The 114689-nt window shown below is 62.8% G+C and carries 102 protein-coding genes, 2 tRNA genes and 4 pseudogenes (2 of these 108 running past the window's edge); 60 read left to right on the top strand and 48 right to left on the bottom strand.

The genetic code is table 11. The features are described from left to right. From ACPWR9_RS17605 to ACPWR9_RS17585, 5 genes are all read left to right on the top strand, one after another. Positions 1-638, top strand: the 3' portion of a protein-coding gene (locus ACPWR9_RS17605) for a porin (RefSeq protein WP_426299713.1). The gene continues 490 nt to the left of window position 1, outside the view; only the last 638 of its 1128 coding nucleotides appear in the window; its start codon lies beyond the left edge, outside the window; the stop codon is at positions 636-638. Between the two features lie 337 nt (positions 639-975). Next, positions 976-1536: a hypothetical protein gene (locus tag ACPWR9_RS17600; protein WP_426299711.1), complete on the top strand. Its 561-nt coding sequence runs from the start codon at positions 976-978 to the stop codon at positions 1534-1536. 26 nt (positions 1537-1562) lie between these two features. Next, positions 1563-2150, top strand: a complete 588-nt coding sequence (locus ACPWR9_RS17595; protein ID WP_426299709.1) for a hypothetical protein — start codon at positions 1563-1565, stop codon at positions 2148-2150. 109 nt (positions 2151-2259) lie between these two features. After that, positions 2260-2333: transfer RNA gene (locus ACPWR9_RS17590), tRNA-Gly, on the top strand. Positions 2334-2447: 114 nt separating this feature from the next. After that, positions 2448-3482: an RNA methyltransferase gene (locus ACPWR9_RS17585; RefSeq protein WP_426299707.1), complete on the top strand. Its 1035-nt coding sequence runs from the start codon at positions 2448-2450 to the stop codon at positions 3480-3482. An 18-nt stretch (positions 3483-3500) separates the two neighbouring features. On the opposite strand, the gene ACPWR9_RS17580 is transcribed toward ACPWR9_RS17585, so the two are convergent. Then, positions 3501-3683 (bottom strand): SDR family oxidoreductase, encoded by a 183-nt coding sequence (locus ACPWR9_RS17580; protein ID WP_426299947.1) that lies wholly within the window; start codon positions 3681-3683, stop codon positions 3501-3503. Between the two features lie 243 nt (positions 3684-3926). Here ACPWR9_RS17580 and ACPWR9_RS17575 point away from each other — a divergent pair, with 243 nt between their 5' ends. Further along, positions 3927-4508 (top strand): TetR/AcrR family transcriptional regulator, encoded by a 582-nt coding sequence (locus tag ACPWR9_RS17575; RefSeq protein ID WP_426299705.1) that lies wholly within the window; start codon positions 3927-3929, stop codon positions 4506-4508. Positions 4509-4611: 103 nt separating this feature from the next. Beyond that, positions 4612-5796 (top strand): MFS transporter, encoded by a 1185-nt coding sequence (locus ACPWR9_RS17570; protein ID WP_426299703.1) that lies wholly within the window; start codon positions 4612-4614, stop codon positions 5794-5796. A 45-nt stretch (positions 5797-5841) separates the two neighbouring features. Here the strand turns inward: ACPWR9_RS17570 and ACPWR9_RS17565 are convergent, their stop codons facing one another. Next, the gene (locus ACPWR9_RS17565; RefSeq protein WP_426299701.1) at positions 5842-6744 is read right to left on the bottom strand and encodes a LysR family transcriptional regulator; all 903 of its coding nucleotides are present in this window, start codon (positions 6742-6744) and stop codon (positions 5842-5844) included. Positions 6745-6857: 113 nt separating this feature from the next. On the opposite strand from ACPWR9_RS17565, the gene ACPWR9_RS17560 reads away from it, so the two are divergent. The 6 genes from ACPWR9_RS17560 to trmB all read left to right on the top strand — a co-directional run bounded on the left by ACPWR9_RS17560 (position 6858) and on the right by trmB (position 14119). After that, the gene (locus ACPWR9_RS17560) at positions 6858-7733 is read left to right on the top strand and encodes an alpha/beta fold hydrolase (protein ID WP_426299699.1); all 876 of its coding nucleotides are present in this window, start codon (positions 6858-6860) and stop codon (positions 7731-7733) included. Positions 7734-7845: 112 nt separating this feature from the next. Further along, on the top strand, positions 7846-8652 hold the full coding sequence (locus ACPWR9_RS17555) for a DUF3348 domain-containing protein (RefSeq protein ID WP_426299697.1): 807 nt from the start codon (positions 7846-7848) through the stop codon (positions 8650-8652). Beyond that, positions 8633-11659 carry a DUF802 domain-containing protein gene (locus ACPWR9_RS17550; RefSeq protein WP_426299695.1) on the top strand — a complete coding sequence of 1009 codons (3027 nt, stop codon included), beginning with the start codon at positions 8633-8635 and terminating at the stop codon, positions 11657-11659. The genes ACPWR9_RS17555 and ACPWR9_RS17550 overlap by 20 nt, the downstream gene beginning before the upstream one ends. Beyond that, positions 11656-12321, top strand: coding sequence for an OmpA family protein (locus tag ACPWR9_RS17545; RefSeq protein WP_426299693.1), 666 nt, complete (start codon positions 11656-11658; stop codon positions 12319-12321). Before ACPWR9_RS17550 ends, ACPWR9_RS17545 begins: the two co-directional genes overlap by 4 nt. Beyond that, positions 12314-13108, top strand: a complete 795-nt coding sequence (locus ACPWR9_RS17540) for a DUF2894 domain-containing protein (RefSeq protein WP_426299691.1) — start codon at positions 12314-12316, stop codon at positions 13106-13108. The genes ACPWR9_RS17545 and ACPWR9_RS17540 overlap by 8 nt, the downstream gene beginning before the upstream one ends. A gap of 210 nt (positions 13109-13318) precedes the next feature. Next, positions 13319-14119: a tRNA (guanosine(46)-N7)-methyltransferase TrmB gene (trmB, locus tag ACPWR9_RS17535; RefSeq protein WP_426299689.1), complete on the top strand. Its 801-nt coding sequence runs from the start codon at positions 13319-13321 to the stop codon at positions 14117-14119. 64 nt (positions 14120-14183) lie between these two features. Here the strand turns inward: trmB and ACPWR9_RS17530 are convergent, their stop codons facing one another. The 4 genes from ACPWR9_RS17530 to ACPWR9_RS17515 form a co-directional block, all read right to left on the bottom strand. Continuing rightward, the gene (locus ACPWR9_RS17530) at positions 14184-15026 is read right to left on the bottom strand and encodes an undecaprenyl-diphosphate phosphatase (RefSeq protein WP_426299687.1); all 843 of its coding nucleotides are present in this window, start codon (positions 15024-15026) and stop codon (positions 14184-14186) included. 101 nt (positions 15027-15127) lie between these two features. After that, positions 15128-15748 carry a DUF1439 domain-containing protein gene (locus ACPWR9_RS17525; protein WP_426299685.1) on the bottom strand — a complete coding sequence of 207 codons (621 nt, stop codon included), beginning with the start codon at positions 15746-15748 and terminating at the stop codon, positions 15128-15130. Between the two features lie 147 nt (positions 15749-15895). Next, on the bottom strand, positions 15896-16156 hold the full coding sequence (locus ACPWR9_RS17520) for a YkgJ family cysteine cluster protein (RefSeq protein ID WP_426299683.1): 261 nt from the start codon (positions 16154-16156) through the stop codon (positions 15896-15898). Positions 16157-16270: 114 nt separating this feature from the next. Continuing rightward, entirely contained in the window at positions 16271-17044 is a 774-nt protein-coding gene (locus ACPWR9_RS17515) for an SDR family oxidoreductase (RefSeq protein WP_426299681.1), read from the bottom strand. A gap of 161 nt (positions 17045-17205) precedes the next feature. Here ACPWR9_RS17515 and ACPWR9_RS17510 point away from each other — a divergent pair, with 161 nt between their 5' ends. From ACPWR9_RS17510 to ACPWR9_RS17495, 4 genes are all read left to right on the top strand, one after another. Next, positions 17206-17808, top strand: coding sequence for a TetR/AcrR family transcriptional regulator (locus tag ACPWR9_RS17510; protein WP_426299679.1), 603 nt, complete (start codon positions 17206-17208; stop codon positions 17806-17808). A 79-nt stretch (positions 17809-17887) separates the two neighbouring features. After that, positions 17888-18556 carry a protein-L-isoaspartate O-methyltransferase family protein gene (locus tag ACPWR9_RS17505; protein ID WP_426299677.1) on the top strand — a complete coding sequence of 223 codons (669 nt, stop codon included), beginning with the start codon at positions 17888-17890 and terminating at the stop codon, positions 18554-18556. A gap of 122 nt (positions 18557-18678) precedes the next feature. Continuing rightward, the gene (locus ACPWR9_RS17500; protein WP_426299675.1) at positions 18679-19002 is read left to right on the top strand and encodes a rhodanese-like domain-containing protein; all 324 of its coding nucleotides are present in this window, start codon (positions 18679-18681) and stop codon (positions 19000-19002) included. A gap of 81 nt (positions 19003-19083) precedes the next feature. Further along, the gene (locus ACPWR9_RS17495; protein ID WP_426299673.1) at positions 19084-20523 is read left to right on the top strand and encodes a TolC family outer membrane protein; all 1440 of its coding nucleotides are present in this window, start codon (positions 19084-19086) and stop codon (positions 20521-20523) included. A gap of 67 nt (positions 20524-20590) precedes the next feature. Here the strand turns inward: ACPWR9_RS17495 and waaA are convergent, their stop codons facing one another. The 4 genes from waaA to ACPWR9_RS17475 form a co-directional block, all read right to left on the bottom strand. Next, positions 20591-21889, bottom strand: a complete 1299-nt coding sequence (gene waaA / locus ACPWR9_RS17490) for a lipid IV(A) 3-deoxy-D-manno-octulosonic acid transferase (RefSeq protein ID WP_426299945.1) — start codon at positions 21887-21889, stop codon at positions 20591-20593. Positions 21890-21891: 2 nt separating this feature from the next. Then, entirely contained in the window at positions 21892-22854 is a 963-nt protein-coding gene (locus ACPWR9_RS17485; RefSeq protein WP_426299671.1) for a Kdo hydroxylase family protein, read from the bottom strand. After that, the gene (waaC, locus tag ACPWR9_RS17480) at positions 22851-23882 is read right to left on the bottom strand and encodes a lipopolysaccharide heptosyltransferase I (RefSeq protein ID WP_426299669.1); all 1032 of its coding nucleotides are present in this window, start codon (positions 23880-23882) and stop codon (positions 22851-22853) included. Before waaC ends, ACPWR9_RS17485 begins: the two co-directional genes overlap by 4 nt. Positions 23883-24054: 172 nt before the next feature. Beyond that, on the bottom strand, positions 24055-25452 hold the full coding sequence (locus tag ACPWR9_RS17475) for a phosphomannomutase/phosphoglucomutase (RefSeq protein ID WP_426299667.1): 1398 nt from the start codon (positions 25450-25452) through the stop codon (positions 24055-24057). Positions 25453-25784: 332 nt separating this feature from the next. Between ACPWR9_RS17475 and ACPWR9_RS17470 the strand changes: the two genes are divergently transcribed. The 7 genes from ACPWR9_RS17470 (at position 25785) to ACPWR9_RS17440 (ending at position 33958) form a co-directional block, all read left to right on the top strand. Then, positions 25785-27002 carry an oligosaccharide flippase family protein gene (locus ACPWR9_RS17470; protein WP_426299665.1) on the top strand — a complete coding sequence of 406 codons (1218 nt, stop codon included), beginning with the start codon at positions 25785-25787 and terminating at the stop codon, positions 27000-27002. Between the two features lie 4 nt (positions 27003-27006). Beyond that, on the top strand, positions 27007-28182 hold the full coding sequence (locus ACPWR9_RS17465) for a glycosyltransferase family 4 protein (RefSeq protein WP_426299663.1): 1176 nt from the start codon (positions 27007-27009) through the stop codon (positions 28180-28182). Further along, complete coding sequence (locus ACPWR9_RS17460; protein WP_426299661.1) at positions 28179-29342, top strand: glycosyltransferase; 1164 nt, start codon at positions 28179-28181, stop codon at positions 29340-29342. Before ACPWR9_RS17465 ends, ACPWR9_RS17460 begins: the two co-directional genes overlap by 4 nt. 6 nt (positions 29343-29348) lie before the next feature. After that, positions 29349-30503 carry a glycosyltransferase family 4 protein gene (locus ACPWR9_RS17455; protein ID WP_426299659.1) on the top strand — a complete coding sequence of 385 codons (1155 nt, stop codon included), beginning with the start codon at positions 29349-29351 and terminating at the stop codon, positions 30501-30503. A 55-nt stretch (positions 30504-30558) separates the two neighbouring features. Next, the gene (locus ACPWR9_RS17450) at positions 30559-31656 is read left to right on the top strand and encodes an MraY family glycosyltransferase (RefSeq protein WP_426299657.1); all 1098 of its coding nucleotides are present in this window, start codon (positions 30559-30561) and stop codon (positions 31654-31656) included. A 49-nt stretch (positions 31657-31705) separates the two neighbouring features. Then, the gene (locus tag ACPWR9_RS17445) at positions 31706-32797 is read left to right on the top strand and encodes an MraY family glycosyltransferase (RefSeq protein ID WP_426299655.1); all 1092 of its coding nucleotides are present in this window, start codon (positions 31706-31708) and stop codon (positions 32795-32797) included. Between the two features lie 126 nt (positions 32798-32923). Continuing rightward, positions 32924-33958 carry a symmetrical bis(5'-nucleosyl)-tetraphosphatase gene (locus ACPWR9_RS17440; protein ID WP_426299653.1) on the top strand — a complete coding sequence of 345 codons (1035 nt, stop codon included), beginning with the start codon at positions 32924-32926 and terminating at the stop codon, positions 33956-33958. 120 nt (positions 33959-34078) lie between these two features. On the opposite strand, the gene ACPWR9_RS17435 is transcribed toward ACPWR9_RS17440, so the two are convergent. From ACPWR9_RS17435 to ACPWR9_RS17405, 7 genes and pseudogenes are all read right to left on the bottom strand, one after another. Next, positions 34079-34909 (bottom strand): lysophospholipid acyltransferase family protein, encoded by an 831-nt coding sequence (locus ACPWR9_RS17435; RefSeq protein WP_426299651.1) that lies wholly within the window; start codon positions 34907-34909, stop codon positions 34079-34081. Positions 34910-34921: 12 nt separating this feature from the next. Continuing rightward, on the bottom strand, positions 34922-36217 hold the full coding sequence (locus ACPWR9_RS17430) for a dihydroorotase (protein WP_426299649.1): 1296 nt from the start codon (positions 36215-36217) through the stop codon (positions 34922-34924). A gap of 8 nt (positions 36218-36225) precedes the next feature. Further along, positions 36226-37179: pseudogene (locus ACPWR9_RS17425) on the bottom strand (aspartate carbamoyltransferase catalytic subunit); the annotation flags it as partial. A 149-nt stretch (positions 37180-37328) separates the two neighbouring features. Then, positions 37329-37757, bottom strand: a complete 429-nt coding sequence (gene ruvX, locus ACPWR9_RS17420; protein WP_426299647.1) for a Holliday junction resolvase RuvX — start codon at positions 37755-37757, stop codon at positions 37329-37331. Next, positions 37754-38323 (bottom strand): YqgE/AlgH family protein, encoded by a 570-nt coding sequence (locus tag ACPWR9_RS17415; protein ID WP_150680925.1) that lies wholly within the window; start codon positions 38321-38323, stop codon positions 37754-37756. Before ACPWR9_RS17415 ends, ruvX begins: the two co-directional genes overlap by 4 nt. Positions 38324-38441: 118 nt before the next feature. Next, positions 38442-39869 (bottom strand): hypothetical protein, encoded by a 1428-nt coding sequence (locus ACPWR9_RS17410; RefSeq protein WP_426299645.1) that lies wholly within the window; start codon positions 39867-39869, stop codon positions 38442-38444. Between the two features lie 24 nt (positions 39870-39893). Further along, positions 39894-40064, bottom strand: coding sequence for a rubredoxin (locus ACPWR9_RS17405; protein ID WP_006400971.1), 171 nt, complete (start codon positions 40062-40064; stop codon positions 39894-39896). Between the two features lie 212 nt (positions 40065-40276). Between ACPWR9_RS17405 and thiD the strand changes: the two genes are divergently transcribed. Next, positions 40277-41149, top strand: coding sequence for a bifunctional hydroxymethylpyrimidine kinase/phosphomethylpyrimidine kinase (gene thiD / locus ACPWR9_RS17400; RefSeq protein ID WP_426299643.1), 873 nt, complete (start codon positions 40277-40279; stop codon positions 41147-41149). A 124-nt stretch (positions 41150-41273) separates the two neighbouring features. On the opposite strand, the gene ACPWR9_RS17395 is transcribed toward thiD, so the two are convergent. From ACPWR9_RS17395 to recA, 8 genes are all read right to left on the bottom strand, one after another. Continuing rightward, complete coding sequence (locus tag ACPWR9_RS17395; RefSeq protein ID WP_426299641.1) at positions 41274-43085, bottom strand: Wzy polymerase domain-containing protein; 1812 nt, start codon at positions 43083-43085, stop codon at positions 41274-41276. A 94-nt stretch (positions 43086-43179) separates the two neighbouring features. Continuing rightward, positions 43180-43704, bottom strand: coding sequence for a pilin (locus ACPWR9_RS17390; protein ID WP_426299639.1), 525 nt, complete (start codon positions 43702-43704; stop codon positions 43180-43182). Positions 43705-43884: 180 nt separating this feature from the next. Beyond that, positions 43885-44613 carry a TerC family protein gene (locus ACPWR9_RS17385; protein ID WP_426299637.1) on the bottom strand — a complete coding sequence of 243 codons (729 nt, stop codon included), beginning with the start codon at positions 44611-44613 and terminating at the stop codon, positions 43885-43887. A 125-nt stretch (positions 44614-44738) separates the two neighbouring features. Continuing rightward, the gene (gene sucD / locus ACPWR9_RS17380) at positions 44739-45620 is read right to left on the bottom strand and encodes a succinate--CoA ligase subunit alpha (protein ID WP_426299635.1); all 882 of its coding nucleotides are present in this window, start codon (positions 45618-45620) and stop codon (positions 44739-44741) included. Between the two features lie 83 nt (positions 45621-45703). Further along, positions 45704-46870 carry an ADP-forming succinate--CoA ligase subunit beta gene (sucC, locus tag ACPWR9_RS17375; protein ID WP_426299633.1) on the bottom strand — a complete coding sequence of 389 codons (1167 nt, stop codon included), beginning with the start codon at positions 46868-46870 and terminating at the stop codon, positions 45704-45706. After that, complete coding sequence (locus ACPWR9_RS17370) at positions 46867-47544, bottom strand: DUF2889 domain-containing protein (RefSeq protein ID WP_426299943.1); 678 nt, start codon at positions 47542-47544, stop codon at positions 46867-46869. Before ACPWR9_RS17370 ends, sucC begins: the two co-directional genes overlap by 4 nt. Before the next feature lie 329 nt (positions 47545-47873). Then, entirely contained in the window at positions 47874-48419 is a 546-nt protein-coding gene (gene recX / locus ACPWR9_RS17365; RefSeq protein ID WP_426299631.1) for a recombination regulator RecX, read from the bottom strand. A 79-nt stretch (positions 48420-48498) separates the two neighbouring features. Continuing rightward, on the bottom strand, positions 48499-49563 hold the full coding sequence (gene recA, locus ACPWR9_RS17360; protein WP_150680934.1) for a recombinase RecA: 1065 nt from the start codon (positions 49561-49563) through the stop codon (positions 48499-48501). A gap of 201 nt (positions 49564-49764) precedes the next feature. Between recA and ACPWR9_RS17355 the strand changes: the two genes are divergently transcribed. From ACPWR9_RS17355 to ACPWR9_RS17340, 4 genes are all read left to right on the top strand, one after another. Continuing rightward, complete coding sequence (locus ACPWR9_RS17355) at positions 49765-50454, top strand: response regulator transcription factor (RefSeq protein ID WP_058376078.1); 690 nt, start codon at positions 49765-49767, stop codon at positions 50452-50454. 93 nt (positions 50455-50547) lie between these two features. After that, positions 50548-52095 (top strand): sensor histidine kinase N-terminal domain-containing protein, encoded by a 1548-nt coding sequence (locus ACPWR9_RS17350; RefSeq protein ID WP_426299629.1) that lies wholly within the window; start codon positions 50548-50550, stop codon positions 52093-52095. Between the two features lie 171 nt (positions 52096-52266). Then, positions 52267-53925, top strand: a complete 1659-nt coding sequence (locus tag ACPWR9_RS17345; RefSeq protein WP_426299627.1) for an MFS transporter — start codon at positions 52267-52269, stop codon at positions 53923-53925. 202 nt (positions 53926-54127) lie between these two features. After that, positions 54128-54204 (top strand) — tRNA-Met (locus ACPWR9_RS17340). A gap of 63 nt (positions 54205-54267) precedes the next feature. On the opposite strand, the gene ACPWR9_RS17335 is transcribed toward ACPWR9_RS17340, so the two are convergent. Both ACPWR9_RS17335 and ACPWR9_RS17330 read right to left on the bottom strand, forming a co-directional pair. Next, on the bottom strand, positions 54268-54630 hold the full coding sequence (locus tag ACPWR9_RS17335) for a zf-TFIIB domain-containing protein (protein WP_426299625.1): 363 nt from the start codon (positions 54628-54630) through the stop codon (positions 54268-54270). A gap of 197 nt (positions 54631-54827) precedes the next feature. Then, positions 54828-55607 (bottom strand): TerC family protein, encoded by a 780-nt coding sequence (locus ACPWR9_RS17330; RefSeq protein WP_426299623.1) that lies wholly within the window; start codon positions 55605-55607, stop codon positions 54828-54830. A 180-nt stretch (positions 55608-55787) separates the two neighbouring features. Between ACPWR9_RS17330 and ACPWR9_RS17325 the strand changes: the two genes are divergently transcribed. Next, entirely contained in the window at positions 55788-56792 is a 1005-nt protein-coding gene (locus ACPWR9_RS17325) for a LysR family transcriptional regulator (RefSeq protein ID WP_426299621.1), read from the top strand. Beyond that, positions 56779-57852 (top strand): AI-2E family transporter, encoded by a 1074-nt coding sequence (locus tag ACPWR9_RS17320; protein ID WP_426299619.1) that lies wholly within the window; start codon positions 56779-56781, stop codon positions 57850-57852. The genes ACPWR9_RS17325 and ACPWR9_RS17320 overlap by 14 nt, the downstream gene beginning before the upstream one ends. A gap of 96 nt (positions 57853-57948) precedes the next feature. Here ACPWR9_RS17320 and ACPWR9_RS17315 read toward each other — a convergent pair whose 3' ends face one another. Next, a complete protein-coding gene (locus ACPWR9_RS17315) occupies positions 57949-59523 on the bottom strand; it encodes a tetratricopeptide repeat protein (protein WP_426299617.1) in 1575 nt (524 codons plus the stop codon). 484 nt (positions 59524-60007) lie between these two features. On the opposite strand from ACPWR9_RS17315, the pseudogene ACPWR9_RS17310 reads away from it, so the two are divergent. From ACPWR9_RS17310 to ACPWR9_RS17300, 3 genes and pseudogenes are all read left to right on the top strand, one after another. Beyond that, a pseudogene (locus ACPWR9_RS17310) lies at positions 60008-60943 on the top strand (ABC transporter permease subunit); the annotation flags it as partial. Between the two features lie 165 nt (positions 60944-61108). Then, positions 61109-61747 (top strand): annotated as a pseudogene (locus tag ACPWR9_RS17305) (ABC transporter permease subunit); the annotation flags it as partial. 10 nt (positions 61748-61757) lie between these two features. Further along, on the top strand, positions 61758-63074 hold the full coding sequence (locus tag ACPWR9_RS17300) for an AAA-associated domain-containing protein (RefSeq protein ID WP_426299615.1): 1317 nt from the start codon (positions 61758-61760) through the stop codon (positions 63072-63074). A 70-nt stretch (positions 63075-63144) separates the two neighbouring features. Here the strand turns inward: ACPWR9_RS17300 and ACPWR9_RS17295 are convergent, their stop codons facing one another. Further along, a complete protein-coding gene (locus ACPWR9_RS17295; protein ID WP_426299613.1) occupies positions 63145-64038 on the bottom strand; it encodes an outer membrane protein in 894 nt (297 codons plus the stop codon). Between the two features lie 453 nt (positions 64039-64491). Between ACPWR9_RS17295 and ACPWR9_RS17290 the strand changes: the two genes are divergently transcribed. Further along, positions 64492-64635 carry a hypothetical protein gene (locus ACPWR9_RS17290; RefSeq protein ID WP_426299611.1) on the top strand — a complete coding sequence of 48 codons (144 nt, stop codon included), beginning with the start codon at positions 64492-64494 and terminating at the stop codon, positions 64633-64635. A 57-nt stretch (positions 64636-64692) separates the two neighbouring features. On the opposite strand, the gene ACPWR9_RS17285 is transcribed toward ACPWR9_RS17290, so the two are convergent. Together ACPWR9_RS17285 and kbl are read right to left on the bottom strand one after the other, a co-directional pair. Then, positions 64693-65667: an NAD-dependent epimerase/dehydratase family protein gene (locus ACPWR9_RS17285; RefSeq protein WP_426299609.1), complete on the bottom strand. Its 975-nt coding sequence runs from the start codon at positions 65665-65667 to the stop codon at positions 64693-64695. Positions 65668-65669: 2 nt separating this feature from the next. Further along, entirely contained in the window at positions 65670-66887 is a 1218-nt protein-coding gene (gene kbl, locus ACPWR9_RS17280) for a glycine C-acetyltransferase (RefSeq protein WP_426299607.1), read from the bottom strand. Between the two features lie 124 nt (positions 66888-67011). Here kbl and ACPWR9_RS17275 point away from each other — a divergent pair, with 124 nt between their 5' ends. Together ACPWR9_RS17275 and ACPWR9_RS17270 are read left to right on the top strand one after the other, a co-directional pair. Next, positions 67012-67602 carry a helix-turn-helix domain-containing protein gene (locus tag ACPWR9_RS17275; RefSeq protein ID WP_426299605.1) on the top strand — a complete coding sequence of 197 codons (591 nt, stop codon included), beginning with the start codon at positions 67012-67014 and terminating at the stop codon, positions 67600-67602. A 200-nt stretch (positions 67603-67802) separates the two neighbouring features. Next, positions 67803-69425 carry a methyl-accepting chemotaxis protein gene (locus ACPWR9_RS17270; protein ID WP_426299603.1) on the top strand — a complete coding sequence of 541 codons (1623 nt, stop codon included), beginning with the start codon at positions 67803-67805 and terminating at the stop codon, positions 69423-69425. A gap of 118 nt (positions 69426-69543) precedes the next feature. Here the strand turns inward: ACPWR9_RS17270 and ACPWR9_RS17265 are convergent, their stop codons facing one another. Next, on the bottom strand, positions 69544-70263 hold the full coding sequence (locus ACPWR9_RS17265; protein WP_426299601.1) for a TetR/AcrR family transcriptional regulator: 720 nt from the start codon (positions 70261-70263) through the stop codon (positions 69544-69546). A 233-nt stretch (positions 70264-70496) separates the two neighbouring features. On the opposite strand from ACPWR9_RS17265, the gene ACPWR9_RS17260 reads away from it, so the two are divergent. Further along, positions 70497-71783 (top strand): MFS transporter, encoded by a 1287-nt coding sequence (locus ACPWR9_RS17260; RefSeq protein WP_426299599.1) that lies wholly within the window; start codon positions 70497-70499, stop codon positions 71781-71783. Between the two features lie 68 nt (positions 71784-71851). Beyond that, entirely contained in the window at positions 71852-72976 is a 1125-nt protein-coding gene (locus tag ACPWR9_RS17255) for an alkene reductase (RefSeq protein WP_426299597.1), read from the top strand. A gap of 62 nt (positions 72977-73038) precedes the next feature. Here the strand turns inward: ACPWR9_RS17255 and ACPWR9_RS17250 are convergent, their stop codons facing one another. From ACPWR9_RS17250 to ACPWR9_RS17220, 7 genes are all read right to left on the bottom strand, one after another. Next, positions 73039-73380 (bottom strand): type II toxin-antitoxin system PemK/MazF family toxin, encoded by a 342-nt coding sequence (locus ACPWR9_RS17250; RefSeq protein ID WP_426299941.1) that lies wholly within the window; start codon positions 73378-73380, stop codon positions 73039-73041. Then, complete coding sequence (locus ACPWR9_RS17245) at positions 73377-73508, bottom strand: hypothetical protein (protein WP_426299595.1); 132 nt, start codon at positions 73506-73508, stop codon at positions 73377-73379. Before ACPWR9_RS17245 ends, ACPWR9_RS17250 begins: the two co-directional genes overlap by 4 nt. Positions 73509-73671: 163 nt before the next feature. Further along, complete coding sequence (locus ACPWR9_RS17240) at positions 73672-74910, bottom strand: mechanosensitive ion channel family protein (RefSeq protein ID WP_426299593.1); 1239 nt, start codon at positions 74908-74910, stop codon at positions 73672-73674. Positions 74911-75091: 181 nt separating this feature from the next. Beyond that, entirely contained in the window at positions 75092-76291 is a 1200-nt protein-coding gene (locus ACPWR9_RS17235; protein WP_426299591.1) for a betaine/proline/choline family ABC transporter ATP-binding protein, read from the bottom strand. After that, positions 76288-76935: an ABC transporter permease gene (locus tag ACPWR9_RS17230; protein WP_426299589.1), complete on the bottom strand. Its 648-nt coding sequence runs from the start codon at positions 76933-76935 to the stop codon at positions 76288-76290. The genes ACPWR9_RS17235 and ACPWR9_RS17230 overlap by 4 nt, the downstream gene beginning before the upstream one ends. A gap of 52 nt (positions 76936-76987) precedes the next feature. Then, on the bottom strand, positions 76988-77911 hold the full coding sequence (locus tag ACPWR9_RS17225; protein ID WP_426299587.1) for a glycine betaine ABC transporter substrate-binding protein: 924 nt from the start codon (positions 77909-77911) through the stop codon (positions 76988-76990). An 18-nt stretch (positions 77912-77929) separates the two neighbouring features. Beyond that, complete coding sequence (locus tag ACPWR9_RS17220; RefSeq protein ID WP_174988196.1) at positions 77930-78664, bottom strand: ABC transporter permease; 735 nt, start codon at positions 78662-78664, stop codon at positions 77930-77932. Positions 78665-79534: 870 nt separating this feature from the next. Between ACPWR9_RS17220 and ACPWR9_RS17215 the strand changes: the two genes are divergently transcribed. Beyond that, on the top strand, positions 79535-80902 hold the full coding sequence (locus tag ACPWR9_RS17215) for a diguanylate cyclase domain-containing protein (RefSeq protein WP_426299585.1): 1368 nt from the start codon (positions 79535-79537) through the stop codon (positions 80900-80902). Between the two features lie 72 nt (positions 80903-80974). Here ACPWR9_RS17215 and ACPWR9_RS17210 read toward each other — a convergent pair whose 3' ends face one another. From ACPWR9_RS17210 to ACPWR9_RS17195, 4 genes are read right to left on the bottom strand one after another with little or no spacing between them, the layout of a single operon-like run. Next, the gene (locus tag ACPWR9_RS17210) at positions 80975-81394 is read right to left on the bottom strand and encodes a VOC family protein (protein ID WP_150680957.1); all 420 of its coding nucleotides are present in this window, start codon (positions 81392-81394) and stop codon (positions 80975-80977) included. A gap of 19 nt (positions 81395-81413) precedes the next feature. After that, on the bottom strand, positions 81414-82961 hold the full coding sequence (locus ACPWR9_RS17205; protein WP_426299583.1) for a SpoVR family protein: 1548 nt from the start codon (positions 82959-82961) through the stop codon (positions 81414-81416). A gap of 2 nt (positions 82962-82963) precedes the next feature. Beyond that, positions 82964-84226: a YeaH/YhbH family protein gene (locus ACPWR9_RS17200; protein WP_150680959.1), complete on the bottom strand. Its 1263-nt coding sequence runs from the start codon at positions 84224-84226 to the stop codon at positions 82964-82966. A 15-nt stretch (positions 84227-84241) separates the two neighbouring features. Beyond that, positions 84242-86164 carry a PrkA family serine protein kinase gene (locus ACPWR9_RS17195; protein ID WP_150680960.1) on the bottom strand — a complete coding sequence of 641 codons (1923 nt, stop codon included), beginning with the start codon at positions 86162-86164 and terminating at the stop codon, positions 84242-84244. Between the two features lie 1114 nt (positions 86165-87278). Here ACPWR9_RS17195 and ACPWR9_RS17190 point away from each other — a divergent pair. The 15 genes and pseudogenes from ACPWR9_RS17190 to gloA all read left to right on the top strand — a co-directional run bounded on the left by ACPWR9_RS17190 (position 87279) and on the right by gloA (position 102674). Next, positions 87279-88139 carry a metal ABC transporter ATP-binding protein gene (locus tag ACPWR9_RS17190; protein ID WP_426299581.1) on the top strand — a complete coding sequence of 287 codons (861 nt, stop codon included), beginning with the start codon at positions 87279-87281 and terminating at the stop codon, positions 88137-88139. Next, positions 88129-89007 (top strand): metal ABC transporter permease, encoded by an 879-nt coding sequence (locus tag ACPWR9_RS17185; RefSeq protein ID WP_426299579.1) that lies wholly within the window; start codon positions 88129-88131, stop codon positions 89005-89007. The genes ACPWR9_RS17190 and ACPWR9_RS17185 overlap by 11 nt, the downstream gene beginning before the upstream one ends. Before the next feature lie 11 nt (positions 89008-89018). Further along, positions 89019-89948 (top strand): metal ABC transporter substrate-binding protein, encoded by a 930-nt coding sequence (locus ACPWR9_RS17180; protein ID WP_426299577.1) that lies wholly within the window; start codon positions 89019-89021, stop codon positions 89946-89948. 231 nt (positions 89949-90179) lie between these two features. Then, positions 90180-91523 (top strand): tRNA (N6-isopentenyl adenosine(37)-C2)-methylthiotransferase MiaB, encoded by a 1344-nt coding sequence (miaB, locus tag ACPWR9_RS17175; protein ID WP_150680965.1) that lies wholly within the window; start codon positions 90180-90182, stop codon positions 91521-91523. 31 nt (positions 91524-91554) lie between these two features. Continuing rightward, positions 91555-92616 carry a PhoH family protein gene (locus ACPWR9_RS17170; RefSeq protein WP_426299575.1) on the top strand — a complete coding sequence of 354 codons (1062 nt, stop codon included), beginning with the start codon at positions 91555-91557 and terminating at the stop codon, positions 92614-92616. After that, positions 92613-93077, top strand: a pseudogene (ybeY, locus tag ACPWR9_RS17165) (rRNA maturation RNase YbeY); the annotation flags it as partial. The gene ACPWR9_RS17170 and the pseudogene ybeY, both read left to right, overlap by 4 nt. A gap of 122 nt (positions 93078-93199) precedes the next feature. Next, complete coding sequence (locus tag ACPWR9_RS17160) at positions 93200-93898, top strand: gamma-glutamylcyclotransferase (RefSeq protein WP_426299572.1); 699 nt, start codon at positions 93200-93202, stop codon at positions 93896-93898. Positions 93899-93976: 78 nt separating this feature from the next. Beyond that, a complete protein-coding gene (locus ACPWR9_RS17155) occupies positions 93977-94852 on the top strand; it encodes an HlyC/CorC family transporter (protein ID WP_426299570.1) in 876 nt (291 codons plus the stop codon). A gap of 21 nt (positions 94853-94873) precedes the next feature. Continuing rightward, positions 94874-96421, top strand: a complete 1548-nt coding sequence (lnt, locus tag ACPWR9_RS17150; protein WP_426299568.1) for an apolipoprotein N-acyltransferase — start codon at positions 94874-94876, stop codon at positions 96419-96421. Positions 96422-96674: 253 nt separating this feature from the next. Further along, positions 96675-97613: a glycine--tRNA ligase subunit alpha gene (gene glyQ / locus ACPWR9_RS17145; RefSeq protein ID WP_058379905.1), complete on the top strand. Its 939-nt coding sequence runs from the start codon at positions 96675-96677 to the stop codon at positions 97611-97613. Further along, positions 97610-99721, top strand: coding sequence for a glycine--tRNA ligase subunit beta (gene glyS, locus ACPWR9_RS17140; protein ID WP_426299566.1), 2112 nt, complete (start codon positions 97610-97612; stop codon positions 99719-99721). Before glyQ ends, glyS begins: the two co-directional genes overlap by 4 nt. A 23-nt stretch (positions 99722-99744) precedes the next feature. Then, positions 99745-100338: a D-glycero-beta-D-manno-heptose 1,7-bisphosphate 7-phosphatase gene (gene gmhB / locus ACPWR9_RS17135; RefSeq protein WP_426299564.1), complete on the top strand. Its 594-nt coding sequence runs from the start codon at positions 99745-99747 to the stop codon at positions 100336-100338. Between the two features lie 69 nt (positions 100339-100407). Next, complete coding sequence (locus ACPWR9_RS17130) at positions 100408-101172, top strand: lysophospholipid acyltransferase family protein (protein WP_426299562.1); 765 nt, start codon at positions 100408-100410, stop codon at positions 101170-101172. Positions 101173-101273: 101 nt separating this feature from the next. Continuing rightward, positions 101274-102173 (top strand): M48 family metallopeptidase, encoded by a 900-nt coding sequence (locus ACPWR9_RS17125; RefSeq protein ID WP_426299939.1) that lies wholly within the window; start codon positions 101274-101276, stop codon positions 102171-102173. A gap of 99 nt (positions 102174-102272) precedes the next feature. After that, positions 102273-102674 carry a lactoylglutathione lyase gene (gene gloA / locus ACPWR9_RS17120; protein WP_150680974.1) on the top strand — a complete coding sequence of 134 codons (402 nt, stop codon included), beginning with the start codon at positions 102273-102275 and terminating at the stop codon, positions 102672-102674. Between the two features lie 62 nt (positions 102675-102736). Here the strand turns inward: gloA and ACPWR9_RS17115 are convergent, their stop codons facing one another. Continuing rightward, on the bottom strand, positions 102737-103198 hold the full coding sequence (locus tag ACPWR9_RS17115) for a rubredoxin (protein WP_426299560.1): 462 nt from the start codon (positions 103196-103198) through the stop codon (positions 102737-102739). 261 nt (positions 103199-103459) lie between these two features. Here ACPWR9_RS17115 and ACPWR9_RS17110 point away from each other — a divergent pair, with 261 nt between their 5' ends. Continuing rightward, positions 103460-104350: a DMT family transporter gene (locus ACPWR9_RS17110; protein WP_426299558.1), complete on the top strand. Its 891-nt coding sequence runs from the start codon at positions 103460-103462 to the stop codon at positions 104348-104350. Here the strand turns inward: ACPWR9_RS17110 and rsmA are convergent. From rsmA to ACPWR9_RS17090, 4 genes are read right to left on the bottom strand one after another with little or no spacing between them, the layout of a single operon-like run. After that, the gene (gene rsmA / locus ACPWR9_RS17105) at positions 104325-105158 is read right to left on the bottom strand and encodes a 16S rRNA (adenine(1518)-N(6)/adenine(1519)-N(6))-dimethyltransferase RsmA (protein ID WP_426299556.1); all 834 of its coding nucleotides are present in this window, start codon (positions 105156-105158) and stop codon (positions 104325-104327) included. The two genes, ACPWR9_RS17110 and rsmA, sit on opposite strands and share 26 nt — an antisense overlap. A gap of 10 nt (positions 105159-105168) precedes the next feature. Next, positions 105169-106266 (bottom strand): 4-hydroxythreonine-4-phosphate dehydrogenase PdxA, encoded by a 1098-nt coding sequence (pdxA, locus tag ACPWR9_RS17100; protein WP_426299554.1) that lies wholly within the window; start codon positions 106264-106266, stop codon positions 105169-105171. Between the two features lie 44 nt (positions 106267-106310). Beyond that, positions 106311-107678, bottom strand: coding sequence for a peptidylprolyl isomerase (locus ACPWR9_RS17095; protein WP_426299552.1), 1368 nt, complete (start codon positions 107676-107678; stop codon positions 106311-106313). Then, positions 107671-110031, bottom strand: coding sequence for an LPS-assembly protein LptD (locus tag ACPWR9_RS17090; protein ID WP_426299550.1), 2361 nt, complete (start codon positions 110029-110031; stop codon positions 107671-107673). The genes ACPWR9_RS17095 and ACPWR9_RS17090 overlap by 8 nt, the downstream gene beginning before the upstream one ends. A 212-nt stretch (positions 110032-110243) precedes the next feature. On the opposite strand from ACPWR9_RS17090, the gene ACPWR9_RS17085 reads away from it, so the two are divergent. The 4 genes from ACPWR9_RS17085 to ACPWR9_RS17070 form a co-directional block, all read left to right on the top strand. Beyond that, the gene (locus ACPWR9_RS17085; RefSeq protein WP_426299937.1) at positions 110244-111293 is read left to right on the top strand and encodes an aminoglycoside phosphotransferase family protein; all 1050 of its coding nucleotides are present in this window, start codon (positions 110244-110246) and stop codon (positions 111291-111293) included. Positions 111294-111301: 8 nt separating this feature from the next. Beyond that, the gene (gene murU / locus ACPWR9_RS17080; protein WP_426299548.1) at positions 111302-112021 is read left to right on the top strand and encodes an N-acetylmuramate alpha-1-phosphate uridylyltransferase MurU; all 720 of its coding nucleotides are present in this window, start codon (positions 111302-111304) and stop codon (positions 112019-112021) included. A 115-nt stretch (positions 112022-112136) separates the two neighbouring features. Next, positions 112137-113468, top strand: coding sequence for an aminopeptidase P N-terminal domain-containing protein (locus ACPWR9_RS17075; protein WP_426299546.1), 1332 nt, complete (start codon positions 112137-112139; stop codon positions 113466-113468). A gap of 21 nt (positions 113469-113489) precedes the next feature. Continuing rightward, positions 113490-114689: the 5' portion of a UbiH/UbiF/VisC/COQ6 family ubiquinone biosynthesis hydroxylase gene (locus ACPWR9_RS17070; protein ID WP_426299544.1), read on the top strand. 180 nt of this gene lie beyond the right edge of the window; the window shows 1200 of its 1380 coding nt (coding positions 1-1200); the start codon lies at positions 113490-113492; its stop codon lies beyond the right edge, outside the window.

Genomic DNA, 114689 nt, shown 5'->3' with positions numbered 1-114689 from the left:
CCAGCGCGACCGGCACGCGATACAACAATGGCGTCGCGTGGAAGAAGCTGTTCAACAACGGGCTGTTCATGAGTGCGGGCTACGCGTTCGGCAACACCACGAATTTCGCGGTCGGCTCGAATTATCAGGTGGCGCTCGGCTATAACGGCGGGCCGTTCAACGTGTCGGGCTTCTATAGCCATGCGAATCGTGCCGGCTTCACGAATCAGTCGTACTCGGTGGGCGGCAACTATACGTGGGACATCTTCCGCGTGAATGCCGGCTACTTCCATTACACGGGTGATCAGGGGGCGCTGGGGCAACGCCGCGATAACGCTTGGACCGTCTCGTTCAAGCTCGCGCCGAAAGGCCGCTTCGACTACGAACTCGGCTACCAGCAAATGCATACCAGCAACGCCGCCTATACCGCCGATGGCTTCGTGCCGAACGCCAATAGCGGCGCCTTCAGCATGACGTCGGGCGTGGGCAGCGGCTACAAGGAAACCCTTTACGCGTCGGTGTTCTACCACCTCTCGAAACGCACTGAGGTGTACGTCGCCGCTGATTACATGAAGCTGCACAGTGGTTATACGGTCGCCGGCACCAACGGTGCGAATAATCAGGTTGAGGCAACAGCCGGTATCCGAACCCGCTTCTGATCCGCTTGCGCGGTACTGCCGACGCGCGGTTGACGTGCGTCTCCATCTTGCGCCCACCCCTGAGTCGTCGAATCAGGGGTGGGCGCTGTCGTTTCGTGTGTTACGGGTTGCGCTTGCGCAGGCAGGGGACTGTCTTGTGGCGGTCGTCTGCCGATGGGGCAATGCTAGCAACCAGGTTGTTGCATCGTTCGTACATCGATTCTTTTTGATTAGGAATACGGTTGACACGGCCTAATCCAGCCTCATATCCTTTCCCGGCATTACAAATAAAAGTATTAGACCAGCTACGACGCAACGTCAGAGTAGCGAAGCACTCACACGTCATTCGGGGATTTCCATGTTTAAGAGAATCGGGGTTGTACTCGCGGTGTCCTGCGCCGCGTTCCTCAGCGCGTGCTCACTGACGGCACCGACCTACAACGCTTCGTTGGATAACGTCGACAAGCTGAAGGCGAACGGCGATTACAAAGTCGCCGTTGGCCAGTTCGCACCGGCAACGAGCCTGAAGACCGAGTCAGGTGTCGCGCTGCGCACGACGTCTATGACTTCACCCTATGGCAACTCTTATAGCCAGTATCTCGCCGAGGCGATCAAGCAGGAGTTGTCGCTGGCGGGCAAGCTCGCGCCCTCGTCGCCCGTTCAAATTACCGGCACGTTGCTGGAGAACGATGTCGACACCGGTGTCGCGACGGGCAAGGGCGTCATCAAGGCACGCATCGTTGTGACCAACGGTGACACGAAGCGCTATGACCAGGTGAAATCCGCCGAGATGGAGTGGTCATCGAACTTCGTGGCGGCCATCGCCATTCCGCGCGCCACCGAGGCGTATCCGAAGCTTGTTCAGAAGCTCTTGGCGTCGTTGCTCGATGACGAGGCATTCCTGAAGGCACTTCAATAAACGCCATCCGAAGCGGAGACAAATAAATGCGATTTTTCAAACTACTCTGCGCCGCGTTCATCGTGGCGCTGGCGTCGGGCTGCGCGCATCAGGTCAGCATCACCCCGGACATCGCGGCAGTGAATGCACCGGAAGGCGCCACGCGCATCGATAAGCACGTGGGCTTTGTGATTACGGATCAGTTGCGTGAACTGATTGTTACGACGCCCGGTGGCGGTGGCGACAAGATTAGGTATAAGCCGTATGCCGACACCGAGACTGCGTTCTACAAGATGTTTTCGAACGTCTTCACGAACGTATCGCGCCTGAAGTCTGTCGACGACAGTGCCTCAGCGAAGAAAGGCGCGCTTGCCTATGTCGTTGTTCCGACGATCACGACGGATTCGTCCTCGGCGAGCTTGGTCACTTGGCCCGCAACGGATTTCACGGTGAATCTCAAGTGCGAGATTCGCAATCTGGATGGCACAATTTTCGCCACACAGACCGTGACCGGCACCGGTCACGCAGACTTTAGCGAATTCAAGAGCGACTTTTCGCTCTCCGGGCGGCGAGCTACCGCAGACGCCATGATCAAACTTCAGGACGCCCTACTGAAAATGCCGGAACTGCGCTAACCGCGCCGACGGGTCGTGGTGGCCGATGTCTCGAACCTCGATCACCACGATCCTCCAATTAGGTCGTGATTGCCAAATTGCCTGCTTCCCGCTTAGAATGTCGGTCTTCGCGGGCGTCGTATAATGGTAATACCCTAGCTTCCCAAGCTAGAGCCGTGGGTTCGATTCCCATCGCCCGCTCCAACACCCTCTTCTGTTATTTCTCCCCCTAGATTGCTTCGCCACTGACGTTACGTCGACGCCTTGCGCTTATGGCCGTCCGGTTTGCCCGATCAGGTGGAGTAAAATCCGCTTCCCATGCGCTTCTCCGACTTCGACCAACGCCTCGCCGCACTCGGCGCCCAACCTGTCCATCGGGGCCGGGTGGCTCGCGTCTGGCTGAACGGTCAAGCACTCGACACCGGCACGCGCCGTCGCAGCTCAGAGCACTTCCTGCCGCTCGCGCTACGTAACGCTCTTCCCGCACTCACCGCAGAACTCGACGGCCTCGCCCGCGTGCGCTCGGAGCACACTGGCAACGACGGCTCGCGCCTGCTCGTCGAACTCGCCGACGGTCAGATGGTGGAAAGCGTGCTGCTGCCGCGCGACGGCCTCTGCGTCTCCACCCAAGTCGGCTGCGCCGTCGGTTGCCGCTTCTGCATGACCGGCAAGAGCGGCCTGATCCGTCAGATTTCGAGCATGGAAATCCTCGCCCAGGTCGTACTGGCGCGGCGGCTGCGCGCAGTGAAGAAAGTCGTCTTCATGGGCATGGGAGAACCGGCGCACAACCTCGACAACGTGCTCGAAGCCATCGACCTGCTAGGCACCGAAGGCAATATCGGCCACAAGAACCTCGTGTTCTCCACCGTGGGCGACCAACGCGTGTTCGACGCCCTGCCCCGGCAACGCATCAAGCCTGCGCTGGCGCTGTCCTTGCACACCACCAAAGCTGACCTGCGCGCCCACCTGCTGCCGCGCGCGCCGAAAATCGCGCCTGACGAACTGATCGAACTCGGGGAAAAATACGCTCGCGACACGGGCTACCCCATCCAATACCAGTGGACGCTGCTCAAAGGCATCAACGACGGCGACGATGAACTCGACGCCGTCGTGCGCTTGCTCAAGGGGAAATACGGCGTGCTCAACGTCATCCCCTTCAACAGCCTTGAAGGCGACGACTACCAGCGCCCCGATCGGGAACGCATTCGCGAGATCGTCCGCTATCTGCACAGCCGCGGCGTACTGACGAAGGTCAGAGACAGCGCCGGGCAAGACGTCGACGGCGGTTGCGGACAATTGCGCGCCCGCGCCATCGGCGAAACGAAAGTGGTTGAATTGCACCGCACGCGATAAGCGCGCGGCGCGGTCGGCTTAAGCAGCGTTTGCGCGCGACAGTTCGCGGAAATTCATCCAGTGCGAACTCACCAACCAACCCGCATCCACAAGCAAGCTAACCCCCGTAATCGCACTCGACTGATCGCACATCAGGAAGCTGACGGCCGCCGCAATCTCGTCGGTACCGACCAGACGCCCCAGCGCCGAATGCGCTTCAATCGCGGTAGCTTTCGCGCCAAAACGCTAATATTTCTTCACTTTTCGTCGGAAAAAGAAAGAATATTGACACTTCCGTGTGCCGCGCCGGGATCGACGAATTGCGTCGACGTCAAACCCATAAGTCACGTCCGGTTATTGGAACATTCGTTAAAAAATAACCTATAGTTCCGTCTACCGGACTGGCGTACCTATCGTGCCCCCGGCGTTCGTTCCCCCATCCCCTATTCGCCGAAGGCCAACAACATGAGTGGCAGACCACGAGAATTCGACGATGCGGCCGTCATTGACGCCGCCATGGACGCGTTCTGGACGCACGGCTACGAAGGCACGTCGGCTCAGACGCTCGTCGAATGCACCGGGCTCGGCCGCGGTAGTCTCTATAACGCCTTCGGCAACAAGCTCAATCTGTATCACGAAGCCCTCGAGCGCTATCAGACGCTCGGGCTTCAAACACAAGCCGATATTCTCAACGCGCCCGGACTCGTCAAAGACCGGCTGCGCGCCCTCATGCAATGGGGCATCGACGAAGACCTCGATCCCCAGAAAGAGCGCGGCTGCATGGCTCTGTTCGCCGCCCTCGAGCGCGGCGGCAAAGACCCCAAAGTCCGCCAGATCAGTCAGGCCTATCTCACCCGCATCGAACAAGTACTCGTGCATCTGATCGCCATCGGTCAGCACAACGGTGAGTTGTCTGCCGAACGGCCCGCTCTACTCGTCGCACGCACCTTGCTCAGCAGCTATTACGGATTGCGCGCACTGGGACGTACCGTCTGCGACCGCAAGTTCCTCGAAGACATCATGGAAGGCACGCTCGCCCAACTCTGACGCCGCGTCCCCCCACTGCCTTCAGCCAACACGCAACACCCGACATTCGCTCAAAGCCCTTTGGGCTTTTTCTTCCCCCCGATATGGAATGATCGTTACAGATATGACGCAAAAATCCACGATGCCACCCGTCGTCTACTTACTAGGACTCACCGTCTTTGCGATGACCACGGCCGAGTTCATGGTGGCCGGCATGATGCCCGCGCTCGCCCACGCCATGAACGTCGGTATTGGCGACATCGGCAATCTGATCTCGTTGTACGCCCTTGGTATGACCATCGGCGGCCCCGTGCTCACCGCCCTCCTGCTCGCCTTGCGCACGCCGCACAAGCAAGCGCTCGTGTGGCTGCTCATCATCAACGTTGCCGGTGGTGTGCTCGCCGCCGTCGCCACGCGCTATGAAGTGATGGCACTCGCTCGCATCATCATGGGGGTCGCCAGCTCTGCCACGTTCGGCGTCGCCCTCACGTTGTGCGCTGACCTCGTCGCCCCGTCGGTGCGCGGTCGCGCAGCCTCGTTCGTGCTGGGCGGTTTGATGTTCTCGCCGGTCGTCGGTGTACCGCTCACCGCCTTCATCGAACAGCACTACGGCTGGCGTGCCAGCTTCTGGCTGGTGGCCGTGCTTGCCGCCCTGTGCACCGTGGCCGTCGCACTGTGGGCCCCCGCGACGGAAAAGCGCGAGACGGTGAGTCTCGCCGCCGAATTCCGTTCGCTGCTCAATCGCCCGCTGTGGGCCGCCTTCATCACGAGCGGCCTGATCATCGGCGCGACGTTCGCCGCCTTCAGCTACTTCTCGCCGATCTTCCTGAACGTCGCAGGGGTATCCGCGGCCACGATTCCGAATCTGCTGGCCATGTACGGCATCGCCAACATCATCGGCAACGCCGTGACCGGACGCTTCGCCGACCGTCATACGCTGACCGTGCTGATCGTGGGCCTGAGCGTTCTGGCGCTCGCACTGGTGAGCTTCGCGCTGTGGGCGCAGATCACGCCTATCGGTATCGCCGCGTTTGCCGCCATCGGCCTGACCGGCGTGTCGCTCAACCCTGCCATGGTGGCCCGTGTCATGCGCGCTGCTGCACCCGGGCCGCTGGTCAACACGATGCACACGTCGGTCATCACCGCCGGCCTGGCATTCGGTACGTGGGCAGGCGGCTCCGCTATCGATGCGGGCTACGGCATGCGCGCGCCGCTCTGGATCGGTGCCGCCATGGCGGCCGTCGGTCTGGCCAGCCTGCTGCCGTATCTGCGCAGTGGGTTGGCGCAAACCGCCGACGCGACCTGCTGATCCACAGCGTCGACCTGTCTGATAACGTGTCACACCGTCTCCGGGCTACTCCGCTGCCATCTCTCCATCGATGCTTTCACGGAGATAGGCCCAGAGACGGTTCGCCACCGGCCCATGCGGGCCGTCGGCACGCCGGGCAGCGACAACTTGCTCGGTGTGCACGGGCAGGTATCGCCCTGCGATGGATTTCAACGCGCCGCTGCGAAGTTCTTCCTCGATCAAATGCTCAGGCAGGTGTCCCCAGCCCAAGCCCTGCACGATGACATCCTTCTTCATCGCCTGATCCGCCACCGTGCACTGGTGCGCGCCTTCGATCACGAAGAAACTTTCTCCGCTCGACGTTCGCGCCGAATCGCGCATCACACATTGCGTGTAGCCGCGCATATCTGCGGGGCGTACCGCACGCGGTAGTGGCGAAGTGAGCATTCGTGGCGCCACCACCGGCACGAGCCGCACTTTGCACAGATCGATCCATGCGATGTCGGCGTCGCGTTTGTCTACGCGATGCAGGATGAGATCCGCCTCTCCCGCTTTGAGTCGCTCCATCGGGCCACCGACCGTCTCGAAGTGCAATTGCAGTCGTGTGTGCAGGCACTGCGCGAAGAAGCGCGCAAGCAACCCGAGCAACAACTCGCGCGGACACAGGTCACCGATCACCACGTTCAACTCGCTTTCCTCGCCCATCGCCAACTGCGCCGCGTGATGGCGCAGCCCGGCCGCCTCGCGCAACAGCGGCTGCGCACGCGCGTAGAACGATTGCCCCGCTTCGCTTAATTTCACGCGATAACCGCTGCGATCGAGCAACGTGAGGGCCGTCTGACGCTCCAGCCTCGCCACCGCCGCGAATACCGCCGGATGCGTGCGATGCAGCACCTCCGCCGCCGCCTGAAAACTCCCCTCGCGGATCACAGCGTCAAAGCATTGCAGGTCATGCAGCGTGAATTCCATCGTGTCATCTCTTTTGACAAAGATCGTCCAATCTTTGTAATTTAAATCATTTCTCGCCTCGACCAGAATGGTCTTCACGCACTGACCCAAGTGAATGACTTCCGGAGGCTACGATGGACAACTATTCATTCTTCGACACTACCGATGGCGCTCGCATCGCTTACCGCTTCGATGGCATTGACCAGGCCGATGGCGGTGAGGACTCCGCGCACAAGCCCGTGCTGGTGCTCTCCAATTCGATCGGCACGGACTTGCATATGTGGGACGCCCAAATCCCGGCGCTCTCCCGGCACTTCCGCGTGCTGCGCTACGACGCACGCGGTCACGGCGCATCGAGTGTGCCGCCCGCGCCGTATTCACTGGCGCGTCTCGGTGGAGATGTCGTCGAATTGCTGGATCATCTGCACATCGACCGTGCGCACTTTCTCGGCTTATCGCTCGGCGGCATCGTCGCGCAATGGCTCGGCATACATGCGGCCGCACGCATCGATCGGCTGATTCTGAGCAATACGGCCGCTTATCTCGGCCCGGCCGAAGTCTGGGATGCGTCCGTGGCTGCCGTCCTTCAAGCGAGGGATATGCGGGAGACCGCGCAGACCTTCTTGCGTAACTGGTTCCCCGCCCACATGCTCGACGCCAACGACCCGGCCCACACCCTCGTCACACCGTTTCGCGACACGTTGCTTGCGACAAACCGTCATGGCCTCGCCGGGTCGTGGGCGGCCGTGCAGCAGACCGATCTGCGCCGCGATATTGCAAGCATCTCGGTTTCCACACTCGTCATCGCCGGTGAACACGATACGGTGACAGCCGCCGCCTTCAGCAAGTCGATGGTGGAGACAATTCCGGGTTCACGTCTCATCGTGTTTCCCGCAGTCCACCTGTCGAACGTTGAGTTTCCTGACGAGTTCTCATCCGCCGTCATCGCGTTTCTAACAGCGCCAGTCAGCACCCACTCTCTTCTCGATAGCGACAGACAGGCTCGCTAGGTCGAACGTCACAACAACGTCATACCGGCCGTTGCGACGGGCCGCGAACGTCAACCCGGGGGGGCCGGGGGCCGCGCAGTGTAAACTGCTGGGTTTTTGACCCCCCAGTGGAATGGTGCAAGTGCCCCGGCGTCCTGTAATCAGCGCCCCGACACTCATACGCTCGCTGGCCCGTCTGAGCACGTTCACGCCGCCCGAGGCCGCGCCGTCGCTCTCGGACCGCATGAGTGAGTGGCTGGGCTGGACCGACGCCATCGCCCTGTCGTCGGCTCTCAAAGCCTCCCCACCGGCCGAAACGCCCGGTGTGCGCCCGGCCGCGCCTGTCGCGAACCACGGCACCCAAGCCCTGGCACGCCTGCGCACGGACCTCGCCGCCGCCATCGCCCGCGATTGCGGACTGGCTGCCGCCCCCGGCGGGCAAATTCGCACCATGAGCGCCGCCGAGCGTCAGCGGGCCGCCTCGTTTGCCGAGTTTCCCGCCTATCGGCAGCGCTACGCCACGTCGCAGCAGACGATGGACACCGCCATCGGTGCCTTGCGCACCCGCCTGCGCGCGCAACTGGCGCTGACGTCGCCCGATGCGGCAAAGCTCGCCAGCGTCGACGCCGTCATGGAGCGCGTGCTGGGTGCCCGTGAGCGCACCTTGCTGGCTGGCGTGCCGAACTTGCTCGAAGGGCATTTCGTGAAGCTGCGAGATACCGAGCAGGCTGCCCTTGCCGCGCCGCGCGTGCCCGGTGCCCCGCCGCTCGCCCCGGCTGGCACGTGGCTCGACACTTTCCACCGGGACATGCAGAGCATCCTGCTCGCAGAACTGGATATCCGCCTTCAACCGCTTGAAGGGCTGCTCGCGGCCCTGCACGCGAATGAACCCGGCGAAAACGTTTGTGAACCCGGACAACATGACCCGTTACCTCGTTGATCTCGTTGCCTTTGTCGCCGGACTGGCCGTTGTCGGCTGGATCGCCATCGGCTATGCCGGCACCAACACCCTCGCGCTGGCCGTCACGCTGCTCATCGCGGCCGTCTATCTCATCGGCGCCCTCGAACTCAAGCGCTTCCACCAGTCGTCGGACGCGCTCGCCAAGGCCGTCGGCGGTCTAAGCGCGCCGCCCGCATCGCTGCCGTCGTGGCTCGACACGCTGCCGGTAGGTATGCGTACCGCCGTGCGCCTGCGCGTGGAAGGCGAGCGCGTCGGCCTGCCCGGCCCGGCACTCACGCCCTATCTGGTCGGCCTGCTCGTGCTGCTCGGCATGCTCGGCACGTTCCTCGGTATGGCTGCCACGCTGCGTGGCACCGGCATTGCCCTCGAAGGCGCGACTGACCTGCAAGCCATTCGCGCGTCGCTCGCCTCGCCCGTCAAAGGTCTAGGCTTCGCCTTCGGCACGTCGGTCGCCGGTGTCGCCACGTCGGCCATGCTCGGCCTGCTCGCCGCACTCGCCCGCAAACAGCGCGCCCAAGTCGTGCAAGCGCTCGACGCACGCATCGTCACCACGCTGCGCGGCTTCTCGCAGCAGCATCAGCGTGAAACCACACTCCAACTGCTCCAGCAACAAGCTGCCGCGATGCCCGCGCTGGTCGATCGTCTGCAAGAGATGATGGCCGCGATGGAACGCCAGAGTCAGGGCCTGGGTGAGCGGCTCGTGGCCAATCAAGACGCGTTGCACGCCCGCACGGATGCCTCTTACGCGCAACTCACGAGCGCGATGCAGCAGTATCTGAAAGACAGCGTTGCGACGACGGCCAGCGCCGCCGGTGCGGCCATCCGCCCCGAAGTCGAAGCGACGATGGCCAGCCTGGCGCGCGAAACCGCATCGTGGCATCAGACCGTCTCGGGCGCGATGCAAGATCGTATGGACGGGTTGTCCGATCGCTTCGAAGCGACGACGGCACGCGTGGCCAATGTCTGGAAAGATTCGCTCGACGCGCAGTTGCGCACCAACGAATCGCTCGCCGTCGACTTGCGCGGTGCACTCGGAGCGTTTGCGCAAACATTCGAATCGCGTTCGGCCCGCCTCATCGACGACGTTGCCACGCGCTTGGAAGGCGCGACCACGCAAGTGAGCACCGCACACGCCGGCGTCGCACAAACGTGGGAAACCTCGCTCGCCGCACAGCAACGCACGAGCGATGCACTTGCCAAAGAACTCGGCGCAACGCTCACACAGTTTGCACAAACCTTCGAGACCCGATCCGCTGGCCTGCTGGCCGACGTGACCACGCGTCTCGACAATGCCACCGGCAGCATCGCCACGGCGCAGACGACCGTCGCGCAGGCGTGGGAGCAGGCACTGGCGCAGCAGCAAAGCGCTCACAACGCGCTCACGCAGGATCTCGGTGTGGCGTTGGAACGCTTCGCCCAAACGTTCGAAGCGCGCTCGACGGCATTGCTCGGCGACGTAGCCGCGAAGCTCGATGCGACGAGCGGCACCGTCACCGGTGCCCATGAGCGGGTGGCGCAAGTGTGGGATCAAGCACTCACGCAGCAAAGCGCCTCGCACGACACGTTGGCGCAGGCACTCGGCGCCGCGCTCGAACGCTTTGCACAGACGTTCGAGACACGCTCGAATGCCCTGCTCAGCGACGTGGCGACGAAGCTCGACGCCACCAGCGGGAACGTCTCCGGTGCGCACGAGCGCGTCGCACAAGCGTGGAACGAATCGCTCGCGCAGCAAAAGGCCGCCAACGCCTCGTTGGCCGCCGACCTCGGTGCCGCCTTGCAACGCTTCACCGAAACGTTCGAGCAACGTTCTGCACTGCTGGTCGACGGCGTGAGCACGCGAACGGAAGGTGCAATGCACAGCGTTGCCGAGACGGCTGCCGTGGTGTCCGGCGAGTGGAAGCAAGCCATCGGTGCACAGCAACAAGCCAACGACGCGCTCACGCAGCACCTCGCAGCCGCCCTTGAGCGCTTCGGCGCAACCTTCGACACGCGCTCGACGCAACTGCTGCAAGGCGTGTCGACGCAAATGGACAGCGCCTCGGCCAATGTCGCCCAAGCATGGCGTGACGCCATCGCCGATCACGCCCGCGTAAGCGAGCAGTTGGCCAGTGGAAATCAACAACTCGTTGCCGCAACGACCACAGCATTCACTGAACACAGTGCATCGCTGCTCGACGCCCTGAACGCCGCCAACGCCGCGCACCACGACGCCACGGCCGAGCGCGAAACGCAGCGTCTGTCGGCATGGACCGACACCCTCGAAGGCACCCTCGCCACGCTGCGCGAGCAATGGCAGCAGATGGGTGCGCAGACGGCGAGCCAGCAGCAATCGATTTGCGAGACGCTTTCGCAAACCGCGCTCGACATGTCGGAACAAACGCGCCGCAACGCGAGCGACACCATCACCGAAATTTCGCGTCTGATGCAAACCGCTGCCGAAGCCCCGAAAGCCGCGGCCGACATCATCGCCGAGTTGCGCCAGAAGCTCTCGGACAGCATGGTGCGCGACAACGCGATGCTGGAAGAACGCTCACGTCTGCTGGAAACGCTCGGCACGCTGCTCGACACCGTGCGCCATGCAGGCAACGAACAACGCGCAGCGGTCGACGATCTCGTCACCACCTCCGCGCAGTTGCTGGAGCGCGCCGGCGCGAATCTGGGTGACACGATCGCCGCGCAGACCGAGAAGCTGGCTGCCGCCTCGGCACAAGTCACCGGCAGCGCCATCGAAGTCGCAAGCCTCGGCGACACGTTCGGTGCTGCGGTGCAGGCCTTCGGCGAATCGAACACGCAACTGCTCGACCATCTGCAACGCATTGAAGCCGCGCTCGACAAGTCGATGGCACGCAGCGACGAACAGCTTGGCTACTACGTTGCGCAGGCACGCGAAGTGGTGGAGTTGAGTGTGATGTCGCAAAAGCAAATTCTCGAAAATCTGCAACAGCTCGGCGACGCCCGCGCGCAACCGGGTAGCGCGGCAGCATGAGTCACGATTTCGACACCGACTTCGCCGACGGCGACGCGGGCGCTGCGGCGCCGGCGTGGGCCGTCTTCGGCGACCTGATGTCGGTCATGCTCGGCGCGTTCGTGCTGATCATGCTCGGCGTGATCGGTGTGCAGCTCGAACTGTCGGCCAAGCTGGAGCGCGAAGTGAAAGAGCGCCAGGCCGAGACGCAACGCCGCGAGACGCTGGAAAAAGCGCTCGCCGGACCGCTTGCGGGCGGGCGCGTCACGATCGTGAACGGCCGCATCGGTATCAGCGGCAACGTGCTGTTCGCGCTGAACTCGGATCAATTGCAACCGCAAGGGCGCGAAGTGCTGCGCAGTCTGGCCGCCCCGCTCGCCGCTTACCTGAAAGTGAGCGACGAGATTCTGATGGTCAGCGGCTTCACCGACGATCAGCAAGTGCGCGAAACGAACCGGCGCTTTGCCGATAACTGGGAGTTGTCGGCGCAACGGGCGCTCACGGTCACGCGGGAGTTGATCGCGGCGGGGATTCCGCCGTCGTCGGTGTTCTCGGCCGCGTTCGGCGCCGAGCAACCCGTGACGTCGAATTCCGATGAGGCCGGTCGGGCAAAGAACCGACGCGTGGAAATTGCGCCGATGCCGCGCAGCAGCGCGGGTAATGCCGGGAAGTCGCATGGCTGACGATCCGCGCGATCTCTCGGAGACGTTGACGCCGCCGGAAGCCTCCGTCTGGCAGACACAACTCGACGGCTGGCGTGCGCAGCAAGCCGACCGACGCGATCCGGTTCGCTTTCACCTCATCGAGACGTTGGCGCGTCGTGCTGCCACTTTCACGGGCGAAACGCGGCGCGTGTTGGACGAGCGACTGCAAGTGCTTGCCGATGCGTTCGCGAAGACGTTGGCAGAGCGCGAAGCGCCGCCACCCGCTGAAGAAAACCCCGCGACTCCGCACAGCGTGCCGAATGCGGCAGTGCCGTCACCGCTTTCGCTGCTGATCGCCGATATGACCCGGCGCGTCGGCGAGCGGCCCGCGCAAGCCACGCCAGCGGTCAAGCGCGCGGCACAGCCGTCACCCACCGCCACAGCACGGCAAGCTGGCGCCGCTGCCCCGGCCGCGTCGATCCCTCCCCCCACGACACCCACCGTCATCTCCACGGGCGACAGTTTCGAAGATATGGACGTGCTGGAGTACTTCCGTGAAACGTGGTCGAAGCTCAGCACCGACGGCAATCTGCGGCAATCGCTCGCGCAGGTGCCTGAGAACGCCGGGCCGTTAAACTCCAGCCATCTCGTGCACCGCGCGCTCTCGCTCATGCACGACGTCTCGCCCGACTATCTGCGCCATTTTCTTCGCCATGCCGACGCCCTCTCGTGGCTCGAAGACATGGACACCGCAGGTGCCATGCGCAACAAGAGCGCGGCGCGTGTCGCGGCGTCCGCCAAGCCTTCGCGCGCGAAAGCCCGCTAAGCGGGCGTGGCTGGTACCGGGCGTCAACTTGCCAGTCAAGGCCGTTCCGGGCGATAATCGCGCTCGTTCCCGCTGCCAGCGCACGGGAAAATCCTTTGAAAATCATCGTGTTGGGCGCAAGCCTCCCGTACCTCGGCATCATTTGCCGAGCGCACCGCCCGCCGCAGCACTTCCTCGATAAGCCCTCGCCACCGACGGCTTTCTGCTTCCATGACGAACCACGGACACCCGCCGGCTGACGACGCGCAACCGGCCCACGACGACGCTGCCGAGATCGACACGCCGCAAACTTCCGACGCGCAAGACGGCGACACCGACATCGGCCCGGACGGCGTTGCCCATCCGCGCCGCATTCGCAGCTTCGTGCGCCGCGCCGGCCGTAGCTCGGAAGCGCAAAAGCGCGCCTTCGACACCCTCGGCCCGCAGTTCCTGGTGCCCTACGCCCCTGAAACCCTCGACTGGCCCGCGGCATTCGCACGTCCGAATGCGCCGCGTATCCTCGAGATCGGCTTCGGCATGGGCGACGGCACGGCGCATATCGCGAAAGTGCGCCCCGACGACGATTTCCTCGGCGTGGAAGTGCACGAACCGGGCGTGGGCGCACTGCTCAAGCTCATCGGCACGACGCCGCTCTCGAACGTGCGCATCATCCAGCACGACGCCGTGGAAGTGGTGGAGAACATGCTGCCCGAAGCATCGCTCGACGGCGTGCACGTGTTCTTCCCGGACCCGTGGCACAAGAAGCGCCATCACAAGCGTCGCCTGCTCCAGCCGCCGTTCGTCGCACTGCTCGCGTCGCGTCTGAAGCCGGGCGGTTATCTGCACTGCGCGACCGACTGGCAGGAATACGCCGAGCAAATGCTCGAAGTGCTGGGCGCCGAGCCGACGCTCGAGAACACCGCTGCCGATTACGCGCCGCGTCCCGACTATCGTCCCGTGACGAAGTTCGAGAACCGCGGCCTGCGCCTCGGTCACGGCGTGTGGGATCTGGTCTTCAAGAAGCGCGGTTGATAGGCTGAGACATACGAAAAAGGGCACCGCGAGGTGCCCTTTTCATTGCGTCAATCCGTGAGGCTTAGTCGGCCCAGACCACCAGCCCGCTGTAGCCGGTCGCCAGCACGACGAGACCGAATACGATGCGGTACCACGCGAACGCCGTGAAGTCGTGCGATGCGATGTAGCGCAGCAGCCAGCGCACGCAGATAAACGCGCTGATGAACGCCGCCACAAAGCCGATACCGAACAAGCTGAAGTCATCCACCGACAGCGTGGAGCGCGCTTTGTACAGCTCGTAAATGGTCGCGCCAAACAGAATGGGGATCGCGAGGAAGAACGAGAACTCGGTCGCCACCTTGCGCTCCAGCCCGAACATCATGCCACCGATGATCGTGGCGCCCGAGCGCGATGTGCCGGGCACAAGCGCGAGACATTGCGCGAAGCCGACCTTCAGGGCATCCGCCAGCGAGAGCTCGTCGATGGAATTCACGCGCGGCAATTTGCCAGCTTCCACATTGCGGCGGTTGTGACGCTCGACCAGCAGAATGATGACCCCGCCGACGATGAACGCCGTGGCGACCACCGTCGGGTTGAACAGCACGGCCTTGATGTGCTTGCCGAGCAGCAGCCCGAGCACGATGGCCGGAAGGCACGCGACGATCACATTGATGGCGAAGCGCTGCGATTTCGCGTCGCTGCCGAGCCCCATGACCACTTGCGCAATCTTCGCGCGGAATTCCCAGCAGACGGCGAGAATCGCGCCGAACTGGATCACGATCTCGAAGACCTTGCCCTTATCGTCATTAAAGTTGAGCAGACTGCCGGCCAGAATCAGGTGACCGGTCGATGAGATCGGGAGGAATTCGGTCAGACCTTCGACCACACCGAGAATGATCGCTTTAAGCGCCAGCAACAAGTCCATGCAATGGTTTCCTGAGAAGTCGTGATATCGGAAGCGGGTTATACGCGGAAATTATTAGGTGAGCCGTAGGGCGCGTGAATCCGAGGCTCGGCAGCACCGGTTCAACGGGAATCGAATTTGACGTTCACACCATGGGAAAGCACCGTGATCTGTCCCGGTTGGCGTGCCACACCGGCAATGGTCAGTTGCTCGGGTTTGAACGTGTAGATCGGTGCGCCTTGCAGCAACTGCGTGGCGAGCAATGCCCCCGCGGCATTCAACTGGCGCGACCAGCGCTCGGGCAAACCGTCGATGGTGAACGTTTCGACTTCGGGGTCGCGCAGCACCACCGACATCGTCGCCGGGTCGTAGGCCAGCGCGCTGTCGATGGCCAGCGTGCCGGTCAGCGGAGCGCCGCCCAGAGGGTGCGTCACCGTCGCATCGACAGCAACGGCCAGACGATTACGGTCAGGCAGCAGCGTCAGCCGCGGGTGCGACAAGTTCACATCGAGCACGGCCAGCACGCGACGATCAAAGGGAAACTTACGCTCCAGCGCGCGCTGCAATTGGCCTTCGGAGAAGGTGTAGTCGTTGCCGAACGGCAGCCCGGCACAGGCAGCAAGCCCGGCCGCGAGTGCCGAGGCACTGGCGAGCGCCAGCCAACGACGGCGTGCGGAATCGACCGTGTCAGATGCCTCGCACTGCTGATAATTTTCCCGATTCGGATGCGATTGACGCGCCATGTCCCGTTCCACCACAGGGCGCCCAGCGCCCGACACGCGCGACTATAGCATTCGCCCATGACGCCGAACTACCTGTGCCTATGGGCGGATGGCATGGGCGATGCAGCGTGCCCGGACGGGGATTGCGATGTTGCAGCGAGTCGCCGGTTACTGCACCGGCGCGGTCAGCGCTTCGAGCTGCGAGAGCCACCGTATCGCCTGCTCGCGGCTATCGCCGCACATTTCCGCAGAAGGTTGCAACGATCCGCACACAGCCGGGCGTTGCGGGCTGCCGAAAATTTGGCAGCGATCATCGTCGTCGAGCTGCACGCAGCGTGTGTTCGCCGGCTTGCCGTGCGGCATGCCGGGAATGGGCGTCGAGATGGAGGGCGCGATACAACAAGCCGCGCAATGCGGTCGGCAATTCATGAAACGATGTGAAGCGATGGAAGTGGGTGATGAGCCAGTGACGCGTGGGTGATGCGCGGTTGATGCAAATATGCGGCGCATTCTACCGCGTGCGCCGCTCACCCCATTGCGTCGTCACCACGGCAGCGCGCCCGCGACGTCGAAGAAACCGCCATTGACCGGCCCGCGCTCACCCAGCGCCAGCATCACCACGCTGCGCGCCCCATCTTCCACGCTCTGCTTGCCACGCTTGCCGTTCAGGTCCGTCGCCGTATAACCCGGATCAACGGAGTTCACCGTGATCGCCGTCTCGCGCAAGGTGTGCGAGAGCTGCACGGTCAACATGTTGAGCGCCGCTTTCGACGCGTTGTACCCGATCAGCTTGAACGCGGCATGCTCCCACGCCGGATCGCCGTTGTAAGCGAGCGAGCCCAAGCCGCTCGACACGTTGACGATACGCGCAGCGTCCGAGCGCGACAGCCATGGCAGCATGGCTTGCGTCACGCGCAAGGTGCCGAAGAAGTTGGTCGCGAAGACTCGCTCGACGGCCTCGATGGAGGCCCGCTCGGGCACGTCGTCGCGCGGATCGGTAATGCCCGCATTGTTCACCAGCACATCGAGCCGCCCGTGATAGCGCCCGATGCGATAAGCCGCCGCATGCAGCGTCTCCGGCTTGAGCAAGTCGATCACCAGCGTCTCTGCCTGAAACCCCGCCTTGCGCAGCGGTGCCACCACTTCCTCACCCTTGGCTTCGTCGCGTGCCCCCACGACTACCGTCATGCCCGCCTCAGCGAGCGCACGTGCCACTTCCTGTCCAATGCCCTTGGTCGCGCCCGTCACCAGTGCCACCCGTCCCAGATGGCGTTCGGCGTCCGCTCGCACTGCTTTGTCGATTGCGTCCCGTTTCATCACTGCTCCCGTCGTCGTACCTGTTGTTCTGCGCCCAGCCGCACGCAAATTTGTTAGCATCGAGTTTATGAAGAATCCTTCAGTTTTTCTATTCGCATATGAAACCTGACATCCGAGGGGTCTCCGGGCCCCGTAAATCGCCGCAGCAGGCGCGTTCGCGCGTGACGATCGACGCGATTTTCGAGGCCGCCCTTCAGGTTTTGCTGCTCGATGGCGGGCGTCAGCTCACCACCACCCGGGTGGCCGAGCGTGCGGGGGTGTCGGTCGGCACCCTCTATCAATACTTTCAGAACAAGCAGGTGCTGCTCTATGCCGTGCTCGAGCGGCATATCGATCGCATTGTCTGCACGGTGGAGAAGACCTGCCAGGACTCGCACGGCCAGCCGATCGAGGCCATGGCCCGCGCGCTGGCCGACGCCTATGTCGGCGCGAAGATGACAGACATCGAGGAAGCGCAGGCGCTGTACCGTTTGTCGGAAGATCTGGATGGGCGGGAGGTGTTTTCCTGCGCTAGCGAACGGATGCACGCCGCGGTCGCCGCCATGCTGGATACCGCGCAGGACGGGCGTTTCGACGATACGAGCACGGTCGCTTTCGTGTTTCTGAATTCGATGACGGGGCCGATCAAGGCGATCCTCGAGAACCGCACGCCCCCGAACACCACCTGCGACAAGCTAGCCGCCCATATCGCCGATCAGATCGCCACGATGTGCGCGGCATATCTGCATCGTGTGGCGCTTCCCGGGGCCCCGGTTACGCCATAAGTTCACGCGTCATCATGACCGCCGCCCGGAACTGGTAAAATGCGCGGTTGTGTTTGCCTACAATCCCACGGTAATCGAAATGAATTACGAACAGGCCCGCTTTAACATGATCGAGCAGCAGATCCGTCCTTGGGACGTGCTCGATCAGCAGGTGCTCAATCTGTTGACGGTGGTCAAGCGCGAAGACTTCGTGCCGGCCGCCTACCGCAACCTCGCATTCACCGATGTGAAGATCCCGCTGCGCGACGCTGCGATCAGCAACGACAGCCAGTTCATGCTGGAGCCGCGTGTCGAAGCGCGTATTCTGCAAGCGCTCGCGCCGAAGAAGAACGAAAACGTGCTGGAAATCGGCACGGGTTCGGGCTACATGGCCGCACTGCTGGCCTATAACGCGCATCACGTGACGACGGTGGAATTCGACGCCAATCTGGCGCAAGCGGCCCAGCAGACGCTGCGTGCGAACGGCGTGACGAATGTGGAAGTGGTCAACGCCGACGGCGCGCAAGGCTGGAGTGCTGCCGCCCCGTACGACGTGATCGCCATCTCGGGCGCGCTGGCGGAACTGCCACAAGCGTTCCTCGCGCAACTGAAGGTCGGTGGCCGTCTGGCCGCCTTCGTGGGCGGTTCGCCGGTCATGGAAGCGCAACTGATCACGCGTCTGTCGGAAAACGAATACCGCACCGAAAACCTGTTCGAGACGCAAGTGGCCTATCTGGTCGCGCCGCAACCGTCGAGCTTCAAGTTCTGAGCCCGGCGCCCGGGTGTGTGCCGCCGCCAGTTGACGGCGGCGCGCCCCGGAATGCCGTGTGCGGACCAGCCCCGCGGGGGATCAATGAGGACTGGCCGCCATCTATACGACATACGTTCATCATGCAAAACATTACACCGGCGCAATTGGCCCAGTGGCTCGCGGATGGGGACCGCGGCCAACCCACGCTACTCGACGTGCGTGAGGATTGGGAAGTGCAGACCTGCCACATCGCACAGAGCAAGAACGTGCCGCTCGGCGACGTGCCGTCCCGTCTGAACGAACTCGACGCCGAAGGCCCCATCGTGTGCATTTGCCATCACGGCATGCGCAGCGCCCGCGCAGCGATGTTTTTGGAACAACAAGGTTTCACCCAGCTTTTCAATCTCGACGGTGGTATCGATGCCTGGGCTCGCCAGGTCGACCCGTCGATGCCGACTTACTGAGCCAGGGCCATGCGCCCCTCGAGGCTCGCCGCGCACCCGCGCGCGGCCAAGCGTGCGCCTGTCCTGCGCGCGGCGTTTGCCATGCCTTTCGTCTTCGCGACGATGGGCTTCGCCGCCGCGCCCGCCAGCGCCACCGATCTTCTCCAGCTCTACGGAGAAGCCCAGACCCGCGATGCGCTGATCGCCAGCGCCCGCTCGGCCTATCTCGCCAATGTTGAAGCGCTGCCGCAGGCACGCGCCGGGCTGCTGCCGCAAGTGGTTGCGCGCTGGAGCACCGTCAACACGCACTACGGCTCGAGCAATATCTCGAACACGTTCGGCAGCAGCGGCTACAGCCTCGCGCTCACGCAGCCGATCTTTCATTGGGATAGCTGGCAGACGTATCAGCAAGGCAAGCTCACCGTCGCCGCGGCCGAGGCCTCGTTCGCGCAAGCGGAGCAGGATTTGATTCTGCGCGTGGCAACGGCGTATTTCGACGTGCTCGCCGCGCAGGACGATCTCGCGCTCGCCGGTACGCACAAGCAGGCGATTGCCGAACAGCTTGCCGCAGCGAAACGCAATTTCGAAGTCGGGAATGCGACGATCGTCGACGCGAACGAAGCGCAGGCCAGTTTCGATCAGGCGACGGCGCAGGAAATCGCCGCGCAGAACACGCTCGACGTTCGCCGTGCTGCGTTTGCGCGCATTGTCGGCCATCAGGTAGGGTCGCTCGCTACGTTGCGCGCCGGGGCTACGTTGCCGTCGCCGCAACCGAATAACGTGGCGGACTGGGTCACGCAAGCGGAACAAGCGAACTACGGCGTGCAATTGCAAACGCTCACGCTGGAGACGGCGCGACGCGAAACGTCGAAGGCGAAGTCGGGCTATATGCCGTCGGTGGATCTGGTCGCCAGCGGCGCTCACTCGAACGTCGGTAACGCCAATAGCCTGCTGTCGTCGGCGATGTCGAGCCCATCGAGCCAAGGCACGGGGCCCAGCTCCGCCGGTCAGATTGGCATCCAGATCAGCATTCCGATCTTCTCGGGTGGCTCGGTGCAAAGCAAAATGCGCCAGACGCTCGCGCTCGAAGACAAAGCGCAAAGCGATCTCGACGACGCACGTCGCCTCGCGGTGCTTAGCGCACGGACGTCGTATCTGGGGGTATCGAGTGGATTGGCGCAGGTAAAGGCACTTGAGGCCGCCGAGCAATCGGCACAATCGTCGGTGGCATCGAACAAGCTCGGCTATCAAGTCGGCATTCGTATCAACGCCGACGTGCTCAACGCGGAAGACAAACTCTTCACGACCCGCCGCGATCTCGCCAAAGCCCGCTACAGCACGCTGCTCTCCAGCCTTCAGTTGAAAGCTAGCGCGGCGACACTGGTCGATACGGACCTGCAATTGCTCAATGCGCTGCTGACGGAAAACCCGGAGGCTTCTGCGGCGATGGCCGGTGCTCGGGAGGCTTCCCCCGCGAATGCTGGGGCTGGGCTGCCTGAACGGGGTGTACGGCCCGGGACTTCTGCGCCGTTGCGACGCTAGCCCCAAACCCGGTTAGTCCCTCCTCGGGGACGGACCGGGTTTCGCGCGAGCGACCGTTAGGCGGCTGTTAAGCGGCTGCGACTGCTTCCAACCAACGGCCCAGCGCACCCACCGTTCGGCCAGTCGCACCTTGATGCTGTTTTGCAAATAACGTCGCCGCCGTGCGCATCGCCAGCCGGCGATCATCGTTGACCAACAAGTCCGCCAGCGATGCCGCAAGCTCGCCCGCATCGCTCACCCGTCTCGCAGCCCCCGCCGCCAACGCGTTCTCGCTCGCTTGCGTGAAGTTGAACATGTGCGGACCGAAAATCACCGGCGTCCCTGCGGCACACGCTTCAATCAAATTCTGCCCGCCCAGCGGCAACAAACTGCCCCCGATAAAGGCCATGTCCGCCGACGAGAAATAGGCCGCCATCTCGCCCATCGAATCGCCCAACACCACCTCGACGTCGGCTGGCAACGGCGTGCCGTCATCCGGCCACGCGCTGCGACGAACATAGTTCAACTTGAACTTTTCCAGCATCGCCGCGACTTCGTCGAACCGCTGCGGATGCCTCGGCACCAACACTAACAACGCCCGACGACCTTCGTCCGATGCCGCGGCCAACATGGCGCGCGCCTGCAATACCTGCGCCTCTTCACCGTCGCGCGTACTCGCCGCGAGCCACACCTTCCGGTTGCCGAAACGCTCCCGCCACTGCTTGCCCTGCATGATGAGTGCAGGCGGTGGCGTCATGTCGAACTTCAAATTGCCCAGCACATCGACGTCATGTGCGCCCAACATGCGAAGTCGCTCCGCATCGGCATCGCTCTGGGCCAGCACTCGCGTGAAACCGCCGAATACCGGGCGCGTCGCGTCGCCAAATTTGGCCGCACGCTTGAACGAGCGCGCCGACATGCGCGCATTGGCTAACACCAACGGCACACCTTGCTCTGCGCACGTGAAGATCAGATTCGGCCAGACTTCGGTCTCCATCACCACGCCAACACTCGGTCGCCACTGCTTCAAGAAGCGGCGAATCGATCCGACCATGTCGTACGGCAGGTAGCATCGCAACACGAGATCGCCGAACAAGCCCTCGCCCGTGGCACGGCCCGTGGGCGTCATGTGCGTGAGCAACACGCCATGTGAAGGGTATTTCTCCAACAAAGCTTCGATCAGCGGCTGCGCGGCACGCGTCTCACCAACGGAAACCGCATGCACCCAGATCAGCGGGCGACCGGTGTACGGCGGCGCATCGTAGAAGCCGAAGCGCTCGCCAATGTGACGGCGATAGCCCGGTTCGAACCGACCCCGCCACCACAAACGAATCACCGCGAGCGGTGCCACGATCCACCACAAGGCACCATAGACGAGACGCAGCAGCATCAGATAAGCGCCCGGTGGGTGAGTCGTTGCAGGACCGCCAGCGGCGAGCACTCAGGGTGCACCATCGCCTCGGCGGGCAGGAAGAAGGTCTGCTCCATCATGAACTGTCCCGACATCACGGCATGCGACGTCTGGTCGGAGAAACAAACCCACACGCTGCCCGGCGGGAACGGCATGGTCTGTTGATCGGCATCGCGCTGATAGGTCATGTCGGCCTTCATGCCGTCGTGCAAATTCAGCATGATGTGGTCGTAACCGCTGCGCGGACGCTTGGTAATACCCAAAGCATTTTGCAGCCACGCCGAACCGGGCCACTGCGTGGGCACCTTCGGCAGGAATCGCTTGGCCACGTCTTCGAACGGCTCGCCCACGCGCCACACGCGCGGCTGACCTGCGGGGTTGATGTTCGTGAACACCCGCAAGATCCGCTCGCCGTAGTTCGGTCGCGATGGAAACGCGTCGACGTGCAAACGGCTGTCGTCCTTGCGCCACGACGTCTGACGCGTCTCGACCTGATGCAGACGCAGACTCGTCGGCGCAGCACGCAGCTTGCCGCGATACTCGGGCAGCAAACCGTCGATCAGGCTGCATGCCTGTGTGTAGTAACGCTTGACGAGCGCATGCACGGCGCGTTGCGTCGCATCGTCGGACGCGACGCCCACGAGGACATCGGTCTTCGGATCGAGACTAATGTTCTTGCGCTTCGGATCGGCAATCGACGGATCGAGCAGGCGCTTTTCGTCGGCGCCGATCGCAAAGGCCAGATGCGGGAAATACAGCACTTTGCCCGCCTCGACATCGGCCACCAGCGTCTCGCGCGGCAGCGACAATTCGCCGCCCTGCCAGTTGCCGGACTCGACGGTGACGATCTGGCTGCTTGCCCCTGCGGCACCGGCGGAATTCGCGCTGTGGTCCGCGCCGTGCCCGGCATTCGCAGCGTTCGTTGGATTCGTTTGGCTCATGCGTTTCGATCCTCCCCTGATTGCCCTGCTGCGGCAACGCCAGTCGATGGCGCCACCGACAAAAGCGGTGCGAACTCGCGTACTGTGTCGCGCACCTGAGCGAGCGTAGGTTTGTGCTCGGCGTCGCCGAGATTGACGATGTGCGGCGACCAGAATCCGCCGGTACGCCACGCCGTGCTGAAATTGTATAGCTCGATGGTGGGACGGTTCAGCGCTGCGGCAATATGTACCAAACCGGTATCCACGCCAACGGTGATGGCCCCGCGATCGATCAGTCCGACCACCTGCGACAGATTCATCTTCGGTGGCACCCAGGCGTGCTCGCCCAGCGCTGCCGCTAACCGCTCGGACACGTCACGCTCGGCCGCGCTGCCCCACGGCAACACGATCAGCAGCCCCTGCCCTGCAAGATCACGACCCAGTGCAATCCAGTCGTCTTCTGGCCATGTCTTGTCGTCACGCGAGGTCGCATGCACGAACACGGCATACGGACGGTCCGGGCATTGGCTGTGATCGGCACGCTCGGTGGCGATGCCGAAGTCGATATCGCCCGGCACCTTGAAGCCCAGCGCCTCGGCCACCAACAGCCGCGAGCGCGTCACCACGTGGGTGTGAGGCTCGATGCGCACCATGTGCTGATAGAGCAGCCGCACCGGCCATTCATAGCTGGCCCCCTCGGTGCGATTGCCCAGCCCCCACACCGCGCCACGTGCCGTACGCGCGATCCAGCCGGTCTTCACCAAGCCTTGCGTGTCGATGACATAGTCGTAGGGCGTCTCGCGCAACGCACGGCGAAACGCGCCGATCTCCTGCCACGTTTTCGCGGCGAACGGCTTCTTGCGCCAGCGGCGCAAAGCAAAGGGAATGACCCGGCGCACACCGCGCACGAGTTTGACAAGGTCGACGAAGCCCTCTTCCACCACCCAGTCGATCTGGGCGTCGGGAAACTGGCGCAGGATGTCCTGCACCACGGGCATGTTGTGGACGACGTCGCCGAGCGACGAGACTTTGACGATCAGAACCTGCAACCGAACGCTCCGGCGGTTCGGCCGGGCCTCGTGAGCAAAACCGCGATTTTACCCCGACACGGCCCGCCAATCATGGCTTCGGTAACGGTTCGATATGGGGTTCTGAATGCATTCGGGCCCGACGGCACCGCATGGCGGCGAGCGTCGGGCCCGAAAATACCGCGAAACCTCGTCAGAACGGCAGCTTGGCGTCCGGCTTGACGGCCAGAATGGCCGCGCGGAAGTCGTCCTGAATGCGCTTGATGGCCGCGTCGCTGTCGGCTTCGAAACGCAGCACAACCACCGGCGTGGTGTTGGAAGACCGCGCCAGGCCGAAGCCATCCGGGTATTCCACGCGCACACCGTCGATCTTGACGATGTCCTGCGCGCCGTCGAACTTGGCGGTCTCACGCAGCTTATCGATGAGCGCGAAGTTCTCGCCCTCGGCCAGCGGGATTTGCAGCTCAGGCGTGGAGATCGAGTTCGGCAGTGCATTGAGCACGGCGCTCGGGTCGGCCACCTTCGAGAGGATCTCGAGCAGACGTGCGCCCGTGTACAGGCCGTCGTCGAACCCGTACCAGCGGTCCTTGAAGAACACGTGGCCGCTCATCTCGCCGGCGAGCGGCGCGCCCGTTTCCTTGAGCTTGGCCTTGACCAGCGAATGCCCCGTCTTCCACATGACCGGTTCGCCGCCATGCTCGCGCACCCAACTGGCGAGATTACGCGTGCACTTCACGTCGTAAATGATCTTCTCGCCCGGGTTGCGGCTCAGCACCTCGGCAGCAAACAGCATCAATTGACGATCCGGATAAATGATCTGGCCGTCCTTCGTGACCACGCCCAAACGGTCGCCGTCGCCGTCGAACGCGAGGCCGATTTCCGCATCGGTGGTCTGAAGCGTGCGAATCAGGTCCTGAAGGTTCTCAGGGTGTGCCGGGTCCGGGTGATGGTTCGGGAACGTGCCGTCGACGTCGCAGAACAATTCGATCACGTCGCAACCGAGCGCGTGGAACAGCGCCGGAGCATACGCCCCGGCCACACCGTTGCCGCAGTCGACCGCAATCTTCATCGGACGCGCCAGATGCACGTCGTTGGAAATGCGCGAGCGATACGACTCGCCGATCTCGTCGGCCGTGTAGGTGCCCTGACCCGTCTCGAAATCCTGCTGCTCGATGAGCTTTGCGAGGCCCTGAATGGCATCGCCGTAAATGGCGCGGCCACGCAGCACCATCTTGAAACCGTTGTAGTCCGGCGGGTTATGGCTGCCGGTGACCATGATGCCCGAGTCGACGACGCGCCCGTGCAGGGTCACGTTCGTGGCGAAATAAACCATCGGGGTGACGACGACACCGATGTCGACCACATCGACGCCAGCAGCGCGCAGGCCGTCGGACAGTGCACCGACCAATTCCGGACCGGACAAACGGCCGTCACGGCCGACGACGACGGCGTTACCGCCTTCGCGACGCAGCGCCGTGCCGAAAGCGCGACCGATCAGGTGCGCGACGTTGGCATCGAGTGTCTTGCCGACGATGCCGCGAATGTCGTATGCCTTGAAAATCGCAGGCGAAACTTGCGTGGTTTGCGTCATGGGAAAGGGTCTCTCGAAAACGAGGGGAAATGAGTAGCGAATACGAATACCGGATGCGGGCACTCGAGAGCGGCGTGTCGGAGCACGCACACCATGCTGCCGTATCAAGAACGGCCCGCCACGAAGGCAGGCCGTGCACGGCGACATTACGCTAAAATTATACGGGACTTCGCTGCGCTGCGGCACGCCGCGAAACCCTTGTCAGCGAGTGCCTACAATCGCCCGGCGAACCGTACCGGCTCACGATGACAAGCGAGTGAAGTCTCCCAGCACCGGCCTCTCGAGGCCGGTTTTGCTTATTTCGACAACGAGTGAGCCGCGCGCCCGCCCACATGCCTTACCGGACCATCATTCGCAACATCCTCTGGATGCTGACCGAGCGCGGCGCGCAAATCGTCGGTGGCATCGTGGTCTCCGGCCTCCTCGCCCGCAGTCTCGGTGCCGCGCAGTTCGGCCTGTTTCAATACGCACAATCGCTCGTCTTTCTCGCCGCTTCGCTCACGCTGCTGTGCGGCAGCGAAGTCGTCGTGCCCCGGCTCGTGGGCAAGCCCGAGGCCGAGCAGCGCACGGTCATCGCCCACGCCTTCATGCTGCGTCTGGCCGCCGCCGCCGTGGCCTACGCCGCGCTGGCCATTTACGTCATCGCGTTTGCGGACTCCGAACTGATGGCCGCCGCCCTCTGGCTCGGTGTTGCGCTCTGGTTTCGCGAGCCGGTCGGCATTGTCATCGCCTGGCTGCAAGCGCGCACGTACAACCGGCCCAGCGTCACGGCCAATCTGTGCGCCCTCGGCGCAAAACTCGCCCTCGTGGCGGTGCTGTTCGTCACGCATGCGGGGATCGTGGCATTTGCTGTCGTCTATGCGGTAGAAGCCATCGTCGCCGCCGCACTCCTGGCCCGTTATTACTTCCGGCACTCACCCGCGACTTCGGTCATCTGGCGACGCGAGCTGCTGCGTGAATTGCTCGCCAGCGGTATGACGTTCTGGGGCGGCCTGATGCTGATGATGCTCTTCAAGCGCATCGACCAACTGGTGCTCAAGCCCATCATTCCGCTCGCAGAACTCGGCGCTTACGCGGCGGCCATGCAGATCACGGAAAACTTCGTCCTCGTCGCACCGATCATCGCGAATTCGCTGGCCCCGCAACTGATTTTTCAGGCCAGCGACAACGCACAAGCGCGCCGCAACACCATACGCGCCGTGTGGCTCATGGTCGCCGCCGGGGCAAGTCTGGCCGTGCCTATTGCCGTGCTCGCCCCATGGATCGTGCATTTGATCTACGGCGCAGGGTTTGCCGAGTCGGCACAGATTCTGCGCGTGTCGGCGCTCATGGGCATTCTGGTGTTTGCCGACGCCGCGCTCAACCTGACGTTGATCCGGCGCGGCGCGGGACGTTGGGTCATCGCGAAATGGCTGTGCGCCGCAGTGATCGCCTTCGTGGTGGTGCGCACCTTGGCGCCGCAAATCGGGGCCATGGCGGGTGCACTGGGGTATGGCGCGGGTTACGCCGCCGCCCTCGCGCTCGGCATCTGGCTGCTGCGCCGGGACTGACACGATGACAACCGCCAAGTCCACTGCCCCCGCCCGGTCCGCCAAAACGATCTGCCTATTCACCGGCACACTGGCCGCTTTCGCCGGTGCCGAGCGGGCCACTGCCACGCTAGCCAACGCACTCACCGCACGCGGACACCGCGTGCATGTGTTGTCGCTGTGGGGCCACACGCCCGTGTTTGCGTTGGCGCCAGAAGTTCGGCATCACGCCTTGTTCGCCGAACGGGTGGCGTTCAAGCATCACTATTTGTCGATTGTTCGCGACGTCAGGCGATATGTGAAAGCGCACGGCATCGAGGTGATGATCGATGTCGACCCGATGCTCGCGCTCTACACGCTCCCGGCGACGTTTGGCTTACCGATAAGGCGAATCGCGTGGGAACACAGCACTTATGCGAGCGACCTTGGCCGCCGCGCGCGCCGTTGGGCGCGGGCGTTGGCCGCACGCCGTTACGATGCCGTAGCGGTACTCACTGACGCGGATCGCAACGCCTGGCAAGCGCACCATCCGCACGCTCGCGCGCAGTTCGTCACGTTGCCGAATCCGTTGGGCATTGCCGCGCCTGCTGAGCCGCCATCGCACGACGGCGCGTGCTGCATCCTCGCGGTCGGGCGGTTGGTGCCGGAAAAAGGGTTTGATCGGTTGATCGACGCGTGGGCGAAAATCGCCGCCAGCGCGACCAGCGCCGCCCCCGTCGATCCCGATGTGCCCGCCGCTGGCTGGCAAGTCCGCATCGTCGGCGACGGCCCGTTGCGCGAGGCCCTTCGGGCACAGGCGCAGTCGCTTGGCGTAGGCGACACCGTGCAGTTGCTCCCTGCCACGGCAGATATCGCGCAGCACTATGCCCAAGCCGCGATTTACTGTCTGCCGTCGCGACGCGAGAGCTTCGGTTTGGTGTTGCTCGAAGCACAGGCTTACGCGCTGCCCATCGCGGCATTTGCTGCCGACGCTGGCCCCCGGGCACTGCTGCATGACGGCACCGATAGCCTGATCGCCGCCGATGGCGACATCGACGCATTGGGCACCGCACTGCGCCGTCTGATCGACGATGCTTCGTTGCGCCAGCAGTTGGGCTTGGCCGGTTATCGGCATGCACAAGCCTTCCGCCCCGACACCATCGCCGCCCGCTGGGAAGCGTTGTGGACGCACGCAGCGGCAACACCCGAGGCTGTCGCATGAAGATCGTCCTGTTTGTGACCGGCTTACAGCTGGGCGGCGCAGAGACGCAAGTCGCCGATCTCGCCCGTGGTTTTCTTGCACGCGGGCACGAGGTCGTCATGATCTCGCTGACCGGCGAGTGCGCCGTGCGCTTGCCGGAATCGCCGCATTTCTCCCTGATCGAGTTGCGCGCGAACAAAACGCCGTGGTCACTTGCCGCTGCTGTTGCCAAATTCGCTGCGCATATCCGGCACTTGCGGCCCGACGTCGTGCACGCCCACATGGTGCATGCGAACCTGCTCGCTCGCGTGGCACGTTGGTTCGCCCCGATGCCGGTCCTTGTCACCAGCGCACACAGCCGCAATGAAGGCGGCCGGGCGCGCATGCTCGCGTACCGGCTCACCGATCGCTGCACCGACCTGACAACGAACGTCAGCGACGACGCCGTCGCTGCTTTCGTCGCCCAAGGTGCGGCCCCGGCGGCGCGCATCGTCAGCATGCCCAATGGCATCGACACGCAGCGTTACCGGCCCGATGCCGCCAATCGTGCGTCGTTACGCGCGTCGCTCGCGTCGCTCGCCTTGTCGCCCTTATCCGTCGATGAGCACGGCACCTCGCCAATCGTGTTTGCCGCGGGGCGTCTGGTCGACGCGAAGGACTACCCCACGCTGTTCGAAGCCTTCGCGCAGGTGCACCGCCAGCTACCCGACGCCCGGTTGTTCATCGCCGGAGACGGTCCATTGCGTGCCGCGTTGCAAGCGCGCATCGACGCGCTGGGCCTCGCGCAGGTCATCACGCTGCTCGGCCGCCGCGACGATGTGGCCGATTGGATGCGCGCCGCCGATGTCTACGTCATGTCGTCGGCATGGGAAGGTCTGCCGTTGGTGATCGGCGAAGCGATGGCGAGCGGACTGCCCGTGGTCTCGACCGACTGCGGCGGTGTGCGCGAATTGCTCGGCACGCAGCGCGGGAACGTCCTCGTCCCGGTTGGCGACGCCCAAGCGCTTGGCGATGCCCTGATCGAAATGCTGCACCTGTGCCAGCAGGCACCCGATACGACCCATGCCGTGAGCGCCGCCAACCGTGAGCGCATCGTCTCCCACTACTCGCTCGACGCCGTCGTAGCGCGCTGGCTCGATTGCTATGCGCAGCTTGCTGCGCGAACTGCCTCAACCTACTGATCGCCCATGCGCCCGCCTGTCCTGTTCTGCTCCAATTCGTTCTGGTCGATTCATAACTTCCGTGGCGGCCCTATCCGTGCGCTGCTCGCTGACGGTTACGCGGTTCATGTCGTCGCCCCGGACGACGACTACGCGCCGCTGTTGCGCGACATGGGATGCGTCGTGCACGTCATGCCCATGGCATCCAAGGGAAAAAATCCATTTAGCGACCTTGCGCTCGCCCGGCGGCTGTATCGCCTTTACCGTAGCGTTCGCCCCGCTGTGTGCTTTCACTACACGATCAAGCCGAATATCTATGGCGCGATGGCGGCGCATTGGGCCCGCATTCCCTCGGTGTCGATCACTACGGGAATGGGTACGGTCTTCATCAACCGCTCTTTCCTGACCCGAATCGTGCGACTGCTCTACCGCCACGCATTTCGCCACACGCGGGAGAACTGGTTCCTGAACGAGTCGGATTTCGACGCCATGGTCGGCGGCGGACTCGTCGATCTGCGTAAGGCCCGGTTGCTCCCCGGTGAAGGCGTCAATCTCGATCACTTCGCCAGCGCGCCATGGCCCGCCGACGATGGGTCGCGCCGATTCCTGCTGATCGCGCGCATGCTGCGCGACAAGGGCGTGCTCGAATTCATCGAGGCAGCACGCTCATTGAAGTTGACGACACCACAAGTGAAATGCCAATTGCTAGGACCGGCCGACGTCGAGAACCCGACGTCCATTTCTCACGATCAGATCGCTGCCTGGGAGCGCGAGGGGCTCGTCGAGTATTTGGGGGTGACGCAGGAAGTGCGGCCGGCTATCGCGCAAGCCCACTGCATTGTCTTGCCGTCGTATCGAGAGGGGTTGTCCCGGACACTGCTCGAAGCCGGGGCGATGGCTCGTCCGGTGATTACCACCGATGTGCAGGGGTGCCGTGAAGTCGTCGACGATGGCCGCACTGGGTGGGTCGTGCCCGTCCGAAATGTAGAGGCTCTTGCGGCCCGAATGGCAGCCACTTCCAGAATGTCAACGAGGGAGTTGACGGCGGTCGGACACGCCGGGCGTGCTAAAGTAGCGCAAAATTTCGACGAAGGTCTGGTGATCGCCGAGTATTTCAGAGTCCTCGGCGAGGTCGATGGGAGCGACAGTCACACCAGGCTCGCCTCCGATTCAGCGCAGTAAGCTGACGCCAGTCACATATAAGAACTAACAACGCGCTCAACGACTTGTCCGTACCATGCTGAACCTGACCTTGGCCCTCGTAGTCTCGTTTATCACCACACTTTTGATTGTGCGTTATGCCCATGTGCATGCACACTTTTCGAGCGATAGCGATACCAAGGGTGTCCAAAAGGTCCATGCGCATCCCGTGCCGCGCATCGGCGGACTGGGCATCATGCTTGGGCTGCTTGCGGCAGGAACGTTTGCCACGTTCCACTACCCGGGGCCGCTCGAGGAGATCCTGCTGCTTGCAGCTAGTGCGGCCCCCGTATTCCTCGGGGGTTTCATCGAGGACATCACCAAGCGAGTTTCGCCGCGCATGCGTCTGCTGTGTGCCATGGTCTCCGCGTTCATCGCGTATCTCTTGCTTGGCATTCACATCAATCGCATCGGCATCGCCCCGCTGGATCATCTGCTGGCGATTCCCGTGATCTCAGTGGCGTTGACCGTTAATTGCACCGCTGCCATGACGAATGCCGTCAATATCATCGACGGATTCAATGGCCTGGCCGCAATGGTGAGTATCTTCATGTTCGCCTCGCTCGGCTACGTGGCGTTTCAGGTCGGCGACTACATCGTACTTTCCGCGTCGATGATCATGATTGGCGCCGTACTTGGCTTCTTCATCTTCAACTACCCGAACGGACTGATTTTCTTGGGCGACGGCGGTGCCTATTTTGTCGGATTCATGCTGGCCGAGTTGGCCATCCTGCTCGTGATGCGCAATCCGATGGTGTCGCCGTGGTATCCCGCGCTCATGCTGATCTACCCGATCTTTGAAGTGTGCTTCTCGATCTATCGCCGTCGTTTTGTGCGGGGGGTCTCACCCAGCATGCCGGACGGCGTGCACCTGCACATGCTCATTTACAAGCGCATTCTGCGTTGGGCCGTCGGCTCGCGGGTCGCAGCACAGCTCACGCGACGTAACTCGATGACGTCGCCGTACCTCTGGGTGCTTTGTCTGCTGGCCGTCGTGCCGGCCACCATTTTCTGGCGCCATACTGGCATTCTCGCGGCGTGCAGTTTGGCGTTCATCGTGACCTATGTCTGGCTGTACCGGAGCATTGTGCGGTTCCGCTCCCCGCGTTGGATGATCGTCAAAAAGAAACGCTGAATCTCGCTTCACTCGTTGATGGCCGCGCTTCAGGCCGTCGGATTGCCCCATGCTGAGTCTTGCCATCGCCCTCGTGGTGTCGTTTGTCGCGACGCTATTCATCGTGCGTTACGCGCACGTCCACGCCCGTTTCTCCGGTGACAGCGATGTCGCCGGCGTACAGAAATTTCACGTGCGGCCGGTACCGCGTATCGGTGGTGTCGGCATTCTGGCCGGCCTGATCGTGGCAGCCACGGCCCTCGGCTTCCCCTACCCCAAGGTCTCGCGCGACATTCTGATGCTGGTGGCCTGCGGCCTGCCCGCATTTCTCGCCGGCTTCGTCGAAGACGTGACCAAGAAGGTGACGCCCACGGTGCGGCTCGTCTGCACCATGTTCGCCGCGCTGCTCGCGTGGCTGCTGCTCGACATTCACATCACGCGTATCGACGTCGCGCTGGCCGACCGCGCGTTGGTGCTAGCCGCCGTGTCGGTGCCGCTCACCGTGCTGTGTGTGGCCGGCATGGCCAATGCCGTGAATATCATCGACGGCTTCAACGGGCTTGCCGCCATGGTCGCCATGATCATGTTCGCCTCGCTCGGGTATGTGGGTTTTCAGGTACAAGACCCTATCGTGCTCACCACGTCGATGATCATGGTCGGCGCGATTCTGGGGTTCTTTATCTTCAATTTCCCCGGCGGCCTGATTTTCCTCGGCGACGGCGGTGCCTATTTCGTGGGCTTCATGCTCGCCGAAATTGCCATCTTGCTGGTGATGCGCAACCCACAGGTGTCGCCGTGGTATCCCGCGCTCATGGTGATCTACCCGGCCTTCGAGGTCTGCTTCTCGATCTATCGCAAGCGCTTCGTGCGCGGCATTTCACCCGGCATTCCCGATGGCGTCCACCTGCATATGCTCGTGTACAAGCGGCTGATGCGCTGGGCTGTCGGCGTGCGCACGGCGAGCGCGCTCACGCAACGCAATTCCTTGACGTCCCCGTACCTGTGGCTGTTATGCTTGCTGGCAGTGATCCCGGCGACAGTCTTCTGGCGACACAGTTTGGTGCTCGCACTGTGCTGCGTCGCTTTCATGGTGACGTATGTCTGGCTGTACCTGCGCATCGTCCGATTCAAGGCACCGCGCTGGCTGATCTACAAAAAATGAATGACCACGGGGGGCGACGCACCTGAGTACGCCTTGAGTACACCACTGAGTACTCCACAAAGGTGCGCGGCCGCAGCACACGGAATCCCCCTGATCGGGACAACGAGACAAGACAGCGCCACCGCGATGCGTGACATCTATGCCATCGGCGACCTTCAGGGTTGCCAAACGTCGTTCGAAGAACTCCTTGCCCGTTTGCCGCAGGACGCCGATCTATGGCTCGCGGGCGACCTCATCAATCGCGGCCCCCGTTCCCTCGATACCCTGCGTCAGGTGATCGCCCTCGGTGATCGCGTAAGCGTTGTGCTCGGCAATCACGACTTGCATCTGCTCGCTGTGGCGGCGGGCGTGCGGCAAGCGCACGGCAGCGACACGCTCGACGATATTCTCAACGCACCGGATCGCGACGCGCTCATCGATTGGGTACGCCATCGCCCGCTCGCCCATTTCGCCCGTGGCCACCTGATGGTGCACGCCGGGGTGCTGCCGCAGTGGGACGCCGAACAGGTGATGACGCTCGCGCGCGATGTGGAGACGCAATTGCGCGGCCCGGACTGGCAGACGTTTCTCTCACGCATGTTCGGCAATCAGCCGGACCAGTGGCGCGAAGGTCTAGCCGACGAAGACCGCCGACGCCTGACGATCAACGCGCTCACGCGTCTGCGTTTTTGCACGGCGGATGGCCGCATCGACTTCAAGCTCAAGGAAGGGGCCGACGCGGCCACGGACGATCTCAAGCCGTGGTTCGACGCCCCCAATCGGCGCACCGCCGATATCACCGTCGTGTTCGGTCACTGGTCGGCCCTCGGTCTGGTCATGCGCGATCGTGTGCTCGGGCTCGACACCGGGTGCGTGTGGGGCGGACAACTCAGCGCCGTTAAGCTCGCAGACTCGCCCGCGCAACGCGATCTGATTCAGATCGATTGCCCGCAAGTGCGCGACCCGTTTGGGTCAGGCGACGGCAAGAAGCGCAGCAAGATCAAGAAGTCCGATAAGGCCGAAGATGCCTTCAAGGCGGCCAAGGAAGAAAAGCTCGGAAAGTCTGCGCGCAAGATTGAGAAGCTCGGCAAGAGCGCGGAGAAACGCGTCAAGCTAGAGAAATTGGATAAGGGCGAGAAGGGCGAGAAGGGCGAGAAGACCGCCAAACGCAAAGAAGCCTGAGTCGCACCGCACCGCATAGCATCACGCGCAATGTAAAAAACGGCACCGCAGTCATCTGACGGTGCCGTTTTTTATTACCCATTACGACGGGGTCGACGCAAGCGACAAATGCGCGGCGAATTAAACCTGTACGGCCTGGGCGGCATCGCCCTCTTCATCGCCCATCGCCGCATCGCGCGAACCGACCGAACCACTCTGCGGCAACACCGCTTCCGGCAGATAGCCCTGCAACTGATCGCCGACGGCCTTCTGCGCCCCGAGCGCCACTTCGCGTCGGTGCTGCCCATCCTGCGGGTACTGCGGCTCGCCCACGGCAAGGCGTACCGTCATCGGAGGCGCCCGTAGAATCATGTCGATGGATTCGATCAACGTCATCTCGCCGATGTACGCAGGCGCCATTGTGTGCCGGCCGCTCGCCGCATCGGTATAGAACAGACACAGCGGCTGCACCGGCTTGCCCGTGGTCACGGGCGCTTGCAGCAGATTCGCGTGGAACGGCAGCAGGCTGCGGCCATCGGTGGTCGTGCCCTCCGGAAACACCGTGATGATGTCACCATCGCGCAGGCAATCGGACAAGTAATGCATGATGCGGCGCGCGTCGGCGCGACGCTCACGTTGCAGGAAGATCGTGCGCGTTTGCACGCACAGCCACCCCACGAGCGGCCAGTGACGAATTTCGGCTTTGGCTACGAAACGCACCGGTTGCCATGCATTGATCGCAAAGATATCGATCCACGAGACGTGATTGCACAACAGCATCACGCCGCCCTCGGGCAACGGCGCTTCCTGTTCGACTTCGAGTCGCATGCCGCACAGGCGCAGCAGCTTTTGCGACCACGCACGAATGCGGCGATGCTTGCCCGCCTCCGACAGGAAGGGGAACAGCACCAGCGCAGTCATCAGGCCACGCGCAAGGTGCAGGCCCAGACGAAGTTTTTTGATCAACAGCACGGCTATCGCGTCCTAAACGGCAGAAGTTTCATGCGCCACGTGGCCACCGACCAACGTCAGACGCACGCGCCCCGGCAATTCATAGCCGAGGAACGGTGTGTTGTGTCCCGCACTGCGCAGCGCCGCTGGCGACACCGTCCAGTACGCAGACGGCTCGAACACACACAGATCGGCAGGCAGACCAACGGCTAGTCTACCTGCCCCGGCCGTCGCAATGCCCGATCGTGCGGATCCATCGAGGTTGTCCAGCCGCTGCGCCGGGCCGTGCGTCAAGCGCGCAAGCGCATCGATCAACGGCACACGTGCCTCGTCGGCCCACTTCAAGACCAGCGGCAACAGCAACTCAAGCCCCGTCGCCCCCGGCTCCGCCTCGGCAAAGGGTACCAGCCGGGCGTCGGCGGCAAGCGGCGTGTGGTCGGAACAAATGGCATCGATCGTCCCGTCGCGGGCCGCATCGCGAATCGCTTCGCGGTCGCGCTGGCCGCGCAACGGCGGATCGAGCCGGTACTGGGCATCAAAATACCCGATGTCCATGTCGGTGAGATGGAGGTGATGCGCCGCCACGTCGCACGTGACAGGCAACCCCTCGGCCTTCGCCGCCCGCACCAGCGCCACGCCCGCCGCCGACGACAACCGGCAAAGGTGTACGCGCGTGCCGGTCACGCGCACGAGTTCCAGAATGGTGTGTAACGCAATCGTCTCGGCGGCCACGGGAATACCTGTCAGCCCCAGACGCGACGCCACCGCGCCGCTTGCGGCCACGCCCCCAGCGGCGAGTGCGGCATCTTGTGCGCGCAGCCAAACCGTCAGCCCGAAGGTGCCCGCGTATTGCAGGGCTCGCAATAGCGTGCGGTTGTCGGCGATAGGTGCATTGGCCTGCGACAAACCGATGCAACCGGCTGCCGTCAACTGGGCCATCTCGGTCAGCTCTCGCCCACCGAGCGCGACGGTAAGTGCGCCGAGCGGGTGCACTTGCGCATGGTGCATGGCCCGCGCGCGAAGCTGGAGCATTTCGACCAGATCGGGTTCGTCGAGCACAGGATCGGTATCGGGCGGGCACACCACGCGTGTCACGCCACCGGAGAGCGCGGCCGCCGCCTCGCTTGCCGTGGTCACCTTGCGGGCGGCGAGGTCTACCAAGCCGGGGGCGACGACGAGTCCCTTGACTTCGATTGTCCTATCGGCAGTGAAGTCGGCCGGTGCGTGCTCAAAGGCAGCGATCTGGCCGTTCGCGATGAAGACGTCTTGCACCCGGTCGGTGCGGGTGGCGGGGTCGATGACGCGGCCACCCTTCAAATGCAGTTTCATGGGCGCCCTCAACCGTTGTTAGCCGCGACGATACTCATCACCGCCATACGCACGGCAATGCCGAACGACACCTGTTCGAGAATGACCGACTGCGGTCCGTCGGCCACCTGCGAATCGATTTCCACACCACGGTTCATCGGCCCCGGATGCATGACGATGGCATCCGGCTTGGCCAACGCCAGCCGCGCCGGGGTGAGGCCGTAATACTTGAAGTACTCGCCCGCCGAGGGCAGCAGCGCACCATTCATCCGCTCGTTCTGCAAACGCAGCATGATGATGACGTCGACATCGCGCAGTCCCTCGTCCATGTCGTGAAACACACGTACGCCAAGTTGCTCCAGTCCGGTGGGTAACAGCGTGCGCGGGCCGATAGCACGCACTTCCGGCACGCCCAGCGTGGTCAGCGCATGAATATCCGAGCGAGCCACGCGTGAATGCAGAATGTCGCCGACGATGGCGACCGTCAGATTATTGAAATCGCCCTTGTGATGGCGAATCGTGTACATGTCGAGCAAGCCTTGCGTCGGGTGCGCATGGCGTCCGTCGCCCGCGTTGATCACGTGCACATGCGGCGCGCAATGCTCGGCGATCAGATACGGCGCGCCCGACTGCGCGTGACGCACGACAAACAAATCGGCGTGCATCGCCGAGAGGTTGCCGATCGTGTCGAGCAACGTCTCGCCCTTGCTCGTCGACGATGCGTTGATATTCAGATTCAACACATCGGCAGATAGACGCGCCGCGGCAATTTCAAACGTCGTGCGCGTACGCGTGGAGTTCTCGAAAAACAGATTGAAGACCGACTTACCACTGAGTAGCGGCGCTTTCTTCACATCACCGTCGTTCAGACTGACGAACTGTGTGGCGGTGTCGAGAATGTGTGTGAGCACGGCGCGCGGCAGGCCTTCGACCGTCAGCAAGTGCTTCAGCTCGCCGTTGCGAGTCAGTTGCGGGTGGCCGCGACGGCCGAGCATTCCATTAGCCATACGGCATCTCCGGGGTGGCAGCCAACGATTGCGGTGCCATACGTCGCAACGGCGATGGCACAAGCGATGGCACAAGCGATGGCGCAGGTAGCGCAGATAACACGCGCGACGCCGCGCACGCGCTGTCAGGCAGGCACATGCTCGTCGAAGTACTGCTGGAGAATGATGCGGGCGGCTTCGGCATCGAGCGAGGTCTTTTGCGAGACCTTGACGCCGGCTTCGGCGAGCGCGGCAGCCGCTGCCACCGACGAATAACGCTCGTCGACCCACACCACGGGGACATTGAAACGTCCGTTGACCTGATTGCCGAAGCGCTTGGCCTGCGCCGTCATTTCATGCGGCGTGCCATCGGGATGACAGGGCAAGCCGACGACGATCAGCTCGGGCTGCCATTCGGCAACGAGCTTGCCGGTCTCGGCAAAACGGACTTCGCGATTGAGATTGGCGAGGACGGTGAGCGCGCGGGCTTCGCGTATCAGCAAATTGCCGATCGCCACGCCGATACGCCGCTCGCCGTAATCGAAGGCGAGCACCGTGGCGCTACCAGCCGTCATGCGTGACCTGCGTCGGCGGAGAGCATCGAGGACGACACTCCCAGCAACGCGAGCGCAGCGTCGAAACGTTCAGCCGGCGGCACGTCGAACACGATGCCAGGGTCGGCGGCCACCGTCAGCCAGCCATTGCGGCTGATTTCATCTTCCAGTTGCCCCGCGCTCCAGCCCGAATGACCGAGCGTGAGCAGGAACCGGCTGGGGCCGTCGCCGTTAGCCACCGCTTCGAGCACGTCCTTCGACGTGGTCATCTCAAGACCGCCCGGCACCGATAGCGAGGAGCTGTACGCTGTGCCCGTCGATTCGTGCAGCACAAAGCCGCGCTCGGTCTGCACCGGACCGCCGAAAAACACCGGCTGATGCGCCAACGGGTCGATTTCCAGCTTGAGGTCGAGCCGCTCGAAGAGCGATTGCAGATCGATGTCGGTCGGACGATTGATTACCAGCCCGATCGCACCGCGCTCGCTGTGCTCGCACAGATACACGACCGTTCCGGAAAACGTCGGATCGGCCATGCCGGGCATGGCGATGAGGAACTGATTCGTGAGATTGATACGGTCGTTCGGCATAAGGCCAAATTTGATTAGCGGACGGGTTGCGGGCTTGCCGCATCGTGCTACGGCCATCGGCCACTTAGGGTCTGGTCCCCTAGGGGCTGTCCCTACAGCAGCCTTTGCGCCGACTTTATCACGGAACGTCACGCCCGGTGACGAGCCGCTGTCCGAATACGCTCGCATCCAGCGCACGCTCACGCCACATGGCCATCTCGGCGATCAGGTCGGGGCGCGGCTCCGGATAAGCATCCGCCGCGAACTGATGCAACATGCCGCGCAACGCCTTGACCGTCATGGCCAGCGCCGCCGGACCGCCCGGTTCAGCGGGGGGCGACGCGGCAAGACGCTCGCCGGTGGCCGACACCGCCGCCGCAAGCCGGGCAACGGGTGCCAAGCCAATGGCCGACGCATATTCGGCAACGCGCCCTGCCACGGCGGGATCGTTCAGATTCGGTAAGGCTTCGTCGGCCAAGCTCAGGAAGGTCTGACAAACATCGTGCCGCACCGCCAACGGACCGATGCGCAGCCAGTCGCGCGAACTCGAGCCCGCACCTTGCTTCTGAGCAGCTTCGAGCGCATCGGCCAGCGACTCGGGCAGCGTGCCCGAACGGCGCAGCACGCCGAAATCGGCCAGCAGCGTGCTCAGCCAGCTGTCCGGTGCCTGCGCTTGCCAGGTGGCCAGCGCTTCGATCAGATCGTGACCCGGAATGGCTTCGGCTTGTGTTTTGGCGACGGTCTGGCCGGTATTCGCTGATACGGTAGGGGAAGCGGCAGACGTCGGCGAAGTCGATGCCACAGCCGGCGTTTGGCTGGCCTGACCGACCTGACCGGTCTGGCCCGGCGTGGTCGGCCGCGTCAATTGACGCCGCAGCGCCATGTTCATCCGCCCGATCTGGCGCTTATCGGCCAGACTCAGCGGTGCGCGGGCGAACCGCAGCCACGCGGCTGCAAGGCGCCAGTAGTCAAGCGGCGCCGTCGCCCCGGCACGGTGCAAATCGGCAGCGAGATCGGCGAGTTGCGCGAGCGCTGCCGTGGTGTCGGTGGCATCGGCGTCCGGGCGCAGCAGTCGAAGCAACACCCGCTCGACATCGGCGCGCAATGGTGCCGTACCTACCGGCAGTCCGTGCAGGCGCGGCGTGGCAACCGCCCAGCCCGTCATGCGTAGCTCACCGGGTGTCGGTGCCCCCGGCCAATCGGGCGCGGCCACAAGGGCCGACGCAGCAAGCGTCGATGGGGCGGCCCCCGCCTGCCAGATCTCGCGCTCGAACTGGCGCAGCGCGTTGCGCATGGCATCCTGACTGCCCGGCTGGCCGTACGCCGTCTCGGCAATGGCCTGCACCAGTCGCTCACCATGGAGCGCCCAGTCGGTATGACCGCTCGTCTGAAGCAGACGGTTGGCACGCCTTAACGGCCCGAGCGCTGCCGCAGGGCCGTTCGACCAGGCGTCGGACGCTTCGGTGAGCGCCTCGGCAACGTCGGGGAGCCGCCACAACGGGGCGTCACGCGTCTCGCGAGGGGTTGCGCTTTGGGTGGGGTCGGGGGGCGTTTGCGGGGTCACCATGGTCCGTCGATCAGGCCAACGGCCTTAGATCTGCACCATCTCGAAGTCTTCCTTGCGGGCGCCGCACTCCGGACAGGTCCAGTTGATAGGCACGTCTTCCCAGCGCGTGCCGGGCGCAATGCCTTCGTCGGGCAAACCCGCCTCTTCGTCATAAATCCAGCCGCAAATGAGGCACATCCAGCTCTTGTATTCCATTCTTTCTTAAGCGACTAGCGTTCCGTTACAATGGCTTGTCAACCGCTTCGGGCCCCGGCGACAGACTTGTCGTACGGTGATGTGGGGACCTGCCGATGGCTTGCCCGGCGGGTGCAGCCCACGGCGCTTGCAAGCGCTCCGAAGCGGGCATTTAAGGCGTGATGGTACCAACGAACCCAAGCCCTGACCAGATCGCCGTCTATCCTGCCTCCATGCACACTGAATCCCCTCCCATTCTGCTGACCTTCGGGCTTTCCGACCCCACTTCGGCAACCGGCGTCCAGGCCGACCTGCTCACGTTCGCGAGCATGGGCGGCTACGGCGTATCGGTGCTCACGGGCTATTCCTCGCAAGACTCGCGTGCCTGTGTCGACGTGCAACCCGTCGACCCCGACTGGATCGTCGATCAGGCCCGCATGCTGCTTGAAGACATGCCCGTCGCGGCGTTCAAGGTCGGCAGCGCGATCAATGCCGAGAATGTGGCCGCGATTGCTGAAATCGTGGCCGATTACGACGAGACGCCGCTCGTAGTGGCCCCCGACTTCGGACTGGCTGGCGAACACCTCCTCTCGGCCGACGAACTTCGTGAAGCCACCGCGAGCCTGCTCGTGCCGCAGGCCAGCGTACTGGTCGCAAGCCCCGCGAGCGTTATCGCATTGGCGCAGTCCGTGAGCGAGAACGAAAACGTCGCCTTGGACGAAGCGGTGAGCATCCTCCTGGAGCACGGCTGCGAATTCATTCTGGTGAGCGACAGCAACGCGCCGCAATTCACTCACACGCTTTATTCGGACGATGGTGTGGTGCGCGAAGACGCATGGGATCGCCCGCCCCACAATGTGGCAGGCGCGATGGACACACTCGCGGCAGCCGTGGCGGCGATGTTAGCCAACGGCCTCGCCATACCCGAGGCGGTGCGCGAAGCGCAAGAGTACTTGCAACAAGTGCTCGCCAATGCGTTCCGGCCCGGTATGGGGCGCCATTTCCCCGATCGATTCTTCTGGGCGCGCGCAGACGAAAACGAGGACGATCCGGCCGCGGACTCGCCCGATATCACGATCGCACCGGACGCCGACGCCAAAACCTGACAGGCACGAGGTGGCGCGCAGGCGCTGCCCAGCCATCGCCACCCGTTACGTTGGCACTCGACCAAAGCAAAACGCCCGCAATTGCGGGCGTTTTGCTTGATACGTGCCAAATAACACGCGGCATTCAGGAGAGCTTGCGCGTGGCCGATGCGGGTGTCGTCATCGCATCGTCATCACCCGGATCGCCCTTCGGACGCCCCCACTTCTCGATGACACGCCCCACGAACGGCTTCAAATCGTCGCCCTGAGCGCGCAGCATGCGAATCAGCGACGCGTACTGGCCATCGAAGATCTGCATGTTGTAGTGCTTCAACCGCTGCACGTCCTCCAGCGCCTCGTCGTCCCGGCCCGCGAGTGCAAGCAAGACGATGTAGCGTTTGATCATCGTCGGCCCGGCCCCGAGGGCCAATGCCTCGCGGTGCGACGCCAACTTCTCGTCGAGCTGATCGCGATTGAGATACAGCGCGCCGGTCACCGCGTAGTCGCCATACGGCGCGAAGAACAGGGCGGGATCGGTGCGGTATGTCTCGATCTTGCCCGCACGGTACGCGACTTCCACGCGTTGGTAATCGCCAATCAGCCAGGGGATCGCCACACAGCCGAAGAGTACGATCACGCCGTTGATCGCCCCGGTTGCCGTCGGCGACACACCATTGATCGCTTTGGTATCGCAAAAACCCAGCAGGAACAGCGCGGGCAGCAGGAAGAATGCATAGTGCTGCGGATACTCGAGCATCGCGTGGACGGAGAGCATGCCGAGCAGGATGAACGCGAACGCAACCGGCGCGGACTTGATCGCCCGCACCGCGCGCACGAACCACAACAGCAAAGGCACGAGCACCAGCAGCGTGCCGACGAGACCGATCTTGGCGAGCAGATCGAGCAACGCGTTATGCGCGTTGTCGGCCATCTCGACCGGGCCGAGCTTGTCGACCAACGCGAATTGGGCGTCGATGTAATTCGACCATCCCGCGCCGAATAACCAGTGCTCACGGAAGATAGCGAAGCCGTATTCCCAGAGATTCAGCCGCCCCACCACCTGCCCGGCCTGCTGCATACGCGCCACAGCGCTGCCGTCGAGCTGCAAGCCCCACGCCACGTTGGCCCAGCCGACAAACATCGTCATCAGACCGAGCAGCGGCAGAATCGCCACGGGCACGAACCAGCGCAGCGGTCCGCGCAGGTTATGCGGCGCATGTTGTTGCGCCATCGCACGCTCGTTCCAGACCAGCCATAGGCCGAACGCCGACAGCAGGGCCAGTTGCAGCCACGGCGTGCGCGAACCGGTGAAGCAAATCCCGATGTCGAACGCCGCACATACGGGCAGCCATAACCACGCCGGCAACTTGCGCTGATACCAAAGATAAAACGCCCCGGCGCTCGCGAGCGACAGATACGTCGCCAGATGATTCGGCTGATACATATTGCCGAACAAGCGTCGCGCGACACTCACGGTGTACTTCGCCACCAGCCCCGGCACATGCGCTTCGAGATGGAAGGCTTGCACGACCTGCGCGCCAAAGGCATACAGACCGCCGAGCGTCATCGCAGCCGCACTCCATCGCATGAGCGTGCCGCGCCAGCCCAACTGCCCCAGCCAGAAGCCCGAGCTCACGGCCACGATCATGCTCACGCCATAGAGCAGCGCGGTCATCATCAGTTGCGGCAACTCGGTCGACATGGTCGCGCGCTGCACGAGGATGACCGCGATGAACATCAGCGGCATCCATGTAACGCGCGGCAGTTGCAGCAAGCGCGCATCCCGCCGCCACACGGCCACCATCGACAACACGCCGAGCAAGGCAAACAACGAGAACGTCAGCGATTCCGAATAGAACGTGGAAATCGGATACGTGTGTTTGACGAAGTTATAGGGCAGAGCCCAGATCGCGGCCAGCGTGAGCCCGATCATCGAAAGAAGCAGAGGTGGAAACAAGGTCGCCGCCGTGCAGTACACCGGTTGAAAGATGCGCAAGCATAACGAAAAATGGCCGCCGAAGGGGCGACCATTTCATGCGAGCGACGAAGACTCAGGACTTTGCTGCTTCCGCCTGTGCACCTCGGCATTCGGGCGGTGCCAGCTTGGCTGCCAGCGTGGCACCGGCCGGTGCCCCATCGCGCCCTTGCGCGTAGCAGGTCCAGACGATCTGGCCTTCCGGCGTCTTGCCGACGCTCAGCGTCTGCGACTTGCCGTCGGCGCCGGTGCTCGTCGGCACCAACACGATCGAACCGTCGCCCGCGCGCTGCGTGTAGGCGATGGTGACATTGCCGGTCGACGCTTCGATGCTCACCGCGTTGACGTTATCCGTCGCGCTCGGGGCTTGCCAACCACTGTTGAAAGGCGCGCCATGCATGGCGTTCTCGGAGACGAGTGCCTTGGCCGCCGCGGCCGACCCGAGCCCCTCGACGACGCGCGCACGCACCAGATAATTTTGCAGATACGGGACGCCTGCCGTGACCAGCACGCCGATGATCGCCAACACGATCATCAGCTCGATCAGGGTGAAGCCCCGGGACTTGGCGATACCGGTGGTCCGGTGGCCGAAACGACGCATTGTGTAACTCCCAGCGATAGCATTGAAAACGAAACGGACGCGCCATTTCAGGCTAGAAACGGCGCTCGTCGGGGGGAAGTGGGCGGAGTATGCCATAGCCCCCGCGCCGAGGGCCCTGCCGCAGATCAAAATCGGGCGGGGCTGTGCGGGTGTTAAGAATCACCCGCCCAATGGACCCGATTATTCCGAAGAGGTTGCACGCAAATGACGCGCCTCACTGCGGCGTCTGAGCCAAAACCCGACGCCAACGACCAACAGCGCGCCGATGGCCGACGCAATGTAGTGTGTGTATTCGGCCGCAGCGCCCGGCAGGTGCAGCCACGGGCCGATGCCCGGGTCTGTCACGATCAGGTTGCCGGCAATCCAGCCGAGCAACGCCGCGCCCGCCATCACGATGATGGGGAACCGATCGAGCGCCTTCAACACCAGTTGCGACCCCCAGACGATCAGCGGAATGCTCACGAGCAAGCCGAAAATCACGAGCGGCAATTGATGATGATCGGCAGCGCCTTCGGCAGCACCCGCGATGGCGATCACATTGTCGATGCTCATCACCAGATCGGCCACGATAATCGTCTTGACCGCGGTCCAGAGCTTGTCGGCAGGCTTTACGCTGTCGTGTGCGTCGTGGTCGGGCACGAGCAGCTTCATCCCGATCCAGAGCAGCGCCAACCCGCCCAGCGCCTTCAGGTAGGGCACCGCCAGCAGCGTCACGGCGAACGCGATCAGGATCACACGCAAGACGATGGCGCCGATGGTGCCCCACACGATGCCTTGCAAACGTTGCTTGGCCGGCAAATTGCGGCAGGCGAGCGCGATCACCACGGCATTGTCGCCACCCAGCAGGATGTCGATCATGATGATTTGCAGCACCGCGGCCCAGTTCAGCTCAGCGAAGAACGCCAGCATCGTGAAAATATCCTTGGTTGAAAATCCATAGCAAAAAAGGGAGCCCGATAGTCCGGACTCCCTTTCGAGTGACCGATCGCGCAGCTACCGGTTCCGGCAGCCGCAACGGGGTCGACCGACGGTAATTACAGCACCGACTTGAGCAGGCGGGCCATTTCCGACGGGTTCTTGGTCACCTTGATGCCGCAGGCATCCATGATGGCCAGCTTGGCTTCGGCCGTATCGGCACCGCCCGAGATCAGCGCGCCGGCGTGGCCCATGCGCTTGCCCGGAGGCGCCGTCACGCCAGCGATGAAGCCGACGACCGGCTTCTTCATGTTGTCCTTGATCCACTCAGCTGCCGTGGCTTCGTCCGGACCACCGATTTCACCGATCATGATCACGGCGTCCGTATCCGGATCGTCGTTGAACATGCGCATGACGTCGATGTGCTTCAGACCGTTGATCGGGTCGCCACCGATACCGACGGCGGTCGATTGGCCCAGACCCAGTGCGGTCAGCTGGCCCACGGCTTCGTACGTCAGGGTGCCCGAACGCGACACGACGCCGATGCGGCCCTTCTTGTGGATGTGACCCGGCATGATGCCGATCTTCAGTTCGTCCGGCGTGATCACGCCCGGGCAGTTCGGGCCGAGCAGCAGGGTCTTACGACCTTCGCGGCGCATACGGTCCTTCACTTCGATCATGTCACGGACCGGAATACCTTCCGTGATACAGATCGCCAGGTCCAGATCGGCTTCGACGGCTTCCCAGATCGCAGCAGCAGCGCCTGCGGGCGGGACGTAGATCACCGACACGGTGGCGCCGGTTTGTTCCTTGGCGTCCTTGACCGAACCGTAAATCGGAATGCCCTCGAAGTCCTCGCCGGCCTTCTTCGGGTTCACGCCAGCGACGAACGCGTTCTTGCCGTTCGCGTATTCGCGGCACATGCGGGTATGGAACTGGCCAGTCTTGCCAGTAATACCCTGGGTGATGACCTTGGTATCTTTGTTGATCAGAATCGACATTGCTTGATTTCCTTCATCCGGTTGCCGGGCAGCGTTCGCGCACCCCTTTGAGGCGGCGCGCCGCTGCGGCTAAGACAGTTCTGTTAGTTGCCCTTGGCAGCTGCAACAACCTTCTGGGCAGCTTCTTCCATGCTGTCTGCGGCGATGATCGGCAGGCCGGACTCAGCGAGCATCTTCTTGCCCAGGTCTTCGTTCGTGCCCTTCATGCGCACGACCAGCGGCACCTTCAGCGAAACGGCCTTCGAGGCCGCGATCACGCCTTCGGCGATGACGTCGCAGCGCATGATGCCGCCGAAGATGTTGACCAGGATGGCGGTCAGGTTCGGGTTCTTCAGCATGATCTTGAACGCTTCGGTCACCTTCTCCGTCGTGGCGCCACCGCCCACGTCCAGGAAGTTGGCCGGCTCGCCGCCGAACAGCTTGATGGTGTCCATCGTGGCCATGGCCAGACCGGCACCGTTCACCAGACAGCCGATATTGCCGTCGAGCGAGATGTACGCCAGATCGAACTTCGAGGCTTCGACTTCAGCCGGATCTTCTTCGTCCAGGTCGCGGTACGCAACGATTTCCGGGTGACGGAACAGGGCGTTCGAATCGAAGTTGAACTTGGCGTCCAGCGCCGTGACCGTGCCGTTCTTCGACACGTTCAGCGGGTTGATTTCGGCCAGCGATGCGTCGGTTTCCCAGAAGGCCTTGTACAGACCTTGCAGGATCGCGCGGGCTTGCGGCACCGAAGCTTCGGGGACGCTGATCTTCTTGGCGAAGTCGTCGGCTTGCGCATCGGTCAGACCGACCGACGGCTCGATGACAACGTGGTGGATCAGTTCCGGATGCTTTTCGGCGACTTCTTCGATGTCCATGCCGCCTTCGCTCGAACCCATCATCACGATCTTCTGCGTGACGCGGTCAACCACGAGGCTGACGTAGAGTTCGTTATTGATGTCCGCGCCTTCTTCGATATACAGGCGGTTGACCTTTTGGCCTTCCGGACCGGTCTGGTGCGTGACCAGTTGCATACCGAGGATCTGGTTGGCGTACTCGCGCACTTGCTCGAGCGACTTGGCCACCTTCACGCCGCCGCCCTTACCGCGACCGCCTGCGTGAATCTGGGCCTTGACCACCCAAACCGGACCGCCGAGTTCTTCGGCTGCCTTCACGGCCTCGTCCACGGAAAACGCCGGAATGCCGCGGGGCACCGCGACTCCGAATTTCCGGAGGATTTCCTTGCCTTGATACTCATGAATCTTCATGCGTGATTCCCTTCTTGCTGAGTTGGAAGTTTGGGTTCGAGCTTGCGAGTCGAGTCACCATCGCGCACCGCTTCGGTAGTGGCGGGCGTCGTGGGCTCGTTCGCTCGATCGTTTGCGCGGCCGTTGAACCAGCGCGGGTAAAACCGGCGCACTGCCTCGCCATCAAACCGCAAGGCGTGACAATGTCCGAGTTGGAAAGGAGGCGCCGTGTTCTCGGCGTCATTGGCCGCAGTGTCCGGTGTATGGATGACAACACCGGCAAAGGCCTGAATCGCTGCCGTAGGCAGGACACTACATAGTTCGGTCAGATGCGTACAGCCTGATGCGCCGGCGAGTCGCTCGCGCACACCGTGACGGAAGCCGCGGCGCAGGTTAAGACCGATCAACTGACGGTATTCGGTGCCGATCTGATCGCAAATGCCGGGATACGGCACCCAATCAGAGACGGCTTCGGCGTCGCGCACTTCGAAATCTTCGTCGATCGTCACGCGCAGCCATAGCTCGTGAATCGGCGTGCCCTCCTTGCGAAGGCCCGTTGCCAATGCAAAATCCCGATCCTTATGATCGGTTAGACGGGCTTCGATGTCCCATAGGCCATCCTCGCGCGAATACGCTTCGACAGCGATCGTGCGGCGGTGACGCAGGGTACGAGAGGCGGGCTCAGAGAGCGGCATGCGGGAGTGTGCAATGCATGAACGCAGAAAGAGCTTGATTCTAGCATAGGCAGCGAAACCGTCTGCCGCAGTGCAGCAGACGCCCGCTGCATAAGGCTCAATTACCCGACCCATCGGTCGGGTTATGCGATTTTCACTGTCGTCGCAAACATGGTGCGACGCCACATCGCGATAACCGCGCAACCAAGGCGACACGCGAGTTTCCGTACTGCGTCATACGTCACGCGAGCTATGCGTGACTCGTTCGTTGGCGCTGCGATAACGTCGCCCATCGCCGATAAATATCGACGCATTGATGAGAAAAAATTTTTTCTGTGGATGTGGCGGCGTTAGCTATCGTCGGAGAACTCGTCGGCGCCCCGCACGATTTTGCTGATAACGGTACGCGAAAAGCCGCGCGATGCGAGAAAGCGCATTTGCTTGGCGCGCGCTTCGGGCGTGGTGGCCACTTCGCCGAACTTCTTTTGCCAGACGGCGCGGGCGCGGGCAAGTTCGGTATCGCGCAATTGCTCGGCCACGGCGGCCACGGTTTCCGGGTCGACCTGATGTTGCCGAAGTTCGCCGACGATGCGCGTGGTACCGAGTCGCGAGGCGCGGCGATGCACCACACTCTCGGCGAAGCGTTCGTTAGATAGCCAGCGCTCGGCTTCGAGGGTATCGAGCAGGCGGTCCAATGTTTCGGGCTCCTCGGCATCGACGTATGGCACGAGCTTGCGGCGCAACTCCGCCCGGCTGTATTCACGACGCGACAGATACGCCAGCGCCCGGCCTTTAAGGCTGAGCACAGGTTTGCGCGAGCGTTTAACCGCGACGGCTTCGTCACCCGGTGGAGGCGGTGGATCTTGCGGCGTGCGGGGAGGACGTCGATTCATCATGATGATGCGGTGCCGCTAAAACAAAAACGGCAACGCGACGCCTTATCAGCGTCGCGTTGCCGCATTGACTCGGGGGTCATCAGACCTCGTCGTCTGCTTCGATCTCGCCGGTTTCGTTGATCGCCGTCACGCCGAGCGATGCACGCACCTTGTTTTCGATCTCGTGCGCGATGTCAGGATTCTCACGCAGGAATTCGCGTGCGTTGTCCTTACCTTGGCCGATCTTCTCGCCGTTGTAGCTATACCAGGCGCCCGACTTCTCGACGATCTTGGCGGTGACGCCCAGATCGATGATTTCGCCTTCGCGCGAGATGCCCTGTCCGTACAAGATGTCGAAGATGGCCTCGCGGAACGGCGGCGAGACTTTGTTCTTCACCACCTTGACGCGGGTTTCGTTGCCGACGACTTCGTCGCCCTTCTTGATCGAACCGATACGGCGGATGTCCAGACGCACCGAGGCGTAGAACTTCAGCGCGTTACCGCCCGTCGTCGTTTCCGGGTTGCCGAACATGACGCCGATCTTCATACGAATCTGGTTAATGAAGATGACCGTGCAGTTCGTGCGCTTGATCGTGCCGGTGAGCTTACGCAGCGCTTGCGACATCAGACGCGCTTGCAGACCCGGCAGCGAGTCGCCCATCTCGCCTTCGATTTCAGCCTTCGGCACCAGCGCCGCGACCGAGTCGATGACGATCAGGTCGATCGAGCCCGAGCGCACCAGGGCGTCGGCGATTTCGAGCGCTTGTTCGCCGGTGTCCGGCTGCGAGATCAGCAGTTCAGGCACCGAGACGCCCAGCTTGTTGGCGTAGCCGACATCGAGGGCGTGTTCCGCATCGATGAACGCGCAGGTGCCGCCGATCTTTTGCATCTCCGCCACGACTTGCAGCGTGAGCGTCGTCTTACCCGACGATTCCGGACCGTAGATTTCGATCACACGGCCGCGCGGCAGACCACCGACGCCAAGCGCGATGTCCAGACCCAGCGAGCCCGTCGAGACGACCTGGATGTCAGCTTCGACCTCGCCGTCGCCAAGACGCATGATCGAGCCCTTGCCGAATTGCTTTTCGATCTGCGCGAGGGCAGCGGCGAGCGCCTTGCCCTTCTCGGCCGACAGATTGGCAGACCCTTTCTTGCTTTCTTCCATGAATCGTCCTTTGATATGATGAGCGAGACGGCTCGAGTGAGGCGTGAATGCCAGCACTGTATAAAAAAACAGTGCTTTTGGCAAGTGCCTGTTGTCCGAAAGCGCCGAAACGACAAAAAAAGCCGCGAACCACGCGCCGCAACATCACTGGAGACACGCCGCAGCCGTCAGGCTCCGGTGCCTAACAAGCCTATCACGCCCATGCGAATTCTCATCGCAGAGGATGACAGCATTCTGGCTGACGCCCTGACTCGCTCGCTGCGCCAGGGAGGCTACGCCGTCGATCACGTCAAGACCGGGCTCGAAGCCGACTCCGCGCTGTCTGCCCAGACGTTCGATCTGCTGATTCTCGACCTTGGTCTGCCTCGCCTGCCCGGCCACGAAGTGCTACGCCGGCTGCGCGCCCGAAATTCCCATCTGCCCGTTTTGATCCTGACCGCTTCGGACAGTGTCGACGCACGCGTGAAGGGCCTCGATCTCGGTGCCGACGACTATATGGCCAAGCCGTTTGCCCTCGCGGAACTCGAAGCGCGCGTGCGTGCGCTCACACGGCGCGGTGCGGGCGGCGGCTCGACGGTCATCCGCCACGGGCCGCTCAGTTTCGATCAGGTCGGGCGCACCGCCTATATTCATGAGCAGATGCTCGATTTATCAGCGCGCGAACTTGAGCTGCTGGAAGTGCTGCTGCTGCGCACGGGCCGGCTCGTGTCGAAGGAGCAACTCGTCGATCATCTGTGTGGTTGGGGTGAAGAGGTGAGCAACAACGCCATCGAGGTGTATATGCACCGACTGCGCAAGAAGATCGAGCCGAGTGGCGTGCGTATCGCGACGATTCGCGGACTGGGCTACTGTCTGGAAAAACCCGCCACTGCCCCTGCCAACGCGGCGTGAGGTTTTATGCGCCTGAGTCTTCGTCATCATCGCGATGCTAACGCGGTGAGCTCCCCTCGCCCGTCCCGCTCTGCGCTGGAGAACGCAGACCCGATGCGCGATGCCATGGATTCGGCGGATTCCTCCGACACCACCGACCCGTTCGATCCCTACGCCGATCCCTTCACGCGCCCCGGCTTCGGCGCCCCGCTGGAGCGCGAGGCCGAGCCGCCGCCGCGCTCGCTGTTCGGCGAAATTCTCGATTGGATGCTCGCGCCGTTGCTGCTGCTCTGGCCAATGAGTATCGCCGTGACGTATCTCGTCGCGAAATCGATTGCCAACGGCCCATTCGATCGGGCGCTCGAAACCAATACGTATGTCCTCGCCCAGCAGGTCCATGCCGATCGCGGACAAGTCACGCTTACGTTACCCATGCCCGCGCGCGATCTACTTCGCGCCGATGCGACGGACAGCGTCTACTTTCAGGTACTCGGCGCGAAGGGCGAATTGGTCGCGGGCACGGCCGAGTTGCCGCTGCCGCACGAAGACGATCGACCGCAACCGGGCGTGGTGCAATTTCGCGACGAGACGCTGGGCGGCAACGACATTCGGGTGGCCTTCACTTACGTCGAACTTCCCCGCCTCGAACCGAAAGGCGGCATGGCGCTCGTGCAGGTGGCCGAGACGCTCGACAAGCGCAGCCAGTTGGCCAACGAGATCATCAAGGGCGTGATCCTGCCGCAATTCGTGATTCTGCCGCTGGCCATCGTGCTCGTCTGGTTTGGCCTCTCGCGCGGGCTCGCGCCGTTGCATGCGTTGCAAGAACACATTCGTGCACGTCGTCCTGACGACCTTTCACCACTCGAAGCGCGTCAAGCGCCGCCGGAAATTGCTCCGCTCGTGAATTCGCTAAACGATCTGTTGGGGCGACTTGAGCAGAACATGAAGCTCCAGCAGCGATTTATCGCGGACGCGGCGCATCAATTGAAGACGCCACTCGCGGGCCTGCGGATGCAAGCCGAACTCGCATTGCGGCAGACGTCGCCCGACGAACTTCGTCGCTCGCTCTCGCAAATTGCCGTCAGCTCGGAACAGGCCGCGCGTCTCGTCAATCAGTTGCTCGCGTTGGCGCGGGCCGAGAACAGCGCGAACGACGCCGCGGCCTTCACCCCGGTCAATCTCAGCGTGCTCGCGCGCAACGCGATGCAAGACTGGTTTCAAGCCGCATTCGCCAAGCGTATCGATCTGGGCTTCGAGGAGCCGCCGTTCCCGGTGCATCTCTCGGGGCAGCCGGTGATGTTGCGCGAGTTACTCAACAATCTGATCGACAACGCGATTCGCTACACACCGGCTGGCGGCAAGGTCACGGTGCGTTTGCGTCATGAAGCATCCGACGGCTTCGTGCATCTGGAAGTCGAAGACACCGGGCCGGGTATTCCGGCGGCGGAGCGCCCACGCGTCTTCGAGCGCTTTTACCGCATTCTCGGCAGCGACAGCGACGGTAGCGGACTGGGGTTGGCGATCGTGCGCGAGATCGTGCAAATCCATCGTGGCGACGTGAGTGTGCTCGACCATGTCGACGCGCAGCATCCCGAAGCAACGGGCACGTTGATACGCGTCACCCTGCCGCTGAGCGACCCTATCGAAAACCCGCATGCGTGACGAAAAGGCGTCGAAAACCGTCAATTTCGGGGCAAAGACGAGGGTAAGTCCCTAGCGGCGTAAGCTTCGAGTCAGTTTGGCGTCAGACGGCGGTAAGGTTGTCCTCCAATAATCAGTTGCAACGGCCCGGGTACGTCCCAGGGGCGTGCTTACATTACAGGAGACAACCGCATGGCTACTGCAACGACAGCCACTACGCATGCGCCGATGACCAAAGAAGAACGCAAAGTCATCTTCGCGTCGTCGCTGGGCACGGTGTTCGAGTGGTACGACTTTTATCTGGCCGGTTCGTTGGCCGCCTTCATCAGCAGACACTTCTTCTCGGGCATCAACCCGACCGCTGCTTTCATCTTTACGCTGCTCTCGTTTGCTGCCGGCTTCGCGGTGCGTCCGTTCGGCGCCATCGTGTTCGGCCGCATCGGTGATTTGGTCGGCCGTAAGTACACGTTCCTCGTCACCATCACGTTGATGGGTCTGTCGACGCTGGTCGTCGGTCTGTTGCCGGGCTATGCCTCGTGGGGCATCGCTGCGCCGGTGATCTTCATCGCCATGCGCTTGCTGCAAGGTCTCGCACTCGGCGGCGAATACGGTGGTGCTGCCACGTACGTGGCCGAGCACGCACCGCACGGTCGTCGCGGCTTCTACACGTCGTGGATTCAAACGACGGCCACGCTGGGTCTGTTCCTCTCGCTGCTGGTGATTCTCGGCACGCGGATGGTGATGGGCGAAGAGGCGTTCGGTGAATGGGGCTGGCGCATTCCGTTCGTGCTCTCGATCGTGCTGCTGCTGGTTTCGCTGTGGATTCGTCTGCAACTGAGCGAATCGCCGGCGTTCCAGCGTATGAAGGCTGAGGGCAAGGGCTCGAAGGCACCGCTCAAGGAATCGTTCGGCGAGTGGAAGAACCTGAAGATCGTGATTCTGGCGCTGGTCGGTTTGACCGCTGGTCAGGCTGTCGTGTGGTACACGGGCCAGTTCTATTCGCTGTTCTTCATGACACAGGTGCTCAAGGTCGACGGCAACACGGCCAACATCATGGTGGCGTTGGGCCTGTTGATCGGTAGCCCGTTCTTCGTGTTCTTCGGTGCGCTGTCGGACAAGATTGGCCGCAAGCCGATCATCATGGCCGGCTGCCTGTTGGCTGCGTTGCTGTACTTCCCGATCTTCAAGGCGCTCACGCACTACGCCAACCCGGCACTGGAAGCGGCGACGGCACGTTCACCGATTACGGTGATTGCCGATCCGAACGAGTGCTCGTTCCAGTTCAACCCGGTGGGCACGTCGAAGTTCACGAGTTCGTGCGATATCGCGAAGAGCTATCTGTCGCGTGCGGGTTTGAACTATGAGAACCAGGCGGCACCGGCGGGCACGATGGCGACGGTGAAGATTGGCGACAAGGTGATCCAGTCGGTGGACGGCAAGGCAGCGGACGCGAAGGACAAGACCAAGGCGTTCGAGACCGATATGTCGGCCACGCTCAAGGCGGACGGCTATCCGCCGAAGGCCGATCCGGCGCAGATGAACAAACCGATGGTGGTGGTTCTGCTGGCGATTCTGGTGATCTTCGTGACGATGGTGTACGGCCCGATTGCGGCGATGCTGGTGGAAATGTTCCCGACGCGCATTCGCTACACGTCGATGTCGCTGCCGTATCACATTGGTAACGGCTGGTTCGGCGGGTTCCTGCCGGCCACTGCGTTCGCCATCGTGGCGGCCAAGGGCGACATCTACTCGGGGCTCTGGTATCCGATCGTCATCGCGTTGATCACCTTCGTGATTGGCATGCTCTTCATCAAGGAAACCAAGGACGTCGATATCTACGCCAACGACTAAGGGTGTGACCGACCAGACTGGTTAAATGGATCGACAACGCCGGTGCCCTCGGGTACCGGCGTTGTCTTTTTGTGCGACGGGTTCTGGTAAGGCGCGTTGGAGGCGGTGCGATGGGACGTGTCGCAGGTCGAGCAGACTATTTTCATCTTCTCGTAAAAACCTGTTGACAGTGCATGATGGCCTTCATATAATCTTTTTCTACGGCGAATTAGCTCAGTTGGTTAGAGCGACGGAATCATAATCCGCAGGTCCGGGGTTCGAGTCCCTGATTCGCCACCAGATGTAAAAAGCCGCTGCTCCGAAAGGATCAGCGGCTTTTTCTTCGTCTGCGTTTTCGCACCATCAATCAAAGTCGAACATCTCGAACAGCGACTTCTTCTTGCGTGGCTGATCGTAATGGCGGCGGCGGTCGTCGTGGCCGTAGTGGGCATCGCGGCGGTGATCGCCATTGTGGCCGAAGCCGTGTCCTTGGCTCTCCTTCCGATATTCCCGCTCGATGTGCTGGTCGCGCTCGTCGCGAACATTGCGATCGCCGCCACGTGTCAGATGCGCCGGCATCGTCGCGCTCCCGTCCGTGCGCTCGATCAGCTTGTCCAACTCGCCCCGATCCAGCCACACGCCGCGGCAGCCCGGGCAGTAATCGATCTCCACCCCCTGACGCTCCGTCATCAACAAATCGCGGGTACTGCACACAGGACATTTCATCGTTTCGCTCCGTCACGTAAAAGACAACGTCCTCAATGTATCGGTCAGCGACAACTCGAAAAACCTGCATTCCCATTCACCCAACTTCGTAAAAACCGAACCCCGTCATCGCGACACATAAACAAAAAGCGGCGCCAGCTTTCACTGGCACCGCTTCTTTACGCCGCTTCGTTACGTCTTCACGCAACACTCGCCGATTAATTCACCACGCGCGCCTTCTCCGTCTTACGTCGCGCCTTGGCACGACGCGTCAGCATGTTCAGGCCTTCGACGAATGCCGAGAATGCCATCGCCGCGTAGATATAACCCTTCGGCACGTGCGATCCCATCCCCTCGGCAATCAGCGTCATACCAATCACCAGTAAGAAGCCCAGCGCCAGCATGACCACCGTCGGGTTTGCCGCGATGAAGCGCGAGAGCGGACCCGCCATGAACAACATCGCCGTCACCGCCGCAATCACCGCAATGAACATAATCGGGATGTGCTCCGTCATGCCCACCGCCGTCACGATGCTGTCGATCGAGAACACCAGATCCAACACCAGAATCTGCATGACCGCCGCACGCGCCGTGATCGTCGCCACCGTGCCCGCCGTCGAACCCTCTTCAGCGTGCGGCTCGTCGTCGGTCGCCGATGCCACGTGATGATGCATCTCCTTCGTCGCCTTCCACACCAGGAAGAGACCGCCGGAAATCAAGATCAGGTCGCGCCACGAGTACCCATGGCCGAACAACTCGAACAACGGCATGGTCAATTTAGCGATCCAGGCCACCGTGCCCAGCAACGCCAAACGCATGATCAACGCCAACGCAATACCCATGCGCTGCGTACGCGCACGCATCGACAACGGCAACTTGTTGGTCAGAATCGAAATGAAGATCAGGTTGTCGATGCCAAGCACGACTTCCATCACCACCAGCGTGACAAGCGCCGCCCATACCGCCGGGTCGGCCGCCAAAGAAAGCAGATAGTCCATAGGTGCGCCAGAGTTTCCGTAGAGTTATCGAAATCGCGCCCATCCGCAGCGCCCATTCCGTTTGTTGTCCCGCCAACAACGCATTCCGCGGGTTCAGGACAGCATCATCGTCGAACTCATGCTTCGCAAAAACCAGCTATATACTTCACCAAAGTTCGGTTTTTTCGAAGTTACCTCATTATGTTGAACTACCGTCATCTTTACTATTTCTGGGTCGTCGTCAAGGAGGGAGGCTTCGCACGTGCGGCGGAGCGCCTCGACATGGCCGTCCAGACGATTAGCGCACAAGTTCGCGAACTGGAAAAGTCGCTGGGACATCAGCTACTTAAGCCGATGGGCCGCGGCGTCACGATGACCGAACCCGGGCAAGCCGCCTTCCGTCGCGCCGAAGAGATCTTCCGGCTCGGGCAGTCCATTCCCGATGAAGTCCGTGAAGCCGCCAGCGGACGCGTCGCACGGCTAGCGGTCGGCCTCTCGGACGGTATCTCGAAGCTCGCCGCCCATGCCCTGCTGGCCCCGGTGCTCGGCACACCGTCGCTGCGCCTCGTCTGCCACGAAGGCGAGCACGAACAACTGCTCGCCGAACTCGCGCTACATAAATTGGATCTGGTCCTCGCCAGCCAGCCTGCCCCCTACAACCCCACATTGCGGCTCGCGAGCGAGCGGCTGCTCGAGTCGCCGGTCGATTGGTACGGGCCCGCATCACTCGTGCGCAATACCTCGCGCGACCACTTCCCGCATTGCCTGACCGAACTCCCGGTGCTGATGCCTACCGGGCATTCCGCACTGCGGGCACGTCTCGATCACTGGTTCGAAGCCGAAGGCATTCGTCCTAATATCGTCGGGGAATTCGAAGACAGCGCACTGATGGCTGTCTTTGCAACACGCGGCTTGGGCGTCTTTCCATTGAGCGAAGCGGGGGCTGGCGACGTTTCAATGCTGCGCGGCCTGCGCTGGCTCGGACGCCCGCAAGGCGTGCACGAAGACATTCACGCCATTCGCTCGCGGCGCGGCGAAGGTCATCCGCTCGTGCTCCAGATCATGCAGGAAGCGGGCGCGCTCGCGGCGACGCCATCCGAGTCTGATATAACGGCGGGTAGCGCGTCTGCCGGATCATCGGCGTCGGCATCTGCCTCATCGGCAGCGCCCGCCGCATCTACGAGGAAACCTCATGTCAAGCCGTAGCGATCAGCGCAAGTTCTTCCATCTCCTGCTGTTCGCCGTCACCATCGCCTTCGTGTGGATTCTGTTCCCGCTCTTTGGTGCGGTGTTCTGGGGGACCATTCTTGCGGTGCTGTTCCAGCCGGTACAGCGACGCTTCGAACGTCGTATGCGCGGACGCAAGAATCTGGCGGCCTTCGCCACGCTGACGCTCATCCTGCTCATCGTGATTCTGCCGCTCACGCTCATCGTCGGCATGCTCACGCAGGAGATTGGCACGGCCCTCGTGCGCTTTCGCACCGACCTGCCCCAACTGACCGTGTCGTTTCAAGGCTTGCTCGACCGGCTGCCCGGCAGCGTGCACCGGATCATGGATCTGGCCGGCGTGCAGGACATCACTGCCATTCAACAGAAAGTCGGCGACGGCGCCGCGCAAATCGGCCGCTTCGTCGCTGTCTATCTCCTCAGCATCGGTCAAAACACCGCGCAATTGCTCGTGAGCTTCGGCGTGATGCTGTATTTGCTGTTCTTCCTGCTGCGCGATGGCATCGTGCTCGGTGTGATCATCCGCCGCGCCATTCCCCTCGACGAACGCCACAAGACGCAGTTGCTGAAGCAGTTCACCACCGTCGTGCGCGCGACGGTCAAAGGCAATATCGCCGTCGCCGTGGCACAGGGTGTGCTCGGCGGCTTCATCTTCGCGGTTTTGGGTATTCAGGGGTACGTGCTGGCCGCCGTCGTGATGGCGTTCCTATCGCTGCTGCCCGCCGTGGGCGCGGCCTTCGTCTGGGTGCCGGTCGGCGTCTGGCTGTTTCTCTCGGGTGACATTTGGCGCGGCGTGATTCTGTTCGCCTTCTGCGGCACTATCGTCAGTCTGGTCGACAACGTGCTGCGTCCGATTCTCGTGGGCAAAGACACCAAGCTGCCCGACTGGGTGGTGCTGATCTCCACCCTCGGCGGTATGTCGCTCATCGGCCTGACCGGCTTCGTGATCGGGCCGCTCATCGCCGCCCTCTTCATCGCGTGCTGGAATATGTACACCCGCATGCGCGACGAAGAGGTCGATCAGAGCGATCTGGGCTAAATGCGCGGCCAAGTGCGCGATCGAATGATCGGCTAGCCGCGCAACTCACGACATCTGAGCGCTGCCGAGCGCGGCGCTCAGGCGCTTCCGGCCCGCTCAGGCCACGCGGGTGCTGGCAGTCGAGGTAACGATAGTCCCGAGATCGGCGCCCACTTGTGCCATCACCGTGTCCCAATCGCCACGCTGCGGCTGGCGATACAGCGACGCCGACGGGTACCAGTCGCTGTCGCGGCGCGTGACCTGCCATCGCCAGTCCGGCGTGTGGCCCAGCAGCACCCACACAGGTTTGCCCAACGCCCCGGCCAAATGGGCGACCGCGGTGTCAGCCGTAATCACCACATCCATCTGCGCGATGACCGCCGCCGTCTCGGCAAAATCGCTGAGCTTCGCGCCGATATCCATCACATTGGCGTGCTCGGCCAATTGCGCGCGCTCCTCGTCGGTGGCATCCACCTGCAACGCATAAAACTTCGCACCCGTCGCGAACAGCGGCTTCCAGTGATCGAGGTCGATGTCACGATTCGGCGGGAAGGGCCGCGCGCGCCAGGCGAAGCCCACGCGCACCTGGCCTTCCGGCTTGGCGCCCAGCATCGAGCGCCAAATCATCTCGCGCGACGCACTCGATCGAACATAAGGCATATGCGCCGCCGCCACGTCGCCGCCAACACCCAGCAGGTGCGGCAGGCTGAGCAGCGGCATCTGCCAGTCGAAGGACGGCACCGGCATGTGCTCGCCCAACACCGTCACGCCACGGGCGAAACCGCCCAGCAGCGTCACGAGCGGCGCCTGTACGTAGAGCATCACCTGCGCGCCCAACGCCACCAGACGCGGCACGAATCGCACGAACTGGAGCGTATCGCCCAAGCCCGGCTCGCTATAGACCACCACCTTCTTGCCCGCGAGCGGCGCACGGCCATCCCACAAGCGATCGGGAAAGCGCCGCGGCTGCGCCTCGTCGACCCAACGCCATTCGTAATCGGCCCACCCATGCGCGAAGTCGCCGAGCAACAGATTCGTCTGCGCCCGGTTGGTACGCGCACCCGCGTGTTCCGGCGCCAGCCTCACGGCTTGCGTGAAGCACTGCAATGCATCTTGAAACGCATGCCGCTCACGCAGCGCGACGCCGAGATTGACCAGCGGGTCGGGCTGTTGAGGGGCGATGGTGTTGGCCAGCCGGTAGGCGTCGATTTCCTCGTCGTACCGGCCCAACGCGCCCAGCGCACGGCCACGATTGAAGTGCGCCTGCCACAGCGCGGGGGCCTTGGCGGCGGTGCGCTCGAACCACGTCAGCGCACGGGCGTTGTCGCCGGCCTGCGCCCACGTGAGGCCCACCGTGTGGGTCGAGCCGATCGCGTCCGGTGATTGCTGCACGGCCGACTCGAACAACGCGTCGGCACGCATGGGACGGCCAGCCTGCAAGCTGGCCATCGCCGCATCGAAACTCACCTGTGCGCCCGCCTGCGGCACCAAGGCCAGCATCCGGTCGAACGCGTCGGCGGCCGAATCGAACGCCTGCATGCGCAGCGAGACGTAAGCCAGACCTTCCAAGCCGGGGAGAAACTCAGGCGCCTGTTTGAGCAGTTGGCGCAGTTCGGCCATCGCTTCGGCTAGCCGACCGGCGGCACTCAGTTGTCGTGCGCGCTCGCAACGCGCATCCATTGGCGTCGTCATGCGGCGCTTCCTTAGTGTTCTTAAATTGGGGGGCAAGGCAGCCGGAAAGTCCCTTGCATGCTGGTACCGGCGCCCGAACAAGCGGTGCACACTACACGACCGCACGGCACGAAGCAAGCCGCGGGGATTCGGCCACGCGGGCAACGCAAAGTTCACAACTTAACGACACTTAAATGTGACAATTTTTCTTGACCCGGCGAGTGTCCCGTTAGCCTGTATTACCCGTCGAAACGATACCTGCGGCAGTGCAGCATAAAAACCACAGTCGGGGAATGGCGATCGCTGTTTGCCAGCCCGATGCGCTCGCTTTAACATCATTTTGCGGGTCAATCTGGTAGCATCCGCTGCCGTCCATGCATACGTGTGCGACGACTGCAAACCGGGCAGCTGATTTCGCCCTATCGCTTTGCCGGTCGCCGCGTTGCGCCGCATGCCGACGCCGAGTCCCGTTGTTCGTCCGACCCCTCATAAACACGAGGTCCTGATGCCGCGCGTAGCCCGACCGTTCATTCCCGCCACCGCGCGACGCCTGCTGCCTAATCGCTGGGATTTCATTGCCTTCCCGATCATCATCGGTTTTCTGATGGTCAGTTCTTCGGGCATTCGCCAGACGTGGGCACCGCTAGCCGATCTGCAAACTGAAGTCATCTCGCTCGACCCGTCCAATCTGCCCGAGTACGCGCTGCGCACCACGCTGCGCATGCTCGCCGCGATGGTCGCCTCGCTGATCTTCACCCTGATTTACGGCACGCTCGCCGCCAAGAGCCGCCGCGCCGAGAAGCTGCTCGTGCCAATGCTCGACATTCTTCAGTCGGTGCCGGTGCTGGGCTATATCTCGTTCACGGTCACGTTCTTCCTCGCCCTCTTCCCCGGGCGCGTGCTGGGGGCCGAATGTGCCGCCATCTTCGCGATCTTCACGAGTCAGGCGTGGAACATGACGTTCTCGTTCTACCAGTCGATGCGAACGCAGCCACGCGACCTCGCCGAAGTCGCGGTCAACCTGCGGCTCTCGCCCTGGCAGCGCTTCTGGAAGCTCGACGTGCCCTACTCGATGCCCGGCCTCATCTGGAACATGATGATGAGCATGTCCGGTGGCTGGTTCTTCGTGGTGGCCTCAGAAGCCATTACCGTGGGCGACAAGACGGTTACGCTGCCGGGGATCGGCGCCTATCTGGCTACCGCTATTATTCAGCGCGACCTGCACGCGGTGGGCTGGGTGATTCTGGCCATGACCGTCGTGATCTTGATTTACGACCAGTTCCTGTTCCGCCCGATGGTGGCGTGGTCGGACAAATTCCGTCTGGAAGACACCGTCTCGCAAGCCGCGCCCGAGTCGTGGGTGTTGAACATGATTCAGCGCACCCGCGCCATTCAGTACCTGCTGCGCCCGTTCGGCAAGCTGCTGCGCACCATTGCGCGCGCCCGCATGCCCATCTCGCTGCCAGCCGCCATCCATTCCGAGTCGAATACGCCCCTGTCGCGCGTGATCGACTGGATCTGGGCGGCCATTCTCGTTGCGCTCGGCGTGTTCGCGGCGTGGAAGATCTGCGCGTTCGTACTGGCCGAAGTGGGCTTCTCCGAAATTCTGCGAGTCTTCGGGCTGGGCCTGATCACGCTGGTGCGCGTGATGGTGCTCATCGCCATTGCCTCGGTCGTGTGGGTACCGCTGGGCGTACTGATCGGCCTGCGGCCCAAGCTCGCCGAGCGTATTCAACCGCTCGCGCAGTTCCTCGCGGCCTTCCCGGCGAACCTGCTGTTCCCGATCTTCGTGGTGGCGATCGTGCATTTCCACGCCAACCCCGATATCTGGCTCTCGCCGCTGATCGTGCTCGGCACGCAGTGGTACATCCTGTTTAACGTGATTGCCGGGGCGACTACCTTCCCGAACGACTTCAAGGAAGCCGCCACCAACTTCCGCATTCGCGGCTGGCAATGGTGGCGGCAAGTGATGCTGCCGGGCATCTTCCCGTACTACGTGACGGGGGCCATTACCGCCTCGGGCGGTGCGTGGAACGCGTCGATCGTCTCGGAATACGTGCAGTGGGGCGACGACAAGCTCGCCGCGCACGGACTGGGCGCCTATATCGCGCAGACCACGGCCGCGGGCGACTATCCGCGCATTTTGCTGGGCATCGCCGTGATGGCGCTGTTCGTCGTACTGTTCAACCGCTTGCTGTGGCGTCCCATGTACGCCATCGCCGAAAACAAGCTTCGCCTGAATTGAAGGGACCGTGATGCCGAACGATACCCAACCGACCGTCGGAAAAGAGATCTTCTCGCTCGCCAATGTCAGTCGCGGTTTCCGCAAGGGCAGCGACGAGCGTCAGGTGCTCGATGGCGTGAACCTGCAACTGCATGAAGGCGAAATCGTCGGGATGCTCGGCCGCTCGGGCTCGGGCAAGTCGACGCTGCTGCGCATCATCGCCGGGTTGATCCAGCCTAGCTCGGGCGACATTCGCTACCTCGGCGAGCCACTCGAAGGCCCGCCGGAAGGCGTGGCGATGGTGTTCCAGACGTTTGCGCTGTTCCCGTGGCTCACCGTGCTGCAAAACGTGGAAGCCGGTCTGGAAGCCCTCGGCGTCGAGCCGAAAGAGCGTCGCAAGCGTGCGCTCGCGGCCATCGACTTGATCGGTCTGGACGGTTTTGAGAACGCCTATCCGCGCGAGCTCTCGGGCGGCATGCGTCAACGCGTGGGCTTCGCCCGTGCGCTCGTGGTCAACCCCACACTGCTGCTCATGGACGAGCCGTTCTCCGCGCTCGACGTGCTGACCGCCGAGACGCTGCGCACCGACCTGCTCGACCTGTGGAGCCAGCGTCAGTTGCCGATCAAGTCGATTCTGATCGTCACGCACAACATCGAAGAAGCCGTGTTCATGTGCGACCGCATTCTGGTGCTGTCGTCGAACCCGGGGCGCGTGGTGGCCGAGATCAAGGTGCCGTTTGCGCACCGCCGTAATCGTCTCGACCCGGCCTTCCGCAAGATGGTCGACGACATTTACGCGCTAATGACCTCGCGCCGGAACGCTCACACCACGCAGAAGATTCCGCTGGAGCTGTCGAGCCCGCTGCACGAAGTGTCGACCAACTTGATGGCCGGTCTGCTCGAAGCGCTGGCCGGACCGCCGTACAACGGCCGCGCCGACTTGCCGGAAATTGCGCAGACGCTGCTGCTGGAAGTGGATGACCTGTTCCCCGTGGCAGAAATTCTCGACCAGCTCGGCTTCGCAGAACTCAAGGAAGGCGACTTGCTGCTCACGACCGCAGGCAAGCGTTTCGTCGACGTGAGCACGCAGGAGCGCAAGGTGTTGTTCGCCGAGCATCTGCTGCGTCACGTGCCGCTGGCCGCGAAGATTCGTGCGGTGTTGCAGGAGCGCCGCGGCGGGCGGGCACCGCGGGTGCGTTTCGAGCAGGAGCTGGAAGATTCGATGTCGGACGATCTCGCGCAAGAGACGCTCGATACCGCCATCAACTGGGGCCGCTACGCCGAGATCTTCTCGTACAACGACCACACCGAGACGTTCAGTCTCGAGGACGTGGAAGGCGCGACCTAAGCGGAGCATCCCGCTGCACGACCAACGAATTACGCCGCGCAGGACACAAGTCCGCGCGGCGTTTTCACTTTCAGAACGCGTATCCGACGCCGATCATCCATGTCTGGTTGATCGTCTTCGAGTCGGGTTCGTAAGCGTTGTTGCCCGGCGAGACTTGCGTCACGTCGGAGCGCCCGTATTGAAAGCGCGACCACTCGTAAGTCGTGTTCACGTGGAAATTGCGCGTCACCGCGTAGTCCAGCCCGAAGCCCGCCACGATCACGGGCTTGTTGCCCAGACTGAAGGTGTTCTGCGAACCGGCCAGCGTCATCGACGAGCCAAGCATGGCACCGGCGCGCACATCGGCGGTGGCCACCAGCTTCGGCGTCACTTCGAGCTGGCCCATCAGCCCACCGCCGACCACGTGGTGACGATAGCGCTCGTAGAACCCGTACGTATCGCGGCTGCTGTCGCGAATCCATTCGTGGTAGCTGTAGCTGAAATAAGGCACCAGTTGCGCATGCCACGTGCCGAGCATGAACGGCAGCGCCTTACCCGCCTTGAGCGTGACGTCGGTCGTGGTGGAGTGCGTCGTCATCTGGTAATTCGGCTGCACGACCTGGCCTGTCGGACTCTGCAAATAGCCGCCGTAGTCGACGTTGCCGTGCGCCACCCGCACCTGGCCGCTGAAGTACAGGTTTGAGATACCGAATAACTGGTGCTGTGTGGAAGCGCCAAGACTGAAGGCGGCGGTGGTACCGCGCTCGGAATCGCTCTTGCCGGGTCCGACATCTTCCCAGTAGTGCAACTGCTGCGCCCCGGCGTCGACCCAGACTTGATTGTTGGCGCGCAGCATGGCTTCCTGCGCATGGACGTTGCTCGCCATCAAGGCGGCGGCAACCAAGACAATGGCGGTGACCGCGTGAAACGAAGCGGCGACTCCGCTGTGGCCGCAAGCGATGGTGCGGCGCGTTTTCGGCGTCATGACACGACCCTCCCCAGGCGTGAGCTCAACGACGATTCGGCAATGGCCGTCGGCGCGGCCACCGTTTTCAGGCATTGTTTCAGCGCGCGCGGCGGTGCGCAAGCGGACAACCGTGGATTTTTTGTGGTCTTTGGACGCCAGATATCTCGCCGTTCGAGAGACCTGCCCGGGGACGCGGCAAGGCGCGGGCGACTGGCCTTATTGGGTGCGCTTACGCGCGGGGGAACGAGGGTGGCGGACGGTTTCGAGGGGCTCGTCGAAACGCATGAGGCGGCGACGTGACCGTGTCAAAAAGGCCACACCTATCGGTATAGATACTGATTCGCGGTCGTTTTTGTGCGGTCGCATAATCAGTCAAGGACCTGCCTGTCATGCGCCGGGGGGCGCAGCGACAAAGACTTGCGCAGGTCCGTGGGCGGCGAAGACCGTGTACCAGTTCCGAGAAGACGCAATATGAGCTACTACCACTCGAAAGAAGAAGGCCGGGGACGCGCCTTGACCTTCACCACCGCCTACCGCTGGCGCCGTCGCGGCCTCGCCGTCACCTGTGCGGTCATCGCCGCGCTCGTCTACTACGCGGTTCACCACCCGAAGTAAGGTCCGGCCCCGCCGCTATCCCCTAGGAACTGCGGCGCTTCCGTCTACGAGAACGCTTCAGGCTGCGTTTCCCAAGACCGGTGCATGCCAGTCGAGGGGAACGTTGGCGAGCATGTCGTCGACCATGGCATCCAGACCGAAAGCCGGTTGCCAGCCCCAGTCGTAACGCGCATGCGTGTCGTCGAGCGTGTGCGGCCACGTCTCGGCAATCGCCTGACGGAAGTCCGGTGCGTACTTCACCGTGAAGCCCGGCACACGACGTGCGATCGCAGCGGCCAGCGTCGCCGGATCGAAACTCACGCCCGCCACGTTATACGACGAGCGCACACGCAGACGCGAGGCGTCGGCGTTCATCAGTTCGAGCGTGGCGCGCACAGCATCGGGCATGTAGATCATCGGCAGTGTGGCGTCTTCCTTCAGGAAGCACGTGTAGGCCTCGCCACGACGCGCCGACTGGAAGATATCGATCGCGTAGTCGGTCGTGCCGCCGCCCGGCGGCGTCTTGTAGCTGATGACGCCCGGATAACGCAGGCTGCGCACGTCCACACCGAACTTCGTGTGGTAGTACTCGCACAGCCGCTCCCCTGCCTGCTTGCTGATGCCGTACATCGTGGTCGGGTCCATGATCGCCAGTTGCGGCGTTTCCACGGCAGGCGTGTGCGGGCCGAACGCGGCAATCGACGACGGCCAGAACACGCGCAAGCCCTTGCGCGATTGGTGCTCGCGAGCGAGTTCCAGCACGTTGAGCAGCCCGTTCATATTGAGCGTCCATGCTTGCAGCGGACGGGTTTCACCTGTGGCCGAGAGCAGCGCCGCCAGATGGAAGATCTGCGTGATGCCGAAGCGTTCGACGAGTGCGGCCAGACGCGGCGCATCGAGCACGTCGAGGGTTTCGTAATGCACCGGATGACGCGACGGTCCCGGGGCGATATCGGTCGCGACGACATTCTCGTTGCCGTACTGCGCCGCGAGGGCTTCGACGAGTTCGCTGCCGATCTGCCCGTTGGCGCCGATGATGAGGATGCGTTCCATGTTCAACCTTGCTTGAGAATGCCGAGTTCGTTACCGGCCTGCGCGAAGGCGGCCAGCGCGCGTGTGAGATGCTCACGCGTGTGGGCCGCCGAGAGTTGCACGCGCACACGCGCCTGCCCCTGCGGTACCACCGGATAGAAGAAGCCCGTCGCGATCACGCCGAGCTCGAAAAGACGTTGCGCGAAGCTTTGCGCCAGCGTGGCATCGAACAGCATGACCGGCACGATCGGGTGCGTGCCCGGTTTGATCGTGAAGCCGAGTGCAGCCACTTCGCGGCGGAAGAAGGCCGTGTTCTCATGCAGTTGTTCGCGACGCGCCGAAGAATGTTCCAGTTCGTCGAACACGGCCAGCGACGTGCCCACGATGGCCGGCGCCAGACTGTTCGAGAAGAGATACGGACGCGAGCGCTGACGCAGCGTCTCGACGACTTCGCGGCGACCGGCAGTAAAGCCGCCCATCGCGCCGCCCAGCGCCTTGCCCAGCGTGCCCGTAATGATGTCGATCTTGCCGATCACGCCGTGATGCTCGTGCGTGCCACGGCCCGTGGCGCCCATGAAACCGGTGGCGTGACACTCGTCGATCATGATGAGCGCGCCGTACTGTTCAGCCAGCGCGACGATGCGGTCGAGCTGAGCAATCGTGCCGTCCATGGAGAACACGCCATCGGTGACGATGATGCGGTGACGTGCCCCAGCGGCCGCTTGCAACTGGCGCTCGAGGTCTTCCATATCGTTGTGCGCGTAGCGCAGACGCTGCGCCTTACACAAGCGCACGCCGTCGATGATCGAGGCGTGATTCAGTGCGTCGGAAATAATGGCGTCCTGCTCGTCGAACAGCGGCTCGAAGACACCGCCGTTGGCATCGAACGCTGCGGCATAGAGGATGGCGTCTTCGGTCCCGAGATACACGGCGATACGCGCTTCGAGTTCCTTGTGCGGGCCTTGGGTACCGCAGATGAAGCGCACCGACGACAGGCCGAAGCCGAAGTCTTCGAGCGCCTTCTGACCGGCTTTGACCAGCGATTCGCTACCCGACAAACCCAGATAGTTGTTCGCGCACAGGTTGATGCGGGTCACCCCGTCGTCGCACATGACCTCCGGCCCCTGCCGCGACATGAGCACGCGTTCCTGCTTGAAAAGGCCTTGGCGGCGCGTGTCGTCGAGTCGTTCGGTCAGTTGCTGATAGAAACCCTCGCGGGCTTCCGGGGTGTGTGCGGTCATCGTGTGCTTCTCCTCGGGCGGTGCGTTTGCTCTGCTACCATGCAGGCATTCACCTTAGCGGAAACTATACTTTATATTGAACTAATTTCAATATATTGAAAAATTCTAATATCCCGGAAAGAATATGGCAAGCATCCCCGCAACGCCCGCCGCCGCGCCGACGGCACCGCCGCCGGTCGGCGACATGATTCAGCAACTGCGCAAAGAGCGCGGCATGACGCTCGAGACGCTCTCGCGCGCTTCGGGCGTATCCAAATCGATGCTCTCCCAGATCGAGCGCGACAAAGCCAACCCGACCATTGCCGTCGCTTGGCGGCTGTCCAACGCCCTGGGCGTTCGGCTCGACCAACTGCTCGGCGCCCCGGCCGGTGACCCGGAGCCGGTGCGCGTGATCGGCAAGCATGAAATCCCGACGCTGGCCGGTGCGGAACACGCCTACCAGTTGAAGATTCTCGGCCCCATGGAGTTGGCCGGTAAGTACGAGTGGTACGAACTCACGCTCCAGCCGGGCGCCGCCCTCGTCTCCGAACCCCACGATCCGGGCACTCGCGAGCACTTCACCGTGTTCGACGGACAGGTGGACATCGAAGTCGAACACTTCGTGCGTCGTGCCAAACCGGGCGAGACAGCGCGCTACCCCGCCGACCGCGCACACGCGATTCGTAACGCAGGCAAGTCGGTGGCACGCGGGCTGCTTGTGGTCATTCACGGCTAGTCCTGCGCAGAATCTCCACAATCGCGCACTCAAGTCCGCCGCTGGACTGCCGTTAGCACACCTTCGGTCGGTGTCTTCATCAGGGGCACTGATAACCAATACACAACCGGACCGCCCGGGCGTACCCATACGCCACGGGCGGCCGCCGCCAGCGCGCGATTGCGCGGGACTTGAGCGGAACGAGTGGGGATGACGAAGTCATGCAGCGATTGAGTTTGAATGCGAAGTTGTGGTCGGCTGTTGGATTGATGTGGGTCAGCTTGCTAGTCATGGCCGTTTGGGGCGCCTGGGCGCAACGCAATACGATGCTCAGCGAGCGACGCGCGGGTCTCACCCACGTGGTCGATTCGGGCCTGAGTCTCGTCAAGCACTACGCCGAGCGCGCCGAGCGCGGCGAAATGACAGTGGCTGATGCCCAGAAGGTCGCCCGCGAACAGATCGGTGCGATCCGTTACGACGGCGACAACTATTTCGGTATCTTGAACTCGCAGCGCGTCATCGTGCTCAACTCGGTCAACCCGAAGCTCGAAGGCCGCGACATGAGTCAGTTCCGCGATCCGTCGGGCAAGCTCATGTTCTCGGACATCGTGGCTGCCGCGCGCACCGATGACCCATTCGTCACGTATCTCTGGCCCAAACCTGGCTCGGATAAACCCGTCGAGAAAATCAGCCGCGTCGGTGCCTACACCCCGTGGGACTGGTATCTGACGACGGGCGTCTATGTCGACGATATCAACGCCGCATTCGTCGGCGCGCTGCTGCGTTGGGGCGCCATACTCGCGGTCATCGGGTTGGCAGTCTCCAGTGTGATGCTGCTCATCATTCGCAACGTGCGCAACAGTCTCGGCGGCGAGCCGGAATACGCGGCCGATATCGCGTCGCGCATCGCCGATGGCGATCTGCTCACGCAAGTGAAGCTGCGTCAGGGCGACCGCACGAGCCTGCTCTACGCCATGCAACGCATGCAGGGCAATCTGCAACAGATGATCGGGCGTATTCGCGGCGGCACCAGTGCAATCACCTTGGCGTCACGCGAGATTGCCGAAGGCAACACCGACTTGTCGGCCCGCACCGAACAACAGGCGGCTGCACTCGAGGAGACCGCCTCGTCGATGGAGCAGTTGACCTCGACCGTTCGCCAGAACGCCGATAACGCCCGTCAGGCGAGCCAGCTCGCCGAGAACGCTTCGTCCATCGCCGTGCGCGGCGGGCAAGTGGTCGATCAGGTCGTCGCCACGATGGAAGGTATTTCGCAGAGTTCGAACAAGGTGGTCGACATCATCAGCGTGATCGACGGCATTGCGTTCCAGACGAACATTCTCGCGTTGAACGCTGCCGTGGAAGCCGCGCGCGCCGGTGAGCAGGGCCGTGGTTTCGCCGTGGTCGCCGGTGAAGTACGTACGCTCGCCCAACGCAGCGCCGCCGCCGCGAAGGAAATCAAGGAGCTGATCGAAGCCTCGAACGGCCGTGTGCAGGACGGCTCGATCCTCGTCGCGCAAGCGGGTCAGACGATGCACGACGTGGTGCAAGCCGTACGGCGTGTGACCGACATCATGGGTGAGATTTCGGCGGCATCGAACGAGCAGAGCCACGGCATCGAGCAAGTCGGCCGGGCGGTCACGCAGATGGATGAAGTGACGCAGCAGAACGCCGCGTTGGTGGAACAGGCCGCGGCGGCGGCGGCATCGATGGAAGATCAGGCGCGCCAGCTCGATGCTGCGGTCGCGGCCTTCCGTATGTCGACCGGGGACTTTGCCGGTGCGGCATCGAGCCCGATCCGCAGCGGTACCGCTTCGGTGGCCATGCAACGTCTGGCCGCGTAACCTACCCACCGTGACAGCGTCACGCGCCTGCGCGCCGGCGCCGTCACCTTGGGGCATACCTTCTCGTACGTCTTGGGTACGCCTTGGGTATGCCTCGTTGTATGCCCTGCCGTATGTCTTAAGCCGGCGCTGCGACCTTCGACAGTGCCGCGTCGATAATCTGCCCCGCCACAGTGGGCAGCACCCGCAACGGGGCTGAACCCGGGCCAAACGTCTGGCTTGCGGCGTAGGCGCCTTCCAACACCAGCGACAGCGCATCGACCAACGGCGCCGGTTCGTCCAACCCCGCAGCCGTGGCCAGCTCGGTGAACCGCCGCACCACTTCCGCCTTGTAGTTCACGACCGACTTACGCGCCGGGTGCTCCGGGTCCGGAAACTCGGCCGCGACATTGACGAACGGGCACCCGCGATAGCCAGGGTGGCTCGCCCGCTCGGACAAATCCACGAAAATTTGCAGCAACTGCGCGCGCGGCTCGCCCGGGCGGCGCGCGATGCTTTCGTCGATACGTTGGAGACTGCACGTTTGCATCTCGTCGAGATACGCGAGGATCAACTCATCCTTCGACGCGAACTGACGATACAGGCACATCTTGTTGACGCCCGCGCGCTTGACGACGGCATCCACCCCCACGGCACGCACCCCTTCCGTGTGAAACAGTTCCACTGCAGCGTTGAGCAGATATTGCTGTGCTACCGGTGCCGGTGTCACATGCCGACCGCCGCCCTTTGCCGCGCGCGTTGCGCCGGCCGTTGCCGTGCCGCGAGCGCGGGCAGGCGACGACGCTTTATCGGCGGGCGTGGCGGGTAGTGAAGGATCCCGGGCTGTCGATTTGGCCATTGGCTGGCGCTCCTGATTCTATGATTTGCAACAAGTGGGACGCTGCGCCCTCGTGGGTCGAGCAAAGCCCCTGTTGTCACAAAGGAATGCTTGACATGTTACCGATCGGTTCATAACATGGCAACCTCATGTTACCGAGCAGTCACAACCGACTATTCGGCATAGACAGCACGGCGCCAGCCAACGTTCCCGACATTGTGACGCGGTCCCCCGGAGCCGCAAGGATTCCCGCCATGAAGGCAGCCATTGCAAGACGTATCGACGGCCGTTTCCACTACGCGTGGATCGTCGTTGGCGTAATTTTCCTCGTCCTGCTGGCGTCGGCGGGTATTCGTGCCACGCCCAGCGTGATGATGGTGCCGCTGGAGCACGACTTCGGCTGGAGTCGCGCCACGGTGTCGCTGGCCATTTCCGTGAACCTTGCGCTGTACGGGCTGACTGGCCCGTTTGCCGCGGCGGCGATGCAGCGCTTCGGTATCCGCCCGACGGTGATGGTGGCCTTACTGCTGTTGGCCTCGGGCACCGCGCTTTCCTCGCTGATGACCGCCCCGTGGCAGATGATTCTGATCTGGGGTGTGATGGTCGGCGGTGGCACCGGTGTGGCGGCCGTCACGCTCGCCGCAACGGTCTCCAACCGCTGGTTCCACACCCACCGTGGTCTCGCCATGGGCATTCTCACAGCCAGTTCGGCGACCGGGCAGATGGTTTTTCTGCCGATGATGGCCGCGATCACCGAGCGTTACGGCTGGCGTCCGGTCGTGCTGATCGTCGCCATTGTCGCCGCGTTGGTGTTGCCGCTGGTGGCTTTTCTGGTGCCGGAGCGCCCGGGCTCGGTCGGCCTGCGCCCAGTCGGCGCACCGGCAGACTCGCCCGACGTGCCGCTCGCGCAGGGCAACCCGCTGGCGCATGCGCTGTCGGTGTTGCGCATGGCGGCCGGTAAGCGCGACTTCTGGCTGCTGTTCTTCAGCTTCTTTATCTGCGGTGCCAGCACCAACGGGTATATCGGCACGCACTTCATCGCGATGTGTGGGGACTACGGCATCTCCGAGGTGAAGGGCGCCGGTATTCTCGCCGCCATGGGCATGCTCGATCTCGTCGGCACGACACTCTCGGGCTGGCTGTCGGACCGCTATAACAGCCGCGTGCTGCTGTTCTGGTACTACGGGCTGCGCGGTCTGTCGCTGATCTACTTGCCGTATGCCTTCGGCTTCGACTTCTTCGGTCTGCCGCTGTTTGCCTTGTTCTATGGCCTCGACTGGATTGCCACGGTGCCCCCGACGGTGCGCCTGACGACCGACGTGTTCGGCAAGACCATGGCCCCGATCGTATTCGGTTGGATCGTGGCCGGGCACCAACTCGGTGCAGCCACTGCGGCACTGGTCGCCGGTTCGTTGCGGGCCACGCTGGGCAACTACACGATGGCGTCGATGCTCTCGGGCGGCGTCTGCATCATTGGCGCATTCATGGTGCTGCGCATCGCTCGTCGTGCCCCGACGAGTGCGGCCCCTGCAAGCGCTTAAAAATTGTCTTAACCTGTGCAGGTTTTTGTGCAGCACAGCAACCCCCAACTTTCACAGGATCTTCAGCAATGACGGATTCCCAAGCTACCCCCCTCTCCCCCCTCGATACGGACCTGTTTTCGCCGTACACCCTCGGTCCGCTCGAACTGAGCAATCGCGTCGTGATGGCACCGTTGACCCGTAGCCGCGCCGGTGCTGGCGACGTGCCGGGCCCGCTGGTCGCCGAGTACTACGCGCAGCGCGCGTCGGCCGGTCTCATCATCAGCGAGGCCACCAATATTTCGCAGCAAGGCAAAGGCTACGCGTTCACCCCCGGCATTTACACCGACGAGCAAGTCGCTGGCTGGAAGAAGGTGAACGATGCGCTGCACGCCAAGGGCGGCAAGATCTTCTGCCAGCTCTGGCACGTGGGCCGCATCTCGCACCCGTCGCTGCAACCCGGCGGTGCACTGCCGGTCGCGCCTTCGGCGATTCAACCGGCAGGCAAGGCATTCACCGAACACGGCTTCGAGCCGCACCCGACGCCGCGGGCGCTTGAGACGTCCGAGATTCCGGGCATCGTCGAGCAGTATCGTCATGCCGCGGAGTGCGCCAAGCGTGCCGGTTTCGACGGCGTGGAAATTCACGCGGCGAACGGCTACCTGCTCGACCAGTTCATGCGCGACAAGACGAACCATCGCACCGATCAGTACGGCGGCAGCATCGAGAACCGCGTGCGCCTGGTGTTGGAAGTGACGCAGGCGGTGGTCGACGTCTGGGGTGGAGATCGCGTGGGTATCCGCCTCTCGCCGATCAGCCCGGCGAACGATTGCGGCGACAGCAATCCGGAACCGGTATTCACGTACGCCGTTGAACAACTGAACCGCTTCAACCTCGTGTATCTGCACGTGGTGGAAGGAGCGACGGGCGGTCCGCGTGAAGTGGCCGACGGCTTCGATTTGCAGAAGCTGCGCCGCATCTTCAACGGCACGTACATGGCCAACAACGGCTATGACCTGGCGCTGGCGATCGAGGCTCGCAAGGAGAATCTGGCGGACCTGATCGCCTTCGGCAAGCCGTTCATCGCCAACCCCGATCTGGTGGAACGCCTCAAGCGCGGCGGCCCGTTCAACCCGCTCGATCGCGACACGCTCTACGGCGGCGACGCCCGCGGTTATGTGGACTACCCGACGTTGGACGAGTCGGTGGCGTAACGTTGCGGCGGTACCGGTAACAACGAAAGAAGGGCTCCTGTGGGAGCCCTTCTTGTCTTGATTCAATGCATGGAATCAGTTCGCTCGTCGTCCGCAAAAGCGTCACGCAGACAATCCATCGTATCGCTCAGCGCGGAAGGATTGAGCACGCCGACTCGCCTCACCAAACGCCGCCTGTCGATTGCCCTCACCTGATCGACAACTACCGATCCACGCCGTCCATCGAAACAGGTCGGCACCCGGTAGCCCGTTAGGCGCGACGACGACGTCAGCGGGGCAACGATCACCGTTCGCACGCTCTGGTGCATTCGCGCAGGCGAAACCACCACACATGGCCGCGTCTTTCTGATCTCGCTTCCGACCGTTGGATCTAACATTACGAACCAAACGTCGCCACGCTTCACCACGTCCACTCCTCCTCGTCGAAATCGTTACCGAAATCCCCAAGAAGCAGCACGCTGCCGTCACTTGTGCCCTCTGCCTCAGCATCCGGCACGTCCATTACCGCATCAAAACCATCCCGTTCATCCATCGCACTTCCCTCATTGCCTTACCCCGTTGCCGTCTCATCTCGTGTGAGCTGAGACGCATCGTCGCAGGCGCAAAACACGAAGTAAATAGGGGTGGCGATGTTCCGGAATATTCCTGATGCGCGGCTCGGACGAATCACGCCATCGCGCAGAAACGGCACAACATCAATCCGCCCGCTGCGCCTGCCAGCGAAGCAGATCCGCACCCGCGGGATTCTGGTACATGCGCAGGCCGAACTCCGGCAGGATCGCCAGCAGATGGTCGAACACGTCGCCCTGCACGCGCTCGTACTCCGCCCACACGATCGTGTTGGTGAAGCAGTACAACTCCACCGGAATCCCCGTGGCCGACGGTTCCAGCGAGCGCACCATGCACGTCATGCCCTCGTGAATGTTCGGATGCGACTTCAGATACGCCAACGCATACGCGCGGAATGTACCGATGTTCGTCAGCCGACGCGTATTCGCCAACACACCCGCCGCCGTGCCGAGCGCCGCATTCGCTTCGGCAATCGTGCGCTGCTTCTCCGACAAATACGGCCCGAGCAGATGCAGTTTCGACAAGCGTTCGATCTCGCTTTCATCGAGAAAACCCACGCTGCCCGCATCGAGGCACACCGTGCGCTTGATACGGCGCCCACCCGCCTGCTGCATGCCGCGCCAATTGCGAAAGCTCTCCGAAATCAGTCGCCACGTCGGAATCGTCGTGATGGTCTTGTCCCAGTTCTGCACTTTCACCGTGTGCAGTGCGATGTCCACCACATCACCGTCGGCGCCCACTTGCGGCATCTCGATCCAGTCGCCCACGCGCAGCATGTCGTTGGACGTGAGCTGCACGCTCGCCACGAACGACATGATCGTGTCCTTGAACACCAGCAAGAGCACCGCCGACATCGCCCCCAACCCAGAGAGCAGCAACCACGGCGAGCGATCGATGATGGTGGCCACGATGGCGATCGCCGCGACCACATACAACGCGATCTTGCCTAACTGCACATAGCCTTTGATCGAACGCGTGCGGGCATGCTCCGACGTCGCATAGATCGCCTGCGACGCATTCAACACGCCTGCGATGGCGAGCGTCGCGTAGAGCAACGTCGTTGCGAGCGCCACATTGCTGATGACAATCACCAACTTCGGCGGCAGATCAGGCACCAACGCAATACCGAACTGAATCACCAGATACGGCAGGATGTGCGCCGCACGTTGGAATACTCGGTGCGTGAGCAACGCATCGTCCCAACGATTCGCCGTGCGCTGCACGACGAGGCGCACGACACGCACGATGACGAACGTCGCCACGGCCTGAACCAGCATCGCTGCCACGATCAGGATCGCCAACCCGCCGACCATGCGCGCCCACGGCGCATTTTCAAACCATATCAACATCGAATCCAACGCCATCCTGCAACTCCTTGACTACGATTGATCGGCCCGGCATCCCGTCAGTTCTGCACGGCCTGCACGATCTGCGCTATGTACATGCCCCACGCGCCAATGCAAAAATGACGGCCCCGCAGGACCGTCATTCCCGAACATCATGACGTGCCCGCGTATGAGGCACGTCTGCGTGAGCGTACCGTGGTTACATCTGCGCGCCGAACGGCACGTTCGCCACTACGCTCGGCGCGCCAGGCAGTGACGGGGCAACGATCGTACCACCGCCGCTGCCGCGCGATTTGCCGGAACTCAAATAGTCGGCAATCGAGTCCTGCGTGACTTCGCCCAGATACTGATTGTCGTCGCCCAACACCGGCAGCGACGCCAGGTTGTGTTCGTACATGCGCGAGAGCAGCACACGCAGATTGTCGTTCGCCACCGCCGACGCCTTGAAGTCGCGCACACGCTCGCCGCACGTGCCCTGCGCATGTCGCGTATCGCGACGCGCCACGTACCCCAGCGCCTTCGCGTTCTCGTCGACCACGACCAGCGAGCGCGTATCGAGCTCGTCCATCAGGCCATAAGCTTCCGCGAGCGTCGTCTGCGGTTTGACGGTCGGCTGCGGGGTCGCCGCGTCTTCCGCGCGCACCAGCAGCAAGCGCTTCAGAATACGATCGTGCCCCACAAAGCTCGCGACGAACTCGTCGACCGGGCGCGCCAGCAGCGCATCCGGTTGCGCGTATTGCACCAGACGCCCTTGGCGGAAGATCGCAATACGGTCGGCAAGCTTGATCGCCTCGTCGATATCGTGACTGACCATGATGACGGTCTTGCCCAACTGACGCTGCATCTGGAAAAACTCGTTCTGAATCGACTCGCGGTTGATCGGGTCGACGGCGCCGAACGGCTCGTCCATGAGCAACACGGGCGGGTCGGCAGCCAGCGCACGAATCACGCCGATACGCTGCTGTTGTCCGCCGGACAACTCACGCGGGTAACGCGACAGGTAGTGCTTCGGATCGAGCGCGACCATCGCCATCAATTCGGTCGCACGCTCACGGCAGCGCTTCTTGTCCCAACCCAGCAGACGCGGCACGACCGTGATGTTCTCTTCGATGGTCATGTTCGGGAACAGACCAATCTGCTGAATCACATAGCCGATGTGGCGGCGCAGTTCGATTTCGTTGATCTTGCCGGTGTCTTCGCCGTTGAGCAGAATGCGGCCCGAGGTCGGCTTGATCAAACGGTTGATCATCTTGAGGGTGGTGGTCTTGCCGCAGCCCGACGGGCCGAGGAAGACGCAGATTTCGCCCGGCGGCACTTCGAGACTGACCGAGTTCACGGCGTTCACGCGCGTGCCGTCCTTCTGGACGAAGCTTTTGGTGAGATTGTCGAGTGTAATCATGCGGTTCGAATTCCTTTGGGTGTCAGCACGCGCTGGAGGCGGTGCAACAAGGTGTCGGCAACGATGGCGAGCAGACTCACCATGACCGCACCCACGACAAGTTGTCGGGTATCGCTCTGGCTGATCCCGCGGGTGATCAACACCCCGAGACCGCCGGCACCGACGATGGCCCCGATGGCCATCACGCCAATATTCATCACAACGGCCGTGCGTACGCCGCCCAGCACCACCGGCACTGCCAGCGGCAACTCCACCAGGCGCAAGCGCTGCCAGAACGTCATGCCGATGCCGATGCCTGCTTCGCGAATGCTCGGATCGATCTGTTGCAGCGCCAGACACGTGTTGCGCATGATCGGCAACAGCGAGTAAAGAAAGACCGCCGCCACAGCGGGCGCAGGTCCAATACCGATGCCATAAACCGACAGCACCGGAATCATCAGGCCGAACAGCGCGATCGAAGGGATCGTGAGCACGACCGTCGCCAACCCGAGCACCGCGCCCGACAGCCAGCGAAAACGCGTGATCAGCACACCCAGCGGCACGCCGACCACGATGGCCGCACCCACCGATGCAGCCACCAGCCACGCATGCTGCCCCGTGAGGATCAGAATGCGGTGCCAGTTGTGAGTCAAATATTCAATCATTGGATTTCCTCAGTCAGTGACGTCAGGGAGTGAGTCGCAGCAGGCAAGCGCCTTACTGCATCAGCCCTTCCTGTTCGAGGAATTCGCGTGCCACGCGGGCCGCCCCCTTGTGCTCGATGTCGACTTTCGCGTTCATATCGCGCATGTTCTCGTCGTTGATCTTCGCGGCCAGCACATTGAGCTCATCGGCCAGCTTCGGATTGGCGTCGAGCACTTCCTGACGCACGACCGGCGTTGCGGCATAGGCCGGGAAGAACCCCTTGTCGTCAGTGAGCACCTTCAAGTCGAAGCCCTTGTTGCGGCCATCGCTCGTGTAGACCAGACCACTATCGATCTGCTCGTTCTTCAGTGCCGTGTAGACGAGCCCCGGGTCCATCTGCTTGATGTTCTCGCGCTCGAGATGGAAACCGTAGAGCTGTTCCATCGGCTCGAGACCATCCGAGCGGCCGACGAATTCCATGTCGAAGGCGAACCGCATTTTCGGATTCGCCTTGAAACGTTCGATGAGCTGCGAGACGGTTTCAATGCCCTCTTCCCGCGCGATCTTGCCCGGCATGGCGAACGCATAGGTGTTGTTGAGCGACGACGGGTTGAGCCAGACGATACCGATCTTGCCGTCGAGCTCCTTCACGCGCTCGTAGGTCTGTTGCGGGTCGAGTTTCTCGGTGACCTTGTTGTAGACGATGAGCGACGTGCCGGTGTATTCCCAGACGATGTCGAGCTGCTTGCTCTCCATGCCTTGGCGCATCACGACGCTACCCAAACCGTTCTTCAGTTCGATGTCGTAGCCTTTGCTCTTCAAATACTGCGCGGTCATCTCCGAGAGAATGAGTTGCTCGGTGAAGTTCTTGCCGCCGATGGTGAGCGTCGCGGCGTGGGCAACCCCGCCGATCGCCATCGCACCAAGGGCCAACCCGGTCACAGCTAACTTTCGCGCCAGCTTGCCGAATCGTGTTCGAGAGAAAACTTGCTTCACGTGTGGGTCTCCTTTGTCTTAGCGCGTTGCGGCGCCGTGACGTGCGAACCAGAGGCCGCTCGCGAAGGCGACAATGCCGTCGAGCACGAGCGCAAGCAGCGCGGTGCCGGCAGCGCCGAGCAACAACTTCGTCTGGTCGTTCAAATAGATGCCCGGGAAGATCAATTGCCCCAGGCTGTCCGCGCCGATCAGGAACGCAAGCGGCGCAGTGCCGACGTTGATCGCGAGCGCGGTACGAATGCCGCCGATGATGACCGGCATGGCGTTGGGCAGATCCACGCGAAACAGCACCTGCGCGGGCGTCATGCCCATGCCGCGTGCGGACTCACGCAACGCAGCGGGGACTTGTCGCAAGCCTTCGTAGGCATTGCGAACGATCGGCAGCAGCGACGCGAGCCACAGCGCCAGAATGGCGGGGCGGTCGCCGATACCGAGCACTGCCATCGAAAGCGCCAGCACGGCGAGCGACGGCAGCGTGTTGCCGATGTTGAAGATCTGCACGGCGCGCTCGGCGTGTTTCGCGAATATCGGTCGCGAGATCAACACCCCCGCAGGGACGCCGACGGCAATCGCCATCGCCATCGATATGGCCACGAGCTTCAAATGCTGTTGGGTGTAGTACACCAGGTCTCCCCGGTATTTGACGAGCGAATCGACGCCCAGCCAATACACCAGACCGGTGACTGCGGCGGCAACACCGAGCAGTCCGAAGCCGGCCAAATAGAGAATGCGATACTGCTTCGCCACGTTCATGCTCCCTTTGAATGGGTTGGCAGCGCTGGCGCGAGGCAATAGCAATCGCCCCGCGTGACAACGCGGTCAAACAAGCATGACAACTGATAGCTGCCTTGCGAATTGTGAGGTGTTCGCTCCGAAGGTCTGAGAAAGACAACGGTGACGAACCAGGCGTCGCGTGATGCGACTTGAGAGACGAGCTTTCGACGCCGTGGGCGCCTGGGCCTCTCGATACACGCTTATTGAAAGCGCGCGAATGTTTTACTGCACAAGCTCATTGCGTGATGGTACGGATCGCCGGCGCAACGAGGAACACCGGCAACGCTTATGTTTCTATTGGCCAGTCAGAGCGATTGGCCTTTTTTATTCTAGTACAGATAGTGCGTCGATGCCAACCCATGACATTAACTTCTGCCAATAATTCAGTGCATTTCCGCATTATCTGCCACGATATTCCCCATATACATCGGATACCGAATTAATTGCACGCGCTGTAATCGCCCGTCATCTCTAGGTTCTCGGACGGTCAATGGGAGATGTCCCATTTATTGAGAAATCAGTGTTTCGCAGAGCGGTTCATCGTGTCGCAGCGAATTATTTTCCGCGCTTAGGAGAGAACCCTCTAAACGCGTTTTCGACACCTCGAAACCCGCCTGTTTATGGGGGTCTCGGCGAATTTAGAGGGGGGCCGTGGAAACGGATGCCAACCCGTAAAAACTCGTGTATTCTCCGAGGTTTATCTTAGTTTTCAACCATTTAGCGCAAAATCGGGGAAACGCGACGGTAACGCGAGGCTATGACCTGGCGGCCAGTCACGGGTGCGGTGGTTGAACGGTAAAAGAGCGATCGTGCGCGAGGCACGAGGGCGTTGATCGGCAAATAAGAACTATGAAAAGTACCATCAGCCGTACCGAACAGGGCAACCGTGTTGCGGCGACGACCATTCTCGTCGCTTGTGCCGCGCTCACCCTCGCAGGGTTTCTTACGCGCGCCTTTGAAGGCGCGGTAAATCCGCTGCTCACTTTCTTTCTCGTCTCCGCCGGGGGCATCCTCAATTTATCGACAGCGTGTCTGCTCGGCGTGCAATATCTGTACAACGGCAAGCGCTACTTCGCCCAGTTCGGCTGTGCGTTTTTGCTGCGCGGCCTGTTCATGTTCACGCAAGGTGTGCTGCTCGCGAATCAGCTCGCCGGTATCTCCACACACATCACGCGCGCGCCGTTTTGGCTCTGGTTGGTGGCCGAAGGGAGTTTCGCTGCCTACGTGATGATCAGCGTGCGCAGCTATTCGCGCACGCGCAGCGATCCGCACACGCGCCCGGGTTATTCGGAAGCCGCCCGCTACGGCGCCACGGTACTGATCATCTGGTTGACGGTCTCGCTCTCGATCGTCGGCGCTGCCCGTACCCTCGTCACGCCGAAGTTCACCGGTGGCATCGACATCGAGACGATCGCATTAGGCGCCATGTTCGTGGCCTATGTCGCGCTCTGGTGGCGCATCGCGGCCGTCACGCGCCTGTCGCACAAGCTGTTTCTGTTGGTCTGGGTGGTGGTCACCATCTCGCTGTGCCAGTTGCTGCTCGCGCTCACCGCGCCAAGCGAGGCGTCGTATCAATGGTATGCCGCGCGTCTGCTCGCGCTCGCCTCGCCGGGTGTGGCCACGCTCGCGCTGGTGTGGGAAATCACACGTCAATACCAGTCGCTCGCGCTCACGAATACCGATCTGGTCGAAAAGGTGTTCATCGATCCGCTCACACATATCTACAACCGGCGCTACTTCGACAATCGCATCCGGATCGTGGCCGACCGTGTGCAACAGCACAACACGCCGCTGTCGGTGCTGATCATCGATATCGATTTCTTCAAGCAGGTCAATGACCGCTACGGCCATCCGTTCGGCGACGCCGTGCTGCAACGCATTGCCAACACGATTCAGCATTGCATCCGGCTGCCAAGCGATTTCGTCGTGCGTCTGGGCGGGGAAGAATTTGCCGTGGTGTTACCGGAGATCGATCAGCATGCGGCGCTGCGTGTGGCCGACCGCATTCGCGAATCGGTCAAGCGCGCGAGCACCGACTTGCTGCCCGTGAAGGCGCGCGAGGAAGGTGAGGCCATTACCATCAGCGTGGGGATTGCGTCGTGGCATCCGGGCGAGCCGCTCGTCATCAGCTCGATGCTCGAACGTGCCGACAAGGCGCTTTATCAGGCCAAGCACAAAGGACGCGATCAGAGCGTGCTGGGGCAGTTGGCGGCGTAGTTGAGCGCGCGGTCGTTCGCTCTTGTGAAGGTAGCGAGCAAGCCGCTGAGCGGCTGAGATAGCGCGTCGCGGTCAACGCCTTGGATGCGTCGGCGGGCCTTTGAGCTCGACCGTATTGCCATCGGGATCGGTGAGATAGCACGACGGCCCTTCGCCCTGTGCCCCGTACCGCTGCACGACTTCCCCGAGCGTCACGCCATGCGAAGCCAACCCTTGTCGGATGGCTTCGTCGTCGAACGGCTCGACGCGCAAACAGAAGTGATCGAGATTGTGGCCCTCTGCCCCCGGCGCATCGCCGCCCTGTCGGCCAATCGTTCCGGCCACATCGACTAAATCGATCAGGGAATCCCCCGCGCGCAATTGCACGAGCCCGATGTCGGCCTGCACCTTTTCCAGCGTGCAGCCCAAGACATCGACATAGAAGTGTTGAAGCCGCGCGACGTCGACCGTGCGCAGCACTACATGATCGAGCGCGACGAACGGGATCTTCATCGAACGTCCGTCGCCCCACTCATGCCGCGCTCAACGCATAGCGTCGCCGCTTCTCGACCTTGGTTTCGTGCGTCATTTCGCTGCGACCATCTTCGAACACGGTCTCCAGCCTCACCGTGAACCCCCACAACCGCGCCACGTGTTTCAGCACTTCTTCGAAACCATCGTCAAGCGGTTTGCGGTCGCTTTGCACGTGCCGCAGCGTGAGCGAGCGGTCACCGTGCAGATCAACGTGCGAGACCTGAATGTTCGGCTCCAATGTGCTGAGGTTGTATTGCTGCGCCAGCATCTCGCGAATCTCACGGTAGCCGATGTCGTTGTGAATCGCCGTCACACGCAAGCGGCTGTCGCGATCGTCGTCGAGCACAGAGAACAGCTTCAGATCGCGGATGACCTTCGGCGAGAGGAACTGCTGAATGAAGCTCTCGTCCTTGAAGTTGCGCATCGCGAAGTCGAGCGTCTTGATCCAATCGCTGCCTGCAATGTCAGGCGCCCACTGGCGATCTTCTTCCGTCGGCTCCTCGCACATCCGGCGGATGTCCTGGAACATCGCGAAGCCGAGCGCATACGGATTCAGGCCGCTGTAGTACGGGCTATCGAACGACGGTTGATAAACCACGTTCGTGTGCGCGTGCAGAAACTCCATCATAAACGCGTCGTTCACCAGCTTCTCTTTGTAGAGCTGCTGGAGAATCGTGTAGTGCCAAAACGTCGCCCAGCCCTCGTTCATCACTTTGGTCTGGCGTTGCGGATAGAAATACTGCGCGAGCTTGCGCACGATTCGCACGATTTCACGCTGCCACGGTGCAAGCTTCGGCGCGTTCTTCTCGAAGAAGTACAGCAGGTTTTCCTGCGGCTCGCCCGGGAAGGCTGGCTCGTCGGAGTCGGTCGGATCGAGCCCGTCGTCCTCGTCGTCATCGTGCAGCACGTGATTGGGCAACGTGCGCCACAGATCGTTGATCTGCAATTGCAGGTAGTTCTCGCGCTCCTTCTGGCGCGCTTGTTCCTGTGCAAGCGACAAGCGCTTGGGTCGCTTGTACCGATCGACGCCGTAGTTCATCAGCGCGTGGCACGAGTCGAGCAATAGCTCCACCGATTGCTCGCCATAGCGTTGCTCGCACTCGGTGATGTAATTGCGCGCGAACAACAGATAGTCGACGATCGCGTCGGCGTTGGTCCACGTGCGGAACAAGTAGTTGCCCTTGAAGAACGAGTTATGACCGTAGCTCGCATGCGCAATCGTGAGCGCCTGCATGGTCATGCTGTTCTCTTCCATCAGATACGCGATGCAAGGGCTCGAGTTGATGACGATCTCGTAGGCCAGCCCCATCTGCCCGCGCTTGTAGCCGCGCTCGGACGACAGGAAATGCTTGCCGTACGACCAGTGGTGATAGCCGATAGGCAATCCCACAGTGGCATAAGCGTCGAGCATCTGCTCGGCGGTGATGATCTCGATCTGATTCGGATACGTATCGAGCTTGAAGTTCGCGGCGATGCGCGCGATCTCATGCTCGTAGCGCTGAATCAGCTCAAAGGTCCATTCCGATCCGGTCGATATGTAGGCCATGGTCAGGCCGCCTTTTTCTTGAACAAATCGTGCAGCACCGGGTAAATCTCCGCGGCCTCCATGATGCGTTGCATCGCGAAGTTCGAATGCTGCTGCTTGACCGACAAGTACTCGTTCCACAAATTCTGCGGCTCCGCGCTGGCCACCTCGACATACGCGAAGTACTGCACGGCGGGCATGATGGTTTGCATCAGAATGTCGCGGCAAATGGGCGAGTCGCCATCCCAGTTGTCGCCGTCCGACACTTGTGCGCCGTAGATATTCCAGTCGCTCGGCGAGTAGCGGTCGGCAATGACTTCCGCCATCAGCTTGAGCGCGCTCGACACCACCGTGCCGCCCGATTCCCGTGCGTAGAAGAAGTCGTCTTCATTGACCTCCTTCGCAGTCGTGTGGTGACGGATCAGCACCAGGTCGATGCGCTCGTAGTTATGCCGCAAGAACAGATAGAGCAGCATGAAGAAGCGCTTGGCGAGGTCTTTGCGGCTCTGATCCATCGAGCCCGACACGTCCATCAAACAGAACATGACGGCCTGCGCCTGCGGGCGCGGCTGCATGATGCGGTTCGAATAGCGCAGGTCGAGCTTCTCGATATACGGAATCGCCTCGACGCGCGTGCGCAGGTGCGTGATCTCGTGTGCGAGAGCGAGTGCGCGCGGCGACGTATCGCCCTCACGCGAAACCACGTCGGCGTACTCGCTCTCCAGTTCGCGCAACTGCTTGCGATACGGGGCGGTGAGCGCGATGCGGCGGCCCAGTGAGCTGCGCATCGTGCGAATCACGTTCAGGTTCGAGGGCGTGCCGTCAATGGAGTAGCCCGCCCGCACCTTGCGAAACTCCGGAATCTGCGCGAGCCGGCGTTTCGCGAGGTCGGGTAAGGCCATGTCTTCGAAGAAGAACTTCAGGAATTCCTCGCGAGAGAGGTTGAAGACGAAATCGTCTTCGCCCTCGCCCGAATCGCTGGCACGGCTCCCGCCGCCGCCAGCGCCCGACGGTGGACGCTCGAAGTTATCGCCCACCACGAACTCGCGGTTGCCGGGATGCACCATCTCCCGCCGTCCGCCGGGCCCGTGGTGGAACAAGGGCTCAGAGATGTCCTTGACCGGGATCGAGACCTGTCCGCTGCCATCGATATCGGTAATCTTGCGCCCAGACACCGCCTTCGCCACCGCTCGCCGAATTTGATCGCGGTAGCGCTTGATAAAGCGTTGCTGGTTGATGGCGCTTTTGTTCTTGCCGTTTTGCCGTCTGTCGATGATCGCTGACATAGTGGCCCCGAGTGGTTACGAGGATTTGCGCACGCGCAGGTACCATTCCACGAGCAGGCGGACCTGCTTCGGGGTATAGCCTTTTTCCACCATCCGGTTGACGAAGTTGGCGTGCTTTTCCTGATCCTCCTTGGACGACTTCGCATTGAAGGAGATCACCGGCAGCAAGTCCTCGGTGGTCGAGAACATGCGCTTCTCGATGACGGCCCGCAGCTTTTCGTAACTCGTCCAGAGCGGATTCTTGCCCGCGTTGTTGGCGCGTGCGCGCAGGACAAAGTTGACGATCTCGTTGCGGAAGTCCTTCGGGTTCGTGATACCGGCCGGCTTCTCGACCTTCTCCAGCTCATCGTTGAGCGCCGTGCGATCGAGAATCTCGCCGGTATTCGGATCGCGATATTCCTGATCCTGAATCCAGAGATCCGCGAAGTTCACATAGCGGTCGAAGATGTTCTGACCGTACTCGGAGTACGACTCCAGATACGCGGTCTGAATTTCCTTGCCGATAAACTCCACGAACGGCGCAGTCAGATACTCCTTGATGTAGGCGAGATAGCGCTTCTCGACTTCGCCCGCATACTGCTCGCGCTCGATCTGCTGCTCGAGCACATACAGCATGTGCACCGGGTTGGCCGCGACTTCGGTGTTATCGAAATTGAATACCTTCGAGAGCACTTTGAAGGCGAAGCGTGTCGACATGCCGGTCATCCCTTCGTCCACCCCGGCGTAGTCGCGATACTCCTGATACGACTTGGCCTTCGGGTCGATGTCCTTCAGGTTCTCGCCGTCGTAGACGCGCACCTTGGAGAAGACGTTGGAATTTTCCGGCTCTTTCAGACGCGTGAGCACGGCGAACTGCGCGAGCATCTTGAGCACGTTCGGTGCACGTGGCGCATTCGCGAGCGAGCTGTTCTTCACGAGCTTCTCGTAAATCTTCACCTCGTCGGTCACGCGCAGGCAGTACGGCACCTTCACGATGTAGATACGGTCGAGGAAAGCTTCGTTGTTACGGTTGCCCTTGAAAGTCTGCCACTCCGCCTCGTTCGAGTGGGCGAGCACGATGCCGTCGAACGGAATCGCACCGAACCCTTCCGTGCCCTTGTAGTTGCCTTCCTGCGTCGCGGTCAGCAACGGGTGCAGCACCTTGATTGGCGCCTTGAACATTTCCACGAATTCCAGCAGGCCGCGATTGGCCAGGCACAGGCCGCCGGAATACGAGTAGGCATCCGGATCGTCCTGCGGGAATTCTTCGAGTTTGCGGATATCGACCTTGCCGACGAGCGACGAGATGTCCTGATTGTTCTCGTCACCCGGCTCGGTCTTGGCGATGGCGATTTGTTGCAGCACCGACGGACGCAGCTTCACCACACGGAACTTGGTGATGTCGCCGTTGAATTCGTTCAAGCGCTTGGTGGCCCACGGCGACGGGATCGTTGTCAGATACCGTACCGGGATGCCGAAGTCCTCTTCGAGAATCTTGCCGTCTTCCTCGGGCGAGAACAGACCCAGAGGCGACTCGTGCACTGGCGATCCCTTCAGGCAATAGATGGGCACTTCTTCCATCAATGCCTTCAGTTTCTCGGCCAGCGACGACTTGCCGCCCCCCGGAGGCCCGAGCAGATACAGGATCTGTTTGCGCTCTTCGAGCCCCTGTGCGGCGTGTTTGAAGAACGAGACGATTTGCTCGATGGTGTCTTCCATGCCGTAAAACTCACGGAAGGCCGGGTAGATCTTGATGATCTTGTTCGAGAAGAGCCGCGAGAGCCGCGGATCGTGGTGCGTATCGATGAGCTCGGGCTCACCGATGGCGCGCAGCATTCTTTCGGCCGCCGACGCATATGCGGTCGAGTCTTTCTTACAGATCTCCAGATACTCCTGGATGCTGTACTCCTCTTCCTTGCGTGCGTCGAAACGTGTCGTGTAGTGGCTGAAAATATCCATATGCCTCACCCCCCGCTTCATCGGAAAACATCGCGATGCGATGCCCGCTCTGTTGCCTAAGACCCGGATGACTGCGCAATGGTTTCGACCTGGCTCACTGCATGCCGGAGCGACGTTCGCGAAACCTTTCGCACTGTCCCCTCCCTCACATGAACGACTCAAAATCGGTTTAGGTTGACTTTAAACTTGTCACTAGAAAAAGCAACCGTTAACTCATCATATGCACAAACAAAAAAACTGTCGCTAGATATTTGCCGCAGCGCTAAGCATTCTCGATAACCCGCAGCCCGTAAGGGTTTCCGCGAAATCTACGCATTGCGCATGCCGATCAAAATACATCAGAATTCGAGCGAATTCTCTTGCACAACCACACGCATTGCGCACTCGGGTTTGCCTGCATTCGTAACACGTCGTAATGTGCAGAGAATTATTAAGTAATCCTATTTATCCAATAGTCTTTAACGAAAATATCGGCACGCCGGGTGCAGTGATTTTTGGAAAAAAGAGTGGGTGGCCCGACGACGTCGCAGCGTGCGAATTCGTGGGCGCGAGACGAGAGGCTTTCCGGCGAGAAGCGACGCGACTGCGCAAGTCGCGAAGGTCGTGCGAATCGCATGCGTGGCATGAACCCGCGGACCGGAAAACCGACGACGATCGGATGATTGAACGGGCGAACCTCCTCAGGCAGGGTCGGCATGAAAGCGTCGCGCGCGAGTCGCTGCGCCGCATCATGTCGCCGTCTCATCGATGCCTTGCAAATTGCCGAACTCTGGAATGAAGCGAACACCATGCCAGTCGATCGAGCGTGAACTCATGTTACGCCGGTTCGCAAAAATGTGCTGCGGCGATATGTAACGCGTTGTGTCGCACTGACGGCGACCTTCCGCGACAGGTCCGGCCATGTCCGCGACGTACGTAACGATTCATGCAATAATGCAACTTTGTTGCATTTATTACACAGTTGCAATCTGTGTGATGTCCGCCCTACCCGCGCCATGATTCGCTTTTCCGTTTGGCTCTATCGCCTCGCTGGCTGGCAGCGCACCGCACTTACCCTGCTGGTGCTCGCGCCGCTTTGGGCGCTCGTTTTGTGGGCGCTCCAAGGAGTCGCCTCGTGATCGGCTGCCGTAATCTCTCCGTCCGCTTCGGCCCCAATGTCGCACTGGAAGGCGTTGATGCGACCTTCGCCCCCGGCGTACTGTCGGCTGTCGTCGGCCCGAACGGCGGCGGCAAAACCACGCTGCTGCGCGTGCTCGCGGGCCTCCAGAAGGCATCGACAGGCAATGTCATCTGCGACGAGCCCGTCGCCTACCTGTCGCAACGCCCCGAGACCGACCACCGCTTTCCCATGTGCGTGGAAGAGTATGTGCTGACCGGCACGTGGCGCCGCACTGGCGACGCACGCAGGCTCGGCCGCGACGAGTTCGACCGCGCCCACGAAGCGCTCACCCGTGTGGGCCTCGCCGACAAGCGCGCTCAACCGCTGGAAGTCTTATCCGGCGGGCAATGGCAGCGCGCGCGCTTTGCCCGATTGATCGTGGAAGACGCACCGATCGTTTTGCTGGATGAACCGCTCACCGGCATCGATGTGCCCTCTGCGGAACTGTTGCTGGCGCTACTGGATCAATGGCGCAATGAGGGTCGCACGGTCGTGACGGTGCTGCATGACCTGCCGCTCGTGCTGGAACGCTTCGCTTATGTCGCCGTGATGGCGGGCAAGCTGGTCGCCGCCGGTCGCCCGGCCGACTGTTTACATAGTGGGTTCCCGTCGGCGGGCGGCACGCTCAGTGGCGGCACGCATGCCGGACTGTCCGACGCGGGCGGCTACACGACGTTTGCGCCGCATACTGCCGCGCCGGTGGGTGGCGTCGCTACCCACGCTGCAACAGCTAGCAGCATGACCGGCACGATAGGCGAAGGTCCGTCGACTGCCTCTGGTGCGCGGGAAATCCAGGGAGGCCGCCATGGCGCTTGAATTCCTTAGCGCCGCCGGCAACGTGATCGACCTGTTGATCGGTCCGTTCGCCGAGTTCGACTTCATGCGGCACGCCCTTGTCGGCAGTCTGGCACTGTCGATCGGCTGCACGCCGGTCGGCGTGTTTCTGCTGCTGCGGCGCATGAGCCTGATGGGCGATTCGCTCTCGCACGCGGTGCTGCCTGGCGCGGCGGTCGGCTATCTGGTCGGTGGACTGTCGTTGCCGTGGATGGCGGGCGGCGGCATGGTCGCAGGCCTGCTCGTTGCGTTGCTGGCCGGGGTGTCGAGCCGCCGTACGCGGCTCGATGAAGGCGCGTCGTTCGCCGGGTTCTATTTGCTGGCGCTCGCGGGCGGTGTGGTGATCGTCTCGAAATGGGGCAACAGCGTCGACCTGATGCATCTGCTGTTCGGGTCGGTGCTGGCGGTGGACGATCCGTCGCTGATTCTCGTGGCCGCCATCGCGACCGTGACGCTGCTGTGGTTCGGGTGGCATTATCGCGGTCTCGTGCTCGACAGCGCCGATCCGGCGTTCCTCGGCCACGGCCACGGCAAAGCCGTGCTGCGCTATCACCTCGGCTTTACGGTGCTGACGGTGATGAACTTGGTCGCAGGGTTTCAGGCCATGGGCACGCTCATGGCCGTGGGTTTGATGATGTTGCCCGCCGCCACTGCGCGACTGGTCGCCACCACGCTGCCGGGCATGCTGCTCGTTGCCTGGCTGGTCGCCAGCGTCTCCAGCGTCGTCGGCCTGCTGATTTCGTACTATCTGGCCTGCCCATCGGGGCCGGCCATCGTTTTGACGGCAGGGCTCGCCTATCTCGGCGCGCTCCTTGCCACGCCGAGCCGCACACAGGCGCCGGCGATCTGAGAGAGGAAAACATGTTCGGATTGGGTAAATCGGGCGGTAAATCGTGGCTTGGCACCGGCATTTTCGCCGCGTTGTTCACGCTGGCGCTGGCAGTGGCCACGCCGGCGCAAGCGCAAGACACACGCCTGCCGGTCGGCGTGAGCTTCAGCATCCTGTCCGATATCGTGAAGGTGGTCGGCGGCGACCGCGTCGACGTCACCACCCTGGTCGGCCCCGATCAGGACACCCACGTCTATGAACCGACCCCGGCCGACGTCGCCAAGCTCTCCGGCACGAAACTGTTCTTCGTGAACGGCCTGGGCTTCGAAGGCTGGCTGCCGCGCCTGATGAAGGCGAGCCACTATCCGGGCACGATCGTGACCGTGACCGACGGCCTCAAGCCGCGCACCATGCGCGACGACGGCCGCGTGGTCACCGACCCGCACATGTTCCAAGACCCGGTACTGGTGAAGTCCATGGTCGACAACGTGGCTGCCGCGCTCTCGAAGGCCGATCCGGCCGGGCGCGCGTACTACACGGACCGTGCCAAGAACTACCAGCTCGCGCTGGACGACCTGATTACCTGGGCGCGCAAGCAACTGGCCCCGATCCCGTCGAACCGCCGCGTGGTGCTGACCTCGCATGACGCCTTCGGCTATCTGGGCGAGCGTTTCGACATCAAATTCCTCGCACCGGAAGGCGTGTCGACGGAAAGCGAAGCCAGCGCGCGTGACGTGGCCAACCTGATCCGCATCATCCGCCGCACGGGCATCAAGGCCGTGTTCATGGAGAACATCTCGAACCCGCGTCTGATTCAACGCATTGCGCACGACGCCAAGGTAAAGGTCGACGGCAAGCTGTACTCCGATGCGCTCTCGCAGAACCCGGAAGCCGCCACGTACCTCCAGTTGTTCCAGCACAACATTCGCGCCATCGCCGCCGCGATGAAAGACAACCGCTGAGCGTTGCAGGGGTGCAATACCCCTGCCGTTCACGCGGTATAATGCGCGCACCACTCACCGGCCCCGCTACGGAGGTCCGGACAGGCCGGCCACGCCGGCTTTTGCGTTTGGGCCGCCGCTTTTTTCTCTGGTCGGCCCCCGACAGAACCCCGGAAACCTCTGAGGTCATGCCTCCGAGATAACCCAATTACGGACGCCCCCAGGTTAATCACTGCGAACGGCGCACACTCAATGGCAAAGAAGATTTACATCAAGACGTTCGGCTGTCAGATGAACGAGTACGACTCCGACAAGATGGCGGACGTGCTCGGCGCAGCGGAAGGTCTCGAGAAGACCGACACCCCCGAAGACGCTGACGTCATTCTGTTCAACACCTGCTCCGTGCGCGAAAAAGCACAAGAGAAAGTGTTCTCGGATCTGGGCCGCATGCGCGCCCTCAAGGAAATCAAGCCGGATCTCGTGATTGGCGTCGGCGGTTGCGTCGCCAGCCAGGAAGGCGCGGCCATCGTGCAGCGCGCCCCGTATGTGGACGTGGTGTTCGGCCCGCAAACGCTGCACCGTCTGCCGCAGATGCTCGAAGCCCGTCGCTCGACCGGCCGCTCGCAAGTCGACATCTCGTTCCCGGAAATCGAAAAGTTCGATCACCTGCCGCCCGCCAAGGTGGAAGGCGCCACGGCGTTCGTCTCGATCATGGAAGGCTGCTCGAAGTATTGCAGCTACTGCGTGGTGCCCTACACGCGCGGCGACGAAGTCTCGCGTCCGTTCGAAGACGTGCTCACGGAAATTGCCGGTCTGGCCGAACAAGGTGTGCGCGAAATCACGCTGCTGGGTCAGAACGTGAATGCCTATCGCGGTCTGATGGCCGACGGCGAAATCGCCGACTTCGCGCTGCTGGTCGAATACGTCGCCGAAGTGCCCGGCATCGAACGCATTCGCTTCACCACCAGCCATCCGAAGGAATTCACGCAGCGCCTGATCGACATGTACGCCAAGGTGCCCAAGCTCGTGAGCCACCTGCACCTGCCGGTGCAGCACGGCGCCGACCGCGTGCTCTCGGCCATGAAGCGCGGTTACACCGTGCTCGAATACAAGTCGATCATTCGCCGTCTGCGCCAGGTGCGCCCGGACATGTCGATGTCGTCGGACTTCATCGTCGGCTTCCCCGGCGAGACGGAAGAAGACTTCGACAAGCTCATGTCGATGATTCACGAAATCGGCTACGACACCAGCTTCTCGTTCATCTACAGCCCGCGCCCCGGCACCCCGGCAGCCAACCTGCCCGACGACACGCCGCGCGAAGTGAAGCTGCGCCGTCTGCAACACTTGCAGGCCGTGGTCGAAGAGAACGCCGCGCGCATCAGCCAGCGCATGGTCGGTTCGCGCCAGCGCATTCTGGTCGAAGGCATCTCGCGTAAAGATCCGAACGAGCTGCAAGGCCGCACGGAGAACAACCGAGTGGTCAACTTCCCGGCCTCCGAGGCACAGCGCAGCGCGCTCATCGGCCAGATGACCGACGTCGTGATCACTTTCGCCTACCCGCACTCGCTGCGCGGCGAGCTGATCGTCACGCATTGAACAGGCACCTTACCGGATCAACCGGATCATCTTGAAAGCACTCGCCCAAGAATTCACCGCACCGCGCGACGATAATCGCCGTCTGGCCAACCTTTGCGGCCCGCTCGACGAGAACTTGCGCCAGATTGAACAGGCACTCGACGTGGCGATCTCCCGCCGCGGCCATCGCTTCACGATTCGCGGCAAGAGCGCCGTCATCGCCACGCAGGCGCTCGAGAGCTTCTACAACCGCGCCACCGAACCACTGTCGGTCGACGACATTCAGTTGGGTCTGGTGGAAACGCGCCAGGGCCATGCGCCCATCGTGCGCCACGGCGACGACAACCCGTTCGCCACCGGTGAAGAAACGGAGAACGGCTCGCCGGTGCTGCACACGCGACGCGCCGACCTGCACGGCCGCACCCCCGCGCAGCGCGACTATCTCAAGCAGATTCTGTCGCACGACGTCACGTTCGGTATCGGACCGGCTGGCACGGGCAAGACCTATCTGGCCGTCGCTTGCGCCGTCGACGCGTTGGAGCGCGATGCCGTCAAGCGCATCGTCCTCACGCGCCCGGCCGTGGAAGCGGGTGAGCGCCTGGGCTTTCTGCCGGGCGATCTCGCGCAGAAGGTCGATCCGTATCTGCGCCCGCTCTACGACGCGCTCTACGATCTGCTCGGCTTCGACAAGACGCAGAAGTACTTCGAGAAGCAGATGATCGAGATTGCGCCGCTCGCGTATATGCGCGGGCGCACGCTCAATCACGCGTTCATCATTCTGGACGAGGCGCAGAACACCACGCCCGAGCAGATGAAGATGTTCCTCACGCGTATCGGCTTCGGCAGCAAGGCCGTGGTCACCGGCGACACGACACAGGTCGACTTGCCGCGCGGCCACAAGAGCGGCCTGAACGAAGCACAAGTGATTCTGAAGAACGTGCGCGGCATCGCGATGACCCGCTTCACCAGCGTCGACGTGGTGCGTCACCCGCTGGTCGCGCGCATCGTCGACGCGTACGACGCGCATGCGCAACATGCGGAAGCCGGGCTCGATCTGCCCGCGTCGGCAGAGCAAGACCCCCGTCAGGCGCGTGCGCCGCGAGGCAAGGCATGAGCGCAGCGCAACCCCGTCACGCCCTCACGCTGACGTGTCAGTTCGTGATCGGCAAGACGTTCGCCGACCACAAGGCGGTGCTCTCGCGCGCCAACCTGCGCCGCTGGGTGCAGGCCGCGCAGTTGGCCGACGCCGAACTGACGCTGCGCTTTGTCGACGCCGACGAAGGTCAGGAGCTGAACCGCAGCTATCGCGGCAAGGACTACGCGACCAATGTGCTGACCTTCGCCTACGCGCAGGACGAGAGCGACCCGGTGATGGGCGACATCGTGCTGTGCTGCCCGGTGGTCGAGCGCGAGGCAACCGAGCAAGGCGTCACGCTCGAAGCGCATTACGCGCATCTGATCGTGCACGGCGTGCTGCATGCGCAAGGCTACGATCACGAAGAAGACGACGAAGCCGAGGAAATGGAAGCGCTGGAGACGGAGATTCTCGCCGGCCTCGGCTACGCCGATCCGTACGCTTCGGAGAAGACGGCTGCACCGCGCAAAGCCGCACCACGCCAGACGGCCCCGGCCAAGACCGCCAAAACCACCAAGACCACCGCGCCGGCCAAATCGCGCCGCGCCTGACCCGCTACCGTATGGACCGCATCCCAGACCGCCCGACCGCCCCCGACTCCCCTCCGGCCAGCGTGTCGAGTGGCCCCGGATGCAATCAGTACCCGCCCGATCTGGGCATCGCCCGCCACTTGAGCCCCGAAGAGCTTTCGCGCTCGCTCGACGCCGCACTCGCCGGGTGGAACGGCAAACAAGACCTTTGGATCTTTGCGTACGGCTCGCTCATCTGGAACCCGGGTGTGCCCGTCGAAGAAAGCCTGCATGCTCGCGTGTTCGGCTATCACCGCGGCTTGTATCTGTGGTCGCGCGTCAATCGCGGCACGCCGGAGCATCCGGGCCTCGTCCTCGCACTCGATCGCGGCGGCTCGTGCGCCGGTGTGGCCCTGCGGCTATCTGCCGCACAGGCGCGCGCGCATCTCGAATCGCTCTGGCATCGCGAGATGGCAATGGGCTCATACCGCCCGGCATGGCTGCACTGCGCGCTCGCCGACGGCCGGACCACGCCCGCGCTCGCCTTCGTCATGCGCCGCGACGTGAAGAGCTACGCCGGACGCCTGCCCGACGACATCGTCCGAAAGGTGTTCGATCAGGCGCAGGGACGCTACGGCACCACGCACGATTACGTTGCCCGCACGGTCAAGGCGCTGCGCGACGCAGGCATGCCAGACCCGGCGCTCGAAGCCGTGCTGCACCGCTGCGGTGCACCGGCGAGCCCGCGCTGACACGGCGATGGCGTGCATCTGGTGTATCCTTGAGCTTCCTGTAACAGCTCGGCGTCCGCCCAACTTGGACGCGCCGTCATGAACGACCCTTATCCCAGTCGACCCGGTCAAAAAAAGCCCGAAAAACCTCGCTCTCTGCTTGAACGCCTCACCGATCTGATTTCCCCAGAGCCGGAGTCGCGTGCAGAGTTGCTCGAAATTCTGCAAGACGCTCACGCCCGCAACCTGATGGACGCCGACTCTCTGGCGATGATCGAGGGCGTGTTCCAGGTGGCAGATCTGTGTGCCCGCGACATCATGGTCCCGCGCGCTCAGATGGACGCCATCAACATCGAACAGACTCCCGAAGAATTCATGCCGTTCGTGCTGGAACAGGCGCACTCGCGCTATCCGGTCTACGAAGGCAATCGCGACAACATCATCGGCATTTTGCTCGCGAAGGATCTGCTTCGTTACTACGCGAATCACGACTTCGATGTGCGCGACATGCTGCGCCCGGCGGTGTTCATCCCCGAGTCGAAGCGCCTGAACGTGTTGCTGCACGACTTCCGCGTGAACCGTAATCACATCGCCATCGTCGTGGACGAATACGGCGGCGTGGCGGGGCTCATCACCATCGAAGACGTGCTCGAACAGATCGTCGGCGACATCGAAGACGAGTACGACTTCGACGAAGAAGAAGACAACATCATCGCCGCGCCCGACGGCACCTATCGCATTCGCGCGCTCACCGAAATCGAGCAGTTCAACGAGGCGTTCGGCACCCAGTTTCACGATGACGAAAACGACACGATCGGCGGTATGATCACGCACCAGTTCGGTCGTGTGCCGCGTCGCGGCGAGCGTCTGCGTGTGGGCAATCTCGTGTTCGAAGTACTGCGCGCCGACGGCCGCCAGATTCACATGCTGCTACTGCGGCGTGTCGAACCGGCACCCGCCGTTGACTCAGACTAAATCCAACGATCCATGCAGGAAATGACCGTCCACGCGCCCGAGCGGCGCTCGTGGCCGGTCTGGCGCGCGCGTGCGCTCGCCGGACTGGCCGGTATTGCGCAGACCCTGGCCTTCGCCCCGCGCGACGTCTGGTGGTTGCAATTGCTGGCCATGGCCGGCCTGTTTGCACTCGTCGAGCGCAGCGCGTCGCGTCGCGATGCGCTGTGGCTAGGCGGCGCCTTCGGCGTAGCGTCGTTCGTCAGCGGCATCTGGTGGCTGTACATCAGCATGCACACGTACGGCGGCATGCCCAGCATCATGGCGGGCGCCGCCGTCGTTCTCTTCTCGCTTTATCTGGCCATCTACCCGGCGCTCGCGACTTTCGTCACACGCTGGGTGCCGAGCACCGGTCCGTGGCGCGCGTTTGCGTTCGCCGGCGCCTGGACGCTCGCCGAATGGCTGCGCGGCACCGTCTTCACCGGCTTCCCGTGGCTCTCGCCCGGCTACGCGCACGTCGATGGCCCGCTGGCCGGCTTCGCGCCGCTGCTCGGCGTGTACGGCATCGGTGGCTTGGCCGCACTGGCTGCCGCGTGGCTTGCCCGCGCCATATTGCCGCTGAATATGGCCACGCGCCCGGTGCGACGTCTCGCCGCCGTGGCCAGTGTGCTCGTGCTGCTCGGCGCGGGAGCCGGTCTGGCCCGTCACGCGTGGACGACACCTTCGGGCCAGCCGATCACCGTTCGGCTGCTGCAAGGCAATATCGCGCAGGATATGAAGTTCGAGCGCGCGGGGATCGATCACGCGATGGCGCTCTATCGCGACATGATCACCGCGGCGCCGGCCGATCTGATCCTTACGCCAGAAACGGCCTTCCCGGTGCTGCTGCAAGGGATTCCTCCGGAAGTTGCCGAACCCATTCGCGAGTTCGCGGATCGCACGGGTTCGCACGTCGTACTCGGTGCCGTCGGCGCGACGTTGACGCCGCAAGGCCCGACCGATCTGACCAACAGCCTGTTCGGCGTGACGCCACGCGATCAGACGCTGCACCGCTACGACAAACACCATCTCGTGCCTTTCGGCGAGTTCGTGCCGTGGGGCTTCCGCTGGTTTGTCGACATGATGCATATCCCGCTGGGCGACTTCCTGCGCGGCACGGCGACGCCGACCGGCTTCCCGGTACGCGGCCAGCGAGTCGCACTCGATATCTGCTACGAAGACTTGTTCGGCGAAGAAATTGCCGAGGCTCTGCGCAGCATGCCGGAACCCGCGACGGTACTCGCCAACGCGACGAATCTGGCGTGGTTCGGCGACACCATCGCGCTCGACCAGCATCTGCAAATTGCGCGTATGCGCACGCTGGAAACGGGTCGTCCGATGCTGCGTGCAACCAACACCGGCACGACGGCTATCATCGACGCCCACGGCCACGTGCAGGGCCGCCTGCCCGTGATGACCACGGGTGCGCTCACCGGCACGGTGCAGCCCTACACGGGCCTCACGCCTTACGTGCGCTTCGGCAACGTGCCGGCACTGGTACTCGCGCTCGTCGCGCTCGGCCTCGGCCTGATCGTCGGACGGCGCGCTCGCTAAGTACCACGGGTGAATTCGACGGGTCGGGCGACACGGCCCACCGCCGATTCACCCGATTGGTCGGCCAACGCCCCGCTCGGGCCGGATTCCCGCTAAAATTCAAGGTTTTGGGGCCTGTTCACCCTGGTTTTCGACGGGCATTCTCTGCCCGAGATCAGGAGGAACAGGCCCCAGTTCGTCGGCCGCGCTCGCGGCCGGGCCGATGGACTGCGCAAAATCCGCATATTTCCCTGTTCGTCCGCGCGAATTCATCATGCTTACCTTTCAACAAGTCATCCTGACGTTGCAGGATTACTGGGACAAGCAAGGCTGTGCACTGCTCCAGCCTTACGACATGGAGGTCGGCGCCGGTACCTCGCACACCGCCACGTTCCTGCGCGCGATCGGCCCGGAGCCGTGGCGCGCTGCCTACGTGCAGCCGTCGCGCCGTCCGAAGGATGGCCGTTACGGCGAGAACCCGAACCGCATGCAGCACTACTACCAGTACCAGGTGGTGCTCAAGCCAGCCCCGGAGAACATTCTCGATCTGTATCTCGGCTCACTGCGCGCGCTCGGTCTCGATCTGACCGAAAACGACGTGCGCTTTGTCGAAGACGACTGGGAAAACCCGACGCTCGGCGCTTGGGGTCTGGGCTGGGAAGTCTGGCTCAACGGCATGGAAGTCACGCAGTTCACCTACTTCCAACAAGTGGGTGGGCTCGACTGCAAGCCGGTGCTCGGCGAAATCACGTACGGTATCGAGCGCCTCGCCATGTATCTGCAACAAGTCGAGAACGTGTACGACCTCGTGTGGACGGAATGGGAAGAACAAACGGCTGACGGTCCGGTGACGCGCCGCCTCACGTACGGCGACGTGTTCCATCAGAACGAAGTCGAGCAATCGACGTACAACTTCGAGCATTCGAATCAGCCGATGCTGTTCAGCTTCTTCGATAACTACGAGAGCGAAGCCAAGCGTCTGATCGAAGCCGAACTGGCCCTGCCGGCCTACGAAATGATTCTGAAGGCGGCGCACACCTTCAACCTGCTCGACGCCCGTGGCGCGATCTCGGTGACCGAACGTGCGGCGTACATTGGCCGTATCCGGGCGCTGTCGCGTCTGATCGCACAGGCCTACTACGCTTCGCGCGAAAAGCTCGGCTTCCCGATGCTGAACGCCCCCGCCGCCCAAACCCGAACGCAAGCCGCATGATGAGCACCGCACAACGTACCCTGCTGGTCGAACTGCTGACCGAAGAACTGCCGCCGAAGGCGCTGGCACGTCTGGGCGACGCCTTTGCCGAGGGCATCGCCAACGGCCTGCGCACGCGCGGTCTCACGACCGACGCGAGCGTCGTCAAACCCTACGCCACGCCGCGCCGTCTCGCAGTGGCGATCACCCACGTGCTCGACCGTGCGCCGGATGCGACCATCCGCGCGAAAGTGCTGCCGGTGTCCGTCGCCCTCGACGCCAACGGCAACCCGACCCCGCCGCTCGCCAAGAAGCTCGCCGCGATGGGCTTCGCCGACCTGCCGGTCGCGAGCCTCGAACGTGCCATGGACGGCAAGGCCGAAGCCTTCTTCCACACGTACACCGCCGCCGGTGCGCAACTGGCCGACGCGCTGCAAGCCTCGCTCGACGAAACGCTCGGCAAGCTGCCCATCCCGAAGGTCATGAGCTACCAACGCCCCGACGGCGAGACGGTGCAGTTCGTGCGTCCGGTGCATGGCCTGATCGCGCTGCACGGCGACACGCTGGTGCCCGCCACGGCCATCGGCCTGTCTTCGGGCAACAAGACGCTGGGTCACCGCTTCCTGTCGAAGGGTGAAGTCGTCATTGCGAACGCCGACGAATACGCCGCCACGCTGCTCGACGAAGGCCGCGTGTACGCGAGCTACTCGGCCCGCCGCGATGCGATTCGCGAGCAACTGCTCGCCGCCGCCGGTAACGACCATGTGGTCATGCCCGACGCGCTGCTCGACGAAGTCACAGCACTGGTGGAATGGCCCGCCGTGTACGCCTGCCACTTCGAGAAGGAATTCCTGACGGTGCCGCAGGAGTGCCTGATTCTGACGATGCAGACGAATCAGAAGTACTTCGCGCTCACCGACAAGCCGCTGGCCGACGGCGGCCGACTGACGAATCGCTTCCTGATCGTCTCGAACATCGCCACCGACAAGCCGGAACAGATCGTCACGGGCAACGAGCGCGTGGTGCGTCCGCGTCTGGCCGATGCGAAGTTCTTCTTCGAGCAAGACAAGAAGAAGCCGCTGGCCGATCGCGTGCCGTTGCTCGCCAACGTCGTGTATCACAACAAGCTGGGCTCGCAATTGGAGCGCACGCAGCGCCTGGCCGCACTGGCCGGTGCGATTGCCAAGATGACGGGTTCCGACGTGGCACTGGCCGAGCGCGGTGCGCTGCTCGCCAAGGCCGACTTGCTGACCGACATGGTCGGCGAGTTCCCGGAACTGCAAGGCACGATGGGCACGTACTACGCACGCCATGACGGCGAGCCGCAAGACGTTGCTCTCGCCTGCTCGGAACACTATCAGCCGCGCTTCGCGGGCGATGCGCTGCCGGTCACGCCGACCGGTACCGCCGTAGCACTGGCCGACAAGCTCGAAACGCTCGTGGGTATCTGGGGCATCGGCCTGCAACCGACGGGGGAGAAAGACCCGTTCGCGCTGCGCCGTCACGCGCTCGGTATCGTGCGCATGCTCATCGAGAAGCGTTTGCCGGTGATGCTGCCTGACCTACTGCGTACCGCGTACGAGGGCTTCACGACGGGCGTGGCCGATAGCGCCTACCTGAACGACGTCTACCTGTTCGTACTCGATCGCCTGCGCGGCTATCTGCGCGAGCGTGGCTTCGCCGCCAACGAGATCGAGGCCGTGCTGGCCGATCAGCCGAAGTATCTGGGCGACCTGATCGAGCGTCTGGAAGCGGTGCGTGCGTTCTCGGCGTTGCCGCAGGCCGAAGCACTGGCCGCCGCCAACAAGCGTATCGGCAACATCCTGAAGAAGACGGCGCCGCCCGCAGATGGTGTCATTCAACCGTCGTTGCTGATGGAACCGGCCGAGAAGGCGCTCGCCGCAGCGCTCGAAAAGGTCGCGCCGGTGGTGCAGGCCAACTTCGAGGCACGCCAATACGAACAAGCGCTCACCGCGCTGGCGCAATTGCGCGATGCGGTCGATGCGTTCTTCAACGACGTGATGGTGATGGCCGACGACGAGGCGCTGCGTAACAACCGCCTCGCGTTGCTCACGCACCTGCACGTGCAGATGAACCGTGTGGCCGATCTCTCGAAGCTCGCCGCCTAACTTGTTGCTACTCGCCGCCCGCCATGGATTCGCGTAAAGACCGTACCCCCGGACCCGCCGCTCGCAAGCTGGTGATTCTCGACCGAGACGGCGTGATCAACGTCGACTCGGACCAGTTCATCAAGTCGACCGACGAGTGGGTGCCGCTGCCCGGTAGTCTCGAAGCCATCGGGCGGTTGAATCAGGCCGGCTATCGCGTGGTCGTGGCCACCAACCAGTCGGGTGTCGGACGCGGGTTGTTCGATATGGCGACGCTGGGTGCCATGCACGCGAAGATGTCGAAGCTCGCGGCAGCTGCCGGTGGCCGTATCGATGCGGTGTTTTTCTGTCCGCACACATCGGCCGAAGGCTGTGATTGCCGCAAGCCGAAGCCCGGTCTGTTTCAGGAAATCGCACGACGCTACGAAGTCGACCTGACCGGCGTGCCGGCCGTGGGCGATTCGCTGCGCGACTTGCAGGCCGCGGCGGCCGTCGGTGCGCACCCGCATCTGGTGCTCACCGGCAAGGGCAAGAAAACACTGGCCGCGGGCAACCTGCCCGAAGGCACCCGCGTGCACGACAGCCTTCAGGCGTTCGTGCACGACATGCTCGCCGAAGAGGACGCCAAGAATGCCTGAGCGGCCTGAAGTCATTCAGACGCCCAAGACACTCCCCGCCCCCGGCCCACACATTCAAGCCCCAACCTGATGCAGCGACTTCGTTCGATTCTCTTCTTCCTCTTCCTGATTGTCTGGACGATTCCGTACGCGCTCGCGTGCATCGTGACGTTCCCGATTCTCTCGCGCGTGAAACGTTACTGGTTCGCGGTGGGCTGGTGCCGCACGGTGATCTGGGTGGCCGACAAGCTCTGCGCCATTCGCTACCGCATCATCGGCTGGGAGAACCTGCCCGACACGCCCGCCATCGTGCTCTCGAAGCATCAGTCGGCGTGGGAGACCGTGGCATTGCCTGCGCTCATGCCGCGTCCGCTGTGCTTCGTGTTCAAGCGCGAATTGCTCTATGTGCCGTTTTTCGGCTGGGCGCTCGGTCTGCTCAGCATGATTCACATCAACCGCAGCAAGGGCACCGACGCGTTCCAGTCGGTGGTGGCGCAAGGGCGTGAGCGTCTGGCCGAAGGGTCGTGGATCATCATGTTCCCGGAAGGCACGCGCACGAAAACCGGCTCGCGCAACAAGTACAAGTCGGGCGGTGCGCGTCTGGCAGCAACGACGGGCGCGCCCGTGGTGCCCATTGCGCACAATGCCGGGCGCGTGTGGCCGCGCAATTCGTTCATGAAATATCCGGGCGAAGTGATCGTGTCGATCGGCCCGGTGATCCAGACCGAAGGCCGTACGCCCGAGGCGGTCAATGCTGATGTGGCCGAATGGATCGAACGTGAGATGATTCGTATCGACCCGGCCGCCTACACGTCAGCCCCAAAGACCACGCCGGAAGCCTCCCCAAGGACCTGAGCGCAATTCGAGACTGTCTCATGCCGAACGACCGACCCGCGAACCGCAATGCCAGTAACGCCCGCGATCGCCACGCCCGGCATGAGATGCTCGTTCCCCAGATGGAACTCGATCTATTCGGCAGTCCGGCCGCCGAAGCCAATGGCGTCGCGACCGACGCACCGGCCGCTGCCGGGTTGAACGCCCCGCCGCAAAACCCGGGCACCACGCCAAATCCAGCCGCCCCCGCTACCCTCGATCCCCCGAATACGCCTGTCACGCCGCGTCGCGCACCGGCCGCAGGCGAGCGGGTGATCATGCTCGATGGCCACGCGCTCTACTACCGTTTCAAACGCTCGTCGCGCCGCACGATCGGTTTCATCATCGATGAATCGGGCCTCGCAGTCACTGCGCCGCGCTGGGTCACGATCGCCGACGTCGAAGCCGCCGTCGTCGAAAAGAAGCGCTGGATCTTCAACAAGATCGCCGAATTTCGCGAGCGCTCGGCGCGCCGCGTGATTCCCCGTGTGAACTGGGTCGATGGCGCAACGCTGCCGTATCTCGGGCACACGCTGACCGTGCGTCTTGGCGGACGCTCCGGCGCGCAGCAATACGACATCCATACGCACACCCTCTGGCTCGACCTGCCGCCGCAAGCCGCGCCTGAGCAGATGCGCGACCGCGTGCAAGGCTGGTTGCAACAGGAAGCCCGCAAGCTCTTCACCTCGCGGCTCGACGTCTATGGCGAGCGGCTGGGGGTAAGCTACTCGGCGCTCGGCCTGTCCTCGGCGACCACGCGTTGGGGCAGTTGCAGTGCCGACGGCCGCATTCGGCTGAACTGGCGGCTGATCCACTTCCCGCTGGGCGTCATCGACTACGTGGTGGCGCACGAACTGGCGCATTTGAAGGAAATGAACCACGGGCCGCGCTTCTGGCAGGCCGTGGCATCGATCTTTCCGGAATTCGAATCCGCGCGCGATACGCTCAAATCGCATGCGCCGGAGTGGCTGCCGGAGTTCTGATTCAGTTGTTGAAATCGCTCAACGCTGCATGAACTCGGCTCATTTTGGCTGGCACGGGTACAATTGACGCTTCGTTTGTCCCCACACAGTCAAAACATCATGCGAATGCTCCACACCATGCTGCGCGTCGGCGACTTGCAGCGCTCGATCGACTTCTACACCCGTGTGCTCGGGATGCAACTGCTGCGTCAGAGCGAAAACGCCGAGTACAAGTACACGCTGGCTTTCGTCGGCTACGGCCCCGAGTCGGAGAACACCGTGCTTGAACTGACCTACAACTGGGGCGTGGAAAAGTACGAAATGGGCACGGCGTTCGGCCATCTGGCCGTCGAAGTCGACGATGCCTACAAGGCCTGCGATACGATTCGCGCCGCCGGCGGCAAGATTTCGCGCGAAGCCGGTCCGGTCAAGGGCGGCACCACGGTCATCGCCTTCGTGGAAGATCCCGATGGCTACAAGATCGAGCTGATTCAGAAGCACTCGGCTAAGGGCGGCCTGTAAGTCGGCCTGCTTGACGCGTTAATTCGGCAGCGGCCTGCTACGGCAGCGCCGCCGCCGATGCATCAGAACTGCACCATCGCGAAATCTTCCTTGCCCACGTCGCACAACGGGCAGCGCCAGTCCTCCGGCACATCCTCCCAGCGCGTTCCCGGCGCAATGCCATCTTCGGGATAGCCTGTCGCTTCGTCGTAAATCCAACCGCAAATCACACAGACCCACTGGCGGAATTCCGTTGCCGTGGCGGGCGTTGGTTCGTCATCGCGCACGCCATCGGTCTCGTTGCCGGTGGTGTCATTTGCCCCACGCGTGGCCTTCCCCGGCACAGCGGGATCGAGCAAGGTGAACATCAGCGGCTGATCGGTACCCATCGCCTCGTGTTCAGTGCGCGCGAGATGCGTTTGCAGGGCGGCCAACAGCGCCTGCGCTTCGTCGCGTGTGAGATCGATCCAGAACGGATCGCCTGCCCCATCGTTGAGTCGTGACGGGGAAAACTGGAGTTCGACAGCGGAGCCTTTCGTGTACATGGGGGAATGCAGCGGTGATGAGGCAGTGATGACGCTGCAATGATGCAGCGCTTGATGGACGATGGACGGCAATGGGGGTCGATAGCACCCGAGGGACGTATTTTAGCGACCCGACTGTCCCCGATAAACCCGTCGAACGGGGAGACATTGTGCCGCATGAGGAAACAATGATGACCCTACGGCGCGCACCAAAATGATGCCTGCACGGTGCGGATCGTGGACAATGAGCGCCATCGTCCGCGCCACCCTCTGAGTTAGCCAATGAACACAGCCCCCCGTCCGATCGATGCCACCGCGCTCGCCATCATGGTGGGTTTGTGCGCCGTATGGGGCGGTCAGCAGGTCGCCGTCAAACTCGCCGTCCCCGTGGTGCCCGCCGTGCTGCAAGCGGGCCTGCGCTCGGTGATTGCCACGCTGCTCGTGGGCGGCTGGATGCTGTGGCGGCGTCAGCGCCTCGTCACTGGCGAGGGCACACTGCCTGCCGGCATGCTTGCGGGCGTGCTGTTCTCGCTTGAATTCCTCTGCATCTTCGTCGGACTCACCCACACCACGGCATCGCGCATGGCGGTGTTCCTGTATTCTGCCCCGTGCTTCACCGCGATCGGCCTGCATTGGACCGTACCCAGCGAGCGGCTGCGCACCGGCCAATGGCTCGGCATGGCGCTAGCGTTTTGCGGCATCGTGGTGGCGTTCTCCGACGGCGGCAGTACGAGCCTTGCCACGACGTGGCCGGGCGACCTGCTCGGCATCCTCGCGGGCGTGTTCTGGGGAATGACGACCGTGGTGGTGCGCGCGTCGAAGCTGGCGACGGCGGCCCCCGCCAAGACGCTGCTGTATCAGTTGTCCGTCTCGGCGGTGCTGTTGTGCGTGCTGGCGCTGGCGACCGGCAACGTGCACATCGGAGAGGTCACGACGACCACGTGGATCAGTCTCGTCTACCAATCCATCGGCGTGGCCTTTGCGAGCTACCTCATCTGGTTCTGGATGCTCACGCGTTACAGCGCCGCCCGCCTCGCGTCGTTCTCGTTCCTGAGCCCGCTCTTCGGCGTGACGTTCGGCGTGCTGATTCTCGGGGAATCGGTGGGCTGGCGCTTCGCAGGCGCCGTTGCCCTGGTATTTGCCGGGATCAGCCTCGTGAACCGGCGCCGCTGATCGCGCGTGCGAGCGACACGTACTCGTCCACCGAAACATCTTCCGCGCGACGCGTCAGGTCGAAACCCAGCGCATCGAAGTCGACACGGTCGCGATAGCTGTGCAGCGTGTTGCGCAACATCTTGCGGCGTTGCGAGAACGCTTGCGCGACGACGGCTTCAAACACATCCAAATTCACTTCGGGCAAATCGGCCAGTGCGCGCGGAATCATTCGCACGATCGCCGAATCGACCTTCGGCGGCGGATTGAACGCCTCGGGCGGTACGTCGAGCACCTTGTCCATCCAGTAGCGGTATTGCAGCATCACCGAGAGTCGGCTGTAGTTGCTCGACCCGGCCGGTGCCACCATGCGCTCCACCACTTCGTTTTGCAACATGAAGTGCTGGTCGCGCACTTGCGCCGCAAACCGCATCAGGTGAAAGAGCAGCGGGCTCGAAATGTTGTACGGCAAGTTGCCGACGATGCGCAACGGCGTCTCGTCGCGACGGTCTTCCGGCACCAGCGAACCGAAGTCGAAGTCGAGCGCATCACCGGCGTGCACGGTCACCCGATCGCCAAACTTACGCGTCAGACGCGCGACGAGGTCGCGGTCGAGCTCCACAACATGGAGATGCGCAAGCCACTCGGTGAGCGGTGTCGTCAACGCGCCAAGGCCCGGGCCGATTTCGACCATCAAGTCGTCGGTGCGCGGCGAAATGGCGCTCACGATCGCATCGATCACGCCCGTATCGACGAGAAAGTTCTGACCAAAACGTTTGCGCGCCACGTGGCCCTGTTGGACGCCCGTGCGCTTCGATGCGCTACTCATGTGAAATTCCTTAGGAACGCGGTGGGGTAGCGGCGCCCGTGGGTGCCGTTGGCGCGGCAGCCGCATCGCTTGCGGTGCCTGCGCTCAGTTGTGCGTGGGTGGCCGCATTGGCGGTCATGGCGGCGGCGGTGCGCAGCGCTTCGAGCAGACTACCGCTCTCGGCACGCCCGGTGCCTGCGAGATCGAGCGCCGTGCCGTGATCGACCGAGGTGCGAATGATCGGCAGGCCCAGCGTGATATTCACACCGGCACCGAAGCTCGCGTATTTGAGGACTGGCAGGCCCTGATCGTGATACATGGCCAGCACAGCATCGGCCCCGTCGAGATGACGTGGCTGGAAAAGCGTATCGGCCGGGTACGGACCGCGTGCGTCGATGCCGACCGCGCGCGCGTCGTCGAGCGCCGGCGTGATGACATCGATCTCTTCGCGGCCGAGGTAACCCGACTCACCCGCGTGCGGGTTGAGACCCGTCACAAGAATGCGCGGTCGCGTCAGACCGAAATGGCGCATCAGGTCCTGATTCAGGATCACCAGCGTTTGCAGCAAATCGTCGCGGCGAATGGCGCCGGGCACCTGCGCGAGGGGCAGATGCGTGGTTGCGAGCGCCACACGCAAGCCGCCGCCCGCCAGCATCATCACGACGCGTGGGGTATGCGTGCGCTCGGCGAGGTATTCCGTATGCCCCGTGAAGGCGACGCCGCTGTCGTTGATCGTGCTCTTTTGAAGAGGCGCCGTCACGATCGCATCGAAGGTGCCTGCCATTGCGCCATCGATTGCCGCATCGAGCAAGGCGAGCACGTAAGGACCGTTGGCGGCATCCAGTTGCCCGGGCACGGCCGGCACCGCGAGCGAATGATGTTCGACACGTACGCGCCCTTGCGCCAACAACGCCTGCCACGCGTCGCCAAGGCCGACGGCCTGTGCGCGCGCAGCGAGCAGTACAGCGTCGCCAAGCACGACGAATTGGCAGTGATCGAGTTGGGGATCTGAAGCGGGTGGGACCGACGGTGTCAGGCACTGGACCAGTGCCTGCACGGTCAGCTCCGGCCCCACGCCTGCCGGTTCACCGGTGGTGATGGCAAGGACGAAAGGCCGGGCGGATGTCATACGAAGTGGTGTGGCGGTGTCGGGTCGTCGGTGTCCGGCCGCGCTTATTGCGCTGCCGTGCCCAGACGGTAATCGACATAGGCGCTGTCGCGCAGTTGTTGCAGCCAGTCGCGATACTGCTGCTCAGCCTTGCGGCCACGCAGTTCTTGCATCGCCAGGTTGCGCTCTTGATCACCCGAGACTTGCGACTCGCGATGGCCCAGCACCTGAATCAGGTGATAGCCATACTCCGAGCGCACCGGATCGCTGATCTGACCGTCCTTGAGCTCCGACATGGCGCGCTCGAACGCCGGCACGGTTTCGCCCGGCGAAATCCAGCCGAGGTCGCCGCCCTGCGAGGCCGAACCGTCCACCGACACCTGACGCGCGAACGTCGCAAAGTCGCCCTTGCCCGCTTCGATTTGCGCTTTGATGTCGAGCAGCTTCTTCTGCGCCTGTGCTTCCGACACGCCGTCACCCACGCGAATCAGGATGTGGCGAGCGTGAATCTGCGGCACGGTCATGCCCTGCTCGCCACCCTGCTTGCGGGTTTCGACCAGCTTGATGACGTGAAAACCGTTATTGCTGCGCAGCACCTGCGGCACCAGCGTGCCCGCTTGCAGTTTCTGCACCTGCGTCAGATACAGATCGGGAATCCGTTCGGGAATGCGGAAGCCCATGTCGCCGCCGCTGGTGGCATCCGAGGCATCCGAGTATTGCTTGGCGAGGGCGGCAAAATCGCCACCGGCCTTGGCCTTGTCGAGGGCTTCGTTGGCCTTCTTCTGCGCCGCGTCGACCTGGTCGGCCGAAGCGCCGTCGGGCACCTTCACGAGAATTTCGCTGATGCGGTATTCGGTTTCCGAAGGCGTCGCCGAGGCACCGCGCTGGGCGGCGAGGAACGTGTTGATTTCCGTCTCGCTGACCTGCACCTGACTGTCGACTTCCTTGTCGCGCAGGCGCGCCAGAATGATCTGTTCGCGCACTTCCTTGCGGAACGCGTCCCAGGGCACGCCGGCTTGCAGCAGGCGAGCCTTGTATTGATCGACCGACAAACGGTTGTCGGCGGCGATGCGTTGCAGTGCCTGCTCGACATCGGCGTCCTTGACCACGATGCCGTCTTCCTTCGCACGCTGGAGTTGCACCTGCGTAATGATCATCTGCTCGAGCACCTGGCGCTGGAGCATGTCGGCCTCAGGAATCGGACGCTTGGCGAGGGTCAGCTGGTGCTTGGCTTCCTCGATACGCGTGTTGAGTTCCTTGCGGGTGATCACGGCGTCATTGACCACGGCCACGATGGAATCGACCGCACGCGCGGACGATGCGGGCGCGCCAGCAGCTTGGTTGCTGACCGGTGCCGGCTGAGCCATCGCCACCCCGGCGGCGAGACACAGGCTCGCCAGCAGCGAGGCACGCTTCACAAACATGTCATTCATAGTTGCTGAATCGAGAAGGAGTCTGGTTCGTCGGCGGCGGCTGGTAGCCAGGCACGCCTTGCTTGAAGGCTTCAGTCGCGCTAGCACTGGATTTGGTCAACCCTTTCAACTCCAACTGCGCAAAAACGCGCGAAGTCGTCGTTGTGGCATTGGTCGCATAGCGTTGCACACCGATCCGGAAAGCCCAGCAGTCGGCATCATACTCGAAACCAGCCAGAGCATCGATGAACGACTTGTCGGTGATGCTGTAGTTGATCCGGCCCACGACCCCGAACCGAGGTGTGATCGGCCACTGCCCCGAAAGTTCGATCTGGTTGATCGGCGTCACCGTCAACGCCGTCTGCCCCACCACCGGCGGCGGATTGCGCAGGTAACGGTAATAGATATTGAACACGCGGCGCTCGCCCGGACGCCAGGTGATACCGACGTCCGACCGGTTGAACTGTGACGTGCTCGGGCTGTACTGCACGGCCGTGCTGAACGTGATGTTGCTGTACAGCAGCGCAGAGCCACCGACCAGGAAGTCGGAGACCCCGGCGTTCTCGGGCGTGCCGCCCGGCATCGTGACGAGCGACTGCTGGATGTTGTAGCGCTGCGCGTACCAGACACGTGCCCGTTCGATACCGCTCTCGGCATCGATCAAGCGCGACGTCAGGGCCATCGTCACACGATTGGCATCCTGAATCCGGTCTTCGCCGATGAACGAGTTCTCGCTGAAGATTTCCGCGAGATTGAAGTCAGCGACCGCACTATCGAAAATCGGGATCGAGCTCTGATTACGATACGGCGTGTAGACGTAGAAGATCCGCGGCTCCAACGTTTGCTTCATGCTCGAGCCGAACAACGTGAGCGGGCGTTCGAACGTGAGACCGGCATCGAGGCTAACCGTAGGCACCGTTCGCGTGATCGACGACTGCATCAACGATCCGTTCGGATAGTTGATGTTGTACGAAGCCGCATTGAACATCACCTTCGGCACGATGAAGTAACCCGGCGTCAAAATCGGGTAACTCAGTGTCGGTTGCGCGTACAAGCGATCGCCATCGGGCTGGCCGGTAGTGGCCGCGATGTGGAACCGATTAAACCGAATCGGCATCGTGAAGTCGAAGCCGTGGAAATCCAGCTTGTTATACGTTGCCGATAATTCGGGGACTGACTCGTACTGCGGCGAACTCGGCGCCAGCGTCTGATACTTTAAAACGCGTGCCAGGAACGACCAGTTGCCGTAGCCCCATGTCAGCCCGGCTTCACGGCTATACACGCGTTGCACGCCGGTTTGGAAGTTGGTCCCTGCGCCAAAATCGTCCGGATAAGTATCGTCCGAAACCTTCGTGAAATTAACGTATGCGTTGACACCGTAGTCAAGCTTCTGACTGTGCTGCCATGTAAATGTGTACCGCGCGTCGCCCGTGACCCGATCCTTCGGCAGATATTCGATGTGGAACAACCCGGAATACGTGGGTTCCAGATATCGGAAGTCGCCGATAAGCATCGTGCCGCGCTTGGTCATGAAGCGCGGCGTAATGGTCAGGTCGCGATTAGGCGCGATATTGAAGTAATACGGCTGCGTGAATTCGAAACCCGTTTGGCTCGATTGCGTAAATGTCGGCGCGAGCAAGCCCGAGCGACGCTCGGTGGTTGTCGGAAACGACATGTACGGACTCGCCAAAATCGGCACGCCCTGGAAGAACAAAATGCCGTTGTAGGCCGTGCCTTCCTGCTGTTCTTGATCGAACTCGAACGACGACGCCTTGATGTACCACGCAGGCGTCTTGTCGTCGTCGGTACAGGCGCACGCCGAATAGGTGCCGCGCTGCAAGGTGACGACATTTGCCGCGTCGACATCAGCACGTTCACCTTTGCCGCCACCGCCCGTCACGAGCTGATAGGTCGGCGTGAGCATATAGCCATCGCCCGCACCGGTATACATATGCGCTTCGGGGCCGACAAACGTATTGCCGCCCTGCGACAAATGCGCGTTACCGTGCGCTACGACCTCGTCAGTGTCCTGATCGTAGGTCAAGCGATCGCCCTTCAGGTAGGAGCGCAGCTTGCGCGCCTCGGCATCGCCGTCGACGGTCGCGTCGACATTGGTTCGGCCGGTGAGGTGCATACCGCGCACATACATCGGCACATCTTCGCCCGCGCCCAGAAAATAGTCCGACAGCGATGGCACCGTGCGCAGCACGAGACCGTCGCTCTTGGCGAGATCGGGCGGGGGGGCTTCCTGCGCACCGGCGAGCGAACACCACACTCCGGGCAAGGAGAGCAGCAGAGCCAGTGGCTTGCGTCGCGTGCGCATCAGGCGTCGCAGCGACGAAACTTCATTCGTATGGACTTGTTTATCCGGCATGTACGCAAACAGCGAGACAATCGTGGCGCCGCTTGCGGGGCAGCCAATCCCGCACGTCCAAACGGCATTGCCGGGACATTCGGGACGGTCGATCGAGGTCGAGAATCAGGGCGTCGGGAAAACATGATCGGGTATTATATGGCAAGACGTTTACCGCCCCCATCATGACCGCACAATCTAGCGCCCCCGCGAGTGTTTCCGAGGCTTCCAGCCTGACCGCCAGCCACCTCGCAGATTCCCAAGATTCCCGCTTGAAAGCGCTCGCCACCTGGCTCTCGAGTCTGGCCGAACCGTTCTCGCTCGATATGGCGCAGTGGGCGCCTGCCTCGGCGGACGCGAGCTTCCGGCGCTATTTCCGCATCGGCAGCCATGATCCGGCGCATCCGAGCCTGATCGTGATGGACGCCCCGCCGCCGCAGGAAGATTGCCGTCCTTTCGTGCACGTCGCGCAATTGCTCGACGAAGCGGGTCTGCAAGCCCCGAAGGTACTCGCCGAAGATCTCGCACAAGGCTTCCTGCTGCTCACCGATCTCGGCCGCGAGACCTATCTCGATGTGCTGAACGACGATAACGCCCGGCCTCTCATGCGCGCGGCGCTCGACGCACTGATCGTGTGGCAGAAGCATTCGCGCACCGATGTGCTGCCCGCCTACGACACGGCACTGCTCCAGCGTGAGCTCGATCTGTTCCCGGACTGGTACATCGGTAAGCATCTGAAAGTGGAACTGACCGCTGAGCAGCGCGCTACGCTCGATCGCACCAACCAGTTGCTCATCGAGAGCGCGCTCGCGCAGCCCAAAGTGTTCGTGCACCGCGACTATATGCCGCGCAATCTGATGCCAGGCCTGCCGGGCACCACTGGCCCGGGCATCCTGGATTTTCAGGATGCCGTCTACGGTCCGCTGACCTACGACGTGATTTCGCTCATGCGCGACGCGTTCCTCAGCTGGGACGAAGAACGTCAACTCGACTGGCTGGCCTATTACTGGGAGCGCGCCCGCAAGGCCGGACTGCCGGTCGATGCCGACTTCGGCGAGTTCTACCGTCAGGCCGAGTGGATGGGGCTGCAACGCCATCTGAAAGTGCTCGGCATCTTTGCCCGCATCAACTATCGCGACGGCAAGCCGCGATATCTGGCCGACACGCCGCGCTTTCTGCAATACGCCACCAAGGTGGCCGAGCGCTACGCGCCGCTGCGCCCGCTCGCCCGACTGCTCGACACGCTGACCGGCCAGCAGGCCGACGTCGGCTATACCTTCTGATGCACCCAATGAAGGCGATGATCTTCGCCGCCGGGCGCGGCGATCGTATGCGCCCCCTCACGGACACGACGCCCAAGCCGCTGCTGCCCGTAGCGGGCAAGCCGCTCATTGTCTGGCAGATCGAAGCCCTCGCCCGCGCGGGCTACGCGCAGATCGTCATCAACCATGCCTGGCTGGGTGCCCAGATTGAAGCGGCGCTCGGCGACGGCAGCCGCTTCGGCGTGCATCTCGCATATTCCGCTGAACAGGAAGCGCTCGAGACGGCCGGAGGTATCGCACAGGCGCGCCCGCTGCTCGAAGGGGCGGGCAACGTGTTTTTAGCCATTGCAGGCGATCTTTTCACCGACTTCGATTTCGCTACCCTACGGGCACCGGCTGAACGTATGGCCAAGCAGGCAGCCCCTGGCATGCATCTCGTGATGGTGCCGAACCCGCCGTTTCACCCCAAGGGCGACTTCGCGCTCGACGCCGCCAACCGTTTGCATCTGCGCGAGAGCGCCCCTGCGGGCACGACGCCGCTGACCTTTGGCAGCATCGCGCTGTACGACCTGCGTTTGTTCGACGGCATCGCCCCCGGCACGCGCATGGCGCTCACGCCGCTGTATCAACGCACGATTGCCGCGGGACACGCGACAGGCGAGCGCTTTGACGGCGAGTGGGAAAACGTCGGCACGCCTGCACAATTGGCAGCACTGAACGACGCGGTGTCCGCTCGGCAAGGCCGATAGCCCGCAGACCGTCCCAACAGCATCGAGCCGAATTCGGCGTGCATTGCGCATGCGTGATGCAGCGCTCACCCCCTCGGCAGTAGAATCGCCGAATACGACAACAATGGAGCCCGCGATGACCGATACCCCTTACCGTGCCCGCCGTGAGCGTGTCATCGAGCAAATGCGTCAGGCCGGTGGCGGTCTCGCCATCTTGCCGACCGCGCCGGAAGTGCCGCGTAACCGCGACAGCGACTACCCCTATCGTCACGACAGCTATTTCTATTACCTGTCGGGCTTCACCGAACCCGAGGCCGTCGTGGTCCTCGATAGCCGCAACGGTCAATCGATCCTGTTCTGCCGCGCGAAGAACGAAGAGCGCGAGATCTGGGACGGTTTCCGCTACGGCCCCGAAGCCGCGCGCCAAACGTTCGGCTTTGACGCGGCGTACCCCATCGACGAAATCGACACCCGTCTGCCGCAATTGATGGCCGACGCCCCGGCGCTGTTCTACGCACTGGGTGCCTCGGCACAACAGGACCGTCAGGTACGCCACTGGCTGAACACCGTGCGCGCGCAGAGCCGCACCGGCGTGTCGGCACCGGCCGCCGCCCGCGACATCCGCGCGATTCTCGACGAAATGCGTCTGGTCAAAGATGCGCACGAAATCGACATCATGGCGCGCGCGGGCAAGATTTCCGCCGACGCCCACGTTCGTGCGATGAAGACGTCGCGCCCAGGGTTGCGCGAATATCACCTTGAAGCCGAATTGCTTTACGAATTCCGCCGCCACGGTTCGCAGTTCCCGGCCTACGGCTCGATCGTTGCCACCGGCGCCAACGCCACGGTGCTGCACTACCGCGCAGGCGACACCGAGTTGCGCGACGGCGATCTGTGCCTGATCGATGCCGCTTGCGAACTCGACGGCTATGCCTCGGACATCACGCGCACGTTCCCGGTGAACGGCCGCTTCACGCCCGCCCAGCGCGAGCTTTACGACATCGTGCTCGCCTCGCAGCAAGCCGCCATCGACGCCACGCGCGCCGGCGTCGCGTTCGACGCGCCTCACAATGCCGCTGTGCGCGTGCTGGCACAAGGCATGCTCGACACCGGGCTGCTCAAACGCGATACCGCGGGCAGCGTGGACGATGTGATCGCCGACAAGTCGTTCAGCCGTTTTTACATGCACCGCACCGGTCACTGGATCGGCATGGACGTGCATGACTGCGGCGAATATCGCGAAGACGCGCCGAATGGCGAGCGTCCGTGGCGCACGCTGGCCGCGAACATGGTCACGACCATCGAACCCGGCATTTACGTGCGTCCGGCACCGGACATCGACGAGCGTTACTGGAATATCGGCATTCGGATCGAAGACGACGCCGTCGTCACAGCAACCGGCTGCACGCTGCTCACACGCGACGTGCCCGTCGACGCCGACGAGATCGAAGCGCTCATGCGTGGCTGATCGACGGGTTTGCGTGCAGACATGACGAAGACGGAAATGACACCCGAGCCGCCCGTGCGCCGTTTCGACGTTGCCATCGTCGGCGCCGGCCCCGTCGGCACGACGCTGGCGCTGTTGCTCACCGAGCGCGCGCCGCAGTTGCGCGTCGCGCTCATCGATGCGCGCGGGCCGCAGGCCGGCTACGACGATCCGCGTGCACTAGCGCTCTCGCATGGCAGTCGCGAAATTCTGGCGCGTGCCGGTGCCTGGCCACACACGGCACAGGCAGCGACCGGGGCACGCTCGGACACAACCCTCGCCACCACCCCGATTCATCACATCCACGTATCGCAGGCGCGCCGCTTCGGCAGCACCGAGATCGATTTTCGCGAGCACGGTGTCCCCGCCCTCGGTTACGTAGTGCGCTATGGCGCGCTGATGCGTGCCCTGGACGGCGCGATGCAGCACGCGCCGACGCGCTTCGAGCACTCGCCGCAGGCACCGCTCTCGCAGGGTGCACTCGCACCGGGTCTGCATCACTTCCGCCCCTATCAAGCCATTGCCTTGCGTCAGGATCCGCAGCAGGTCACGATCACGCTCGGCACCACGGCCGACGATCACGCCGAAACGCTGCACGCCACCTTGGCCGTCAATGCCGAGGGCGGCCTGTTCGAGAGCCAAACGTCGCGCCCTCGTGCGCGCGATTACGGACAGACGGCACTCGTCGGGTTCGTGACCTGCGAACGGCCGCGTGCGGGATGGGCGTGGGAGCGCTTTACGTCCGAGGGACCGCTGGCGTTGTTGCCACAGGACCACGGCTACGCGCTGGTGTGGTGCTGCTCGCACGAACAGGCCAAGCGCCGCCGCGACATGGACGACGCGAGCTTTCTCGCCGAACTGCACGCGGCCTTCGGCGACCGCATGGGCCGATTCACCGCGATCAGTGCCCGTGCAGGTTTCCCGCTGGGCCTGAACGCGCTGGGCCATGTGGTCGACGGGCGGGTCGCCGCCATCGGCAATGCGGCGCAGACGCTGCACCCAGTCGCCGGACAAGGGCTCAATCTCGGCTTGCGCGACGCGTTCGACCTCGCCGATACGCTGGTGCGCGACGCGCGCAGCCCGAGTCAGCATGCAACGCGCGCCGATGCCGGAGTTGCCGCGCTCACCGAGGTTTCCGGCGCGACGGGTGCTGCCAGCGGCGTCTTCAGTGTTCCCGGCCCGTCAGCGCTTGCCGCCTTTGCC

Source organism: Pandoraea pneumonica (genome assembly GCF_049918595.1).
Taxonomy (GTDB): domain Bacteria; phylum Pseudomonadota; class Gammaproteobacteria; order Burkholderiales; family Burkholderiaceae; genus Pandoraea; species Pandoraea pneumonica_A.
The sequence above is the reverse complement of the archived record's forward strand: the minus strand, read 5'-3'. Positions and strand labels throughout refer to the sequence as shown.

What these genes read in the sequence shown, in the direction of transcription:
- ACPWR9_RS17315 (WP_426299617.1), bottom strand. Translation starts at nt 59,523, where the DNA reads ATGACGACGCCAATGGATGCGCGTTGCGAGCGCGCACGACAACTGAGT.
- ACPWR9_RS17235 (WP_426299591.1), bottom strand. Translation starts at nt 76,291, where the DNA reads ATGATTACACTCGACAATCTCACCAAAAGCTTCGTCCAGAAGGACGGC.
- ACPWR9_RS17210 (WP_150680957.1), bottom strand. Translation starts at nt 81,394, where the DNA reads ATGAAGATCCCGTTCGTCGCGCTCGATCATGTAGTGCTGCGCACGGTC.
- ACPWR9_RS17560 (WP_426299699.1), top strand. Translation starts at nt 6,858, where the DNA reads ATGGACAACTATTCATTCTTCGACACTACCGATGGCGCTCGCATCGCT.
- ACPWR9_RS17260 (WP_426299599.1), top strand. Translation starts at nt 70,497, where the DNA reads ATGAAGGCAGCCATTGCAAGACGTATCGACGGCCGTTTCCACTACGCG.
- kbl (WP_426299607.1), bottom strand. Translation starts at nt 66,887, where the DNA reads ATGACCGCACACACCCCGGAAGCCCGCGAGGGTTTCTATCAGCAACTG.
- sucD (WP_426299635.1), bottom strand. Translation starts at nt 45,620, where the DNA reads ATGTCGATTCTGATCAACAAAGATACCAAGGTCATCACCCAGGGTATT.
- ACPWR9_RS17465 (WP_426299663.1), top strand. Translation starts at nt 27,007, where the DNA reads ATGACAACCGCCAAGTCCACTGCCCCCGCCCGGTCCGCCAAAACGATC.
- ACPWR9_RS17410 (WP_426299645.1), bottom strand. Translation starts at nt 39,869, where the DNA reads ATGGTGACCCCGCAAACGCCCCCCGACCCCACCCAAAGCGCAACCCCT.
- ACPWR9_RS17125 (WP_426299939.1), top strand. Translation starts at nt 101,274, where the DNA reads ATGGAACTCGATCTATTCGGCAGTCCGGCCGCCGAAGCCAATGGCGTC.
- ACPWR9_RS17495 (WP_426299673.1), top strand. Translation starts at nt 19,084, where the DNA reads ATGCCTTTCGTCTTCGCGACGATGGGCTTCGCCGCCGCGCCCGCCAGC.
- murU (WP_426299548.1), top strand. Translation starts at nt 111,302, where the DNA reads ATGAAGGCGATGATCTTCGCCGCCGGGCGCGGCGATCGTATGCGCCCC.
- ACPWR9_RS17265 (WP_426299601.1), bottom strand. Translation starts at nt 70,263, where the DNA reads ATGGCCAAATCGACAGCCCGGGATCCTTCACTACCCGCCACGCCCGCC.
- ACPWR9_RS17460 (WP_426299661.1), top strand. Translation starts at nt 28,179, where the DNA reads ATGAAGATCGTCCTGTTTGTGACCGGCTTACAGCTGGGCGGCGCAGAG.
- glyS (WP_426299566.1), top strand. Translation starts at nt 97,610, where the DNA reads ATGATGAGCACCGCACAACGTACCCTGCTGGTCGAACTGCTGACCGAA.
- lnt (WP_426299568.1), top strand. Translation starts at nt 94,874, where the DNA reads ATGACCGTCCACGCGCCCGAGCGGCGCTCGTGGCCGGTCTGGCGCGCG.
- recA (WP_150680934.1), bottom strand. Translation starts at nt 49,563, where the DNA reads ATGGAAGAAAGCAAGAAAGGGTCTGCCAATCTGTCGGCCGAGAAGGGC.
- ACPWR9_RS17550 (WP_426299695.1), top strand. Translation starts at nt 8,633, where the DNA reads ATGACCCGTTACCTCGTTGATCTCGTTGCCTTTGTCGCCGGACTGGCC.
- ACPWR9_RS17180 (WP_426299577.1), top strand. Translation starts at nt 89,019, where the DNA reads ATGTTCGGATTGGGTAAATCGGGCGGTAAATCGTGGCTTGGCACCGGC.
- ACPWR9_RS17445 (WP_426299655.1), top strand. Translation starts at nt 31,706, where the DNA reads ATGCTGAGTCTTGCCATCGCCCTCGTGGTGTCGTTTGTCGCGACGCTA.
- ACPWR9_RS17415 (WP_150680925.1), bottom strand. Translation starts at nt 38,323, where the DNA reads ATGCCGAACGACCGTATCAATCTCACGAATCAGTTCCTCATCGCCATG.
- ACPWR9_RS17195 (WP_150680960.1), bottom strand. Translation starts at nt 86,164, where the DNA reads ATGGATATTTTCAGCCACTACACGACACGTTTCGACGCACGCAAGGAA.
- ACPWR9_RS17430 (WP_426299649.1), bottom strand. Translation starts at nt 36,217, where the DNA reads ATGAAACTGCATTTGAAGGGTGGCCGCGTCATCGACCCCGCCACCCGC.
- ACPWR9_RS17530 (WP_426299687.1), bottom strand. Translation starts at nt 15,026, where the DNA reads ATGGACTTGTTGCTGGCGCTTAAAGCGATCATTCTCGGTGTGGTCGAA.
- ACPWR9_RS17110 (WP_426299558.1), top strand. Translation starts at nt 103,460, where the DNA reads ATGAACACAGCCCCCCGTCCGATCGATGCCACCGCGCTCGCCATCATG.
- ACPWR9_RS17585 (WP_426299707.1), top strand. Translation starts at nt 2,448, where the DNA reads ATGCGCTTCTCCGACTTCGACCAACGCCTCGCCGCACTCGGCGCCCAA.
- ACPWR9_RS17515 (WP_426299681.1), bottom strand. Translation starts at nt 17,044, where the DNA reads ATGAAACGGGACGCAATCGACAAAGCAGTGCGAGCGGACGCCGAACGC.
- ACPWR9_RS17385 (WP_426299637.1), bottom strand. Translation starts at nt 44,613, where the DNA reads ATGCTGGCGTTCTTCGCTGAGCTGAACTGGGCCGCGGTGCTGCAAATC.
- ACPWR9_RS17330 (WP_426299623.1), bottom strand. Translation starts at nt 55,607, where the DNA reads ATGGACTATCTGCTTTCTTTGGCGGCCGACCCGGCGGTATGGGCGGCG.
- ACPWR9_RS17575 (WP_426299705.1), top strand. Translation starts at nt 3,927, where the DNA reads ATGAGTGGCAGACCACGAGAATTCGACGATGCGGCCGTCATTGACGCC.
- ACPWR9_RS17205 (WP_426299583.1), bottom strand. Translation starts at nt 82,961, where the DNA reads ATGGCCTACATATCGACCGGATCGGAATGGACCTTTGAGCTGATTCAG.
- ACPWR9_RS17540 (WP_426299691.1), top strand. Translation starts at nt 12,314, where the DNA reads ATGGCTGACGATCCGCGCGATCTCTCGGAGACGTTGACGCCGCCGGAA.
- ACPWR9_RS17325 (WP_426299621.1), top strand. Translation starts at nt 55,788, where the DNA reads ATGTTGAACTACCGTCATCTTTACTATTTCTGGGTCGTCGTCAAGGAG.
- sucC (WP_426299633.1), bottom strand. Translation starts at nt 46,870, where the DNA reads ATGAAGATTCATGAGTATCAAGGCAAGGAAATCCTCCGGAAATTCGGA.
- ACPWR9_RS17255 (WP_426299597.1), top strand. Translation starts at nt 71,852, where the DNA reads ATGACGGATTCCCAAGCTACCCCCCTCTCCCCCCTCGATACGGACCTG.
- gmhB (WP_426299564.1), top strand. Translation starts at nt 99,745, where the DNA reads ATGGATTCGCGTAAAGACCGTACCCCCGGACCCGCCGCTCGCAAGCTG.
- ACPWR9_RS17115 (WP_426299560.1), bottom strand. Translation starts at nt 103,198, where the DNA reads ATGTACACGAAAGGCTCCGCTGTCGAACTCCAGTTTTCCCCGTCACGA.
- ACPWR9_RS17545 (WP_426299693.1), top strand. Translation starts at nt 11,656, where the DNA reads ATGAGTCACGATTTCGACACCGACTTCGCCGACGGCGACGCGGGCGCT.
- trmB (WP_426299689.1), top strand. Translation starts at nt 13,319, where the DNA reads ATGACGAACCACGGACACCCGCCGGCTGACGACGCGCAACCGGCCCAC.
- thiD (WP_426299643.1), top strand. Translation starts at nt 40,277, where the DNA reads ATGCACACTGAATCCCCTCCCATTCTGCTGACCTTCGGGCTTTCCGAC.
- ruvX (WP_426299647.1), bottom strand. Translation starts at nt 37,757, where the DNA reads ATGACGGCTGGTAGCGCCACGGTGCTCGCCTTCGATTACGGCGAGCGG.
- ACPWR9_RS17200 (WP_150680959.1), bottom strand. Translation starts at nt 84,226, where the DNA reads ATGTCAGCGATCATCGACAGACGGCAAAACGGCAAGAACAAAAGCGCC.
- ACPWR9_RS17275 (WP_426299605.1), top strand. Translation starts at nt 67,012, where the DNA reads ATGGCAAGCATCCCCGCAACGCCCGCCGCCGCGCCGACGGCACCGCCG.
- ACPWR9_RS17300 (WP_426299615.1), top strand. Translation starts at nt 61,758, where the DNA reads ATGCCGAACGATACCCAACCGACCGTCGGAAAAGAGATCTTCTCGCTC.
- ACPWR9_RS17565 (WP_426299701.1), bottom strand. Translation starts at nt 6,744, where the DNA reads ATGGAATTCACGCTGCATGACCTGCAATGCTTTGACGCTGTGATCCGC.
- ACPWR9_RS17130 (WP_426299562.1), top strand. Translation starts at nt 100,408, where the DNA reads ATGCAGCGACTTCGTTCGATTCTCTTCTTCCTCTTCCTGATTGTCTGG.
- ACPWR9_RS17555 (WP_426299697.1), top strand. Translation starts at nt 7,846, where the DNA reads ATGGTGCAAGTGCCCCGGCGTCCTGTAATCAGCGCCCCGACACTCATA.
- rsmA (WP_426299556.1), bottom strand. Translation starts at nt 105,158, where the DNA reads ATGAGTAGCGCATCGAAGCGCACGGGCGTCCAACAGGGCCACGTGGCG.
- ACPWR9_RS17595 (WP_426299709.1), top strand. Translation starts at nt 1,563, where the DNA reads ATGCGATTTTTCAAACTACTCTGCGCCGCGTTCATCGTGGCGCTGGCG.
- recX (WP_426299631.1), bottom strand. Translation starts at nt 48,419, where the DNA reads ATGATGAATCGACGTCCTCCCCGCACGCCGCAAGATCCACCGCCTCCA.
- ACPWR9_RS17505 (WP_426299677.1), top strand. Translation starts at nt 17,888, where the DNA reads ATGAATTACGAACAGGCCCGCTTTAACATGATCGAGCAGCAGATCCGT.
- ACPWR9_RS17270 (WP_426299603.1), top strand. Translation starts at nt 67,803, where the DNA reads ATGCAGCGATTGAGTTTGAATGCGAAGTTGTGGTCGGCTGTTGGATTG.
- ACPWR9_RS17320 (WP_426299619.1), top strand. Translation starts at nt 56,779, where the DNA reads ATGTCAAGCCGTAGCGATCAGCGCAAGTTCTTCCATCTCCTGCTGTTC.
- ACPWR9_RS17245 (WP_426299595.1), bottom strand. Translation starts at nt 73,508, where the DNA reads ATGGATGAACGGGATGGTTTTGATGCGGTAATGGACGTGCCGGATGCT.
- ACPWR9_RS17450 (WP_426299657.1), top strand. Translation starts at nt 30,559, where the DNA reads ATGCTGAACCTGACCTTGGCCCTCGTAGTCTCGTTTATCACCACACTT.
- ACPWR9_RS17335 (WP_426299625.1), bottom strand. Translation starts at nt 54,630, where the DNA reads ATGAAATGTCCTGTGTGCAGTACCCGCGATTTGTTGATGACGGAGCGT.
- ACPWR9_RS17600 (WP_426299711.1), top strand. Translation starts at nt 976, where the DNA reads ATGTTTAAGAGAATCGGGGTTGTACTCGCGGTGTCCTGCGCCGCGTTC.
- ACPWR9_RS17285 (WP_426299609.1), bottom strand. Translation starts at nt 65,667, where the DNA reads ATGGAACGCATCCTCATCATCGGCGCCAACGGGCAGATCGGCAGCGAA.
- ACPWR9_RS17095 (WP_426299552.1), bottom strand. Translation starts at nt 107,678, where the DNA reads ATGAATGACATGTTTGTGAAGCGTGCCTCGCTGCTGGCGAGCCTGTGT.
- miaB (WP_150680965.1), top strand. Translation starts at nt 90,180, where the DNA reads ATGGCAAAGAAGATTTACATCAAGACGTTCGGCTGTCAGATGAACGAG.
- ACPWR9_RS17220 (WP_174988196.1), bottom strand. Translation starts at nt 78,664, where the DNA reads ATGAACGTGGCGAAGCAGTATCGCATTCTCTATTTGGCCGGCTTCGGA.
- ACPWR9_RS17370 (WP_426299943.1), bottom strand. Translation starts at nt 47,544, where the DNA reads ATGCCGCTCTCTGAGCCCGCCTCTCGTACCCTGCGTCACCGCCGCACG.
- ACPWR9_RS17090 (WP_426299550.1), bottom strand. Translation starts at nt 110,031, where the DNA reads ATGCCGGATAAACAAGTCCATACGAATGAAGTTTCGTCGCTGCGACGC.
- glyQ (WP_058379905.1), top strand. Translation starts at nt 96,675, where the DNA reads ATGCTTACCTTTCAACAAGTCATCCTGACGTTGCAGGATTACTGGGAC.
- ACPWR9_RS17485 (WP_426299671.1), bottom strand. Translation starts at nt 22,854, where the DNA reads ATGAGCCAAACGAATCCAACGAACGCTGCGAATGCCGGGCACGGCGCG.
- ACPWR9_RS17215 (WP_426299585.1), top strand. Translation starts at nt 79,535, where the DNA reads ATGAAAAGTACCATCAGCCGTACCGAACAGGGCAACCGTGTTGCGGCG.
- pdxA (WP_426299554.1), bottom strand. Translation starts at nt 106,266, where the DNA reads ATGACATCCGCCCGGCCTTTCGTCCTTGCCATCACCACCGGTGAACCG.
- ACPWR9_RS17295 (WP_426299613.1), bottom strand. Translation starts at nt 64,038, where the DNA reads ATGACGCCGAAAACGCGCCGCACCATCGCTTGCGGCCACAGCGGAGTC.
- ACPWR9_RS17075 (WP_426299546.1), top strand. Translation starts at nt 112,137, where the DNA reads ATGACCGATACCCCTTACCGTGCCCGCCGTGAGCGTGTCATCGAGCAA.
- ACPWR9_RS17525 (WP_426299685.1), bottom strand. Translation starts at nt 15,748, where the DNA reads ATGGCGCGTCAATCGCATCCGAATCGGGAAAATTATCAGCAGTGCGAG.
- ACPWR9_RS17230 (WP_426299589.1), bottom strand. Translation starts at nt 76,935, where the DNA reads ATGATTGAATATTTGACTCACAACTGGCACCGCATTCTGATCCTCACG.
- ACPWR9_RS17185 (WP_426299579.1), top strand. Translation starts at nt 88,129, where the DNA reads ATGGCGCTTGAATTCCTTAGCGCCGCCGGCAACGTGATCGACCTGTTG.
- ACPWR9_RS17240 (WP_426299593.1), bottom strand. Translation starts at nt 74,910, where the DNA reads ATGGCGTTGGATTCGATGTTGATATGGTTTGAAAATGCGCCGTGGGCG.
- ACPWR9_RS17455 (WP_426299659.1), top strand. Translation starts at nt 29,349, where the DNA reads ATGCGCCCGCCTGTCCTGTTCTGCTCCAATTCGTTCTGGTCGATTCAT.
- ACPWR9_RS17350 (WP_426299629.1), top strand. Translation starts at nt 50,548, where the DNA reads ATGCGCGATGCCATGGATTCGGCGGATTCCTCCGACACCACCGACCCG.
- ACPWR9_RS17390 (WP_426299639.1), bottom strand. Translation starts at nt 43,704, where the DNA reads ATGCGTCGTTTCGGCCACCGGACCACCGGTATCGCCAAGTCCCGGGGC.
- ACPWR9_RS17345 (WP_426299627.1), top strand. Translation starts at nt 52,267, where the DNA reads ATGGCTACTGCAACGACAGCCACTACGCATGCGCCGATGACCAAAGAA.
- ACPWR9_RS17405 (WP_006400971.1), bottom strand. Translation starts at nt 40,064, where the DNA reads ATGGAATACAAGAGCTGGATGTGCCTCATTTGCGGCTGGATTTATGAC.
- ACPWR9_RS17470 (WP_426299665.1), top strand. Translation starts at nt 25,785, where the DNA reads ATGCCTTACCGGACCATCATTCGCAACATCCTCTGGATGCTGACCGAG.
- ACPWR9_RS17520 (WP_426299683.1), bottom strand. Translation starts at nt 16,156, where the DNA reads ATGAATTGCCGACCGCATTGCGCGGCTTGTTGTATCGCGCCCTCCATC.
- ACPWR9_RS17500 (WP_426299675.1), top strand. Translation starts at nt 18,679, where the DNA reads ATGCAAAACATTACACCGGCGCAATTGGCCCAGTGGCTCGCGGATGGG.
- ACPWR9_RS17570 (WP_426299703.1), top strand. Translation starts at nt 4,612, where the DNA reads ATGACGCAAAAATCCACGATGCCACCCGTCGTCTACTTACTAGGACTC.
- ACPWR9_RS17290 (WP_426299611.1), top strand. Translation starts at nt 64,492, where the DNA reads ATGAGCTACTACCACTCGAAAGAAGAAGGCCGGGGACGCGCCTTGACC.
- gloA (WP_150680974.1), top strand. Translation starts at nt 102,273, where the DNA reads ATGCGAATGCTCCACACCATGCTGCGCGTCGGCGACTTGCAGCGCTCG.
- ACPWR9_RS17475 (WP_426299667.1), bottom strand. Translation starts at nt 25,452, where the DNA reads ATGACGCAAACCACGCAAGTTTCGCCTGCGATTTTCAAGGCATACGAC.
- ACPWR9_RS17440 (WP_426299653.1), top strand. Translation starts at nt 32,924, where the DNA reads ATGCGTGACATCTATGCCATCGGCGACCTTCAGGGTTGCCAAACGTCG.
- ACPWR9_RS17160 (WP_426299572.1), top strand. Translation starts at nt 93,200, where the DNA reads ATGGACCGCATCCCAGACCGCCCGACCGCCCCCGACTCCCCTCCGGCC.
- ACPWR9_RS17355 (WP_058376078.1), top strand. Translation starts at nt 49,765, where the DNA reads ATGCGAATTCTCATCGCAGAGGATGACAGCATTCTGGCTGACGCCCTG.
- ACPWR9_RS17155 (WP_426299570.1), top strand. Translation starts at nt 93,977, where the DNA reads ATGAACGACCCTTATCCCAGTCGACCCGGTCAAAAAAAGCCCGAAAAA.